Below are 111,663 nucleotides of genomic sequence, written 5' to 3'. Positions count from 1 at the left end.
CACCGCCGAACGGAGCGCGGCCGCCCTGCTGCCCCAGTTGCCCGTCCGCGTGCCGGACGAACCGGGCCAGTTCGGCTTTGCCGACCGCGACCGGGTGCGAACAATACTTGAGCACAGCGGCTGGGAGCGGATCGACATCGAGCCGCTCGACGTCGTGCGCAGCTTCCCGGAAAAAGAACTGCTGCGCTACATCACCAGGATGGGCCCGGTCGGCAGACTGTTGCAGACTGTGGACGACCACACACGCCAACAAGTGGCCAGCACCGCGCGCGCCGCCTTCGAACCCTTTGTCCACGGCGATGAAGTCCGTTACACCGCCGCCTGCTGGGACATCCGTGCAGGCGCGAGCGACCAGCATTAACAGGGCATCGGGCTCAGTGTCCCCGGAGTTTGCACAATACGCAGGAGATCGCGCCGGTTACGGCCAGCATCGCCGCCATGTGTACGCCGACGGCCGCCAGCGCCAGCAGCAGCGAGCCGGATGCGGTGATCTCGCGCGCCGGAGACCCGGCCAGGCACAGCGGAATCAATGCCGGCACCAGCATCAACCCGGCGCCGTGCAGCGTGCACATCATGAAGGACCACAAGGCCAGGCCTGCCCGCCGACGGCGGCACAACAGCAGCGCCGCCAGCAGAACTCCGGCCAGCGCCAGCAGCACATCCCGATCCATCGCCATGCCCAGCGCGACGGCGCCAGCCACCAGCGCCACCGATGCCGCGTGTCCGGCCGCGATCGGCACCAGCGCCAGCAGCGCCAGCGTCCGGTCGCGCGCCGCAGCGGCGAACAGCCAGCCGGTGGCGGGATTCAGGCCGTGCAAGGCCCCCGCCCCGGCCACCGCCAGCCATGGCCATAAGCTCGACATGGCATGCGCTCACGAATGCGAACAGCACGAGCCGGCCGCCGGCACCGTTTCATAGCGGTCGTGGTAACGCACCCACGCCATCGTATAAGGCAGCCCCTCCTCGTTGCGGCCCAGCGGCGTCAGATCGAGGAAGTTATAGGTGTGCATCATCACTTCAACGCCACGGCCGTAGGTCGAGTAGGTGTGGAACACCTCGCCCGCATCGTTTTTGTAGAACACGCTGACGCCGGGCGCGTCCGGATGCGGGAACGGCTGCTTCTGGTAGTTGTAGTAGACCTCGCCCGTGGCCAGGTCTTCCGGCTTGAAGCTGACGTCGAAGTCATAGTTGAAATCGCCGTCGTCCGACGACACCCACTTGAAATGCCAGCCCATGCGCTGGCGGAAGCGTTCGATGTCGGCCAGCGGCGCGCGCGAGACGGCCACCAGCGTCGTGTCGCGCTGCGCCAGGTGCGCCAGTGCGCCATCGGTGTGGTCGGCCATGTACGAGCAGTGCGAACAGCCCTGTTCCGCTCCCGGCGTGAACATGAAATGCTGCACCACCAACTGGCGGCGGCCTTCAAACAGGTCGGCGAGCGAGCGCCGGCCTTCCGGCGTATCGAACACATAGTTCTTGTCGATGCGCACCCACGGCAGCGCGCGGCGCTCGCGGGCGATCTGGTCGTGCAGGCGCATCAGTTCCTTCTCGCGCACCAGCAGGGCCTTGCGCTCTTGTACCCATTGCTCATTGGAGACAACGGTGTGTGCTTCAGTAGTCATTACGGTATCCATGATGTTCTCCTTTGCTTAATTGGCGGGACGACGCACGGCGCGGACTTTGCCGCTCTCGCCGCCGCCGCAATAAAACAGGCTGGCGCCGTCCGATTCGAGGCCGCTGACGGCGGTGCCGGCCGGCATTTCCAGCCGTTCCAGCACGGCGCCGGTCTTGGGATCGATGTGGCGGATATCGCTGTCGTCGCCCTCCCACGTCGCGTGCCACAGCTCGCCGTCGACCCAGGTCACGCCGGTGACGAAACGGTTGGAATCGATGCTGCGGATCAGCGTGCCGGTGACGGGATCGATCTGGTGGATCTTGCGCGCCCGGTACTCGCCCACCCACAGGCTGCCCTCGGCCCAGGCCATGCCCGAGTCTGCGCCATGGCCGGGTGCCGGTATCGACGCCACCACCTTGCCGTCGGCCGGGTCGATCTTGTCGATGCGCTGCTCGGCGATCTGGTACAGGTACTTGCCGTCGAAGGCCGTGCCGGCGTCGCAGGCACAGTCCAGTGAGCGGGCAAGCTTGCCGCTGGCGGGATCGAAGGCGATCAGTTTGTCGCCGGTGGCGGCCCAGACGCGCTGGCCATCGTGGGTAACGCCGGCTATTTTGCTGGCGCCGTCGAACGGGCCATACTCGCGCACGATTTCTGCCGTGCGTACTTTTTCCTTGCTGGTCATTGCTGCCTCCTTGAGTAGCGCCTCGGATCGGCGCCGCACGACAACTTTATGCGATCGGCAGTGCGGCGGGGAGTAACAAGATTGTCGTGTATCCGGCCAGCGGCGGCGACAGCCAGCGCCGGGTGCGCGTCTGGCCGATCGAACGCACCCGGCCCGCCGTCTCCAGTTCTGCCAGCGCGCGCTGGATGGTGCGCTGGCTGTCGCCCAGCGCCATCGCCAGGGCCGAGGTGGACCAGGCGGCGCCGTCGGACAGCAGCGCCAGCAGCGAGGCCTGGTCGCCGGCGATGGGCGGAGCCAGCACGGCCACTTCTCGCCCGGCCAGCGGCCTCAGGGCGAAGCCGCGCGCGGTGGCCTCGATCTGCGCCATGCCGGCCACCAGCGCGCGCAGGCGGCTGATTTCGACACGCAGGCGGGCGCGGTGCGTCTCGTCCGGCTGATGGGTGCGGAATGCGCTGGCGATCAAGGCTTCCCGGCCGATATCGCCGGGCCATGCCTCGGCCAGCGCAAGTGCCAGCGCAAACAGTATCGGACGGCGCGCCAGCGACTGCCATGCGTCCCCCGCACTCAGTCCGCGACGGCAGGCGTCGAGCACCAGCACGTCCGAGTCCAGCAGCGCCGCCACTTCGTCGAGACGCAGCGCCTGTTCGCCGCCGGCCAGCAGGCGCCGCGCGGCGGGACGATCGAGTGCGGCCTGCGCCTCCTTCACCTCGGCCAGCAAGGCCGGCACGCGGGCGCGTTCGGCCGCATCGTGCGCGCGGCCCAGCGCCGCCCGCGCCTGGGCGACGCGCAGCGACCGCAGGGCCAGCTCCGCCGCCGCCAGTTCGGCCACCGCCGCCAGCGCTGGCGGCAGGCTGTGGCCATTGAGTCCGGTCAGCGTCGCCTCGGCTTCGTCAAGGCGGCCAAGCAGCAACTGCCTGCGCGCCGCGATGAGCCGGGCCTGCAGCGCATTGGCATGATCGGCGTGCGCTTCAAGAACGGCAAGCGCCGACGCCAGCGCGCGCGGCGAACCGCCAAAGTCGCGCACGGCCAGCGCCACTTCGGCCTCGGCGACCACGCAGCGGGCGCGCGCAAGTTCCTCGTGGGCGCCGAATTCGCGTGCGGCGCGACGCAGCAGCTCACGCGCGCGCGGGTGCTCGCCCAGTTGCGCCATCGCGATGCCGCGCAACGCCAATGCCGGAGGATCATCCCGCAACGCGATCCGCTTCAGCGCGCCCAGCGCGTCGCCGGCGGCGAGCGCGCGCGCGGAAGCGGCGATCAGCGAATCCATCGCTGTGCTGCCCTATTTGCGGCCTTATTTATCGTTCCACCCTATGCCGTCGAAAATCTTGTCCCGGCATTTTTCTATCCTGGACTCGCGGGTACTGGATTGCTTGGCACCCGCGAAATACAGCAGATAGCCGCGTTGCCGGCCGGGCGTCAACGCCTGAAAAGCATCCCGGTAAGCAGGATCGTCATCCAGCACGCGCCGGAACTCCTCGGGCACAGGGAATTCCTCGGTCTTTTTCATCTCGATCTTCAAGCCAGCCTTTTCCACCTCGATGGCTTCCTTGATATAGGCTTTCAAGGTCGGCGCCAGCTTGGTGATTTCCTTGAGGCTGGTGAAGCGTATCTGCCGTCCCGACTGCACGTTCTCCGTCTGCGTGATGAGGATGCCCTTGGGATCCTTGAGCAAGACACCCTTCATGAACAGCAGCGCGCAGTACTCCTTGAAGCCGTGGATTAAAACGATGTTCTTGTCGTCGAAGGTGTAGCAGGGAACGCCCCACTTCAGTTCTTCGGTCAGGTCGCAGGCCAGCACGATCTCGCGCAATTTCTCGCATTCTTCCCGCCACTGCTTGATCCTGCCCATGTACGCATCAACCTTGGGGTTCACTTTTTTCCTCCAATATAGATAGCCTTGCGGGTCGCCCAGACGATCGGCAGCCCGAACAAAAAGATGTGAGATGCCAGGTCCATGACGGTGGCCAGCGGTTTGAACGTGACCGGGCGCGGGAAGGCCGACAGTGGCAGCACCACCAGCCGCATGGCGAGGAAAACGACGATGCCGTACCCGATGGCGGAGACCAGCGGACGCGCCGCCAGTCCCGGCGACTGCCTGGCCGCCAGCAGGAACAGCGTCATCCACACCAGGCTCAAGGCGAAATGGCATAGCAGCCCCACGGCGGCCGTCGCCGTGCCGCCGGTGAACGCCTCCTTGCCCAGCAGGCCGCTGGCGACGATCTGCAGCAAGCGCTCCGGCGTCAGGCCGTTGTAGATGCCAAAGGAAATCGCGAATGTGATGTCCAGGATGCCGGCGATCAGGCCGCCGATCAGGATGGCGCGTGGAATGGACCAGGTCCGCATGGATTACCCCTCCCTTACCGGCAGCCAGCCCGGCTTGTTTTCAACATACAGCTCGCGCTGCACTGGTCCGTCGTATTCCCGCTCCAGCGTGCCCAGGGTGATGGCGATGCGGTCCGGCGACTGGGTGCTGCGCCAGAACAGCGTCGAGCCGCAAACGCGGCAGAAGCCGCGCCGGCCATGGTCGGACGACGCGTACTCCGTCACCAGATCCGCGCCGCGCTCGACGACGTAGCCGGCACGGTCCACATTGGCGTAGGAGCCGGCGGCGGCCCCATGCTGCTTCTGGCACATGGTGCAATAGCAATGGCTGGCGTGCCTGACCGGCCCCTCGGCCCGGTATGCCACGCCGCCGCATAAACAACTTCCGTTGAATTGACTTGTCTCACTCATCGCCGATATCCCCGCCTTGAAGTGAAAATCAGTATAACAAAAGCTTGCCAAAACAAGCACACTTCCATTTTTGAGATAACATGTCAAGTTCATCCCTAGAAAGCGCCCCTTGTCCGCCTATACATTCCTGCGCACCGCCGCCGGCCTGGCCCTGGCCGTCGCGGCACTCCACTGCAACGCCGACGACAGCGCTGCGGCGCTGCTCGACCGCGCCCGCAGCGCCGTGGGAGGCGACGCCTGGGACCAGGTCAGCACGCAGCACACCGATTTCGTGCGCACCTACCTGGGCCACGACGATGCCGGCAGCAGCGATATCGACTATGCCACCGGCCGCTACGCGCAGCGCATTCCGTCGTCGGCGGTGGCGCGGCTGATCTCCAATTCGGACGGCCGCGATTTCTGGCGGCAGAAAATGGGCCAGCTGGAAAAGCTGGAAGGCGCGGCCGGCAGCCCGGCCCAGCACCTGGGCCGCCAGTCCTACGCCTACTGGTTCGCCCGCGGCAAGGCGCGCACGCTGCAATTGCTGCCGCCGCGCCGGCACGACGGCGTCGATTACGCCATCGTCCGCGTCACGCTGGACGCGGGCAACTCCTTCGATTACTGGATCAATACCGCCAGCCAGCGCATCGAGCGCCGCCAGGAAACGGTGGACGGCGTGGCCATGATCATCGACTACCGCGATTTCCGCACCGTCGGCGCCGTGACGCTGCCGTTCGAAGAGCATTACCGCAACGCCAACGACAACAAGGACGAGGAAGTGCTGCGCATCTCCGGCATCGTCCTCAACCGCCCGGCCGCGCAGATGGATTTCTCGCTGCCGCGACCGGCCGCCATCCAGGGTTTTTCCGCCGCGCGGCAGGCCGTGACCGTGCCGTTCGAGCCCTGCCTCGGTCACATCTGCGTCAAGCTGACGCTCAACGGCCAGGGCCCGTTCCGCTTCATCCTCGACACCGGCGCCCCCAACGTCATCAGCGACCGGCTGTACAAGAAGCTGCAACTGCCGGCGCAAGGCGTGGCGCTGCTGCACGGCCTGGGCGAGCACACCGAGCGCGGCGCGCTGACCACGATAGACCGGATCGCGCTGGCCGGCCTGACGCTGGACCGCCAGGCCTTTTTCACCAGCCCGACGCTGGACGAACTGCCGGTCGACGGCACCATAGGCTACGAATGGCTGTGGAACACTCCCACGCTGATCGACTACGCCGCCCGCCAGCTGACCTTCTACGATCCGGCCAGCTTCGTCTACCACGGCTCGGCCGCCGCCATGCCGCTGACCTTCCACAACAAGATCCCGCAGATCGAAGCGGTGCTCGACGGCCTGCCGGGCAAGTTCAACATCGACACCGGCAGCGACTATTCGCTCACGATGAGCAAGGCCTTCGTCGACCGCCACGCGCTGGTCGACAAATACCGGGCCGGCGACGCGGTCCAGGTCAGCCGCGCCGTCGGCGGCATGACCCGGGTGCTGGCCACGCGCGGCAAGCTGTTTGAAATGGGCGGCGTGCGCATCGCCAACCCGGTGCTGGAACTGTCGCAGCAACCGGCCGGCTCGCAGAACGGCACCGATATCGCCGGCAACATCAGCAACGGCATCCTGCGCCAGACCAGCATCCTGTTCGACTACCAGGGCGGCAAGGTGTACATCGCGCTCAATCAGTCCGCCGACGAATAGTTTTGCATCCCGACACAATATCCGCAGCCCAGGCCCGTCTTCAAACGCATGACACCGCCGAATTCAAGCATCGACCAGGACATCACTGCCACCGTGTTGCGGGAACGCTCGCGCCTGGGCAATTTTATCCGGCGCCGGGTCAGCGATCCGACCGATGCGGACGACATCCTGCAGGATGTGTTCTACGAGTTCACCGAGGCCTACCGCCTGCCCGAACCGATCGAACAAGTGAGCGCCTGGCTGTTCCGCGTGGCGCGCAACCGCATCATCGACCGCTTCCGCAAGAAAAAGGAAGTGGCGCTGGACGACATGACCGACGAGGACGGCGAAGAATATCGCCTCGACCTGCTGCTGCCCTCGGCCGAGGGCAGCCCGGAAGACGCCTACACCCGCACCCTGCTGCTGCAGGCGCTGCAGGTGGCGCTGGAAGAATTGCCCGCCAACCAGCGCGAAGTGTTCATCGCGCACGAGCTGGACGGCACCAGCTTTAAAGAAATGTCCGCGCAATGCGGCACCCCTGTGAACACCTTGCTGGCGCGCAAGCGCTATGCGGTCCTGCATTTGCGCTCGCGCCTGCAGGACTTTGTCTGACAAAGAATTGAAAGGAGAATTGAAATGAAACGCAAACTGTTGTTCCTGCCCCTGATCCTCGCCTGCATCGCCCTGCTGGCCGCCGTCGTGATGCTGCTGTGGAACTGGGTGACGCCCGCATTGTTCCCCGCCGCGTTACAAATCGACTACTGGCACGCGCTGGGCTTGTTGGTACTATGCCGTATCCTGTTCGGCGGCTTCAAGGGACGCCACGGCGGAGGCCACGAGCGCTGGTACCGCTGGCATGCAATGACAGATGAAGAGCGCGAGCAATTCCGTCAAAAATTCATGGGCCGCTGCCGCCCGAATGGAGAATAAAAATATGAAGAAACCCACTCCGGTGCCTTTCACCGGCTATCAAAAAGCCGTCGTGGCGATGCTGGCCTTCCTGCAGTTCGCCGTCATCCTGGATTTCATGCTGATGTCGCCGCTGGGCGCGGTCATCATGCCGGCCCTGAACATCGGCCCGGCGCAGTTCGGCCTGGTGGTCTCGGCCTACGCCTTCAGCGCCGGCGCCTCCGGCCTGCTGACCGCCGGCTTTGCCGACCGCTACGACCGCAAGAAGCTGCTGCTGTTCTTCTACACCGGATTCATCCTCGGCACCCTGTGGTGCGGCCTGGCGCAAAGCTTTGAATCGCTGCTGGCGGCGCGCATCGTCACCGGCCTGTTCGGCGGCGTCATCGGTTCCGTGGTGCTGGCCATTTCCACCGACCTGTTCCCGCCGCAGATGCGCGGCCGCGTCATGGGCCTGATCCAGACCGCGTTTGCCGCCAGCCAGGTGCTGGGCATCCCGGCCGGCATCTACCTGTCCAACCAGTGGAACTGGCATATCCCGTTCATCGCCATGGCGGCGTTCGGCCTGGTCGGCGGCCTGCTGGTCGCATGGAAGATGCAGCCTGTGAACGAGCACCTGGGCAAGCCGCAGGAGCACACCGCGTGGATGCACCTGTACCACACGCTGACGGAAAAACGCTATCTGCTGGCGTTCGCCACCACCGCCCTGCTGACCACCGGCGGCTTCATGCTGATGCCGTTCAGCAGCGCCTACGTGGTCAACAACCTGGGCATCGACCTGCACCACCTGCCGACCGTCTACCTGGTGACCGGCCTGGCGACCATCTTCATCGGTCCGATGATAGGCAAGGCGGCCGACGCGATCGGCAAGTTCAGGGTGTTCCTGTTCGGCACCACGCTGTCGATCACCATGGTGCTGATCTACACCAACCTGGGACCGACCTCGCTGCCGGTGCTGATCATTGTGAATACGGTGCTGTTCATCGGCATCTTCTCGCGCATGATCCCGTTCCAGGCGCTGGTGTCGTCGGTGCCGTCGCAGACCCAGCGCGGTTCGTTCAACGCCATCAGCGCCTCGATCCAGCAGTTGTCGGGCGGGTTGGCGTCGGTCGTGGCCGGCCATATCGTCACGCAGGGCGCGGACGGCCACTTGCAGAATTTCAACGTGGTCGGCTACGTGGTGGTGGGCAGTTCATTGGTGGCCACCACGCTGTTGTGGCGCTTGAACCGGGGACTGGCGGCACAGGTGCAGGTGCCGGCGCCGCAGGCCGCCGCCTGACGAAATCATGGCAAATTGTTTCCGAATGTTAAGGAAACCCAATAAAGTTTCCACGTGGCACTATTTTGGACTACAATACTTCAAGTAGCCCAAACAACTGCTCAAAAAGGAAATAGTTCATGAACGCCAGGAATATGGATCCAGCCTGTCTGCGCGCGCTGCGCCGCCGCGGACACTCCGATGCCAGCATCACAGCAATGACCCCGGAAGAAGCGTTTTGCGAGTACTGCGCTTATCACGGCATCATGAATTTGCTGCCGGCGACGCTGGAAATGCTCGACAAGCTGCGCGGGGAAACCGTAGCGCAGTAATGAAATGGCCACCCTGAGGTGGCCATTTTTTTAACGATAAAACGCTTCGACTTTACCCTTCAGCTTGATCAGCATCGGGTTGCCCTTGCGGTCCAGGCTCTTACCGGCAGGAACCTTGATCCAGCCTTCGCTGATGCAGTACTCATCAACGTCGAGGCGTTCTTTATCGTTAAAACGGATGCCGACGTCGTGTTCGAAGACGGCGGCAACGTGGTGCGGGCTGCGCGGATCGATCGACAGACGATCCGGCAATGGAGGGAGTTGGGTAGTATCGTTCATCCCTCAATTATATCAGCTGGTTTTGAAGATCAGCTGCGCCACCCGCTGCAATTTCGGATACACCATCGGCACAGTCAGCATGGTGCTGCCGATCGCCATCAGCAGCAGCGCGGTGAAGGTCTCGCTGGTGATGATCTGCTTGTCCAGCAGGATGTTGACGAAGATGATCATGATCAGCGCCTTGGTCTGCAGCAGCCAGCCGATGATCGAGGCCTCGCCCGGCCCCCACTTCAGTATCTTGCCGGCGATGTGGACGCCGGCCAGCTTGCCGCTGACCGAGGCGATCAGCATCACGGCCGCCACGATGAACACCGCAGAACCGCCCATCGCCCAGTTGGTGCGCAGGCCGGTGCTGAGGAAGAACACCGGCATGATGGCCATCAGCACGTTGGCGCGCAGGAAGTCCATCCGTTCCTGGCTGAACCAGTGGGAATCCATCACCGCGCCGGCCAGGAAGGCGCCGACCATGAAGTGCAGGCCGGCCCAGTCGGCGGCAAACGCGCACACGGCCAGCCAGATGAAGGAGATATACCAGCGGTCGCGCTCTTCCAGGCGCACCATCATCATGCGGAACAGCTTGGTCGCCACGGCGAACGCTACCAGGAAGCCGACCTGGCGACCAACGCGGTCCCAGTCCATCAGGATTGCCGCCAGCACGCCCCAGATGGCGATGTCGTCGACGCTGGCGTAGCGCAGGATGCGCTGGCCGATCGGCTGGCGCAGGATTTCCAGTTTCTCCATCAGCAGGATCAGGATGGGCAGCGCGGTCACCGCGCAGGCCATGCCCACGCCCACCACGAATTGCCAGGTCTGGGCTTTCGGCCCCATCCAGCCGGCATAGCCGATCAGGCCCAGCGCGGCGACGCAGCCGAACACCAGCGGCGTGCCCAGGGCCAGGCCGGCGGTGATGGCGCTTTCGCGGCGGTGCTCCCAGGCCTTCTTCAGATCCAGCTCGATGCCGGCGATCATCACGAAGATCATCACCGCCCACCAGGCGACGCCGTTCAGCGACTGCACCACCTGAGGGTTGAAGACGAAACTGTAGTACTCGGGATAGGCTCGGCCCATGATGCCCGGCCCCAGCAGGATGCCGGTGATGATCTGCACCACGACCAGCGGCGCGTAGTAGTCCGTGTTGCCGAAGCGCCAAATGATGTATGGCACGCTAAAAATGATAGTCATCGCGATCAGGAAGATCTCGGTTGTCCCCATGTGCATTGCGGTCTCCGCTGTTTTTGTAGGATGGAAACGATATCATAATTACGTAATGTTATGTAATTAAAACTAATTATCCAGCAAACGTGAAAATCTTACATCGGTGTAAATATCTTCTCGCATATACTTGATTAATCAAGTATAGTTCAAGCACTAATCAACGAGGAATCCATCATGGATGAAAATACAACTTCCGTCTCGCCGGCCGTCAGCCCCAGCCTGGAATTCGCGCTGCGGCTGGCGCGCGCGCAGGCGACGCTGGTGCGCCGGCTCGACCAGGTGCTGGGCGGCTATCACGGCATCAGCTTTGGCGACTTCATGCTGCTGCACTACCTGAACCGCGCACCGGGCGGCCGCCTGCGCCGCGTCGACCTGGCCGAACGCCAGGGCCTGACCGCGTCCGGCGTCACCCGCACCTTGCTGCCGCTGGAAAAAATCGGCCTGGTCGAGCGCCAGCAGGATCCGCGCGACGCCCGCGTCGCCTATGCCGCCATCACCGAAACCGGCCGCGAACTGCTGAACAACGCCGTCACGGTGGCGGAGCAGATCAGCAAGGACCTGCTGCGCAACTGCCCGCCCGCGCATTTCGACGACGTGAGCACCGCGCTGGGCCTGATCGCCGGCATGAACGCCACCAATTCCTGAGAGAGCTCCAACATGGACGATCCGAAACTGCAACGCGTGGCATTGAAGCGCGACCCGAACTTCAAGTGGCTGCTGCGCGGCGGCGTGATCTCCATGCTGGGAGACCAGCTGACCATCGTCGCCCTGCCCTGGCTGGTGCTCAAGCTGACCGGCGACACGCTGGCGCTGGGCTTCGTCATCGCGCTGATGAGCATACCGCGCGCCGTCTTTATCCTGATCGGCGGCGCGCTGACGGACCGCTACTCGCCCAAGCGCGTGCTCATGCTCAGCAAGTACGCCAACGCCGTGCTGCTTGCCTTGCTTACGCTGCTGGTGTTGAACCACGAACCGGCGCTGCAGATATCGGACACGCTGTCGCTGACGGTGGACCTGTCGCCGCACGCCACGCTGAACATCATCTATGTGCTGGCCTTCGCCATCGGCCTGGCGCAGGCTTTCGGCATCCCATCCGGCACGTCGATGATGCCGCATGCGATTCCGCCCGAGCACTTCCAGGCGGCCAACGGCATGATGATGGGGCTGCGCCAGCTGACGATGCTGGTCGGCCCGCTGATGGCAGCGGGCCTGCTGGCCATCAGCGGCGGTAGTGGCGGCAATGGCGGCAACGGCGGCATGATCGCCGATGCGCGCGGCCTGGCGTTCGCGTTCGGCTTCGACTGCGTCAGCTTCCTCGTCTCCGCATGGACCTTGTCCAGGGTCCGCACGCTGGCCATGCCGCCGAAAACGGAAGCGCCGCAATCGGTGCTGGGCTCCGTCCACGCCGGCCTGGCGATGGTATGGAGCGACGTGCCGCTGCGCCTGTGCTTCATCTACTGGGGCACCGTCTCGCTGTTCATCGGCGGCGCGATGCAGGTGGCGATTCCGGTGCTGGCCAGCGAGCTGCATGGCGCCTCCACGCTAGGCCTGCTGATGGGCGCCAACGGCGCCGGCATGCTGCTGGGGATGGCCGGCGCCGCGGTCGGCGGCAAGCGCCTGCGCTTCGCCACCTTCGGCACCACGATCCTGCTGATCGACGCCATCGCCGGCCTGCTGCTGATACCGATGGCCGCCGTGCACGCCGCATGGCAGGCGGCGCTGCTGATGCTGCTGCTCGGCGCGCTGTCCGGCTTCATGCAGGTCAACGTCTTCACCTGGATACAGCGCCGCGTGCCGCCGCACATGATGGGCCGCGCGATGAGCATCTTCATGTTCATCTTCATGGGACTGGCGCCGATGTCGGCCGCCGCCGCCGGCTGGATACTGACGATGATCCCGCTGTCGCAATTGTTCGTCGGAGGTGGCATCATACTGATGGCGTTCGCCGCGCTGGCCTGGCTGCTCACGCCCATCCGCGGCATCACGTCGAACACACCGCAACCGCAGTAAAAGGAACCGTGCATGGAAACCAAATGGCTGGAAGACTTCATCTCGCTGGTCGAGACCAATAACTTCAGCCGTTCCGCGGCGCTGCGCCACGTGACGCAGCCCGCCTTTTCGCGCCGCATCCAGTCGCTGGAAAACTGGCTGGGCACGGACCTGATCGACCGCACCTCGTATCCCACCCGCCTGACGCCGGCCGGCATCGTCTTCTACGAGCAGGCGCTGGAAATGCTGGCGCAGATCAACGGCGCGCGCGACATGCTGCGCTCCAAGCGCGCCGCCGCGCAGACCAGCATCGACCTCGCCGTGCCGCACACGCTGTCGCTGACCTTCGTGCCGAAATGGCTGACGTCACTGGAGCACGACTTCGCCCCTATCAGCAGCCGCCTGATGGCGCTCAACGTGCACGACGCCGTGATGCAGCTGGTCGAAGGCGGCTGCGACCTGCTGTTGTGCTACCACCATCCGCGCCAGCCGGTGCAGCTCGACCCGGGCCGCTACGACATGCTGGTGCTGGGCCACGAATCGCTGCGCGCCTACGCCCGCTGCGACAAGAACAAGGTGCCCGAATTCACGCTGCCCGGTTCGAAAAAAGAGCCTCTGCCGTTTTTATCGTACACCAACAACGCCTACCTGGGCCGCATGGTGGAGCTGATCCTGGCCGACGCCAAAACCCCGCTGCACCTGGACCCGCACTACGAAACCGACATGGCCGAAGGCTTGAAGATGATGGCGCTCGAAGGCCGCGGCATCGCCTTCCTGCCCGAGTCGGCGGTCACGCGGGAGCTCAAGCAAAAGCAGCTGGCGCGCGCCGACGGCGGCACCTCGGACTGGGAAATCGAAATGGAAATCCGGCTCTATCGGGAGCGTCCGTCGGCGCAGCGGCGCGGCAAGGCCATCGTCGAACGGTTGTGGGAATTCCTCGAACAGCAGCAGAAAAGCAGCGGCCGCAAACGTCGCGCTCCCGTATCGGAGCGATAATACCAATCCGCTAACTATGCATTTTTTGCATAGCCGAATGCGCATACAGCATTGGCCCGTTTTACGTCTCCCACCCTATGATTCGTTCCACTTGAACGCCGCCACGAGCAGCCTTCAGCCACGAATCCACCGGAGACTTGAGCATGACCACTGTACAAGCACAACACACACTGCCTTCCTACCTCAATCCAGAAGACCTGGGTCCCTGGGGCGTCTACCTGCAGCAGATCGACCGCGTCACGCCGCACCTGGGCAACCTGTCGCGCTGGGTCGAAACGCTGAAGCGCCCGAAGCGCATCCTGACCGTCGACGTGCCGATCGAGCGCGATGACGGCTCGATCGCCCACTACGAAGGCTACCGCGTTCAGCACAATATGTCGCGCGGCCCGGGCAAGGGCGGCGTGCGCTTCCACCAGGACGTCACGCTGTCCGAAGTGATGGCCTTGTCGGCCTGGATGACGGTCAAGAACGCCGCGGTCAACGTACCGTACGGCGGCGCCAAGGGCGGCATCCGCGTCGACCCGAAGACCCTGTCCCGCGGCGAACTGCAGCGCCTGACCCGCCGCTACACCAGCGAGATCTCGCTGATCATCGGACCTAACAAGGACATCCCGGCACCGGACGTCAACACCAACGAACAGGTGATGGCATGGATGATGGACTCCTACGCCATGATCGAAGGTAACCTGTCGACCGGCGTCGTCACCGGCAAGCCGATCTCGCTGGGCGGCTCGCTGGGCCGCCGCGAAGCGACCGGCCGCGGCGTGTTCGTGGTGGGCCGCGAAGCCGCCGCCAAGCGCGGCGTGGCGATCGAAGGCGCACGTGTCGCCATCCAGGGTTTCGGTAACGTCGGCGGCGTCGCCGCGACCATGTTTGCCAACGCAGGCTCCAAGGTCATCGCCGTGCAGGATCACACCGGCACCGTGGTGCACCAGGGCGGCCTGGACGTCGCCCGTCTGCACGATCACGTCGCCGAAACCGGCAGCGTGACCGGATTCGCCGGCGCCGAAGCCTTCCTGGACCGCGAAGCCTTCTGGGGCATCGAATCGGACATCCTGATTCCGGCCGCGCTGGAACAGCAGATCACCGCCGCCAACGCGCCGACGATCCGCACCAAGATCATCCTCGAAGGCGCCAACGGCCCGACCACGCCGGAAGCGGACGACATCCTGACCGACAAGGACGTGCTGATCGTTCCCGACGTGCTGGCCAACGCCGGCGGCGTAACCGTGTCATACTTTGAATGGGTACAGGACTTCTCCAGTTTCTTCTGGAGCGAGGACGAAATCAACGCACGACTGACTCGCATCATGCAAGACGCATTCAACGCCGTATGGACCGTATCGCAAGAGAAGAAAGTAACACTGCGCACAGCGACTTTCATCCTGGCGTGCACCCGTGTGCTGCAAGCCCGCGAAGTACGCGGCCTGTATCCATGATCCACTGAACCCCAGCAGTTTTACGCCTGTACCAGCTTCGGCTCGTGCAGGCGTTTTTCACATTTAAAAGACAAGAATAAAGAGGACGCACCATGAGCACCATCGAACAGAAAGCGCTGGCATACCACCGCGCCGGCAGCGCAGGCAAGATCGCCATCGAAGTCACCAAGAGCGTGGTGACCCAGGAAGACCTGGCGCTGGCTTACTCGCCCGGCGTGGCGGCACCCTGCGTGGAAATCCAGCGCGAGCCGGCCAAGGCCTACGAATACACCGCCAAGGGCAACCTGGTCGGCGTGATCACCAACGGCAGCGCGGTGCTCGGCCTGGGCAACATCGGCGCGCTGGCCGGCAAGCCTGTGATGGAAGGCAAAGTGGTGCTGTTCAAAAAATTCGCCGGCATCGACGCCTTCGATATCGAAATCGACGAATCCGATCCGGACAAGCTGATCGAGATCATCGCCGCGCTGCATCCTACGTTCGGAGGTATCAACCTGGAAGACATCAAGGCGCCGGAATGCTTCTACATCGAGCGCAAGCTGCGCGAACGGTTGTCGATACCGGTGTTCCACGACGACCAGCATGGCACCGCCATCGTGGTCGGCGCCGGCATGCTGAACGCCATCGAGATGACCGGCCGCGATATCGCCACCGTGAAGATCGTCTGCTCCGGCGCCGGCGCGGCGGCCATGGCCTGCCTGGAACTGCTGGTGGACCTGGGCGCGGAGCGCAAGAACATCTACGTATGCGACAGCAAGGGCGTGCTGACCACGGCGCGCGCGCTGGATGGCGAAAAAGCCGCGTGGGCGCAGGACACTTCGGCCACCAGGCTGTCGGAAGTGATGGAAGGCGCGGACGTGTTCCTCGGCGTGTCCGGTCCCGGCGTGCTGTCGCAGACGGACATCCAGCGCATGAAGGCCCAGCCCATCGTCTTCACGCTGGCCAATCCGGAGCCGGAACTGCGGCCGGAACTGGTGCGCGAGGTGGCGCCGGATGCAATCATCGCCACCGGCCGTTCGGACTATCCGAACCAGATCAACAACGCGCTGTGCTTCCCCTACCTGTTCCGCGCGGCGCTCGACAGCGGCGCCTCGACCATCAACCAGGAAATGAAGCGCGCCTGCGTGGTGGCGCTGGCCGACATGGCGCGTGCCGACGCCCGCTTCGGCAAGGACTACGTGGTGCCCGGCCTGCTCGATCCCCGCCTGCTGCGCGGCGTCACGCCGAAGATCGCCTCGGCCGCCTGGCGCAGCGGCGTCGCCCGCAAGGAGCTGATCGAACTCGAATACGCGGACGACCTGACCGACCTGGCCGAATCGCTGATTTAAACCCGGGGTCAGATCTGACATTTGGACACGAACTCTACCGTAGTGGGCCACTACGGTAGAGCTCGTGTCCAAATGTCAGATCTGACCCCGTCTTGCTAGTTGCGAACCACGCGCACGGTCCGCAGCTGGTTTTCGTCGCCGATCAGCAGCATCGCGTGATCGGCGAACAGCATCTGCCGGAACACCGGCGAGCTGCCGATGCCGGTCCCCGGACCGGTCAACCGGACACGCTCGACCAGCGATTTCTGCGCCGTCAGCGCCGCCGTGCCCACGCCATAGTCGGCCAGCACCACGATGTCGCCGATCGGATCGCCGGGGTTGTAGGAGCCGAGCACCAAATCGGCCAGCAGCAGGCTGCCCTTGTATGCCCGCGCATCGAATTCCGGTCCGCGCACATTGCCCTTCCAGTGACCCGACAGGGTCTCCAGCGCCAGGTCGGAGTTGCTGACCGATAGCACCGGCGCGCCGTTGCTATCAATCGCCACACCATTCACGCCGCCAGGACTGGTGGTGGTGCCCTTGGCGTTCCACAGCACGCCCATCTTGCCGTTGGTGTCCAACACTGTCGGATAAGGCTGCGCCCCGCCGGTGGCGAGTGTACGTAACACCGGCGCGCCCAAACCCTTCGGCCACATGGCCAGCATGGCGCCGCCGTTTTCCAGCCAGGCCGTCAGCACCGCGCCGCCAGCAGCCGCCACGCGCGGATGCAGGGACGACGTCGAAATCTCGAATGGAGGGGTCAGCTGCCTGCCGTTGAAATCGAACTTGCACAATTTGAGCAGGTACTGCGTCTTGTCGGTGATCGGAAGCCGCGAGAATGTGCTAGCCAGCCAGAAGCCGTTGCCGTCCATGGCGGCGCCGCTTTCGGCCGCCGACAATTCGCTGGTGGAATCGGCAGCCGGCACCGGATACAGGTCCGTTGCGCCGCCCACCAGTTTCGCTTGCGCGTCGAAGTGCAGCAGCTTGGTGCCGGGCCCGGATTGGACCATGATGAAGCCATCCGGCGACGGCATCATCAACCAGTCGCCGGTATAACCGGCCGCCAGCGCGAAGCCGTAGTCGGTGCTGGCAGTGAGCTTGCCATCCTTGTCCAGCAGGCTCAAACGCGTGCGCGCGTATAGCTGCTTGCCGTTGACGGTGATGGAGGAAGCGGATTGCGAGCGCACCACGATGTGGTCGCCGATGACCAGCGCGTCGTGCATCGACGGCAGGCTCACTACCTGCGGATCGGTGACGGTGATGCCGGCCGTGGTGTCGGGCGAAGTGCCGACAAAGGTGCCGGCGGTCGCATCCGCCTGCGGGGTGCCCGAAGAGGAACCGGAACCGCCGCAGGCGGTCAGCGCGCAGGCCAGGATAAAGGAAAAAACTTGAGGACGCATACCGGCTCGCAGTGCACTAAGTGAAAGCGAAAAGTATATAGAAGAACAACGTTCTTCCCGAACCATCCGCGCCACAACAGCATGGCCCCGCGAGCCAGTTTGATGGCCTGTCAGACCCTATGCAGCCTAGCGGCGGATTACTTCGCCGCCCTTCATCACAAACGTCACCTTGGTCAGTTCGGAAGCGTTCTCGGACGGATCGCCCTTCACGGCGATGATGTCGGCGAACTTGCCGGCGCTGATGGAGCCGACGCGGTCCTTCCAGCCCAGCAGGTCGGCCGCGTTGATGGTCGCCGCCTGGATCGCCTGCATCGGCGTCATGCCGTACTTGGTCATGTAGGCGAACTGCCTGGCGTTGTCGCCATGCGGGTAGACGCCGGCGTCGGTACCGAACGCCATCTTCGCGCCGCCGGTGAAGGCCTTGCGGAAGTTATCGCGCTGCAGCTGGCCGATGACCTTTTCCTTGGCGATCGATTCCGGCAGCATGCCGGCCTTCTCGCCTTCCTGCAGGATGAAGTCGTCGTTGTAGATGTCCATCACCAGGTAGGTGCCTTTCTCGCGCGCCAGCCGGATGCCTTCGTCGTCGATCAGGCTCGCATGTTCGACCGAATCGACGCCCGCGATGATCGCGTCGCGGATGGCGCTGGTGCCGTGCGCATGCGCCGCCACCTTGCGGCCCAGCTTATGCGCCTCGCCGACGATGGCCTGCATCTCTTCCAGCGTGTACTGCTGCGCGCCCGGCTCGTCGCCCTTGGACAGCACGCCGCCCGATGCGCAGATCTTGATCACGTCGGCGCCGTACTTGGCCATCTCGCGCACCTTGGCGCGCGCCTCCCACGGACCGTCGGCCACGCCACGGCTGGTGAATTTCATCTCCGCCGGCAGCAGGTTCTCGTCGCAATGGCCGCCCTGGATGCCGATGGCGTAACCGGCCGTGCGCATGCGCGGGCCGATGAAATCGCCGTCGTTGATGGCGTCGCGCAGCGCGACGTCGCCGAAGCCGCTGGCGCCGACATTGCGCACCGTGGTGAAACCAGCTTCCAGCGTCTTGCGCGCGGCGCGCACGCCGTACAGCGCGGCCCGCGTGTCGGATACGCCCAGCGCGTTGTAGCCGCCCAGGTAAGGGTCGCCGGTCAGGTGGGTATGCATGTCGATCAGGCCTGGCAGCACCGTTTGCGACGACAGGTCGATCAGTTGCGCGCCGGCCGGCACCTTGGCCGATGCGCTCGGGCCGACCGAGGTAACGCGATCGCCGGTGATGATGATGGTCTGGTCCTTGAGCACCGTGCCGGCCACCACGTCGACCAGTTTGCCGGCGCGGATCGCGACGACTTTGCCGGCGTCGGCGAACGACGGCGCCGCCGCGCCCAGGGCGCCCAGGACGGCGGCGGAAATCAGGAGATGCTTGAACTTCATGGGATGCGCCCTTTTCTGGAAAAAGAAAAGGATAGCAGAGCCCTCGCTAAAAGACTATCCGGGCCAGGCGCAGGTGCGGAAGCCGGCGAAGATGTCGTCGCGCTCGGGCATGAAGAAGTTGCGGAACCTGGCCGATCCGAAACGCGACGGCGTCGCGAACGAGGCGCCGCGCAGGACCTGGTGCGTGGAGAACCAGGGCTCGGAATATTCGCGGTAGCGGTCTGCCTGGAACTCCGGATAAGGCTCGAATGGCGACGCCGTCCACTCCCACAACTGCCCCCAGCGGAAGGCCGGATGGCCCGACAGCGCGGCATATTCCCACTCCGCCTCGGTCGGCAGGCGGCGGTTGGCCCAGGCGCAGTAAGCCTGCGCTTCATACAGGTTCACGTGGCGCACCGGTTCTGCGCCGGCCAGCGTCGAGAGCTGGCCGAAGCGCATCGTGCGCCACTGGCCTCCGTCGCGCTGCCAGTAGCGCGGCGCCGAGCGATCCTGCCGCATCAGCCAGTCGGCGCCGGCGGTGCTCCAGAACTGGCGGTTGTCATAGCCGCCGTCGGCGACAAAGTCGGCGTACTGCGCGTTGCTGACCAGCGTGCTGTCGATGGCGAACGGCGCCACGCGGTGCGCATGCGCCTGGCGTTCGTTGTCGAAGGCGAAGCCATGGCCTTCGGCGCTGCCCAGCTGGATGGTGCCGCCGGGGAAACCGATCTCGGACGGCGCAAACAAGGCCTGCTCGTCGCGCGGCGCCCGCTCCGGCGCGGCCAGGCCCAGCGTCTGCAGCGTGTACAGCAGCGCCTCGCCGTGCATGTCCTCGTGCGCCAGCGCCAGGCGGTAGGGATACAGCGCCGCATCGTCGTTCGGCTCGCGCGACAGCTTGTCGAGCACGCGGTCCAGCACTTCGTGGCAGTAGGTCTTCAGCGCACCGGCGCTGGGCAGGTCCAGCGTCCAGCGGCTGCGGTGCGGCACGCGCGCGGAGTCGAACCAGCCGTCGCCGCGGGTCAGCAGGCAGTTGCCGACGGCATCAGCCGGATCGCTGGAAGCGGCATCGCGCAGGATGAACCATTCGGCGAACCAGGCGATATGGCCCAGCTCCCACAACGGCGGATTGACGATGCGCAGCTGCGGCACACGCTCGGATACGTCCATGCCGGCGGCGGCAAAGCATTCGAACAGCGACAGCGTATAATCCCGCGCATGCCGCAGCGCCTCCGCCAGTTGACGGGGCGTGGCGATCCTGAAGGAAGATGGACTTGAATTCATGGGCCGATTGTAACGATTTCCAGGCAAAACACCAGTGACCGCACACCACATCTGGATCGTCAGCCCCGCCTCGGCGCGCGCCAACAACGGCAACTGGCAGAGCGCGAGCCGCTGGGCGCGCTTTCTGCGCACGCGCTACAAGGTAACGATTTCGCAACAATGGCCCGACCCGGACGAGATGGGCAATGCGGCCCATACCAGGCCTCCCGACCTGCTGATCGCGCTGCACGCGCGCCGCTCCGCGCCGTCGCTGGCGGCCTATGCGGAGCAGCATCCGCACCGCCCGTCCATCCTGCTGCTCACCGGCACCGATCTATACCGCGACATCGAGACCGACGCCAGCGCCCAGCGCTCGCTGCGGCAGGCCAGCGCGCTGGTGCTGCTGCAGCCGGCCGGCATGGATGCCCTGCCCGCGCCATTGCGCGCCAAGGCCAGCGTCATCTTCCAGTCGGCGCCGACGCTGCGGCCCGCCCGCGCGCCAGCCGCGCGGCGCCACGCCGACGTCGTCATGGTGGGCCACCTGCGCGCCGAAAAAGACCCGCTGACCTTCATGCGTGCCGCCGGACTGGTCACGGCGGCCAAGGCGCGCCTGGTCCACATTGGCGGCGCGCTGGAACAGCAGTTGGCCGAAGCCGCGCAAGCGACGGCCACCGCGCAGCCGCGCTACCGCTGGCTGGGCGCCCTGCCGCACGCCGCCACGCGCCAGCGCCTGAAGCGCAGCTATCTGATGGCGATCACCTCGCACATGGAAGGTGGCGCCAACGTCATCATCGAAGCTGTCTGCAGCGGCGTGCCGGTGCTGGCCAGCGACATCAGCGGCAATCGCGGCATGCTGGGCGACGACTACGCCGGCTATTTCCCGCCCGGCGACGCCGCCGCGCTGGCGCGCCTGATCGACCGCGCGGTGCAGGACCAGGACTTTCACGCGCGCCTGCGCGCGCAGTGCGACGCCCGCGCTCCCCTCTTCGCTCCAGCGGCCGAGCAGGCGGCATTGCTGGAGTTGGTGGATAATCTGCTTCAACACAAGACCAATCAAGGAAATCAAAATGAGCAATGACGCTATCAAACTGACCTCGTTCTCCCACGGCGGCGGCTGCGGCTGCAAGATCGCGCCCGGCGTGCTGTCGGAGATACTGAAGAACTCCACCGGCTTCCCGGTGCCGAAGGAACTGATGGTCGGCATCGAGACCGCCGACGACGCTGCCGTCTACAAGCTCAATGACGAGCAGGCGCTGATCGCCACCACCGATTTCTTCATGCCCATCGTCGACGATCCGTTCGACTTCGGCCGCATCGCCGCCACCAACGCCATCTCCGACGTCTACGCGATGGGCGGCACGCCGATCATGGCGTTGGCACTGGTCGGCATGCCGATCAACAAACTGCCGATCGAGACCATCGGCCAGATCATCAAGGGCGGCGAATCGATCTGCGCCGAAGCCGGCATTCCTATCGCGGGCGGCCACACCATCGACTCGGTCGAACCGATCTACGGCCTGGTGGTGCTGGGCCTGGTGCATCCGTCCAAGGTCAAGCGCAATGCCGACGCCAGGGCCGGCGACACGCTCATCCTGGGCAAACCGCTAGGCGTGGGCGTGCTGTCCGCCGCGCTGAAGAAGGACAAGCTGGACGCCGACGGCTACAAGGCCATGATCGCCAACACCACCAAGCTGAATAAGCCCGGCAAGGCCTTGTCCGAGATGGCCGGCGTGCACGCGCTGACCGACGTCACCGGCTTCGGCCTGCTGGGCCACCTGCTGGAACTGGCGCGCGGCGCCAAGCTGGAAGCGCAGTTGGACATGGCGAAGATCCCTTTGCTGCCGGGCGTCGAGCAACTGGCGCACGAGGGCTACTTCACCGGCGCCTCCGGCCGCAACTGGGAAGGCTATGGCAAGGACGTGCAGCTGTCGCCGTCGATCACGCAGGCGCAGCACATGCTGCTGACCGATCCGCAAACCTCGGGCGGCCTGCTGGTGTCGTGCGATCCGGCCAGCGTGGACGAAGTGCTGGCCCTGTTCCACCGCGAAGGCTTCGGCGAAGCGGCGGTGATCGGCCGTATGGCCGAAGGCACGCCGCGCATCGTCGTCTCCTGAACGAATATCCGCCGCCAATGGACGGCGCCCAACCTTCGGCGGCGAGATCCTGGAGTACACATCGCGGCTGGAGGAAGCGCGCCGCCACGCGACGGACTGCATGATCAAGAGCGCGCGGCAGCCAACAAGCCGCGCAACGCACTATCCGCGCCACCGGCGAACAACCCGGAATCCGGCGCAGCGATGAAGGTGCAATAACGATCCCGCCACCGGTGACGGCGTTATGCGGGGAGCCCCCGAAACCAAAAGATACAGTGGCTGAGAAAGACAGGGCGAGCTACACATCCCGTCAGACGATCGGCGGCTCGCGCCCCCTTAGCGGACACTGCTCCTGTGCTGCTAACTTTCCATGGAGATATCTTTGACTTTTCCAGTTTCGTCAAAGCGAACGCTAATTACATAGTCTGTAACATCGTCCGGAAGAGTAAAGTCAAAGACATCTAAGCCGTTGTCGTCATCATCTGACCAATGCGAGCGTAACTCGAGGATATCGAGGATTCGCGCAGGTTCTGGATTCCTTGTCCCAAGGTGCTTGTGCCAGTAATCGCCTTCCAGCTCCTCTAGATGATGCGATGCGAACAACTCAGCACCTTCCTCATCTTCCTGTGTGCCAACGGACTGCTTGATTGCAGCGCGAGCCAAAGCTTCTCGCCTTAAAACTTCGTCGTCACTCATAAATCCTTCTCCAATTTCCCTAATAATGCGCAATAAGTGACTTATTGCATGAGGCTGCATTTGGCCGGACCCAGCCTGTCAACTCAACATAGCAGGTTGTTAAGCTACGAGATCGGCAGCAATGGCGGCAGGCCGGGACCGACAGAATGCAGACCTTGCATAGAACTGCCTGATGCCTGTCTGGAGCTTATTTCAGAATTGGAAAGGCTTTGGTTGCACCTACCCAACACAGCGCCGCTATCAGGGAAGCCGCAATACCAAAAAGAAATCCATAACCACGTTCCTTCCTCTTTGCAGCAGGATCATTTGCTTTTCTGAGCTCATCCTTGAGGTCGTCATTGTCTGCGGAAAGCTTCTCAAGGTGCGCTGTTTGCTTCTCGATGGCCTGTGCTAGAGTCTGAAGCGTGACGTGTGGTTGTGTGGTAGATACCTGCTGCAGCATCTGCGTCCATTGCATCGGCCGTGTAACTGACCCCGTCCGCACAAACGCACTACCTTGGGTTAGAACAAGTTGGGGAGACTTCTCCACGTCGACGGCCGCAACCTTCAATCCTCCGCCGCCATCCAGGAACCTAAGAGACGTCCGCACTCCCTCCGGCTCCAGCCGCTGGAGTGCTGCCTTATAGACTCGCTCGAAGCGATCTGGATCAATTCCAATAACTGCAGGAGGCTCTGAAACTCCAACAAGGATTGTGCCGCCACTCGTATTTGCAAATGACGCGATTAGCCGCGCAAGCGTTGCTGGGTCACTCAGAGCCGTTTTGAACTCGAGGGTTTCGCTCTCGCCCGCGAAAATTAGATCAAGGATTTCTTCGGGAATGCCAGGCATATCTTTTGGTTTTACTTTTTAAGGTTCAGTTGATCGAAGTGTACGATGAGCCCGTCAACATCCAAACACACTACTTCGCCTAACCGTGTTGCTAAAGACGTATCGCTCTAGTCTCGACATTACGGTGGCTTCTGGCCGAATTCGGCCGACGGCGTTCAGGATAGCAGCTTGCCAATCAGCAAAACTCACGAATTCTCACTTTAGGCTGAAACCGCCCCGAAGCAGAAGTTCGTTATTCCTCTGGAAAACGTACGTTTATTCGATAGAATCAAAGTGGTCTAAAAATTGTATTAATCCGCCCTCGATATCTTGGGGAATCGATGAATCAGTGAATATGTTCTTCGTTCATCCCTCATCCGCAAATAAATTGGTTCGGGTTCCGGCGACAGCCGCTCTCGGCGTTTAATGACGCATAAGAACTCTTACCAGACACATCCAAAATACATCGAGTCAAATATAGTTTCTGCTGCTTGCCTTACTGCCTCACTCAATTGCGGAGAAAAGAATGCACCATATCCGGCAAGTTTAAATAACCAGTCATCTCCTTTGATTTCTTCCACGTTCCTATCCTCGACAAAGAAGTGACGCCGAAAGTTTGTTCGCAATATCCAATCTAGCGCAACTTCTTCGCCAGCCAACGGATGTGGTTCATCCTGCGGCATAATAATTTTCTTCGATGCTCCTGATAAAGCACATTTGAGTAAATAGGAGCAATGATAGGCCACGAAATCGGCCAGTTGAATTCCTGGAACCTTACGAGAGTCGCAGTTCGACGTTAGCTGAATATATTCAGGAAGTTGACATTTCAACGCGATACCTTCGTCGACAAATACTGCGTGTGGCTTCTCCAAATTATTAACATTAACAATACTAATAACAGTATCGACGATAGCTTTACCTAGCACTGGGCGCTCCTCGATAGCCGCAACATAAATGCCAATCTTACATTTCTCAAGAACCAAGTCAGAGATTGAGTTCCTTAGAGCTATGCGCGTACTGGAGCCAACCATACGATATCCACTCTTATACTCATCCACGCCAGGTACTAGGCCAGCTTGTGCAATTGCTTGATTAATGGTTGCGTCGGGTAACTCCGAGCAGTAAGCAAATCCCACACAAATATAGCCGAGCTCTTGCTGAATGCTTTCATCTACGAAGATCATTAGTGCTGGAACTTTCGCTGTGCTTAATTTCTAGGTTACCCAATTCTTTAAACGGCTGCTTCGACCTTTACGCCCTCATCACCCGGCATCTTGAAATTGATGAATTCCTTCCCAGGATAAATTGCCTTTGCCGTTTTAATCAAATCATCTGCCATTTCACGAATACTTTTATCAGAAGCTTTAAGTTGCTCAAATGCATTATGCGTACCATGCATTACCGTTCCATATATTCTCTCTCCAAGCAATTTCTCAAATTCATCCGCAGTTGCTAGTTTTCTGTTCAATCCCACTTCTGCCAACCTTGGCTGAAACTCTTTCACGTAGAATTCATTCCGAATATTAATCGATTCAATCGCAGCATGAAAACGTTCAAATTCAATCGCTAACTTAAACAATGTGACACGATGCTCTGTCTCAAGTAGAAAGTCTAACTCCGAGATATTCAAACTGAGAGAGTCGTATTTTGGGGGCTTCAATGCTGGCAACTGAAGTGCTCTAAGAATTGGATCTTGAATTTCCTCAAAAGAATTCTTAAGCTGCCGAACAGCATTAGCCTGCCTCGCGAGGGAAAAGCATGCTCGATTCAAAGCCTCTTGTCTATTTGAATGTAACTTCTTTTCTTCCTTTACTTGGTTAAGTCTAAAGGCAAAGAGAGCACCACAAAATGTACCAAATAGAGATAATACAGGTGCAACTAGTTCCTTCGTCCCTATGATCTCTGTAGTGTATGCCACCCCTCCGACACATAGAACCAAAATTCCTAGAATTATATAAATTGCTTCGGGCAAGCTATTCTTCATAAAAAATCCTTGGCTGATTGTGGAGTAAGTAACCCGAGTAGCCACCTGGGCTCACCGATTTAATCCAGAGCTGTCACGAGCCCTTTAATTTGGTTGCTTTGGCGAGCCGAACCAAAGGAGCATAAGCTTTCTGTTTATTGAGCTTGTTTGCAACGGAGTCTTGCCGATAAAGGTGACGGAACAAACCTTCAAGCTCTTCAATCTGCTGTGGGTAGATGTTGTCCCAAACTTCAAAAACAGAGCAATGAGTCCAATCGGCTTTCGTCTTTATGTGACTCTTGAGTCGCCCCTTTGCACCAGAGTTGTCGCCTCGTGCCATACCAACATACACAACATCCATTTTACTTTTCGAGCCCTTTTGCGGGACTTCGAGATAGAGCACGTAAATCCCACGAATGAGCACGGGAAGGCTAGCGATTTCAGCGCGAGGCAAGAATTCAAAACTACGCTTGAAGAGAAAGGTATGTGCTAGAGGCATATATATTCCAGTAGAAGTCTTGCAAAGTCCGCTTGAATCCGCAGCCGAAAACTGTCAAATTTTCTCAGCCATATGGAACAGCATCACATGTGCAATCTCTGACACGTCTGTTGCTGGCCAGCCCCGGCCGAAGGCATTCAGCATAGCATCTGGCATTTCTACAAAGCTCACGCATCTCACTTTAGGCCGAAGCCTCCCGTTGCGGACCTTCGTAATGAGCAACAGAACAAACTTGGCGGTCAAACTCCGTCGACGGCGGCCCCGCCTCCATGCGCGTTGTCCGCTCCAGCGTCAATGAGTGTCAGCACTCTATCAACGGCGAATTCTTCTCAAAATCAAAATAAAGTTGCTTTATGGAAAAACACGAACTATGATGGGATTATAAACAGACCTAAACAATGTCTAAAGTTGCACTAACTACAAGGAGGCCATATGTTGCTCAACGAGCCCTCTGCCGCCCAGATCCGTAAAGGACCTCCACGGCCGCAAGATGCAATGGCCCCCTTCCCGGTCTCGGCCAACTCATATGACATGACGACCGAAGACGATATCGGCGACGCGTTGACCCTGCTGGCAGCGAGCGGCGACGCGATCTCGATGTACGCGGCCGGCAGCCGGGAGGTGGTGCTCGGACGCATACTGCAGGTCGATCCCGAGTTGCCGAATTTCGTGATGGAGTTAAACGAAGGGGAGACCCTCAAGCCAGGCAACATCACCTTTGTCGCCTGGCTGCGCAGCGCGAAGCTGCAATTCCGCCTGTCCAAGCCGGAATGGACCTCGCTTCCCGGCCAGCCACAGCTGATCCCGATGATCTTCCCGGAGACCTGCGCGGTGCTGAACCGGCGCGCCTCGGAGCGCATGGAGACGCCGCTGGGCGCCAGTTTCATGGCTTCGTATGAACTGAACGGTACCCCCCATGAGTTGCCGATATACGATTTCTCGCTGGGCGGGATCGGCCTGCGTTGCTCGAAGAGCGATGCGAAGGGCTTGCTCAAGGGCCGCAAACTGCAGGAAGTGCAGCTGTATCTGGGATTGGAAACCGACATCGTCGCAGAACTGGAGGTACGCTTCACGCGCTCCATCCGCTCCTTCCTGCTGGGCGAACAGGTCCATATCGGCTGCATGTTCATCAATTTGACGCCGGAGGCGGAAGGCGAGATCAAAAGCATTATGGATCAGATAAACAATGCCCCGCGGCAGCGGTGAAGAGCGCACCGCTTTCGTTTGCACACTCAACACTAAGGACTCTAAACCGGGTCCAGGTCCTTAGGAAATTGGCTGGCTTGCAGCCATTGTTCCTCATTCAGGTCCTGGGCTGCATCTCGCCGATGCCAAGCTCTATTCAAATGGGAGAGCACATGGCCGAGGTCAATACGTAGATTACCCTCATCATAATCGGATTCGCTGTTCAACTTCGATATCAGCGCAGCCAAGTGCTCCTGCGCATCCTCAAGCTCGTACATGAGCATAGCCCAAGCAACGGGAGCGCTTTCCTTGCTAATCATAAGTCCTCCATCCTTTGCCGACCATTGTCATCGTAGCCTTGAGCCATCTGGATTGACGGCTTCTTCATCTCGACGGGTAGGGTAATAGATCTTCTTATGCTCGCTCTCGTAAAAGAGGACTCCATGAATTCCCATCGCTTGACTCTTGGGTACTCTACGTCCCCATATCGCCTTAAAAACAGCATCTAAGACTTCTGCGGACTGCTGTTGATACACCTCATCAATAAATGCAACGTCGGTGCCTGCGGAGAAGATGAGAGCAAACTCATCATCGGTCGCAGCGAAGATGTCGTAAACCGCGTTCTCAGCCGCATCAAAAATCTGGATATTCTTCATGGACCAATCTCAATCGGTTGTCGGCAATCCAGGCAAAAAAGGACTGCCGGCTATTGGTGGCAATATATTGGCACCCTATTTCTTTTCGGCAAAAGTGTAGGAAGTGCGGAAGAGTTTCAGCAGGCGGGTCTCGGGTTGGCAAAAATGCCATGATCTTATGCAGAAATTGCAAGTTGGTCAAATTTCCTTGACAGCCACGCCGGCTATCTCGTACATTAAGGTCCATGACCTCGCATCTGCACCTATCCGCTTTCCTGCTGCCGTCGCCTAGCGCCCTATCGCTAGCGATGCGCCTACTAGCACGCGCTTAATTAGCCGCGTTCCAGCTGTACCCCGTGCCGGCCACAAGCCGCACATGTCTTCAAATCCCAGGAAAGTTTGCACCGATGCTCCCAGCTTCGTCCTTGTCGCTACTGCTAAAACTACCGATCGGTTGCCGAGCCTAGTATTCCGTGGCCGCGCGGCAGCCCTTCGCCACATGTAGCGCCGGCACACCGATTCGTCGGATCACGGCATCCAGCACTTTCCAAAATTTAAAGACCCAGGAGCCCCCCATGATGTTGCAGAACCCAGCAGCGAAGTATCGCGCCTTCCCCCCTGTGCAATTGTCCGACCGCCAGTGGCCGAATAACGTCATTTCGAAGCCGCCGATCTGGATGAGCACCGATCTGCGCGACGGCAACCAGGCCCTGATCGAACCGATGACCGCCGAGAAAAAACTGCGCTTCTTCGAGCTGCTCGTGAAGATCGGCCTCAAGGAAATCGAGGTGGGCTTCCCTTCCGCCTCGCAGACCGACTTCGACTTCGTGCGCAAGCTGGTCGAGGAAAACCGCATTCCGGACGACGTCACCATCATCGTGCTGACCCAGTCGCGCGATGAACTGATCCGCCGCACGGTGGAATCCTGCGTCGGCGCCAGGCGCGCCATCGTCCACTTGTATAACTCGGTGGCGCCGGTATTCCGCAAAGTCGTCTTCGGCATGTCGCGCGAAGAGATCACCAACATCGCCACCACCGGCACCAAGCTGGTGAAGGAACTGATCAAGCAGCACCCGCAGACCGAATGGGGCTTCGAGTACACGCCGGAGTCGTTCTCCACCACCGAGCTCGATTTTTCCAAGCATATCTGCGACGCCGTCACCGCGATCTGGGAACCGACCCCGCAGAACAAGATGATCATCAACCTGCCGTCGACGGTGGAGTGCAGCACGCCCAACGTCTACGCCGACCAGATCGAATGGATGTCGCGCAAGCTGGCGCGCCGCGATTCGCTGATCATCAGCGTCCACCCGCACAATGACCGCGGCACCGCCGTCGCTTCCGCCGAGATGGCCGTGATGGCCGGCGCCGACCGCGTCGAAGGCTGCTTGTTCGGCAACGGCGAGCGCACCGGCAACGTCGATCTGGTCACGCTGGCGTTGAACCTCTACACCCAGGGCGTGCATCCCGGCCTGGACTTCTCCGATATCGACGAAGTGCGCAAGTGCGTCGAAGAGTGCAACCAGTTGCCGGTGCACCCGCGCCATCCGTATGTCGGCGACCTGGTGTTCACCGCCTTCTCCGGCTCGCACCAGGACGCGATCAAGAAAGGCTTCGCCCAGCAGAAGGAAGGCGCGCTGTGGGAGATTCCGTATTTGCCTATCGACCCGCAGGACCTGGGCCGCAGCTACGACGCAGTCATCCGCGTCAACAGCCAGTCCGGCAAGGGCGGCATGGCGTATCTGCTTGAGCAGGACTACGGCCTGGTCCTCCCGCGCCGCCTGCAGATTGAGTTCAGCCGCGCGGTGCAGGCGGTGGCCGACGCCACCGGCCTGGAGATCACCGCCGACGGCATCTACGACATCTTCAACAAGGAATACTTCGAGCAGGTTTCGCCGTACGCCTACAACTCGCACAAGATGGTGGAAGACACCAGCAGCGACGAGCCGGTGCAGATCGACATCGCCCTCACCCACCGCAAGCTGCCGATGGCACTGCAGGGCGGCGGCAACGGCCCGATCGACGCCTTCGTCGATGCGCTCGGCCTGGATATCAAGCTGATGGACTACCATGAGCACTCGATCGGCTCGGGCGCCAACGCCAAGGCGGCCTGCTACGTCGAACTGCGCCTGGCCAACGGCCCGACGCTGTTCGGCGCGGCCATCGACAGCAACATCGTCACGGCCTCGTTCAAGGCGGTGCTGAGCGCGGTCAATCGCCAGATCACGCAACAGGAAGCCGCAGCGGCGGCACCGGCGGGCGCCGACGCCACCGCCTGATTCAGGACGGCGAAGTAACGAGTATCGTCCGCGACATCATGATTTCGTCGAACAGCTGACAGTCGACGATCATCGAATCCGGCTCGCGGCCGAACTCCTGGAAGCCCAATGACTCATAGAGCTCGGTCGCCGCGGCATTGCCCGCGGTGACCGACAGAGTCAACCTTTGCACGCCCGGCATGGTCGCGGCGAATGCCAGCGCGTGCTCCATCAACCTCCGTCCAACACCCCTGCCCCGATAAGCTTCGGCCACGTACATCGCGCGGATATAACCCTTGTGCCGGATTTTCAGCGCGGTCTCACGCCCCACCGCGACCAGGCCGACCAGTTCATCGCCATCAAAGGCGCCGAACATATTGCGGCCGGAATCGGCCGCCAGCCGCGCTTCTATCGTGGACAGCGGCGTGTCGCGCTCTTCCTCGTAGCTGGAACCAAACGCGGAAGGCGACTCGCGCAACCCCACCAGCCGCAGTGCGAGGAAGGCTGCGGCATCATCTGGAATCAAACGGCGTATCAACATGGGCGACCTTAAAGAGAGCCGGCCGGATGCTGCCCGCTGGTCAGCACCAGCGAGAAGAACATTTCGGCCTGGCCGTTATAGAGTTTGAACAGCAGCGTATTACGGCCTTTTTTCAGATGGACCTTGCGGCTGCCTTCGGTCAGGTTCAGCGCGTCGATCTCCTTGCGGAGCGAGCGATAGCCGCCATCCTGGTACCACGGCTTCATGCCTTCGAAACTGGCCCACACCAGCTTATCGTTCAGCCACAGCCTGGAATCGTCGTCGCCGCCGATCTCCAGCCACGCATCGCGCTCGCGGTCCGAAGCGATCTCGGTATAGCCGTAGTAGATGGCGTACTGCGCACCGTCGACCGGCACGACGGGATAACGGTCGAAATGTGTGTACTCCCATTTCAGCAGCCGGCGGTCCTTGCCGAGGTAGACGGCATCCAGATCGATCTGCTGCTCGGGCGGAAACTCCGGCGCAACACGGGTGCTGTCGTCGGCAGGGAACGGACCGATCATGTACCACGTGTCGATATAGACCCGGCTGGCGTAGACGCCGTCGCTGCCGATGGCGCGGCTGGCCCCGGGACGCAACGTCAGCGAATTCACCGCAGGCACCGCGATGGCAGCGGAATAGTCGCGGTGCACCGCCCCTGTGGCATCGGTAAGGTCCAGCGCACTGCCCAGCGGCAGCGGCGTGGCGCCGCTGCGGCCCACGGCGGCGCCGGTGAAACCCGTGCTCTCACCGTCACCGATGCCCTGTCCTTTCACCATCGCGCCGTCAGCTTGACGCTGCTGTTGATCCTGTCGCGCCGCCAGCGCCTGGCTGGCCTGCCGCTGCATCTGGCCCATCGCCAGACTTAGCTCGGCGGGCGTCATCGTCTTCGGATCCAGCGTCGGCGGCTTGCGCTGTTCGGTTTTTCTCAAGGCTTCTTCCCTTGATATCTTCAGCAGTTTGGCCAGCTGCTCCGCCTTGGCCTCGCGCCGCAGCTGCTCGATGGACTGCGCCAGCTCATTGATCGCGGCAGCCATCTGCTCCGGCGTCTTGCGCACCTGCTGTTCGCGCGATGCAGCCGCCGGCCCAGATGCCGCCAGCCTGGCCGCATCCTTGCCGTCGCCCTGTTCCAGCGCGGCCTTGATGTTGGCCAGCTCATTCATCTCGCGGCCCAGCGCGGCACTGGTGGCGCGCTCGGCGTAGTCCGCCGCGCGCACTTCGTTCTGATTGCCGGCCGCATGCTGGCCGACGCTCCACAACACCCACGCGGCGGCTCCGTGGCCCAGCAGCGAAACGACCAGATACTTGCGGTCCATCGGATTCAGTTCCGCGTGCGCATGGCGATATTGTGCAGGCCTTCGATCTGGCACAGGTCCATCACGCGCACGATGTGCTGGTAGGCGGCCTGCTTGTCGCCGTCGATGCGGATACGGGTGCCGGCATCGGCCGCCGCGACGGCGCGCAGGCGCGAGTGCAGGCCCTGAGCCGTTACCGCCTCACCTTCCAGATACAGCTTGCCGTCCCGGCCCACGCCGATGATCAGCGGACGCGCGTTGTCGTCCGACTCCTCCAGCGCATTGGACGACGCCGGCAGCGTGATCGGCAGTTGCTTGTCCTTGCGCTGCGTGGTCTGCTGCTTGAACGACGTCGCCACCATGAAGAACATCAGCAGGAAGAAGATGCAGTCGATCAGCGCCGTAAGGCCGATCTCCGGTTGATCCTCGTCACCCAGGTCGATGCGCATGCTACGCGGCCTCCCGCGCGGCGATGAACCAGCGACTGATCAGGCGGTTGACTTGCTTTTCCAGTGCCAGGCCATACAACACCACGCGGCTCTTGAAATAGTGGTGCAGGCACAGGGCCGGCAGCGCGACGCTGAGACCGGCGGCGGTATTGATCAGCGCCTTGGAGATGCCGCCCGCCAGCAGCGCAGGATCACCCATGCCACCGGCATAGGCGATGACGTGGAAGGATTCGATCATGCCGATCACGGTGCCCAGCAGGCCGACGATGGGCGCCACGGTGGCGACGACGGCCAACGGCTGCGCCTTCTGCTGGTGCTGGCGCATCTCGATCGAGGCCAGGTCGCCGCAACCGGCGGAGATGATGGCCGCGCTTTGGTGGCGGTGCTCGACCATGTATTCCACAGTGCGCGCCAGGGTGCTGTCGCTGGCGGCCAGCACCGCCTCGATCTCATCGAATTTTCCGGCGTCCCAGAGCGGCTCCAGTTGCTGCGCCAGTCCATCCGGTACGATATATTTGCGGCGCAGGTGCGCCAGACGCTCCAGCGCTACAGCCAGGGCCAGTACCGACAACGCCAGCACCACCACCATTGCGGCGCCGGCATGGGTGATTTGCTCGGTCAAATCCAATTCCTGCATGATCGGCGCCCTAGTATGAATGAGGCAGCCATTATCAATTACTTTATATTTATTGGCAATCTCAAGCCAGTTCGAAACGATAGCCGACGCCATACACGGATTGCAGGCACTCGGCGTCCGGCAACTTGCGGCGGATGTTCTTGATGTGCGAATCGACGGTGCGGTCGCCGATGTCGCGCTGGTCCTGGTGGGCGAAGTCCAGCAACTGCTGGCGGGTGTAGACCCGGCTGGGATTCTCGATCAACTCGGCCAGCAGCCGGAACTCCAGCGGCGTCAGCGCGAGCGCCGCGCCGTTGTGCAGGATGCGCATGCCGGGGCGGTCGATCTGGAATGGCGAGACCGCAACGACTGACGCCGTGCCGTTGGCTCCCCCGCTGCGGCGCAAATGCACGCGTACCCGCGCCACCACCTCGCGAGGACTGAACGGTTTGCAGACATAATCGTCGACGCCATTGTCCAGGCCAAGCAAACGGTCGATCTCGTCGACGCGCGCAGTCAGCATGATGATGGGGATTTGCGAGAAGGCGCGCACCTCGCGGCACACGCCGATGCCGTCCAGCTCCGGCAGCATCACGTCCAGCAGCACCAGGTCGAAGCCGCCGCCCCGGATGGCCTCGACCGCACTGCGGCCGTCGGCCACGCTGCGGGTCTGCCAGCCTGCGGCGCCCATGTAGTCCGCCAGCAGCGCGGCGATCTTGACGTCGTCTTCAACGATGAGGATATGGGCCACGGCCTGCGTCTCCTATTTTGTTAGCGGCAGGCGGACCAGCACTTTCAGTCCGCCCAATACGGATGCGGCGGCCCCGACGGTGCCTCCGTGCGCCTCCACCAGCGCCTTGCAGATCGCCAGACCCAGCCCGCTGCCGCCTCGCTCGCGCGTGCGGGCCGCATCCACCCGGTACAGGCGCTCGAAGATGCTGCCCACCACGTCGGACGGCACGCCGGGCGCGCTGTCCTCCACGGTGATCTCGGCATAGCCGGCGGCGCTGGTCAGCGCCACGACCACGTGGCCACCGGCGTCGGTGTAGCGCAGGCTGTTCTCCAGCAGATTGGTGACCACCTGCTGCAGGCGTCCGGCATCGCCCGTCATCATCACGGGGGCGGCCGGCAGGCTCCAGCTCAAATCAAGGCCGCACTTCTGCGCGCGCGGCTGGTAGCGTTCCAGCGTCGGCCGCAGCAGCTCGGCCAGGTTCAGTTCATGCCAGTGGTATTGCAGATCGCCCGCATCCGCCATGGTCAGTTGGTGCAGGTCGTCGACCAGCTTGTTCAGGCGCAGCACCTCGGCATGCAGCGACTGCAGCGCGTTGCCGTCGGCCTTGCGTATGCCGTCAAGCAGCGCTTCGATTTCGCCGCGTATGACCGTCAGCGGCGTGCGCAGCTCGTGCGACACGTCGGCCAGCACCTTGCGCCGCCGGCGTTCGCTCTCCTCCAGCGCCTCGGCCATGGCGTTGACGTGCAGCGCCAGCTCGGCCACCTCGTCCCGCGACAGCAGCGGCGCGCGGGCGCTGAATTCGCCGAGCGCCAGCAGGGCGGTGACGTCGCGCAGCGCCGCCACGGGCCGCAACAGGTGGCGCGCCAACCAGATCGCCGCCAGGATGGCCAGCCCGACCAGGACGGCGGACAGCAGCAGGATCGATCGCAGCTGCTCGCGCAGGAAAATGGTCGCGCTGGCGTCGACGCCGCCGGTCTCGCGCAGCGGCATCAGGCGCATGTGGCCGACCACCACGCCATCCACCTTGATGGCGCGTTCGGCGCCGACCTTGATGTCGGGAGGTCCGATCAACTTGCCGCCCTGCGCGTCGGTGATGGAGATGCGCGAGGCGAAATCCATCGGATCGTTGCTGCGCGGCGGCGGAGCGGCGGGCCTGGGCTCGGCCTCGGCGGGCGGCGGATCCGCCTCCGGCGGCGGCGGTTCGCGGCGCGGTGGCCTGGCTTGATAGGCATACGCTCCGCCTTGACCGTCGTCCGCCGGGGGCGGGCCGGCCCGGCGCGGCGGCGGTGGACGGCGCTCGCGGCGCGGACGGTGCGTGTCGCCGTCCGGCTCGAACACCTGGCTGATCGGCGTTATCCTGTTCAGCAACTCGCCCAGCGCGCGCGGCTTCCCTCGCAGCCAATCCCAACTGCCTTCGGTGCGATAGCGGTCCTCCAGCAGCTCGCGCAACTGGTCGAAATCCTGGACCTGCAATTCATTGAGATAGGCGACGAAGCCGCGCTTCAGGTTACTGCTGGCGACCCACGCCATCGTCCCCACGCAGAGAAAGACGATAGCGGTCACCGCCAGCGCGATCTTGCGGGCGATGGTCAACCGCATGGCTGGCTCATGGTCGTCATCCCGCCATCATAACCGCCAAATGTGCAGAAAATATGGAGCTTGGCTAAAACGCCACACTACGGTCCGCCTACATTTTTCCCACACAATTGCGGTGCAATCTCGGCCCGTCATCAACAAACAGACGGAGCACACCATGTATCACCGCGTCCTGAACCTGGCTCCGGCCATCGCCACCGCCGCCCTGCTCGCGGCCTGCGGCGGCAGCGATCCGACCGCCGACAGCACAACCGCCAGCGCCGCGCCACGCCTGGCACAGGGCGGCGCACCAGGTGGCGCCGCCACGCTTGCCGCCTCAGTGCAGACTTCCGCGCCGCCCATCGTGCTGGCGCCGGTGCCCAACGACGAAGGCGCCTCCCTCAGTTTCAGCACCGCCGGTGCGGTCGATACCGCCAATCCCTTCTTCAAACCGATGGGCAATGGCCGCTCCTGCGCCACCTGCCACCAGCCGGACAACGGCTGGAGCATCGGCCCGGACAAGCTGGCCGCGCGCTTCGCCGACAGCGCCGGCACCGATCCCGTTTTCCGCCTGGTCGACGGCGCCGTCTCGCCGCTGGCCGCCACGGCCACGCTGGACCAGAAGCGCGTCGCCTACAGCATGCTGCTGACCAAGGGCCTGATCCGCGTCGGCCTGGCCATGCCCGCCGGCGCGGAATTCACGCTGGTGAAGACCGACGATCCGTACAACTACGCCAGCGCCAGGGAGCTGTCGCTGTTCCGCCGGCCGCTGCCGACCACCAATCTCAAATTCGCCAGCAGCGTGATGTGGGACAGCCGCGAAACCCCGGCCGACGCCAATTCAACCGTCTGCCTGAAGGATGTGCGCCCGGCGCAGTGCTACACCGCCGTCGATGCCGGCCTGCTGCACCAGGCCAACGACGCCGTGCGCGGCCACGCCGAAGCGGCGCAGGATTTGACGGCTGCCGAACAGCGCGCCATCGTCGACTTCGAGAAGACGCTGTTCACCGCGCAGATCAGCTCCATCGACGCCGGCAACCTGACCGAGGCCGGCGCCCTGGGCGGTCCCGCGTCGCTGGCCTCCACGGCCTTCTACTACGGCATCAACGACCTGCTGTCCGGCGATTATCAAACCGGCGCGCCGTTCAACCGCAACGTCATGGCGATATTCGGCGCGTGGCGCAACCTGGACCGCCCGGCGCCTCCGCCTCCACCACCGGTGCGAGGCCGTCCCGCACCGTCACCGCCTGCCGCGCCAAGCGCGCAAAACCTGGCCCGCGCCTCGATCGCGCGCGGCGAGCAAATCTTCAATAACAAGCCGTTCAACATCACCAATGTGGCCGGCTTCAACGACGAGTTGCGCCGTCCGCTGCAACGCGGCAGCTGCGCCAGCTGCCACGACGCGCCCAACGCCGGCACGCACTCGGTCACGCGCATGTTCAACACCGGCGTATCGGACGGCGCACGCCGCACGGCCGACATGCCGCTCTACACGCTGCGCAACAACGCCACCGGCGAAACCGTGGCCACCACCGATCCCGGCGCCGCCATGCTGTCTGGTAAATGGAGGGATATCGGCAAGGTGAAGGTACCCAGCCTGCGCGGCATCGAATCGCGCTCGCCCTACTTCCACAACGGTTCGGTGCACACCATCGAGGATATCGTGACGTTCTACGATGCGCGCTTCAACATCGGCTTCACGCCGCAGGAAGCGGCCGACCTGGCCGCCTTCCTCAAGGCGCTGTGAGCCTGGCCAACCGGATGCCCGTGAACTGCCAGCGGGCGCCGGCGGGGAAGAAATTCCGGTAGCTGGCGCGCGCATGGCCCGCCGGCGTGGCGCACGACGAGCCGCGCAGCACATACTGGTTCATCATGAACTTGCCGTTGTACTCGCCCAGCGCGCCCGGTGCGCTCTGGTAGCCGGGATAGGCGGCATAGCTGCTGCTGGTCCATTGCCAGCAATGGCCGAACATCTGCTGCAACCCGTCGCCGTCCGCAGCATCGGCGGCGGCCGGATGCAGCGAGCCGGTCTCCACGTCCGCCTGGGCGGCGGCGAATTCCCATTCGGCCTCGGTCGGCAAACGGGCACCGGCCCAATGCGCATAAGCATCCGCTTCGAACAACGACAAATGCGTGGCGGGCCGGTTCAGGTCCAGCGCCTGCGCGCCGTGCAGCGTGAACTCCAGCCACTGGCCCTGGTCGTCCTGCTGCCAGTAGATCGGGCAGTTCAGACCCTGGCTGCGCACCCAGTCCCAGCCCTCCGCCAGCCACAAGCCGGCGTTGAAATAGCCGCCGGCGGCGATAAATTCCAGGTACTCGCCGTTCGTCACCAGCCGCGAGGCCAGTTCGAACGGCGCCACGTACTGCTTGTGGCGCGGCAGTTCGTTGTCGAAGCAGAAGCCGCCGCCGCGATGGCCGATGTCCGTCAGGCCGCCTTCAAACGGCAACCAGGCCAGCGCCGGCGCGGCCGGTGCCGGTGGCAGCAGCAGATCCATGTACTCGGGCAGCAGCGCGTTTTGCGCCAGCAGGTGCTTGACGTCGGTGAGCATCAGCTCCTGGTGCTGCTGTTCATGCTCCAGTCCCAGCGTGACCAGCATTGTCAGGTGCGCGCGCTGCTCGTCATCCAGATCGCTGGCGACCAGCCGGGCGATGCGCTCGTCGACATTGGCGCGGTAAGCGCGCACCTGCGACATGGCCGGCCGTGTCAGCAAGCCGCGCTGGGCGCGCGGATGCTTTTCGCCGATGCCGTTGTAATAGGAATTGAACAGCACCCGGAACGCAGGATGGAAAGGCTCGAAGCCGGCTTCCATGGGTTCCAGGATGAAGGTCTCGAAGAACCAGGTCGTATGCGCCAGGTGCCACTTGATCGGACTCGCGTCCGGCATCGACTGCGCGCCGCAGTCCTCGTCGGTCAGCGGTTCGGCCAGCGCCAGCGAGCGGCGGCGTACGGTGGCGAAACGGGATTTGATGTCTTGCGGCGGCAGGCGCATGTCCATGGTCGGCTTTCAGTCCGGGATGACCCGGGCATGGATGACGGCGAACCAGTTCGCCGGATCGGTCCACACCTGGGCGGTGGCAAAGCCGGCCCGCTCCAGCAGGCCGACAAACGATTGCCGCGTATATTTATAGCTGTCTTCCGTGTGTATCCGTTCGCCGCGCGCGAAGTGGCGCTCGCCATCGTCCCAACGCACCGTCAGCGCGCTGCGCGCTTCCAGGTGCATCTCGATGCGGCTTTCCGCGGCGTTGAAGAAGGCACGGTGCTGCCACTGGCCGACATCGAAATCGGCGCCGATCAGATGGTTCAGGTGGCGCAGCATGTTCAGGTTGAAGGCCGCCGTCACGCCCAAGGCGTCGTCGTAGGCGGCGTCCAGCACCCCACTGTCCTTGATCAGGTCCACGCCGATCAGCAGGCCGCCATCGGCACCGGCGTTGGCGCGCAGGCCGCGCAGGAAGGCTATCGCCTGCTCCGGCGAGAAATTGCCGATCGAGGAACCGGGATAGAAGAACAAGCGGCGGCTGTGGCGCACGCTGTCCGGCAGCTCGAAGCCGCTGGAAAAGTCCAGCCCCAGCGCCGTCATCTCGATGTGCGGGAAGCGCTGCTGCAAGCGGCCGACCGCTTCGGTGAGGAAATCGCGCGAGATATCCACCGGCACGTACTGCGCCGGCTGCAGCAGCGGGAACAAGCCGGCCGCCTTGGCGCAATTGCCCGCGCCCAGATCGATCATCGTGGTGCCGGTGCCGATGGCGCGCGCCATGTCGGCGCCGTGCGCGGCAAAGATGCCGGCCTCGGTGCGGGTAGGATAATATTCGGGCAGCTCGCATATCGCCTCGAACAGCTTGGAACCCAGGCCGTCGTACAGGAACTTGGGCGAAGTGTGGGCGTCGGGCGCCAGCAAACCCGCGCTGATTTCGGCGATCACCGCCGCGCTGCCGTTGGCGGGCTGCCGCTGCGGCGGCGTGTTGCTTGCGTCGGGCGAAACAACACGGATCGCCGAGGAGCGGGACATCTGCATAAGTGCTCTGCCTTTCAGAGGTGGTCATCCAGCTATGGATAACATTTTTGTTATGATAGCCGAATATCCATTTTGGGGCGCCGCACCAAAAAAAACGGTGCGGCGCTTCACATTCATAGTCACATTAGTCGCAGCAGAAGTACAAATCTTACAAAAAAAGGTCAAACCACCATGAAATTTTTCGCCATGCGTACGATCAAATCCCTGTTTGCCGCCGGCCTGATGCTGGCAGCGGCCCATTCCCAGGCCCAGTCCGCCGACCATGTGTTCCGCGTATCGGCGATTCCGGACGAGGCGCCGACCGAATTGCAGCGCAAGTTCAAGCCGCTGGGCGAGTACCTGGAAAAGAAAATCGGCATGAAGGTCGAGTTTACTCCCGTCACCGACTACGCCGCCTCGGTCGAAGCGCTGATCAACAAGAAGGTCGACATGGTCTGGTTCGGCGGCTTCACCTTCGTGCAGGCCAAGGATCGCAGCAAGAACCAGATCACCCCGCTGGTGCAGCGTGCCGAAGATGAAAAATTCCGCTCGGTGTTCATCACCACAAACAAGGACATCAACAAGCTGGAAGACCTGAAAGGCCACACGCTGAGCTTTGGCTCGGAATCGTCGACCTCTGGCCACCTGATGCCGCGCTCGTACCTGCTGGCCGCCAAGATCAACCCGGATACCGACCTGAAACGCATCGCCTTCTCCGGCGCGCATGACGCCACCGTGGCCGCTGTCGCGGGCGGCAAGGTCGATGCCGGCGCGCTCAACATTTCGGTCTGGGAAAAACTGGTGGCCGAGAAGAAGGTCGATCCGGCCGTGGTACGCGTGTTCTACACCACCCCTGGCTACTACGACTACAACTGGTCGGTACGCACCGATATGAACGCCGACCTGAAGAAGAAGCTGACCGACGCCTTCCTGGCGCTCGATCCGAAGAACCCGCAGGACAAGGTCATCATGGACCTGCAGCGCGCTTCGAAGTTCATTCCGACCAAGGCTGAAAACTACACCGCCATCGAAGCGGCCGCACAGAACGCGGGCCTGCTGAAAAAATAAATCGTCAATGCCGACTTACCAACTGCAAAACCTGACGGTGCGCCACCTGGGCGCATCCAGGGCCGCCGCGCTGCACGCGATCACGCTGACCGTCGAACAGGGCGAGCAACTGGCCCTGATCGGCCCGTCCGGCGCCGGCAAGACCACCTTGCTGGCGACGCTGGCCTGCGCCCACCGGCCCGCCGAAGGCGAGTTCCAGGCCTTCGGCTGCGATCCGTGGCAGCTCAGTGGCGGCGCGCGGCACAAGCTGCGCGCGCAGTTGTTCCTGGCGCCGCAAACCCCTCCGCTGCCGCCGCGCCAGCGCGTGGTGACGGCGGTGCTGGCCGCGCGCCTGCCGCAGTGGAGCCTGTGGCGCGCGCTGGTGTCGCTGTTCAAGCCCGCCGATCCGGAAGCGGCCTGGCAGGCGCTGTCGCGCTTCAACCTGGGCGACAAGCTGTATTCCCGCGTCGACCGCCTGTCCGGCGGCGAGCGCCAGCGCTGCGGCCTGGCGCGCTTGCTGCTGTCGCCGGCCAAGGCGCTGCTGGTGGACGAGCCGCTGTCCGCGCTGGACCCGGTGCTGTCGGAACTGACCTTGGCCACGCTGCGCGACGAAGCACGGGCGCGCGGCGCCACGCTGATCTGCAGCCTGCACCAGGTCGACCTGGCGCTGAAGCACTTCCCCCGCATCGTCGCCCTGCGCGACGGCCGCATCGAATTCGACCTGCCGCGCGACCGCGTCACGCCCGAGATGATCGCCGCGCTGTACCAGGGCGAACCGCCCGCCGCCAGCACGCCGTCGCCGGAACATGAGGCGATGGCGGTCAAGCTGGGCGTCGGCGCATGCCTGTAATGAGCACTGCGGCCACCCATCCCGATCCGGCCTGGCGCGGCCGCGTCGCCATCACGGTAGCCTGCCTGGTCGTGCTGTGGCCGACGCTGGTGGTCACCGAATTCAAGCCGTGGATCCTGTTCGACTGGCAGAGCCTGACCTCCACCGGCCGCTTCCTGGCCGACTTCCTGGTGCCGGCCCACAGTGCCGAATTCCTGGCCATGCTGCTGCGCGAAACCTGGCAGACCGTCGCCATCGCCACCGCCGGCCTGACGCTGGCCCTGCTGGGCGCGATCCCGGCCACGCTGATCATCAACGAGCAGCTGTCGATCTCGCGCCTGGGCACCGGCCGCATACGGCCGTGGGCCCGGCTGGTGCGCCAGTGCGTGCGCTGGCTGCTGGTGGCGCTGCGCAGCGTGCCCGAGCTGGTATGGGCGCTGCTGTTCGTGCGCATCATCGGCCTCGGCCCGACCGCCGGCGTGCTGGCCATCGCCCTGACCTATTGCGGCATGCTGGGCAAGGTCTACGCCGAGATCCTCGAATCGTCCGATGCCCACGCCAGCGACACGCTGCTGGCCAACGGCAGCGGGCGGCTCGCCGCGCTGCTGTACGGCGCCCTGCCGGAAGCGGCGTCCGAGTTGATGTCCTACACCGTCTACCGCTGGGAATGCGCGATCCGCGGCTCGGTGGTGATGGGCTTTGTCGGCGCCGGCGGCCTGGGCCAGCGCATGGATGAATCGATGAAAATGCTGGCTGGCGCCGAAGTATCGTCCATGTTGCTGGTGTTCGTGGCGCTGGTGGCGCTGGCCGACCTGTTTTCCAAGATACTGCGGAGGCGCCTCGGATGAAGCACCAGATGCCCAAACCTCCCGCCCGCGACTGGACCGTGCTGTCGCTGATGGCGCTGCTCGCCGTGCTGATCGCCGCCAGCTTCGCCACGCTGCCGCTGAAGTGGCGCGAATTCTTCACCGCCGAAGCCGTCAACAGCACGATCGAGCTGCTGGCCGGCTTCGCGCCGCCCGACCTGTCGGCGCCGTTCCTGGTCAAGACCGGCTGGGCCACGATAGAGACCATGGCGATGTCGGCGCTCGGCACGCTGCTGGCGGTGATCGCCGGCCTGGCGTTCTCGCTGCCCGCCTCCGGCCGTTTCGGCAAGATGCCACGCGCGCTGATGCGCTCCGCGCTCAACGTGCTGCGCTCGATTCCCGAACTGGTGTGGGCCTCGATCCTGCTGATCGCCTCCGGCCTCGGGCCTTTCGGCGGCACGCTGGCGCTGGGCGCGCACACGGCCGGCGTGTTGGGCCGCCTGTTTGCCGACTCGCTGGAAAACGCCGCGCCGCTGCCGGAACAAACGCTGCGCACCAACGGCGCCAGCGCCGGCGCGGCCTTCTTCTACGCCACCTTGCCGCAAACGCTGCCGCAGATGCTGTCCTACACGCTGTACCGCTGGGAGAACAACATCCGCGCCGCCGCCATCCTCGGCGTGGTCGGCGCCGGCGGCCTGGGGCAGATGCTCAAGTACCACCTGTCGCTGTTCCAGATGCAGAAGGCCGCCACCGTCATCGCCGCCATGCTGCTGCTGGTCGCGCTGGTCGACGGCATCAGCTTCGCGCTGCGCCGCGCCTTGACGCGCTAATCCGCTAATCCTTTCCCCTCCCCGCCCCTATGCTCGAGCTGCGCAACCTGTCCAAATCCTATGCCGGCGGCCGCCCGGTGCTGTCCAAGCTGTCATGGAACTTCAATGCCGGCGAATTCGTCTCCATCATGGGCGATTCCGGCGTCGGCAAATCCACGCTACTTAATTTGATCGCCGGCCTGGATACCCCCGATGTGAGCCCGGACGCGGCGCCGGGCGAATCGCCCATCGTCATCGACGGCGTGGCCATGTCCGGCCTGGACGACGACGCCGCCACCAGGTTGCGCCGCGCGCGCATGGGTTTCATCTTCCAGGCCTTCCACGTGCTGCCGCACCTGACCCTGTTGCAGAACGTCGCCCTGCCGCTGCTGCTGAACGGCCTGCCGACCGGCCGCGCCGGCGAGATGCTGGACGCGGTCGGCCTCGGCGGCCGCGGCGGCGACTTCCCCCACCAGCTGTCCGGCGGCGAAATGCAGCGGGTGGCCATCGCCCGCGCGCTGGTGCACCGACCCGCCCTGGTGCTGGCCGACGAACCGACCGGCAACCTCGACCCCGATACCGCCCACGGCATCCTGACGTTGTTGCGCAGGGAAATCAAAGCCACCGGCGCCTGCGCGATTATGGTGACACATTCGCAAATTGCGGCCGAGATGACAGACAAAATCCTACATCTGTCCAAATCGGGCATACAAGAAACAACAATCGTCAACCCGTTTAAGCAATAAACAAGATAATTTTTTTGTTAAAGGCGCCCATTATTTTCTCAGCGTAGTATTATTAAAATCAACTTGCATGGTTATCAAGAATGTTGAGTTGCGTACCACATTCAGACCAACAATGTGGCCGCTAGCCTTGCCAGGAAACGTTTCATTTTTCTACGTTTTGAGCAAAGGAGGAGCATCATGAACGTACGGCAGAAGAAGCTGGAACTGATCGAAGCCATGAATCGCGCTCGGGCACTGGAACCATCCAGTTTTGTTCCGAACAAGCTTCTGGATACTTTGATTGAAAAAATGAACTTGAAGAACGACGCGGAATTGTGCCGAGTTCTGGAAGTACAGCCTCCCATCATCAGCAAGATCCGACACCGCAAGCTGGCCGTCGGGGCAACAATTTTGCTGCGTATGCATGAAAAGTCCGACATCAGCATACGGGAACTTAAGGATCTGTCGACCGCGTCCATGCATTGAGCAGCTTAGCTGATCTTGCCATGCCAGGCGCCGGCATGCGGTATCCGGCGCCCCTTAATGCGCACTGCGTACAGCCCAAACCCCGCTGAACGCCGCATTGCCCCTCCCTAGCACTTCTCGTATTTCCAATTCCTTGCCTTGCCTTCCGCGATCCATTCGACGGCCTGCTCGCGCCTGCGCGTGCGCGTCGCCTCGGTCTTGGCCTCGGCGATCCATTCGGCGTAGTCGCGCTTCTTGCTCGGGCTGAAGGCCTCGAAATGCTTGTGCGCTGCCGGCACTTCCCTCAGCGCGGCGGCCAGGTCGTCCGGTATCGCCAGCTCGCGCGGCTCGGCGGGCTTGGCGCGCGCCGGCGCGGCGATGCCGTCGTCGTTGAGCTTCATGGCTTTCCTGATGTAGCCGGTCAGCGCCTTCTTCGGCGGCAGGTCCTTGACCGACGCGATGCGGCCGAACTGACCCATCGCCTCGCGGTTGGCTTCCTCGGCCATCAGCAGCTCCGCCTTCCAGAAGTTCAGCGCGCAGTGCGCCTTGAAGGAAGCCATGCTGCACATCATGCCCTTGTACATAAAGTGCGGGAAGCTCCACTTCATCGTTTCCTCGACGTCCGGGCAGGCGGCATGCACCACCGCGCGCAGATGCTCGAGGATGGGCTGGGCGAAGTCGGCGGACTTGGCGATGTAGGCGTCTACGCGGGGATCGAGTGTGGGCATGACGATGCTCGGCTGGTTGTTGTGTGCATCAATATACCAAAGCCCGATGGCTTTATCAGCATTTGGTATGCGCTAGCCCGCGCGTCCGGCTTCCGCTATGCTGGTCGCACACAGACTCCCTGCCACACATATGAACATCAAACCCGCCACCGGCGCCGTTGCGCTGGCGTTTTTCGCATCAGGCCCGGCCGTCGCAGCTCCCGCAACACCGTTCCCGTTGGTGGAAGCCACCATCGCCGGCATGCACCGGGCCATGCGCGACCACGGCCTGACCTGCCGCCGGGTGGTACAAGGCTATCTGGCCCGGATCCAGGCCTATGACCTGCAAGGACCGGCGCTGCGTGCCGTCATCACGGTCAATCCGCAAGCGCTGGACGAGGCGGACCGCCAGGACGCCTTGTTCCGCAAGGACGGCCTGCAAGGGACGCTGCATTGCGTCACGCTGCTGGTCAAGGACAACGTGGACACGGCAGGCATGCCGACTACCGGCGGCGCCAGGGCCTTCGCCACCAACCGCCCGCCTGCGGACGCCGCGGTGGTGGCGCGCCTGAAGGCCGCGGGTGCCATCGTGCTGGCCAAAGCCAACCTGGACGAATTCGCCTTTACCTACCGGGGCTCGTCGTCGATGGCCGGACAAACGCTGAATCCCTACGACACCGGCATCACGCCCGGTGGCTCGTCGTCCGGCACCGCCAGCGGCGTCGCCGCCAGCATGGCAATGGTGGGCATCGGCACCGACACTGGCGGCTCCGGCCGGGTTCCAGCCGCCGTCCAGGGCTTGATCGGCATCCGCCCAAGCCTGCGCCTGCTGAACCAGGACGGCATCCTGCCGCTGGCCCACACCGAAGACACCGCCGCGCCGATCTGCCGCACCGTCGAGGATTGCGCCCTGCTGCTGCAGGCGATGCGCGGCGCGGGGCCGGACTATCGCGCCGGCCTGCGGGTCGATGGTTTGCGCGGCGCCCGCATCGGCGTGGTGCGCCAGTTGTTCCCAGCCACGTCGCCGGCCGCATCGCCGGCCCGTTTCAACGCCACGCTGGAGGAGGCGCTGACGCGCATGCGCGCCGCCGGAGCCGTCGTCGAGGACGTGCAGTTGCCGGACCTGGGCGCGATACTGGCCGAATTCAAAACCGTCAAACCCTACGAGTTCAAGGGCGACCTGGAACGCTACCTGGCACGCTGGCCGTCGGACGCGGACGGCCACTTGCGCAGCTACCGCCAGTTGCTGGACAGCGGGCGGTTCGAAGAACGCAACAAGGCGCCGTTGGCGGAATATGATGCTTTGGGCACGGAGCCGATGCGCAACCAGGACTACGTACACAACGTCACCGCCCGCTTCCCGCGCGTCCAGGCCTGCCTGACGCGCGCGCTGGAAGGCTACGACGTGCTGCTCTACCCCACCCGCGCCAACCTGAACCTGGACCAGGACGGCAAGGTCTCCAACAATCCGCAAACCAGCCGCCTCAGTTCCTGGAGCGGCTATCCCGCGCTGTCCATGCCGGTGGCGATGGTGACGCCGGAGGGCCGGGCGCCGCAGCCGGTCGGCATCGAATTGCTCGCGCGCGAGTTCGATGAAGCCACGCTGCTGCGCATCGCCTACGGCTGGCAGCAAACGGCGCAGCCGCGCCGCGCTCCCGCGCTGACGCCGGAACTGCGCTAGGAAGTCGCGATGTCCGCTCCCAGCCCGAAGTGGCTGCGGGTCTGCTTGAGGAATTCCGTGGCCAGCCGGGTCGGCGCCGCCAGCGAGGACGTGACAAACGCATAGTCGTTCTGCAACCGCGGTTCGAACGGCCGTATCGCGCTGCCAGGCCGCAGGTAGGGCCGTGCCAGCAACTCATTGACCAGGGCGACCCCGAGACCGCGTTCGGCCAGAGCGCAGGCCGAACCGACCGTATGCGTTTCCAGCCGCACGTCGGGCCGCACGCCCGCGCGCAGGAAGGCGGCTTCGATCTGGGCCCGCGACATGCGCCCCAGTCCCAGCAAAATCAGCGGATGGCCGCGCAGCAGCTGCGGCGTCAGCACATCATGGCCGCACAACGGATGATCGGCCGCCATCACGCAGGCGGTGGCGCTGCTGACCACATGCTCGGAGCGCAGGTCCGGGCGGTCCACCGGCAGTTTGACGAAGCCGCAATCGGCCGCGCGCGTCGCGACCATCGCCTTCGACGTTTCGATGCTGCGCGAATCGACGGACAGCCGCACGCGCGGAAAGCGCTGCAGGAACGCCGCCACGATATCCGGCAGCACACCCTCCGAAAAACTGGGCGGCGCCACCACTTTCAGCTGACCGACCCGATAGTCGGCGATATCGCGTATCAGGCTGAAGACCCGCTCCACGCTGCCCAGCGACAGGTCGACCTCCTCGTATAGCAGCAGGCCGTCCTGGGTCGGCACCAGCCGCCCGTGATCACGGAAGAACAGCTCAAAGCCGATCTGCTGTTCCAGCTGCGCCAGCAGGCGGCTGACCGCCGGCTGGCTCAAGCCCATGCGGCGCGCCGCCTCCGTCACCGAGCCAGTGCTGACGATGGCGTGAAAGCCACGCAGCGCGCGCAGGTTGATCTGGTCGGTCAGCTGCGCCATGGCGCCTCATCCGGGTATGACGGGCAGCACCACATGCGAGGGTCGCGAGCGGTCGAGGTAGAGGCGGTTGTGCGCCACCACCGGAACGCTGGCGGTGCCGGCCGGCGCGCCGGTGTTGGGGTTGGCATCGAAATGCGGGAAGTTGCTGCTGCTGATGTCGATGCGTATGCGATGCCCTGCCTCGAAGCGGTTGCTGGTCGGGTAGGCTGGAATCTGGATCTGGTAAACGACATCGGCTTCCATCGGCGTTGGGTGTTCAAAGGAGTCGCGAAAACGCATCCTCAGTATGCCATGCGCCAGGTTGATTGCACAGCCGTCCGGATAGTCCGCGCTGGGCGGATACACGTCCAGCAGCTTGATGGTGAAGTCGGTGTCGCGCGCCGACGACGATACCCACAGCTTCGCCACCACCTGCCCCGTCAACTCGACCGCCGATTCGAGCGGCGCCGTCTCGAACACCAGCACGTCCCGCCGCTGCGCCAGCGGTCCATATGGCGGCCGGGCGCCGAACACGGCCGCCGTGGTGCGCTGGTCGAAGGAGCCGGCCGCCATCACCGGCGCGCCGGAGGCGATGGCGCCGCCTATCGTCGGCACCGGATCGGCCGGGTCGTAACGGTAGCCGCGCCAGGGGGCGGACGCCGCAGGCGGTTCGGGGGCCAACGTGCCATCGCCATGCAGATGGAAAACGGCGGCCTGCGCCTGCGGCAGCGGCCAGTCCTGCTCGTCGCGCCAGCGGCCGCCGTGATCCAGCCTGCCGTCGGCGTTCCTGCGGCCGCTGCCGCCGCCCATGACGAAGATTTTTACAGGGGCCGGCAGATAGTCCGGCGCGTTGCCGTCGCCGCGCAGGTGGCGGTCGAACCAGGCCAGCCTCAATGCCGGATAGTCCGGTGCGATATTGCCGTCCAGCGTGGCGGCGGGGCCGAAATCCACATCGCCCGCGTATGTGACCGAGCGCTGTCCATGCGTCCACGGTCCCAGCACCAGCTTGACCGGCGCCTGCTTGATGCGTGACAGGCCGGTGTAGTTTTCGATCGCCGTCAGCGAGTAGGGATCGAACCAGCTGCACAGGTGGACCATCGGCACGTCCGGCCACTGCGCGTGGTGGCCGAGCGCGTACAGTGCGGGGCCGCGCCAGTAGTCGCTGAAGGTCTCGTGCCGCCACTGCTCCAGCACGAACTGCTCGTACTCGGGCGCCGCCGTCACCGGCGAGTAGCCGGGCAGCCAGGGATTGACGGCCATCCAGTCGCGGATATCCTCGCGTTCCAGCGCTTCGCGACGGCGCGCGGATGCCTGCGTCTCCGGCGCCAGGCGGGCATGCTTGAAAGCCCAGGTCAGCTGCTTCAGTTCAAATGCGCCGCCCTGCCGTATGCCGCTGTGGAAGGCGCTGGAAAATCCGCCGGAATCGAGGAACATCGCGCCCAGCCCCGCCGGCGCGCCGGACGCCAGCGCGCTTTGCGCGTGCGCCCCGTACGACAGGCCCAGCGTGCCGATGCGTCCATTGCACCACGGCTGCTGCAGCAGCCAGCGCATGGTGTCGACGCCGTCCTCGCTTTCGTTGACGTACTTGGTAAAACCGCCTTCGGAGGCGTAGCGCCCCCGGCAATCCTGGATCACATAGACGTAGCCGGCGGCGGCGAACCATGCCGCCAGGTCGGGCTTGGGACGGGGCACCGGGTCGGCTGCGCTGCGGTCGCCCTGGTTCGTGCCGCGCTTGTTGTAGGGTGTGCGCTCCAGCAGCACGGCGTAAGGTCCCTGGCTTGCCGGGCCGGGGAAGTAAATGTCCGCAGCCAGGCGCACGCCGTCGCGCATGGTGATCAGCACATTCTGCTGGACCAGCGCGGCGCCGTCGAGGTGGTGGGTGGTGGTGTTGCCAGCCATGTGAGTCTCAATTCTGCATTAACGTTAATAGCCGGTCAGCACGGCGATCACCAGCGCGGCTATCGACAGCACGGTGAACAGGCCGAAGATCGGCAGCACGTAACGGAACCAGCGGCCGTAGGCGATATTGGCGGTGGCCAGATACGCCAGCAACATGCCGGAGGTGGGCGCGAACATATTCATCAAGCCGTTCCCCAGCAGGAAAGCCAGCACCGTGGTCTGGCCGCTGACGCCGACAGTGGCGGCAATCGGCCCCAGGATGGGAATACTGAGCGCGGCCTTGGCCGAGGTGGAGGGAATCAGCAGCGTCAGGAACATCTCGAACACCATCACCAGCGGCGCCACCACCACCGGCGGCAAATGGCCGACATGGTGCGAGGCCCAGGCGATGATGGTGTCGAGGATGCGGCCCTCGCGCAGCACCAGCTCGACGCCACGCGCCATGCCGATCAGCAGCGCGGCCAGCATCATCGAACGCATGCCGTCGACAAAAGCGTGTGCGCCTTCGCGCGGCGTCATGCGGGCGGCGACGCCGATGATGACGGCGGCGGCCACGAACAGCGACGCGAACTGCAGGTCGCGCCAGCCCATTTCGGCCGAGCCCCAGATCAGCAGCACCACCGTCGCGCCCACCGTCAGCAGCACCGCCAGGTGGCGGACCGACAACCTCGCGGCACTGGGCGCCTGCGCCTGCTGCGTGCCGCTGCGACCAAGGCGGATCACGACGCCGATGGCGATGGTCAGCATCACCACCCAGATCGCAAAGCGAAATCCGGCGCCGCTAAACACCGGCACGCCGACCACCGATTGCGCGATCAGCAGCGCCACCGGATTGGTGACCGATGCCAGGTAGCCGACCTTGGCCGCCAGCGTCAGCATGGCGAAGCCGTACATGCGGCTGCGGCCCATGCGCTCGGCCAGCGCGATGACGATGGGGATGATCAGCAGGTATTCCGAGATCAACCCGAGGAAGGTGCTGCCGGCCGAGATGGCGATCATCACCACCGGCGTGACGATGCCGACCCGGCCGCCGGTCAGCGCCAGCAACCGTTCGATGCCGGCGTCCAGCGCGCCGGAAGCGCGCAGCACGCCGAACATGCCGCCCAACAGCAGTATCATCGAGATCAGCGCCGACGACTTGACCAGCCCCGCAGGTATCGTCGTGACGATGGCCGCCGGCGACACCGGCGACACCGTGGCGGGACGCTCCTCCCTGGCTGCCTTGCCGCCCTCCTCGCCGCGCCTGGCCGATACCGCTGCAGGTGGCAGCAGCGCGGCGAGAGTCAGCTCCTTGGGCAGCTCCTGGTAGGTGCCCGGAACAACCGGCGCCGTCTCCGTGCCACCCTTGCGCTGATACTCGCCGGATGGCATCAGCCATGTCAGCCCCACCGCCACCGCCAGCGCGGCCAGCATCATCATCACCGGATCCAGCGCCCAGCGCCGCTGGGTACCCTCTTGTTTGCCGCCGTGGTTCATCGTGCGTCCGTTTCAGGTCGTGGTGCTTAGAACTTGCTCGATACCTTGGCGTAGAAATAGCGTCCACGCACGTCGTAGGTATAGATGTCGAAGTTGATCGGATTGTTCGCGGCCGACAGCGGCGGTTGTTTGTCCCACAGGTTGTCGATGCCGAAGGCCAGGTTCACTTTCCCGCCGGGCAGCGTGTAGCCGAGCTGCACGTCCTGGTAGGTGATCGCCGGCACGGTGCCGCCATTGACCGCGTTGTTCGGCAGGTCGGCGCTGTGGCCGATGTAGCGGGCCTTCCAGGTGGCGCTGTAGTTGCTTGCCAGGTAGCGCAGCGAAGCTTGCGCCTTCACGCGCGGGAAGGTGGAGCGCGGTTGGTCAGACTTGCCTGCGCGGTCGTCCACCACCACGGTGCCATCGGACTGCGGCACATACGAGCGGTACTTCTCCAGGTAGGATACGTCCAGCGCCGAGTCGATCTTGGCCGATGCGACCGGGAACACATAGCGCGCGGTGGCGTCGATGCCGGCCACTTCGATGCGCGACAGATTGACCACCGCCTGCGTCAGCTGGCGCACTTCGCCGGTCGGATTGCGCAGCACCAGGTCGCAGTAGTTGCCGGTGTTGGCGCAAGCCTGCATGATCTGCGTGCCCGTTTGCGAGGCGATGGCGTCCTTCACCTTGATCAGGAACTTGTCGGCGTTGAAGCTCAGGCCCGGCACCGAGGCTGGCGTCCATACCAGACCAAGGCTGTAGGTATCGGCGGTCTCCGGTTTCAGGTTGACGTTGCCGGCGGTGATGCCAGGTGTCAGGCCGCCGTTGAACTGACTCTGGTTGTAGCCGGCCGGTACGCCGGCGCAGCCGGGCTTGCCGGTGCCGCCGCCGTTGCACGGATCGACGGTCTGGAAGTTGGTCTGGCGCTGTCCCTGGTACAGCTCCAGGATGGACGGCGCCCGGAAGCCCTGCGAATAGGTGCCGCGCGCCAGCAGCGACGCCACCGGACGATACAGCACGCCCAGCTTGCTGGTGGCCTTGCCGCCCACCGTGGAATAGCGCGAGTAGCGCACCGCCGCGTCCAGCTCCAGCTTCTCGATACCCGGCAGGCCCGAAAGTATCGGCGCGCTCAGTTCCGCATAGGCTTCCTGCAGGCTGTAGCTGCCGCGCGTGATGTCGCGCGCCGGCGATGTGGTGGTGGCCTGCGCAGCGCCGCCCAGCAGCGGTTGCACCGTCGACGGCGCCGCGACGAAGGCGTCCGGCATGTCCTCGGCCTCCTCCTTGCGATACTCGTAGCCGGCCGCCAGGCCGAGCGAACCGCCTTGCAGCTCCATCAGCGTGCGCGTTGCGTTGACGGCGAAGTCGGTCTGGGTGGCGTTGTTGGCGTCGTGCGCGTTGTAGCGCATGTAGTCCGCCATCGCCGGCGTGATGCTACCGAACAGGTTGAGCGGCACGCAGCCCGGCGTGGCCGTGCACTTGGCCGGCGAGCCGATGCCGAGGTAGATATGGTCCAGGTTCAGCTGGTTGTTCGAATCGAAGGTGGCCCTGCTGGTGGTGCGCGACAGCGTCGCGTCCCAGTCCCAGTCGCCATAAAACTCGGTCTTGCCGTTCACGCCCAGCAGCAGGCGCGCGGTGTCGACGTTCTGGATGTTGTTGCGGTTGCCCACTTCGGTCGGTACGCGCTGGATGCGGAACGCAGATCCGGAGAAGCCCAGCGCATTCGCGGCCGGCACGCCGTTGGCCGTGCCGAACGGGTTGTACTGCTGGTCGACCGGAATGGCGAAGCCGTTGCTGCCGCGGATATCGAGCGGGAACGGCGCGAACAACTGGCTCGATTCGCGCGTCGAATACATGCCCTCGACATGGGCGGTGATGTCGTCGTTCAGGCGATACGTCAGGCGGCCGAACAGGCCGGCGCGGCGGCTCGGGCCATTCGAATAGATGCCCTGGGTTTGCGTGTTGTAGTAGTCGCCGGGCAGCGCGGCGGTGTGGAAGCTGTCGTCGGCCAGCGCGCCGGCGCCCGGGGTGAGCGCGCCCTGGTTGCGGGTGATGGCGTTGGCCGCGTTCGACGCGAAACCGGCGCCGGTGCCGAAGTATTTGTTGTTCGACAGGCCGGGCAGCACGTACAGCCCCTGCGGGCTGGTGGGCGCCGCCGTCAGCGGCGACAGCGCGGCGCGGGTGGCGTCGCGGTCCGCCGTCAGAATGGGCTTGGAGTCGTTGTAGCTGGCCGACAGGAACACCGAGCCCTTATCCAGCTTGGTGCCCCAGTTGATAAAACCGTTGTAGTTGCGGGCGTCGCTGCGCGAACTCTCGCCGATGCGCAGGTCGGTCTCGAAGCCTTCCAGCTTGCGGCGGGTGTGGATGTTGACCACGCCGGCGATGGCGTCGGCGCCGTAGATCGCCGAGGCGCCGTCCTTCAGCACTTCGATATGGTCGATCATGCCCAGCGGGATGGAGTTCAGGTCGACGAAGTCGCGGAAGCCGCGCCCCCCGGTGGCGTTGACCCAGCGGTGGCCGTCCACCAGCACCAAGGTGCGGTTGCCGCTGCCTTCCGCGCTGCCCAGGTAGCGCAGGTTGATCGAGCTGACGCCGAACGCGGTGCCCTGCGTGCCGTTGGAATTGAGGCTGACGCCGACGTTCGGCATGGCCTGCAGCAGGTCGCCGACCGATGTCGGCGCGGCGTATTTGATGTCGTCCTTGGTCAGCGTCAGCATCGGGCCGACGGTGTCGTTGTCGCGCCGGACGATGCGCGAGCCGGTGACCCGCACCACTTCCACCGGCGCCGCGTCGGCCGCCGTGCCGGCGCTCTCCGTCGCCGCCTGCTTTACCGCCTCCTGTGCCGCGGCGCCGGCAGCCGTGGAACCCAGCGCCAACATGGCCGCCGCATACAAGGACCAATTCTTATTCGAAGCCATTGCTTTCCCCATTCATTGTTCGGTTTACTATCAGATTGCTACGTTCTTGTGCACGGATCAAGAATATGAGCAAACCGGAAACCATCACAATCGTATGACGAAAATCGATGACCTTATGTTTTTTTGATATACAGGTGGGAACAGCCGTAACATTTTGTTGCACGATACACAAAAGACATACAGCAATTGAGCAAGCTTGGCATACTGTTCCATCTATACTCCGCCGATGAGGCCGACAACCATGCCGATACCATCCATGCCTACCCGTTCCCTGTCCGGTTGCGGCGCCCTGTTGCTGCTGGCCGGCTGCGCCGCGACCGGCGGGGCCGGCCCCTCCGCCGTCACGCCGGAGCAGCTGAGTGGCGCCCTGAACCGCGTCAGCTGGGGCGTCAGCCTGGGCACCTACCGGCAAGCGGAAAAAATCGGCTATGAAGCGTGGCTGGAGCAGCAGCTGCATCCCGCGCCCGCCGTGCTGCCGGCCGCCGTGCAGGCGCAGATCGACGCCATGACCATCGCCAGAAAGCCGCTGGTGCAGCTGAACCAGGACCTCGAGCAGCAGCGCAAGGACGCCGACAAGATCGCAGTCGACGACGAGAAGAAAGCCGCGCAGCAGGCCTACCAGCAGGAGATGAACCGCGTGGCCAAGGAGGCGGCCACCCGCTCGCTGCTGCGCGACCTGTACTCGCCCAACCAGTTGCAGGAGCAGATGACGTGGTTCTGGCTGAACCACTTCAACGTCCATCAGGGCAAGAGCAACCTGCGCGCGCTGGTCGGCGACTACGAGGACACGGCCTTGCGCCCGCACGCGCTGGGCAAGTTCCGCGACCTGCTGGCGGCCACGCTGCGTCATCCGGCCATGATCCGCTACCTGGACAATGAACAGAACGCCGCCAACCGCATCAACGAAAACTATGCGCGCGAACTGATGGAGCTGCACACGCTGGGCGTGGACGGCGGCTACAGCCAGCGCGACGTGCAGGAGCTGGCGCGCATCCTCACCGGCGTCGGCGTTAACCTCGGCACGGCGGCGCCCAACGTCAAGAAGGAATTGCAGGCGCAGTATGTGCGTCAAGGCCTGTTTGAATTCAACCCGAACCGCCACGACTACGGCAACAAGGAGTTCCTGGGACAGACCGTCAAGGGCCGGGGCCTGGCGGAAGTGGACGAGGCACTGGACCGCCTGAGCCGCCATCCCGCCACGGCGCATTTCGTCAGCCGCAAGCTGGCGCTCTACTTCGTCGCGGACGAGCCGCCGCCGGCGCTGGTGGAGCGCATGTCGTCCACGTTCCTGTCCAGCGACGGCGACATCGCCGCCGTGCTGCGCACCCTGTTCACGTCGGCCGAGTTCACGCAGTCGCTGGGCGGTAAATTCAAGGACCCGGTGCACTACGTGGTCTCCGCCGTGCGCCTGACCTACGACGACAAGACCATCCTCAACACCGGGCCGATGCTGTACTGGCTCACGCGCATGGCCGAACCCCTGTACGGCCGCCAGACGCCGGACGGCTATCCACTGACGCAGTCGGGATGGGCCAGTCCGGGCCAGATGACGACCCGCTTCGAGATCGCCAAGGCCATCGGCTCCGGCAACGCCGGCCTGTTCAAGACCGAAGGCCCGCAGGCTCAGGAGCGCCCAGCCTTCCCGCAACTGGCCAACGCGCTGTATTACCAGTCGCTGCAAAAGACCATCGCCCCCGCCACGCTGAAGGTGCTGGACCAGGCCACCTCGCCGCAGGAGTGGAATACCTTCCTGCTGTCGTCGCCCGAACTGATGCACCGCTAAGGAGAAGCGCCATGAAACGCCGCACCCTGCTTCAATCGCTGGCCGCCCTGCCCGCCGCCGCACTGGCCGGCAACCTGTGGGCCGCGCCGGCCAGCAAGACGCGATTGCTGTTCGTCTTCATGCGCGGCGGCTACGACGCCACCAACCTGCTGGTGCCGATCTCCAGCCAGTACTACTACCAGGTGCGGCCCAACATCGCCGTGCCCAGGCCCAGCGCCGAGCTCAATTCCGCGCTGCCGATAGACGGCGACTGGGGCCTGCATCCGGCCCTGCGCGACAGCATCTATCCGCTGTTCACGGCGGGCCAGGCCGCCTTCGTGCCGTTCGCCGGCACCGAGGATATCTCGCGCAGCCACTTCGAAACGCAGGACAGCATCGAACTGGGCCAGCCGCTGGACCGCACGCGCGACTACCGCTCCGGCTTCCTGAACCGGCTGGCCGCGACCCTGAACGCGGACAAGGCCAGCGCCATCTCCTTCACCGACCAGCTGCCGCTGATCATGCAAGGCAGCGCGCAGTTGCCGAACATGGCGCTGCGCTCGATCGCCAAACCCTCGGTCGACGCCCGCCAGGCCAGGCTGATCGCCGCCATGTACGACGGCACGCCGCTGGCGCAGCAGGTGCGCGACGGCTTCGTGGTGCGCGAGGACGTGATGAAGGAAATGATAGGCGAGATGGACGCGGCCAACCGCAACGCCATCACCGCCAAGGGCTTCGAGCTGGAAGCGCGCCGCATCGCCAAACTGATGAAGGACAAATACAACATCGGCTTCGTCGACGTCGGCGGCTGGGACACGCACGTCGGCCAGGGCGGCGCCACCGGCTACCTGGCCGGCCGCCTCGATGAACTGGGGCGCGGCCTGGCCGGCTATGCGCAGGAGATGGGGCCGGACTGGAAAGACACGGTGGTCATCGTCGTCAGCGAATTCGGCCGCACCTTCCGCGAGAACGGCAACCGCGGCACCGACCATGGCCACGGCACCGTGTACTGGGTGCTGGGCGGCGGCGTCCAGGGCGGCAAGGTGCGCGGCGAGCAGATACGGCTGGAGCAATCGACGCTGTTCCAGAACCGCGACTACCCGGTGCTCAACGAATACCGCGCCATGTTCGGCGGCCTGCTGGCGCGCATGTACGGCCTCAATGCCGGCCAGGTCGAGCAGATTTTCGGCACCAGGGGACGCGACATCGGGCTGGTATAAAACGGACTATGGCTGCGACAACCTTTGCCGCATGCGCTCCAGCGTGCGCATGAACAGTTCCGGTTCGCCGGCCGCGCGCGCCAGCACCAGCGCGCCCTGGATGCCGCCGACGATGTCCTCGGACAGCGCCCGCGCGGCGGCGGGCTCGCGGCCGGCGCGCAGCAGCGCATCGGCCAGCGCATCGACCCATTCGGCGAAATAGCCCTGCACCTTGGCGGCGAAACGGTCGCGCTCATAGCCCAGCGCGAACACGCCGACCAGGCACACCTTGCGCCCCGACAGAAAGTAACGGCCGACCGCGACGAACATCCGCTCCACGCCCTGCGCCGGGTCCTCCGCGCGCAGCGGCTGGAACACCTGGTCGCGGAACCAGCCGTCGATCTCGGCCAGCACGGCGTCGGCCATCTCGTCCTTCCCGCCGGGGAAGAAGTTGTAGATGCTGCCCTTGCCCAGCTTCGTCCCTTCCGAGATGCGGGCCAGGCTCGCGCCCTCGTAGCCGTAGGTGCGGAATACTTCCGCCAGCAGCGGAATCACGTCGCCGCGCTCGACCATTACTCTTGCCATTTTTACTTTCTTAAAAACCGAAATCGCTCAATCCCGGATGATCGGCCGGGCGCGGCGCGTTCTGATCCCAGAAGAACTTGCGCTCGGCCGCCGCGATCGGCGCTTCATTGATGCTGGCCAGGCGCAGGCGCATCAAGCCGTCGTCGTTGAATTCCCAGTTCTCGTTGCCGTAGGCGCGATACCACTGGCCGGAGTCGTCATGGTATTCGTAGGCGAAGCGGACCGCAATGCGGTTGCCCTCGAATGCCCACAATTCCTTGATCAGGCGGTACTCCTGTTCGCGCGTCCATTTGCGCGTCAGCAGGCCGACGATCTCGGCGCGGCCGGTGACGAATTCGGCGCGGTTGCGCCAGCGGCAGTCCTCGGTGTAGGCCAGTGAAACCTTCTCTGGATTGCGGGTATTCCAGCCATCTTCGGCCATGCGGACTTTTTGGATCGCGGTTTCGCGGGTGAACGGGGGCAGCGGGGGGCGGGTCATGAGAGTTCCTTTTGAGGATAAGTAAGATTGTACCGATCGGTACAATCAATATAATCCGCCGACCGCCGGGATGCAAGCGAAATTTTTACTCGATTATTAGCGGCATGCGGGCAGGCCGACCGAGACCGCCTGTCCGCTGTAGCTGACCGCGACCGCCTTGCCTTGCGGCGCGGCGCCGCAGACGATGCTGAACGTCTGCCGCGCCGGCATGCCCGGATACTGCCCCTGGCGCGCGGACAGCGTCAGCTGGCGCGTCTTGTCGTTCCATTCCAGACGCGTGGTGGCGTAGCGCCCCTGCTCGTAGCCGTAGCCGTCGCCTTCATCGTCGTACAGCTCGAAGCTGGCGTCGCGGCCGGGATAGACGCGCAGCTCGAGCGGCGCGCTGCTCGGCTCATCCGCATACTGCTTGACCGGGCCAAGCGGCACGATGCTGCCGGCGCGCGCAAACAGCGGCAAGGTCGCGATATCGGCCTTGGCGGCGATGACCTGGCCGCCCGCATGGCGCGCGCCGGTCCAGAAATCGATCCACTGCCCGCCGGCCGGCAGGTATACCGTGCGCACCGCCGCCGACGGCTGCACCACCGGATTGACCAGCAAGGCCGGGCCGAACATGTACTGGTCGGTAATCGCCAGCGCTTCGCGGTCGGCGCGGAAGTCCATCGCCAGCGGGCGCATCATGCTGCCGCCACGGTGCGTCACGTCCCACGACATCGAGTAAATGTACGGCAGCAGGCGATAGCGCAGCCGGTCGTAAGACAGCAGGATCTTCTGGGTCGCGGGCGGGAACTGCCACAGTTCCTTGCCGTCCCCGGTGCCGTGGACGCGGAACATGGGATTGAACGCGCCGAACTGGTACCAGCGCGTGAACAGCTCCGCATAGGCCGGATCGCTTGGCTTGCCGCCAAAGAAGCCGCCGATGTCGGCCGACCAGTAGGGAATGCCGCTCAGACTGAAATTCAGGCCGGCCGGAATCTGGCGCCGGAAGGTGTCCCAGTTGCCGTTGGTGTCGCCGGACCAGGTGATGGCCGCGTTGCGCTGCTGGCCGGCGTAGGCCGAACGGGTCAGGATGAAGGAACGCTTCTCCGGCACATCGCGCCGCGCGCCCTGGTACACCGCGGCGGTGTGCCACAACGGATAGGCGTTATAGACCTCGGCGCCCGGCCCCTGCGCGGTGGCCACGGACCGCATCTGGCCCCAGTCGCCGCCCAGTTCCGCCTCGCTGCCGTCGAGCCACCAGCCGTCGAAGCCGAGGCGGCCCAGGCGCTGCATGATCTGCTGCCAGTACAGGGCGCGGCCGGACTCGGAAAACGCGTCGTACCAGCGTCCCTTGCCCTCGGGGTAGACGTTGCGGTAGGTGGCCGGGTAGACCGCGCCGGCCTGATCGAGCGCGGCCAGATTGGCCAGCCCGAGGTCGAACCTGGCCCAGACCGAGATGATGGAATGAATATGGTCGGCATGCAGCGCCCGCACCATGCCGGCCGGATCGGGGAAGCGGGCCGGATCGAATTCGTGACTGCCCCAGCCGCCTTGCGGCCAATACTGCCAATCCTGCACCACCGCGTCGAACGGCACGCCCATGGCGCGGTAGCGGCGGCCGACGGCCAGCAATTCCTCCTGGGTTTGATAGCGTTCCTTCGACTGCCACAGTCCCCAGGTCCAGCGCGCCATCATGGGTGCGGCGCCGGTCAGGTCGCGGTAGCCGGCGATGACCTGGTCAAGCTCCGGGCCGAGGATGAAATGGTAGTCGATCCCCTGCCCCGCCTCAGAACGCAGCACCAGTTGCCCGCTTTGCGGCAGGCCGGCGTCGACATCGGTGACCGCGGCGTTGTTCCACAGGATGCCGTAGCCGGCCGACGACACCAGCATCGGCACGCCCACATCGCGATTGGCCTGCTGCAGCCGCACCGTGCTGCCGCGATAATCGAGCAATCCGTTCTGATGCTGGCCCAGCCCGTAGATGGCTTCTTCGCCCATGCCGAACGACTGGCTCAGCGCCCCGCCTCCGGGTGGCGGCAGCTGCGGTGCCCCGCTCTCGGCGACGACCGGCTTGCCGGCCGCATCGAGAAACGCCACCGCGCCGCTGGCCTTGTCCACCACGACCCGCAGCGCCGGCATCGACAGCTCCACCTTGGCGCCGCTGTCGTTGACCGTCCACGCAACGGTACGCGGCGGCGCGATCACCGCCGGGTTGTAGCCGCCCTGCCAGCCGGCGTCCCGCGCATAGCGCACATGGATGATGCGGTCGGACCAGGGTTCGAGCGACAGCATGCCGCTGGCCGTCTTGATGCGCAGCCCTTGGGCGAAGCGTTCGACCGACAGCACGGCGTTCCCCTGCTGCGCCATGCCGGCGGCAGACGGTTCCGCGCCGAAAGCCGGCGCGGCCGCCGAGGTGGAAAGCAGCATGGCGGCCAGCAGATGGCGGGAGATGGTTCGGTTCATGGCGGGCGGCGGCGAGTATGGACAACAGCCGATACTAGGCACTTCTCCCTGATGCGGCCAATAACTTTTTGGTGCGTTCAGATACCGCTTTGGGTATCGCTTCCGGTATCGCAGCGATCAGATCAGGTATATTCCACGCAGCCGTCCTTGCGGCAGAAGCTCACCAGCTTGACGCGCGCTTCGGCCGCGATGTCGATCGCCAGCGTGCTCGGAGCGGAGATCGTCGCCAGCATCGGGATGTTCATGCGCGCCGCCTTGCGCACCAACTCGTAGCTGGCGCGGCTGGACATGAAGACGAAACCGCCCTGCATGTCCACGCCGTCGCGCGCCAGGTGGCCGATCAATTTGTCGAGCGCATTGTGGCGGCCGACGTCCTCGCACACGCGCAGGACGGCGCCGCCGGCATCGCACCATGCGGCGCCGTGCACGCCGCCGGTGGCACTCATCAGCTCCTGGTGCCGGCCCAGCTCCGCCACCGCGCGGGCGATTGCCGGCGGCAGCGTGGCCGCGTCATGCAATGGCGGCGCCGTGATCGGCGGCGGCGACATGTCCAGTAATTCCAGGCTCTCGATGCCGCACACGCCGCAGCCGCTGCGGCCCGCCATCGAACGGCGCTGCTGCTTCAGTTGAACGAAATCTTCCTGGGCGATGGTGAGGTTGACCTCGAAGCTGCGCGCGTGCTCCCGCAGTTCGATGTCGAATACATCGCCGGCCTTGGCGACCAGCCCTTCGGTGAGCGCAAAGCCCAGCGCGAATGCTTCCAGCTCGCGCGGCGTGACCATCATGACGGCATGCGAAATGCCATTGACGACCAGCGCCACCGGCAGCTCCTCGGCGACGCGGTCGTTGGCGCGGCCGGCATTGTCGGACGACGTGCCGCGATGGCGCAGCACGGAGCGCTCCTGGTATCCGGTCCGGTCGGTTTCTGTATCGAACTTCATTGCAGCCCCGCAGAATAAGCACTGCGGCTTATTCTACACGGGGCGGCGGGGATCCGTCAGGCAGCCATCTGTTCGCCGGCCACGCCGTAGTGGCGGGCGTAGCGGCCGTCCAGGTTGGCCAGCGGCAGCAGCAGGAACAGGTCGGCGCTTTCGAAATCAGGATCCCATGCCGGTTCGCCGCAAATCCAGGCGCCCGAACGCATGTAGCCCTTCAGCAGCGGCGGCACCTGCGGCTTTTGCGCGGCTTCCAGCTTGGAGAACGGGAACGGCAGGTGCGGCGTGACGCGGTACTCGGACGGCGCCAGGTGCTGTGCCGCCAGCGACTGGTAGACGGCGACGGCATTGTGGCCGCCATCGGCCAGGCTGATGCTGGCGCAGCCGACCAGGTAGTCGCAATTCTCGCGGCGCATGTATTCGGCCAGGCCGGACCACAGCAGCATGATGACGCTGCCGCCGCGGTAGTCGGGGTGGATGCAGGCGCGGCCCGCTTCGACCATGCGGCCGCGCAGGTTGTTCAGGCGGCCGAGGTCGAACTCGCCCTCGGAGTAGACGCGGCCCAGTTTGCGGGCGCGCGAGGCGCTCAGCAGGCGGTAGGTACCGACCACTTTCAAGGTGGCGGTATCGCGCACGATCAGGTGATCGCAGTGCTCGTCGAATTCGTCGCTGTCGAGGCCATCTTCGCGGACGAGCGAACTCAGTCCCATGGTTTCGATGAACACCTTGTAGCGCAGGCGTTGAACTTCACGCAGTTCTTCCGGCGTGCTTGCCATACTGAGTACCAGCTTGCCGGACGTTGCTCGGGCGTCCGCTTGTATGATCGAGGTTTGCATGCTTCATCCTTTCTGTGGAAGACGAAGCAAGCGTAACCAGCGAATACTTCAAGAAAATGACAGCCTAATGTCATTTTCGTGACATGTTGTTTTTAAATCAGCTTTTCTTTGGACGGCCGGTCTTCAGCTGCGGCAGGCTGGTCAGCACGTTTTGCAGCGTGGCAAGGTCGATCTGGCTGATCAGGGCGACGCCGATACGCAGCAACTCGCTCTTTTTGATCTCGAAACCGGCTTTCAGGCAGGCTTTCTTGACCTGGCCCAGCACCGCATATTCCTGCTCTGGCATGGTGAAGCTGTCGCGCACCAGCTTTTCCTTCTGAACCTTGACCTTGGCTTCCGGCGCGGCTGGCTTGGCTGCGGATGGCTTGGCTGCGGCCTTGGGCGCTGGTTTGGCTGCGGCCTTGGGGGCGGCCTTGGGGGCGGCTTTAGGGGCTGCCTTGGGTGCTGGTTTGGCTGCGGCCTTAGGTGCGGCTTTAGGAGCGGCGGCTTTAGGAGCGGCGGCTTTAGGTGCGGCGGCCTTAGGTGCTGCCTTGGCGGCAGCGGCTTTCGGCGCAGGTTTGGCGGCGGCCTTCACGACTGGCTTGGCTGCGGCCTTCGGCGCTGCTGCCTTCGGTGCGGGTTTTGCGGCGGCAGGCTTGGCGGGCGCGGGTTTTTCGGCGGTCTTTGCGGCAGGTTTGTTCATATCTACTCCATTTTTTGTTCAACAATATAAACAATATATATCATTTACGCAGTTTTTGCTTGCCTCATCGCAAATGCGCCGCGACGCGAGTAAATAAAACGTCCGGATTGACCGGCTTGCGCAGGAAATCCACCGCGCCCACGCTGCGCCCCATGGCCTCGTCTTCGGCCTGGCTCTTGGCGGTCAGGAACACCACCGGAATGGCGCTGCTGCGCGGATCGGCTTTCAGCCGGCGGCAGGTTTCAAAGCCATCCATGTCCGGCATCATGATATCGAGCAGTATCAGATCCACCGGCGCCGCGGCGACAATCTGCAGCGCCATGGCGCCGCTGGTGGCGACCTTGGTGTTGTACTTGTCCTTCAAGAGGCTGGACAACAGCGTGATGTTGTCGGGCGTATCGTCGACGATCAATACAGTGGGCAGGTTTTTATTTTTCGTGTTCATGGGTTCTCCTGGTCTCTTGCTGCTGCCGCCAGCAACTTGCCGGCGGCTTCGAATTCGTAATGCTCCATGTGGCTGGTGAGGCGGCCCATCGTCAGCGGCGGCAACAGCGTCGCCAGGGCCTCGCGCACGCTGTCGAAATAATCGAGGCTGTCGCCGCTGAACTCCGCCAGCAGCGCCCGCAGTTCCGCCAGCGCCTGGTGCGCATCCTGCCCGCCGGCGTCGGCGCGTGGCGGCAGCGGCGGGATCACCTTCATCGACAGCCCGAGCCAGCGCGTCAGCACGCTGTAGAGGCGCTGCGGATCGATAGGCTTGGTGATGTAGTCCTGCATGCCCTCCTCCAGGCACTGCGCACGCATGCCGGCCAGCGCGTTCGAGGTCACGGCCACCACCGGCAGCTCGTCGAAGCGGCTGTCCTGGCGCAGCAGGCGCACCGCCTCATGGCCGTCCATCACCGGCATGCCCAGGTCCATCAGCACCAGGTCGTAGGTGTCCGGGCCGGCCGCGTGCAGGCGGTCCAGCGCCTCGCGGCCGTTATGGACCACATCCACGCTGACGCCCTGCAGATCCAGCAGTCCGATGGTCACATCCTGGTTGACCAGGCTGTCGTCCGCCAGCAGGACGCGCGCCGCGCGGCGCGGCGACTCCTGCAGCGTCAGCTCCCCAGGCTGGGCGGGATACAGGGCTGCCTGCTTCTTCAGCGCCGATGCGTCGGACAACGCAAACTGCAAATCGAAATGGAAGGTCGAGCCCTGCTCGACTTCGCTCTGGACGTCGATATGCCCGCCCATCAGCCGCACCAGCTGCTGCGAGATCGACAGCCCCAGGCCGGTGCCGCCGTAGTGGCGGGTGGTCGAGCCGTTGGCCTGGCTGAAGGCGCGGAACAGCCGGGACTTCTGCTGCGCCGTCATGCCGATGCCGGTGTCGCGCACCGAGAAGCGCAACGTGGCTTTGCCGCCGTCGACCGCCGGCTCGCGCACCGAGCAGCGCAATTCCAGCTCGCCCTCGGCGGTGAACTTGACCGCGTTGTTGGCCAGGTTGATCAGCACCTGTCCCAGCCGCAGCGGATCGCCGACCAGGTAGGGCGGCACGTCCGGCGCCACTTCCACCAGGTAGCGCAGCTGCTTGTCGGCCGCGCGCTGCGCCGTCACGCTCGACACATTGGCCAGCACCTCCTCCAGCGCAAACGGGATCGCCTCCATTTCCAGCCGCCCCGCCTCGATCTTGGAGAAGTCCAGGATGTCGTTGATGATCCCCAGCAGCGACAAGGCCGCGCGGTGGATCTTGCTGATGTAGTCGTGCTGCTTGGGCGTCATCTCCGTGCGCAGCGCCAGGTAGGCCATGCCGATGACGGCGCTCATCGGCGTGCGGATCTCGTGGCTCATATTGGCCAGGAATTCGGATTTGGCGACGTTGGCCGCCTCCGCCATCACGTTGGCATTGACCAGCTTTTGCTCGCGCTCGCGGCGGTCGCTGATGTCGCGGATGAAGGCGCAGAATTCGTAGCTGTCCTGCCCTTCCGACTTGACCTGCGTGATCGCCAGCTCGATCGGGAATTCCTCGCCGCTGCGGCGCAGCGCCACCACTTCGATCCGGGTGTCGAGCACGGTCCGGGTCGCGCTGCCGCCGGCCATGTAGCGCTGCATGCCGCGCCGGTGGTCGTAGCGGTAGCGCGGCGGGATGATGGTCTTGTCCAGCGCCAGGCCGATCGCCTCGTCGCGGCTCCAGCCGAAGATCCGCTCGGCCTGCGTGTTCCAGCCGACGATGCGTCCGGCCAGGTCCATGCGCACCACCGCGTCGAGCGCGGTATCGACGATGGTCTGCAGCTTGGCCTTGCTGTCGCTGACCATCTGCATGGAGCCGGTCAGCTCCCGGGTGCGGGCGTCGATGCGCTTTTCCAGGTCGCTGTTCAATTCGCGCAGTTCCTGTTCGGCGTCGCGCAACCGGGTCATGGTGTCGCGGAAGCGCAGCACGGCGTCGGACAGGCGCCCGACCTGGTCCTCGCGGCCGATGCCGGAGAGGTTGATGTCGGTCTCGCCGCGCGTCAGCTTTTCCAGCCCGTCCTGGATATCGGCGAACGGCCGCGCCGCGCGCCGGCCCACCACGAAGATCGACAGCACGATCCCCAGCGCCAGCAGCAGGTTGGCCGCCACCGTGTTGTAGATCTGGCGGCGCAGGTCCTGGTCCATCTGCTGGCGCGAGAACGCCAGGTCGATGGAGCCGACCGGATAACTGCGGCGCACGTCGGTGAAGTTGATGTCGCGATGCACCTTGATCGCCGCCACCGGCTCGCGCAGCGGCGACACGTAGCTGGCCAGCTCCGCGCCGTTCGGCGCCAGCACGCGCAGCACCAGCACCTCAGGCGTGGCGCCCGAGGCGTCGACCACGCTGGAGACGGCGGCGCTGTTGATGTCGAACAGCGGCCGCGCCAGCGCCTGCGACAGCACGTCGGCCAGCCGCTCGGCGCGCTCGCGCAGGTTCTGCTCGGCCTCGGTGCGCAGCGTCTTCATCACATAGGTGGTGTAGACGGCGGTCGACAGCGCCACCGCCACGAAGATGCCGAAGCCGAGACGAAGCAGGATGTCGCGCCGCCATGCGCTGCGCAGGCGCGCCAGCGGGCCGCCCGGGATCAGCACCGGATCCAGCGCGTCAATGACGGACTCCTTCAATAGCTTCGAGCTTCCTGTAGGCGGCGCTGTTGCGGGCTTCCTCGACCGCGCGCCAGATGCGCTCGGCCAGCTGCGGCCGCGCCGCCACCATGCCGTGCGACAGGATCAGGAAGTACGGCTTCTCGATGATGGGCACCGGCAGCTGCTCGAGCTGCGGCGCCAGCGGCCCGTTCATCAGGCCATGGGCGTCGCTGCCGCCGACCGCCGCGGCGGCCACGCGGCCGGCGATCAGCTTGCGCGCCAGCTCGTCGGCCCGCTGGCTGCCCTCGTCCACCTCGATGTTCTGCGCGCGCAGCACGTCGCCGACCGAGTAGCCCAGCTGGAAGCCGACCGCGCCGTCGAGGTTGCGGAAGCTCTTGCCGTCCCAATCGACCCTGCTGCCCTTCTTGCGGATCACCACATAGCTGTCGATGTGCATGCGCTTGCCGGCGTCGATCTGCTGCCCGCCCGGATACTCGCCCAGTTCGCGCCGGTCCGGCTTGTAGCTGACGGCGAAGGCACCGTCGACCGCGTTCGCCTTCAGCTGCGCCAGGCAGCGCTTCCATGGGATGCCTTGAAATTCGAAATGGATGTCGAGCCGCTTTTCGACCATCTTGAGCAGCTCGAAATTCAGGCCGCCCCCTTTTTCGGTACGCCAGGGCAGCACGTCCTGCTGCTCGAAGCACAGCGTGACGTTGGTGTCCCCGGCCTTGTCGGCGGCGGCGGCGGGAAACGACAGGGCCAGCAGCGCATAGGCGCAGCAGCGTTTGATCCTGTCGGTCATGGGCATCTCCTCGATATTTAGCCGCTGGCGCGGATGCTGAAGTCTACACCGACTTCATCCCACTGCTCCTGTTCCTTCTCCAGCCAGTAGGACAGTGTGGGATGGTCGCTGACCCATTCGCGGCGGATTTCCAGCTCGATGCGGTTCTTCATGCGCAGGCGGATCAGCGTGAAGTCGATGTCCAGGCGCGAGTGCATGAACAGCACCGCCAGCCGCAACGCCACCACCGCCTTGACGAAATCCGGGTCCGCCAGCGCATCGACCACCTTGCGCAGGTTGCCCTTGTGCGCCAGGATCAGGCGGCTCATGGTCTTTTGCTCGCGCGCGGTAAAGCCGGGCAAATCGGCGTTCTCGATCATGTAGGCGGCGTGCTTGTGGTAGCCGGTGTGCGACACCACCATGCCCATTTCATGCAGCAGCGCGCTCCAGTACAGGTGGCGGGTGTACAGGTCCGACACCGGCTTGGTCTGCATGTACAGCGCCAGCGCGTCGTCGGCCACGCGGTTGGCGCGGCGTTCGTCGACGTGGAAGCGCTGCACGCAGGCCTGCACCGATTGCTCGCGGCGGTCGCGCTTGGTCGAGCGCAGGTGCAGGTCCCACATCACGCCCATGCGCAGGCCGGCCTCGATCGGCTGCACCACCGGGATATCCAGCTCGCCCACCAGCCCGATCAGGATCGCCAGGCCGCCGATGATGGTGCTGGCGCGGTCCGGCCGCAGGCCGGCCATCTCGATCTTGCCGACGTGGCCGAATTCGATGAAGCGCTGTTTGAGCGCGTTCAGCGTGGCGGCGTTGACCTCGCGGCCGATGCCGTTCTTGACGATGATGTCGGCGATGGTGCGGGCGGTGCCGGACGAGCCATAGCACTGCTTCCAGAACTGCGGATGGTAAGGCGGCGCCGCATCCTCGAAATGGCTGCGCGCCGACAGGATGGCAGCCTCGAAGGACGGCGCGTCGACCCGGCCGCCGACAAAGAAAGACAGGCTTTGCTTGACCGTGCCGACGCTGAACGACTCGACCTTTTCGATCTCCTGGCCGCGCCCCAGTATCAGTTCGGTGGAGCCGCCGCCGATGTCGATCACCAGCCGGCGCTCGCCGGGCAGCGATACCGCGTTGGCCACGCCCATGTAGATCAGGCGCCCCTCCTCCTCGCCGGAGATGATCTCGATCGGATAGCCGATCGCCAGCTCGGCCTCGGGCAGGAAGGCGGCGGAATTGCGCGCCACGCGCATCGCCGACGTGGCCACCACGCGCACCGCGTCGAGGCGGTAGGCGGCCAGCACGGCGCGGAAGTTTTTCAGGCAGGCCAGCGCGTTCTGCATGGCGGCCGGCGTCAGGTTGCCTTTTTCGTCCAGCCCTGCGGCCAGGCGGATCGGCTCGCGCACGCTTTTGAGGACGCGGATGGCCTCCCCGTCATGCTTGCCGATGTGGAGGCGGAAACTGTTGGAACCTAAATCTACTGCTGCGTACATATATGGAAGCCTCTCTCGGCAAACGGCAACGAAGGCTCGCGGGTGATCAAACAGAATAAATCAAACTAAACGATTTACATAATTATAATCACGATATGCGCAGTTTGTTACGCCTTGATGACGCACCTTACGATGCCTCCATCGCGCCGGAGGCCGCCTGCGCTTCGGCCACCCGGTTGCGGCCACCCCGCTTGGCCGCCTGCAGCGCCTCGTCGGCGCGCTTGAACAGGCTCACGGTGGTGTCTTCGGCGCGTATCGTGGTCACGCCCAGGCTGGCCGTCATGTTGATCACCGCCTTTTCCGCCTTCACCGGCAGCGCCGCGACGGCGTTGCGGATACGTTCGGCCACCATCAGCGCGTCCTCCAGCGAGGTGCGCGGCAGCTGGATGGCGAACTCGGCGCCGCCCAGGCGGCCCATCATGTCGGAATCGCGCAGCTGCTTCTTGCACACGTCGACCATGGCCTTGAGCACCAGGTCGCCGACCGGATGGCCGTAGTTGTCGTTGACGCGCTTGAAATGGTCCAGGTTCAGGATGATCAGCGAGGTGGGCATGCCGGGCCGGCGCGCCAGCGCGATCCACGGCGTCAGCGTCTGGTAGAAGCCGCGCCGGTTCGGCACGTCCGTCAGCGGATCGACCACTTCCAGCCGGGCCAGCTCGCCCTGCAGCTTTTCCCGGCCCAGCAGCAGGTAGCCGAAGGCGCCGCTGACCATCATCAGGTACAGCGCGACGATGCCCACGCCCTGGATCAGCGCCGGGCTGACCCAGCCGGCGCCTTGCGGCAGCAGCGCCGTCAGCAGGCCGCGCGCCATCACGGCCAGCGCCAGCACCAGCATCGCCAGCACCAGGTAGCGCCGCAACAGGGTGCCGGCGCTCCAGCCCCGGCCCAGCGCGGCCGCGCCGGCGATAAAGAACAGGCCGACCGCCAGCGAGGCGATGGCGATGCGCCCGGCGGCCGGCACATCCATCAGCCAGGCGCCGGTGAACAGGCCGATGGCCACGCCCAGCGCCGGCAGCAGGTAGCGGCGCCAGACGCGGCGCCCGGCCTGCTCCCACAGCGCCGAGGCGTCCAGCGCGAAGCCGGCCAGCAGCAGCGCGTTGGCGAACGGGATGGTGAGGAAATCGGGCAGCGCGCCGCGCAGGTACAGCAGCCCCCAGGCCAGCGCCTGGAACTGCTTGGCCAGCGCCCAGGTGGACTGGCCGGCCGCCGGCTGAGCGCCGCGGCGGCCCTCCTGCTCAAAAAAGAACAGCGCCGCGCACAGGCTCAGATTGCCCAGCGCCAGCGCCAGTACCAGTGTTTTTATATCCATGACCCGGGGCCGGTCAGACCTCGTGCTCGACGTTGGTGCTGCCGTCGCCCATCTTGCTGGCCCAGGCGCGGGTGAAGAAGGCCTTTTCCGCCTCGCTCGGGGCGTCGTGCCAGAACACGATCAGCGTGCCCTTGTGGTCATGCAGCTGGCTGACCTTCTCGATGAAGGATTGTTCGCCGGCCATGTCGGCCAGCGCCACCACGTAGCCGTAGACGCGGGTCAGGCGCTCCAGTCGGTCCGGTTCGGTGAAGCTGTTGGTGGCGGTAAGCGTAGGGTGGTCTAAAAACATCGTTTCTGTCTCCAAGAGGGCCGCCGGAGGGGCAAGGCCTGTGCTATCGCCAATGTACCTACAAATTTTCCGTCTGTAAATGCAATGTGGCTTACGGCGCGCATGCTACTATAAATTGCCCCTGTAAATCCACATTACGAACCAACTTGACCTCATCTGCCAACCGGCCGCAAGTGCGTACGCGCGGCGACAAGCGCTCGCTGGAGTTCCAGCCGGGCATGATCCAGAGCGAAATGCGGCTGTCGCGGCCGGACGACCTGGTGCTCAGCTATGCGCGCGCGATGATGTGCTTCGTGCTGTTTCATCCCAAGCCCGAGCATATCGTCATGGTCGGCCTGGGCGGCGGCTCGCTGGCCAAGTTCTGCTACCGCTACCTGCCGCACAGCCGCATCACCGTGCTGGAACTGCGCGCCGACGTGATCGCGCTGCGCGACCAGTTCGCCATCCCGCGCGACAACGCCCGCTTCCGCATCATCGAGGCCGACGCCACCGAATACATGGCCGGGCTGGCCGGCGTGGCCGACGTGCTGCTGGTCGACGGCTTCGACGAGCAGGGCCTGCCGCCCGCGCTGGGCAGCGCCGCCTTCTACGCCGACTGCCGCCGCGCGCTGCGGCCCGGCGGCGTGATGGCGGCCAATATCTTCAGTTACGACCCGAACTACGGCCCCATGCTGCGGCGGCTGCGCCAGGCGTTCCAGGGCCGCATCTGCTGGTTCCACGGCATCGCCGGCAACAACCGCATCCTGTTCGCGGTCAAGGGCGGCCAGCCGTCGCCGGCGCTGGCCATGCAGCGCAAGGTGGCGCGCAGCCACGGCCTGGCGCTACCGCTGCTCAACAAGCTGCTGGCGCACTGGATCGTGCTCAAGCTGCGCTGGCTGGGGCCGGACTGAGCCCGCCGTCCCGGCTTATTTGCTCCGCACCGCCACCAGTTCGATCTCCACCAGCGCCTTCGGCACCACCAGCGCAGCCACCTGCACCGTGGCGCGGGCCGGCTTGTTGGGCTGCGCCGCCGTGCCGAAGAAATCCTTGTAGGCGTCGTTCATGCCGGCGAAATCGAGCTTGCCGGCGGCGTCGGCCACCAGGTAGACGCGCATCTGCACCACGTCGCCCATGCCCAGGCCCTGCTCTTTCAGCGTGGCTTCGAACTGTTTGAAGATGTCGATCGACTGCGCCTTGGTGTCGCCCTCGTAGGACTTGGCCAGCTTGCCCGACAGGTACAGCGTGTCGCCGGCCCACACGGCGTTGGCGATGCCGCTTTGCGCGGTCTGGATATGCGTGACCTTGGTCTGCGCGGCGGCAGGCAGGGCGAACAGGGCGGAAGCAAGCAAAGCGACTGGCAATTTCATGGCGGTCCTTTCAGGGTGGGAAATCAGGCGCGCACGCGCGCGGCGATGTTTTCAACGGCGCGGTGGGCCGACAGCACGGCGCCCTCCTGCCACGAACTCAGGTAGCCGAGGTACTCGCCGGCAAACACCATCGGGCCATCCGGCTGCTGCAGCAGCTTGTAGACGGTGTCGAGCTGTTCCGGCTTCCATTCGGCCCAGGCGCCCAGGCTGTAAGGCACTTTGGGCCAGGCGATGTTGATGCCGCCGCGCACCATCGCGCGGTAGCCGGGATGGAACAGCTCGCCCACCGCCAGCGCCTTCTCGATGCGCTCGGCCACCGGGTAGCGGCCCATGTCGTCGCCCGGCTCGACGCCGAAGCAGTAGGAGCCGACCAGCACGCCGTCGGCCTTGCCGATGCCGTGCGACGGATACAGGATCTGCGTGACGTCGCGGGTGGTCCACGACAGGCCGCCGTAGATGCCGTCGTCCTGCTCCCAGAAGCGGCGCGGCGCGTAGAACGCCGTCTTGGAGGAGGTCGCATATTCCACCTCGGCGATGGCTTGCTGGTAGTCCGGCGCGAAATCGTTGGGTATGCCGCGCAGCACAGTCAGCGGCAAGGTGCAGATGACGAAATCGCTGTCGATGGTGGTTTTTGCCCCGGCGCCATGGTGGCAGACCACGCGCGCGCCGGCGGCGGTCTTGCGGATCTCGTCGACCACCGTGTCGTAGCGGATCAGGTGGCCGACCCGCTTGGCGAACGCCATCGGAAACTGGTCCATGCCGCCCACCGGCTGCAGCATGGTGCCGGCCTGGTCGAAGTCTTCGGCGAACTCCGCCTTGAATTGCCAGAAGTCCGCCCGCAGCAATTCGGCCAGCGGCAGCGGCTGGCGGATGGTGCCGTGCGGCGTACCGGGCGCCGGCGTGACGGCGTAGCCGCTGCGCGCCGTGCCGCGGAAACGGCCGTCGCGCTGCAGGTCGCCGAAGCCGGCGATGGCGGCCAGCAGGCGCTCGCGGTCTTCCTTGCCCAGTTCCTGCTCCAGCTGCCCGGTCGACACGGCCTTGCCCAGCATCTCGGCGAAATAGCCGTGGCCGTCCCCCAGCACCTGCTTGGCCTGCACCGGCTTGCCGCCGAAGGCGCGGTCGTCCTGCAGGTAGGCGGCGCGGTTATCGTTCATCATGATTTCCAGCGGCACGCCGAATTCGCGGCAATAGCCCAGCACCGCGCGGTGGTGGTGCGAGATCCGCGCCGGCCCCGGGTTCATGTACAGGTGCGGCGCCTTGGGCCAGCGCGCCTGCTGCGGGCCATCGGCCTGGTCGATGCGGTCGCCGCCGCGGATGGTCCAGCTGCGGCCGCCCGGGCGGTGGCGCGCCTCGAGCACGGTGCAGGAGAAGCCGGCCTTGGCCAGCTGGTAGGCGGCCGTCATGCCGGCCACGCCGGCGCCGAGGATGGTCACGCGCTTGCCCTTGCCCAGCCCGCCGGGCAGCAGCGGCGGCCCCTTGTAGGCCAGGTCCTCGCCCCAGGCCAGGCTGGCGCAGCCCAGCGCGTCGAGGGCGGCAAACGCGGCCGCCGCGCCGCCGGTGCGGGCGACATGGTGGAGGAAACTGCGGCGCGAGACGGCACGGTCATGGGGCATGGTCGAGGCTCCTGCTGGCAAGGAATTAGCAATATAGCATGTTCGTCGCCTGCCCTCGCCCCGGACCGTGGCTGGCATAAGACAGGCACCGGCAAGCACTGTCGCAAAGGCAGGACTTGTGACACACTTGCATGAAACTATCTTCAGAAAGCGCAGCATGCCGCTCTTCCGCAAATCTTCGCCGATTTCGCTGGCGGCGGCTCTCACGCTGTGCACCGGCATGGCGGTGACCGGCCTGCTGTTCGTGGCCGTCAGCGCGCTCGAATACGGCAAAATGGAATTGAGTTTCCAGCAGCGCGCCCAGGTGCGGGCCGCCGCCATCCGCCGCGGCCTGGACGACACGCTGGAGCTGGTCACCATCCTCAACGACCTGTACACATCGTTTGGCAGCGTCAGCCGCGAGCAGTTCGCCGATTTCACGCGGCCGCTGCTGCTGCGCTACCCGTTCGTGCAGACCTTCAACTTCCACCGCGTGCTAACCGACGAGCAGGCGCGCGCCTACGAAGCCATGGTGCGCCAGGGCTTTCCCGGCTACCGCATGCACGACGCCGGCAACCGGCCGATGGCGCCGCGGCGCCAGCACGTGATCGTCGACTACCTGGAACCGCTGGACGGCAACGAGGCCGCGTTCGGACTGGACGTGATGTCGCTGCCGATGGCCGCCACCGTCAGCCAGGCTGCGGCCGCCGGCACCACGCTGGCCACGCCGCTGATGCGGCTGGTGCAGGAGCGCGGCAACCAGAAGGGCTTCGTGCTGCTCAAGCCGGTGTACCGCCCGGGCGCGCAAACGGCCACCGCCGAGCAGCGGCGCGCGGCCTGGATCGGCAACACCGGCGCGGTGATACGCTCCACCGACCTGATCCACAAAATCCTGCAGGGCGCCGAGCTGCTGGACGACCACGAACTGGTGCTGCGGGTCTACATCGGCGACGACGTGCGCCCCGACAACCTGATTTTCAGCCAGGGCCAGGCGCCCGAACAGACGGCCGCCGCCAAGCCGCTGCAGCGCTGGTTCGCCTTCGACTACCACGACATCTACACCAGTACCTTCAGCGCGGCCGGCAAGTCCTGGCATGTACTGGTGGCGCCGCTGCCGCGCCCCTTCCTGTCCAGCCACCTCGGTTCGCTGTCGACCCTGATCGGCGGCCTGCTGTTTTCGATGCTGACGGCGGCCTTCGTCAACTCGCTGGCGCGCCGCTCGCTGCGCGTGCAGCGGCTGGTCGACGAGCGCACCCACGCGCTACAACTGAGCAACGAGCGCTTGAACGAAGACGTCGCCGCCCGCAAGCGCACCGAGGAAGCGCTGCAGGAAAGCGAGCACCGCTTCCGCCGCCTGCTGGCGCTGTCGTCGGACTGGTACTGGGAGCAGGACCGCGACTTCCGCTTCACCAATATCTCCGGCGGCTTCTTCGACAAGGGCATGCAGGACCCGGCGGATTTTCTCGGCAAGACGCGCTGGCAGCATCACCAGGAAATGCGCGAATCGCGCTGGGGCCAGGATCATATCGCGCAGTTGCAGGCGCACCAGCCCTTCTACAACCTCGAATACATGCTGTCGGGCACCGACGGCCGGCCCCACTGGTTCAGCACCAGCGGCGAGCCGGTGTTCGACCGCGACGGCAAGTTCTGCGGCTACCAGGGCACCGGCACCGAGATCACCGAACGCAAGCTGTCGGAGCAGCGCATCCACCACATCGCCCACCACGACGTGCTGACCGGCCTGCCCAACCGCGTGCTGCTGCAGGACCGCCTGATGCAGGCGGCCGCCTTCGCCAACCGCAGCGGCATCCCGCTGTGGGTGATGCTGATCGACCTCGACCGCTTCAAGTTCGTCAACGACAGCCTCGGCCACAAGGCCGGCGACCTGCTGCTCAAGACCGTGGCGCAGCGGCTGCAGGACAGCGTGCGCGAGAGCGACACCGTGGCGCGGCTGTCGGGCGACGAATTCGTCGCCATCCTGACCGAATATCCGGACGAGGCGCTGTCGCTGGACGTGACCCAGCGCATCATGCGCGCGGTGGCGCAGCCGGTGCTGTTGGAGGGCAAGGAGTTCTTCGTCACCTGCTCGATCGGCGTGGCCGTCTACGATCCGGACGGCACGCCGGCGCAGCGGCTGATCGAGCACGCCGACATCGCCATGTACCGCGCCAAGAAGCTGGGCCGCAACAACACCCAGTTCTACCAGCCGGCCATGAACGAGGAGGCGCTGGAACGGGTGCGCATCGAGACGGCGCTGCGCAGCGCGCTGGAGCGCGACGAATTCGTGCTGCACTACCAGCCGCAGGTCGACCTGGCCAGCGGCCTGGTGGTCGGCATGGAGGCGCTGATACGCTGGCAGCATCCGGAGCTGGGCATGGTGGCGCCCCACCGCTTCATCGGCCTGGCCGAGGAGACCGGGCTGATCGTGCCGATCGGCGCCTGGGTGCTGAAGACCGCCTGCGCGCAGGCCAAGGCCTGGCAGGACACCGGGCACGGGCCGCTGCGGATCGCCGTCAACCTGTCGCCGCGCCAGTTCGGCGAGCCCAAGCTGCTGGGCGCCATCGCCGAGGTGCTGGAGCAGACCGGCCTGCCGCCGTCCTGCCTGGACATCGAGCTGACCGAGGGCTTGTTCATGCACGACGTGGCGCTGGCGGTGGAGCTGCTGCACAAGCTCAAGGCGCTGGGCCTGGCGCTGTCGATCGACGATTTCGGCACCGGCTATTCGAGCTTCTCTTACCTGCGCAAATTCCCCATCGACGTGCTGAAGATAGACCGCTCCTTCGTCAGCGACATCGCCGAGGGCGGCGAGGCGGCCATCGTGGTGTCGATCATCGCGCTGGCGCACAACCTGAAGCTGCGCGTGATCGCCGAGGGCGTCGAGAGCGCTGAGCAGCTGGACTACCTGCGCCGCAACGGCTGCGATGAAATCCAGGGCTACTACTTCAGCCAGCCGCTGCCGGCCGACGACTTCGAGCAACTGCTTATCGACGGCCGGAATCTACGGACGATGCCGGCGGCGGCGTAAGGTGAGCTATAGTGGCGCTTTTCCTCGCGAGAGTAGCCATGGACCCGTCCCACATCCACCAAGCACCGTCGGCCGGCGCGCCCGCAGTCGATCACCTGCGCTTCCATCGCCCGCTCGAACACCTGTCGAAGACGTTCGGCAGCGACGTGTTCGGGCTGAAGGCGGAGGCCTTCGCTCGCTTCTTTGGCACGCCAATTTTCCTCGGCGTCCAGACCGTCATCGTCGCCATCTGGATCGCGGCCAATGTGCTGGGATACACGCGCTTCGACGTGTATCCCTTCATCCTGCTCAATCTGGCATTCAGCCTGCAGGCGGCCTACGCGGCGCCGCTGATCTTGCTCGCGCAGACACGCCAGGCGGCGCGTGACAAGGCACATTCCGACGCCGACGCCGAGCACCGCGAAGCGATCGCCGTTGCGTCGGCCAAGCAATCCGAACAGATGCTGGAGCTGCTGCGGCAGAACACGGAACTCACTGCCATCACCAAAACCATGGCGGAGCGCATCGAGAAGCTGACGGCGGAAATGCACCACCACTTCCTGCAGGACAAAAACTAGCGCTTTTCAACTACCGGCAGCGCGCATACATCAGGGAGGCACGCGGTTCGTCGCCCAGATTCGGCAGGACGGTGTGCCGCGCCAGCTTGCCTTCGCAGGTGAACCCGGACTTCTCCAGCGTGCGGGCGGATGCCCCGTTTTCGGCGTCGCAGGTTGCCTGGATACGAAAACAGGCCGGCAGCGCCAGTGCCGCGTTACAGAGGGCGCCGATCGCTTCAGGCATCAAGCCATGGCCCCAATGCCTGCGCTGCAATACATATCCGATGTCTACCGTATGCGGAAACAATCGAGCCTCCAGCATGCCAATGGGAATATCCTCGTCATGCCGGACCAGTATGTACGCGCGGCTAATGCCGCTGGCCCACCCGCGCATGCAGTAAGCGATAAAAGCCTCCGTCTCGGCCAAAGCGCGGTGCGGACGCCATGTCATGTAGCGCGCCACTTCGATGTCCTGCGTGTACGCCTCAAAGAAAGCCGCCGCATCGGACTGGCGCGGTTCACGCAACATCAGTCTTGGGGTCGACAATTGGTCGGGAAGAGATAAGGTCATTGAATTGCCGGCCTCCGCAGGAATGCCAACAATATGCCAAAACCGACCATCAACGAACCACTGGCGCGATTGAACCAGCGGAATCCGCTCGCGCCGCCGGCCAAGCTCTTGAGCCGAGATCCGAGAACTCCGTAGATGCTGATGGCGACCAGCTCAAGCAACAGGAAAATCACGCCCAGCATGGTGAAACTCGCCGCGTAGGCCGAGCGGTCGACAAACTGCGGAAAAAATGCGGTAAAGATCAGGATCGCCTTGGGGTTTCCCGCCGCGACAAAAAACTCCTGCTTCGCCAGTCGGCGCAGCTTGACGGACGGGATTTCAACCTCGGCCTGGCTGCGCGCCATCGCATCCGATACCTCAACCGGGGGCGAGCGGAATAATTTGATGCCGAGCCATACGAGATAAGCGGCGCCGCCAAATTTCAGCATCGTGAACAGCGTCTCCGACGCCAGCAGCACCGCCCCCAGTCCGAAACCGGCAATCGCGATCATCGCCGCAAACGCGACCAGGCGCCCGAACGCCGCCAGCACGGCATAGCGCACGCCGTGACGCGCACCGTTGGACAGCGACAACACGTTGTTCGGTCCGAACGCCATGTTCAGCGCAAAGCAGGCCGGAAGAAAAACCCAGTAATTTTGAAAGGACATGTGATCGACCATCTTTTGCCAATTTCATAAATAGTACTTTATTGCGAAGGGCATTGTCACTATGAGTAGCGCCTTAATCGACGCTACCGCCTGAAGTCAACGTGAAGCTGACGTGAAGACAGTGTTTGAAATTTGGCTGCACAATTAATGGCATGCGGGGTAGCTACTTCGCATGATTAGAAAAAAACATAAAAAAGGAGACATTTCATGAGATTAAATCAGGAGTCTTTTTATCAGAGGCTTTTTTTGGCACTGCTCTGGCTGGGGATCTTGGGCACAGCCTTGACAGGCTTCTCGTCAACGGCCAGCGCCGCTGTTTACGAGGCAGAATCCGGTGCATTGACAGGCGGAGCAGTGGTGCAAACCGACCATTCCGGTTACACCGGCACAGGCTTTGTCGGAGGCTTCATCGATGCCAACAAAGGCAACGCGCAAACTGCCATGACGGTGAATGTCGCAGCGGCCGGGTCGTACACCTTGGGGCTGCGCTATGCGAACGGTACAGGTTCAAGCAGGACCATGAGCCTGTACATCAATGGCACCAAGCTCAAGCAGACTACGCTGAATGCGACCGCTGACTGGAACAGCTGGGCGACACAAAACGAAACCGCGACGCTGAATGCCGGAAACAATACCGTCGCGTACAGATACGACACGACCGACAGCGGCAACGCCAACCTCGACAGCTTGACGGTGACTTCAGCCGGAGCCGGCCCGGCTGACCTGGTGGTTACCAGCGTGGCCTGGACTCCGGTCTCGCCGCAAACCGGCAACGCCATGGCCTTCAGCGCGACCATCAAGAACCAGGGAGGCACTGCCACCCCGTCGATCAAGCATGGCGTCAACTTCACCGTGGATGGCGTCCAGGTTGCCTGGTCCGACAACTATACGTCGTCCCTGGCGGCGGGTGCGTCGGTGACCCTGACCGCCAATGGCGGACCCGCAGGCGCCACGTGGGCGGCAACAGTGGGGTCCCACACGATTCAAGCCTATGTCGACGACCAGAACCTGATCGCCGAAGCCAATGAATCGAACAATACGCTGTCGGCGCCTTTCACCGTCACCGCGCCTTCTGGCGGTGTCGACCTGGTGGTCACGAGCCTGACCTGGACTCCGACCAACCCGCAAGCGCCTGGCGCAGTGACGTTCACGGCCGTGGTCAAGAACCAGGGCACGGCGGCGAAACCTGCGGGCGTCAAAATCGGCGTCAGCTTCACTGTCGACGGCACCCAGGTCAATTGGTCCGACACGAATACCGCATCCCTGGCAGCAGGCGCTTCCGTCACGCTGACCGCCAACAGCGGACCCTCGGGCACGGCATCCTGGGCCTCGACAGGCGGAACGCACACGGTGCAAGCCTATGTCGACGACCAGAACCTGATCACCGAGACCAACGAGACCAACAATACCTTGTCGGCCTCCCTGACTGTCGGCGCCGCGCCGGCCTTGTCTAACGGCCTGTACCGGATTCGGAATTTCTGGCAACCGACGCTCTATCTGTTCGAGGCAGGCGGCAAGGTCATGTATGGAACGCCGGCGGCCAGCGACCTGACGTCGCAATGGGCACTGGTGGATCAGGGCGGACACAAGGCGCTTTGGAACGCATCGACCGGCAACTATATCTCGATCACCGGTGTGGCAAGCTCCGCCGATTCGATGACGACGATCTATGCGGACCCGGCACCGAACAACGTCTTGTTCGACATGCCGGCGGCATCGAACTCGGGTTACTACAACATCCAGAGCGTGGCTCAGAACTCGTGGTATACGACCATCGAAGGGCAGAAGGGATTTGCCCAGAGCTACGCCATCAGCAATGCCTGGGGCAGCACGCAATGGGCCTTTGAACTGAAGGGCGCCGTTCCCGCGCGTCCAGCGGCCAAGCCCGACCTGGTTGTCACCAGCATCACCTGGAGTCCAACCTTGCCGACGGCAGGCCAGGCCGTGACCTTCAGCGCCACCATCAAAAACCAGGGACCAGGCGCCACCCCGGCCGGCACGACGAACAAGATCACGTTCGCGGTCAACGGCACCGTGTTCACCTCGGTCAGCAACTACAGCAGTTCCCTGGCCGCCGGCGCCTCGATCACCCTGGCGCAAGACACCGGTACCTGGGCGATGGCCGGATCGGCGCCAACCATCACCGCGGTGGTCGACAGCAACAACGCGATCGCCGAGTCGGACGAGGCGAACAACGCGTTCAGCACCATCCTGAGCACGGCGACCTACGGCGCCTCCATGCCGTACACCACGTACGAAGCCGAAGCGGGCAGCTACACCGGCGCCCTGGTCTCGGGCAGCCGCGCGTGGGGCCAACTGTCGTCCGAGGCATCGGGCCGGGCCGCGGTGAAACTGACCTCCGCCGGCCAATATGCGCAAATCACCACGACCGCCGCCGGACAAGGCCTGGTGCTGCGCTACTCCATCCCTGATACCGCCAATGGCGCGGCCTACAACGCCGGTCTCAGCTTGTATGTCAACGGCGTCAAGAAGACCGACCTGGTATTGACCAACAAGTACAGCTGGATCTACGGCACCTGGGGCACCGAAGGCGGCAACAAGCACTGGTCGAACAATCCAGCGGCCACGCCGGCCAATCCGCACCGCTTCTTTGACGAAGTCGCCGTTATCCTTGACGCCTCCTACCCGCCCGGAACGACGATCAAACTGATGCGGGAAACGTCGAACCTGAACTTCTCGACCACGGCCAGCGTCACGGTGGACTTCGTGGAGCTGGAGCCCATCCCTGCCGCGCTGACCATGCCGTCGAATTTCGTCAACATCACCGCCTACGGCGCCGTCGCCAACGACGGCATCGATGACACCACGGCCATGAACAACGCGATTGCCGCGGTCGTCGCTTCGGCTGGCGCCAAGGTCGGCGTCTGGATTCCTGCGGGCACCTTCGACTTCAACAACGGCGTCGCCGGCCCGGGCTGGAGTGGCGCGGGCACCCGTATCTACCTGCCCGCCGGGGTTTCCCTGCGGGGCACCGGGATCTGGACCAGCACGCTGCAAGGCGACTTCGCCGGCGTGTATGCCAAGGGCGGCAACAGCAATTTGTCCGACCTGAAAATCTCGGCCGACGACGTGCTGCGTGATGACGACGATGGCGTGTCGGGTGCGGAAGGCAACTTCAGCAATTCGACCATCAACAACGTGTGGTTCGAACACACCAAGGTCGGTGTGTGGACCACTCAGTCGTACAGCCAGGCCGGATTGGTCAACAATGCCACCGTCACCAACTGCCGCATCCGCGACACCTGGGCCGACGGCTTGAATCTCCACTATGGCACAAGCAACAGCACGGTCTCCAACAATGTCGTGCGCAACACGGGCGACGATGGCTTGGCCATGTGGTCGGATACGCATCTGGATACCGGCAACACGTTCCAGAACAACACGATCCAGCTGCCCGGCCTGGCCAACGGCATAGGCATCTACGGCGGTGAGAACAATGTCGTCAAGGCCAACCTGATTGTCGACATCATCGACAATGGCGGCGGCATCCAGTTCGGCACCAACTTCAGTCCGCCTTCGCTCACCGGCACGCTGGACATTTCCGGTAACAAGCTGGTGCGTGCGGGTTCGTATCACCACGACTATCTCTACAACATCGGCGCGATCTGGGAATACTGGGTTGCCAGCTCGGGCAAGATTGCCAACCCGACGATCACGTTGAGCAACAACCTCATCGAGGACAGCACGTATGCGGCGGTGTTGAGCGAGGAACCGTCGACCGGGGCTTCGGTGACACACACCGGTACCCAGATCGTCACCAGCGGCACCTACGGCGTGGAGATCCGTGCCACGGCAGTGGGCGCGGCAACCTTCAACACCACCACGGTGAGCGGCGTACCGCAGGCGCATTTGAAAAACAATTCCAGCAGCTTCACGGTGAATGGCGTTATTCCCTGATGCACCGTTGCGGCAATGATTGAGTGGAAGTGAGAAAACTCCGGCCTGGCGCCGGAGTTTTTTTACCTCAGCTGAGTTAAACCACAGCGGTGCTGAACGAATCGGGCCGCCGGGCAAGCAGATGAGACAGCCGTTGAAGAGCCGCCTGTAAACGTCCACGGTCCTTGATGCTACCCAAAGAGATCCGAATTGCATTCACGGATCCGCCGCCGGTTGCGAATGCCTCCGCCGGCGTGACTGCGATGCCCTCGCTGCCGGCTGCACGCGCAAGCTGTGATGAGTTCCAATGCCCCGGCAACTCGAGCCATACATGCAGGCCGTCTCCGGAGCCGCTGTACCGCCCCGCCAGAATATCCCGAGCCATCCGGTTGCGCAGACGCGCCTCGTTGCGTACGCCTTCCATCAATCCGCCAGCCGAGCCGTCGAGGATCCACTGAGTGGCCAGTGCGGCCGTCAGGGGAGCGACCATCAGCGCAAATGATCTTAGCGCGACCAGGAAACGTTCTCGTTCGTGCGGGTCGCGTATCAGCACGAAGGCGACACGCAAGCCGGGCGTCAGGCATTTCGACAGGGTTGAGACGTAGCACACCTGTTCCGGGGCAAACGTGGCAATAGGTGGTGGTGGTGCATCGGCAAGGAGCCAGTAGGGATCGTCCTCGACGATGCGTACATTGCAGTGCTTCGCGATGCTGGCGAGCTCCTTGCGCCGGCGTTCCGGAATGGTGATGGCGGTCGGGTTCTGTAATGTCGGATTGAGGTAGACCAGCCCGGGCTTGTGCCGGCGGCACGCTTCCTCAAGCATCTCAGGCACCATCCCGTGCTTGTCCGCTTCCACCGCAATGATGTGCCGGCCGAATTGGGTCGCCGCGGCACGCAAGCCGGGATAAGTCGCTGGTTCCGCCAGGATGACATCGCCAGGCTCCGTCAGCGCAAGGATCAATGCGGCGATCGCCGCTTGCGCACCAGGACAGACAACAAGCTGTCGAGTATCCAGATGTCCGAACATCGGTTCGAGCCATTTGGCTCCGGCCTTACGGTCGGAGTCGCTTCCCCCGGCCAAGTGGTAAGTCATCAGCAATTCATTATCGGCCCTCATCAGTACTTGAGCCAAACCCTGCTTCAACATGTCGTCGAAGTCCACGCCATCCGGCGGTGGCGGGGTATTCATGCTCAGGTCGAGGATGGCGGTCAGTTCGACTTTCGGCGCCGCGACATAAGTGCCTCGAGCGCCGCGGCCCTCCAACAGGTTGCGGCGTCTGGCTTCCTCGTATGCGCGGGTGATCGTCGTCAGATCGACGTCCAGCTGTGCGGCCAACTGGCGCTGCGGAGGTAGACGGTCACCCGGTTTCAGCGATCCGCCTGCCACCGCCGCCTGCAACGCATCCGCAATCTGCAGAAAACGCGGACCTCCATTGGAGGCCAATCGCGGCAGCCAGATTGGCGCCTCTTCGTCTTGTATGGTTTTCAACTGGGACAATTTGTCTCAATGTATGGAAATTGCTTTTAAGTAGTATGCCAGTAATAACCTGGAATGTTCAAAATGATGGAATGGATACCTGTAGTCTTCGTTACGTTCAAGTTTCTCGTGCTCGCCACGGGCATGTACTACGCCATCAAGTGGCATTACGATCAAGGGAAGAAGGGGAAAACGGAGGAGCGGCGCGCGGTGCTGCGGGCGAGCGGCAAGGTTGCCGCTCTCTTCATGCTATCGCTCCTGGGCCTGGGGCTGGTCACCTTCGGCCTTATCAGGATGCTCGGTATGGACTTGACCTTGCCGATACCTTAGTGCTTGGGGGAAGGCTCGGAGATTGTGACCGCGCCCAGCAGGGACTCGCCAACGACATATTGCGCACGAAGTTCTTCGAACGTATAGGACTCTTCGTACTTGTAGCGAATGCAAGCGGCGTTCAACAGGCGCCAGGCACCGCGCGCCGCATTTGCCTTTGCTCCCATGTTAAAGGTGCCAATCCAGGCTAGCGAGGCGGCTCCGATAAATGCAACGACTCTGATAGATCCCGCCGGAACCGTTTCTGACCCCGTAAAGGTTGCAACAAAAAGGGAGCAAACCACACTTAGCGCCCCCAGCATCGCATACAGCCGCATGAGTCTCGCCGCCATCCGGTCCCATTGGTCGAGAGCGGCCTTGATCTCTTCAGGTATTGATCGATTTTGCAACGTGGTCATCTGGATGGCTCCTGTGTGCGAGTGGTGCAGCTGATGATAGAGCGAAATTATCCCATCTGCAATGAAGGCTTCTGCGCTACTCCTAGAACAATGCAAGCCTTCCTGTCTACAATGCTGAACGCAAAAATCGGCCGACTTTCGCCTCCAGCAGCTTGATGAGTTCAGGCTGCATGTATTCGTAGTCGTCGGGGATATCCAGGCAGATGATGCGCTTGCCGTTCAAGTACCGCTTGAACCTGGTCGCAAGCCGGTTCCGGTGCGCCTTTTCCATGACGAAGATGATGTTGGCCCACGCGATCTGCTCGGGGGACAGCGGCACGGTCGCGTCGCCTCCCAGCCCGGCGGAATCGGTTTCGACGTCCGGCCAGGTCGAGAAGACCTGCTCCGCCGTCGGGCTTCTCAGGCGGTTCTGGCTGCAGATGAACAGCGCCCGCTTAGTCATCCGGCGCCTTGAACAGGTCCTCCAGCTCGGCGCGGCTGGTCGGCTTGCGCGCCACGCCCTTGCGGCCGCTGAATTCCTCTTCGATGTTGTCGCGGTAGTAGCTCCACGCCGCGCCCGAGGTCGACAGCTTGCGCCACACCTCGGTGCCCACTCCCGAATAGTCGATCGCCGTGCCGTCGTCGAACTCGACCCGCAGCTGGCGCTCGCGCGCATCGTATCCGATGGCGCGCAGCTTGCCGGCGTTGATGCGCCTCATTTCCATGATGACTCCCCCTATCGGTTCAGGTCTTGCGCGCGCCGTGCACCATCTGGCGCGCCTGCTTGCGCAGCAGCGCCTGGTCCCAGCGCTGCCGCTGTTCGTCGTTTTCCGGCACCAGCACCGGCACCTCGACCGGCTTGCGGTCCGCATCCACCGCCACCATCGTGAAATAGCAGCTGTTGGCGTGACGCACCAGGCGCTGCTGGATATTCTCGGTCACCACGCGGATGCCCACCTCCATCGACGTGCGTCCAGTGTAGTTGATCGACGCCAGGAACGTCACCAGTTCGCCCACGTGTATCGGCTGCAGGAACATCACCTGATCCACCGACAAGGTCACCACATAGCTGCCGGAATAGCGGCTGGCGCAGGCGTAGGCCACGCTGTCGAGGTATTTGAGGATGGTGCCGCCGTGCACGTTGCCGGAGAAATTGGCCATGTCCGGCGTCATCAGCACGGTCATGCTCAGTTCGTGGGCCACCCAGTTCATTGGTTTTTCCATTGCTTGCTCCCTAGTGTAGTTTGTTCCATGCTATCCGCTAAACTTGTCATCCGCAAATAGTTATCAAAAACATCTACGGATATCGTATGCTTTGCGCTTCACGCATAAAGGAGCAGCGCTCATGAAATGGAAAGTCCTGGCCGCCGGCATGATGCTGGGCATGGCCGCCACCGCACAGGCCGCCCTGACGGCCGATCAGGTCCACACCTTCACGCTGGCCAACGGCATGAAGTTCATCGTGCTGGAATCGAGCACCATCCCCAACGCCAATATGTACACGTTCTGGAAGGTCGGCTCGCGCAACGAAGCGCCCGGCATCACCGGACTGTCGCACTTCTTCGAGCACATGATGTTCAACGGTTCGAAGAACTTCGGCCCGAAGATGTTCGACCGCACGATGGAAGCCAAGGGCGGCTCCAACAACGCCTACACCAGCAACGACCTGACCGTGTACCAGGACTGGTTCCCGGCGTCGTCGCTGGAAACCATCTTCAACCTCGAGAGCGACCGCATCGGCCACCTCTCCATCGACCCGAAAATGGTCGCCAGCGAGCGTGGCGTGGTGCTGTCCGAGCGCAGCACCGGGCTGGAGAACTCCAACATGCGCGCGCTGCGCGAGGAAATCAACGGCGTGGCCTTCCAGGCGCACCCGTATTCGTGGCCGGTGATCGGCCATGAGTCCGACATCAAGGCGTGGACGCAGGAAGACCTGCAGCGCTACTTCACCACCTACTACGCCCCGAACAACGCGGTGTCGGTGATCGTCGGCGACGTCAAGACCGACGACGTGAAGAAGCTGGCCACCAGGTATTTCGGCGGCATACCGAAGCGCGCGCTGCCGCCGGCCGTGCGCACGGTGGAGCCTGAGCAGAAAGGCGAACGCCGCGTGTTCGTGGCCAAGGAATCCGCCACGTCGGCCAACCTGGCCATCGCCTACAAGATCCCGCAGGCCAACAGCCCCGATTACTACGCGCTGGAAGTGCTGCAAAGCCTGCTGGCCGACGGCAAGACCTCGCGCCTGTACAAGGCGCTGGTCGAGCAGCAGCTGGCCACGCAGGTCGGCGCCGGCAGCATGGACGGCTTCGATCCCGGCCTGCTGTACCTGTCGGCCGTGGCCACCGCCAAGACCGCACCGGCCGTGCTGGAAAAAGCGCTGCTGGCCGAGGTCGACAACGTGGTCAAGAACGGCGTGACGGCCGAGGAGCTGCAAAAGGTCAAGAACCAGAAGCTGCTGAACCTGTACCGCGAACAGGAAACCATCAACGGCAAGGCCCAGCAGCTGGGCAACTACGAAGTCTTCTTCGGCGACTACAAGAAGATGTTCGACGCCCCCGCCGCCTACGAAAAGCTGACGCCGGCCGACATCCAGGCCGTGGCCGTCAAATACCTGAAAAAATCGCAGCGCACCGTCGGCGTGCTGGCCGCGAAGGAGGATTGATCACATGAGCAAACACATTATCGCCAAGACCGCCCTCGCCGCCGCGCTGGCGGCCGTCGGCGCCACCGCCAACGCCGCCGATTTCCGCCTGCCCGCCTTCGACACCGTCACCTTGCAGAACGGCCTGACGGTCTACCTGATGGAACGCCACGAGGTGCCGCTGATCTCGGTGCGCGCCGTGGTCAAGGCCGGCGCCGTCAACGACGCCAAGCAGCCCGGCCTGTCCAACCTGACCGGCGACGCCCTGCTGCTGGGCAGCAAGCAGCACGACAAGAAATCCATCGACGAAGCCTTCGACTTCCGCGGCGCCCGCCTGGCCGGCGGCGCCGGCACCGAAGCGAGCACGGTGCAGGCCAATTTCGCCCGCGCCGACACGGCCGCGCTGCTGCCGCTGTTTGCCGAAATCGTCCAGCAGCCGAGCTTTGACGACGCCGAGCTGGCCAAGCTGCGCGAGCGCAAGGTGAACGGCCTCAAGCAGGCCAAGGAAGCGCCGCGCAACGTCGTCGGCAACTACTACCGCGCCATGCTGTTCGGCGAGAGCCCGTATGCGATACCGGCCGGCGGCACGGTCAGCAGCGTCGGCGCGCTCAAGCAGGGCGACGTGCAGCGCTACTACCAGCAGTACTACCGTCCGGACAACGCCGCCATCATCGTCGTCGGCGATTTCCAGGCCGCCGAGATGCGCAAGCAGATCGAGTCGCTGTTCGGCGCTTGGCAAGCCAGCGGCCCGGCGCCGGCGGCGCAGGACAACGGCAAGGTGCATGCCGACAAGGCCCGCGTGTGGCTGATCAACAAGCCCGACGCCATCGAGACCACCTTCCTGATCGGCGGCGCCGGCATCGCCCGCAACGATCCGGACTACGTGCCGCTGCAGGTGCTCAACACCATCGTCGGCGGCCGCTTCACGTCGTGGCTGAACGACGAGCTGCGCGTCAACTCCGGCCTGACCTACGGCGCGCGCAGCGAGTTCGCCACCTTGTCGCAGACCGGCACCTTCGCCATCTCCAGCTTCACCGCGCTGCCGAAGACGGAAGCGGCCCTGGCGCTGGCGCACAAGACGTACCAGCGCCTGTGGGACAAGGGCATCGACAAGGCCACGCTGGAATCGGCCAAGGCCTACGTCAAGGGCCAGTTCCCGCCACGCTACGAAACCGGCGAGCAGCTGGCGGGCCTGCTGGGCGACATGTACGCGTCCAAGGTCGGCCGCGAGCAGATCGACAACTTCATGAAGGACGTCGACAGCCTGACGCCGGAGCGCGCCAAGGCGCTGGTGGACAAGCACTTCCCGCGCAACAATCTGCAGACGGTGCTGGTGGGGAAAGCCGAAGCGATACGGGGCATCGCCGCCCAATACGGCGACGTGACCGAACTGCAGATCAGCGCGGACGGCTTCCAGCCCTGAGGCCGCCATGCCAGCTTTCCGCATCGCCGTTGACGATGTCGTGGTCGCCACCATCAGCACGGACGGCCATGACATCATCGCCATCCGGGTCGCCGGGCAGCGTCACTGGGAAATGCCCGCCATGTTGAGTGCGGACGGCGGAAAATATCCGAAGGATGCGCCGTCCACGCACTTGATCTGGATACCGGAACAAGCGCTGCGGATGGGCCAGCGGGTCGACATCGATATGCTGGCGGACGGGGTCACCGCTCCGCCGGGCAGGACGATTGCAGAACTGTACCCGGACGAGCCGGAGGTGGACAAGGATTACGACTTCACGCTCACCGATGAGAAGCTCGCAGAACTTGCCAAGCTCGAAGTGCTTCATCCGCGGCATGCGTTCGAGTTTCGCGGATCGGATGGCGCCTGCCTGTCTGCACGGACGCAACTGGGAGACGACGGTTACAGCCTCACCGTACTGTGGGACTGGGCACGTCCAGCTCAGGCGCGCCTGATGTTAGGCAGCTCCAACCTGGCCGACGCCCGGGCGGGCATCGAGAGACAATACCACGCCAGGGAAAACCTGGCTGTCGGCGCCAGCATATCGCTGCTGGTCAAGGACGCCGGTCCGCCGCATTAACCCGGCATCTGGCCACTAGGCTGCGGCCGGGTCCATCCGGCGCAGCTGCTGCTCGACGTCGTGCATCGCGATGGGGCAGGCGTCCAGCACCAGCGCCAACTGATCCCACGCGGTGGCGTTGGCGCCCTGCTTCAGCGCGCGCTCGGCCAGCCCTGCCAGGCCGGCCAGGCGATCGGCGCCGACGGTGCCGGCCAGGCCTTTGAGCGTATGCAGCGCCTGCAGGCAGCCTTCCACATCGGCGTCGGCGGACGAGGCTTGCAGCAAGGTCACCAGCTTGGCCGCTTCCACCGCAAAACTGCGCAGGGCAATCAGGTAGACCGATTGCAGCCCGCCCATCCGCTTCAGCGCTGCGGCGCTGTTGAGGCCGGCCTCGGGCAGCGCCGCCGCGCCATTGCCGGCGTCGCCGCCGTCCGTCGCGGGCGCAGCCGCCGCGCCGGTGCCAAGCACATGCCGGCGTATCACCTCGATCAACTGCGCCAGATCGAACGGCTTGCCGATGTGATCGGCCATGCCGGCGTCCAGCGCGGCCACGCGGTCCGCCGCCATGGCGTTGGCCGTCATCGCGACGATGGGCGGCGCATCCGCGCCCAGCAGTTGCTGGATCGCATAGGTGGCTTCGTAGCCATCCATCTCCGGCATCTGGATGTCCATCAGTATCAGGTCCGGCAGCTGGCGTGAGCCAGAGACGGCGTCGATCGCCATCTGGCCGGAACTGGCCACCTCCACTCGCGCGCCGTCGTTGCCCAGCAGTTCGCTCGCCACCTGCTGGTTGGCCGGATTGTCGTCCACCAGCAACAGCCGCAAGCCCTCCAGCCGGCGCATCGACGGCACCGCCACCGCCGCCAGCGGCGTGCGCTTTTCCATGCGCGCGTCGGCCACCGCGTCGAACAGCATCGACGCCGTCACCGGCTTGACCACGAAGCCATCGAGCACCGGCTCCATTTCCGCGTAGCGCTGCGCCAGCAGCTCGCGGTCGTGCGCGGTGACCATGACGATCAGCGGCATCTTGCCGGCCGGCGCCAGCTTGCGGATCTGGCAGCTGGTCTCCCAGCCGTCCAGCCCCGGCATGCGCCAGTCGATGAAGACGATGTCGTACGCCTGCTGCCGCTCCAGCACGGCCCCGACGGCGGCCAGCGCCTCGTAGCCGCCCTCGGCGATATCGACCTCCCAGCCGAACGAGGCGGCCATCTCGCCGAGCACGGTACGGGCGATCGGATTGTCGTCCACCACCAGGCATTTCAGGCCGCGCATCGATTCCATCGACGGCATGCCTGCCGCAAATTCAGCCAGCGGCGCCTCCGGCTGCTCCGCCGCCACGCCGAACTCGACGACGAAATCAAACAGGCTGCCCTGCCCCGGTTCGCTGGTCACGCGCAACGTGCCGCCCATCAACTGCACCAGGCGCTGGCTGATCGCCAGTCCCAGGCCGGTGCCGCCGTAGCGGCGCGCGGTCGACGCCTCGGCCTGCGAGAAACCGTCGAAGATGCGCTGGCACTGCTCGTCCGAAATGCCGATGCCGGTGTCGCGGATCGCAAACGCGACCGACATCGCGCTCTCGCTGCGCGACAGCAGTTGCGCCGACAGCACGACCTCGCCCTGCTCCGTGAACTTGATGGCGTTGCCCGCCAGGTTGAGCAGGATCTGCTGCAGCCGCAGCGCATCGCCGATCACCAGCGCCGGCAGGGCCGGGTCGATGCGGAACAGCACTTCGATATTCTTGGTGCCGACGTTGGCCGACAGGATCACCGCCAGGTCGCGCCACAGCTTGTCGAGCCGGAACGGATGCGGGTCCAGCGCCAGCTTGCCCGCCTCCACCTTGGAGAAATCGAGGATGTCGTTGAGCAGCCCCAGCAAGGCACTGGCCGCCGAATGCGCCTTGGCCGCGTAATCCTGCTGGCGTTCGCTCATCTCGGTCTGCTGCAGCAGTTGCAGCATGCCCAGCACCGCGTTCATCGGCGAGCGGATTTCATGGCTCATGTTGGCGACGAATTCCGACTTGGCGCGCCCTGCCTTGTCGGCCTCGTCCTTGGCCAGCTGCAGCGCGGCGTGCGCGGAGCGCGACTCGGTATGGTCGGTGCTGCTGCCGACCCAGCCCAGTATCCTGCCGCGCTCGTCCTTGCGTGGCAAGGCGCGGTTGTCGAACACCCGCCAGCTGCCGTCTTGGCGGCGCAGGCGGCAATCGACGCGGAATTCGTCGCCGGCCGCGGCGGCGCGGCGCCACTCGGCTTGCAGCGCCGCGCGGTCGTCCGGATGCAGCACCGGCGCCCAGTCGCCCGCCGCGAGCAGCTGCGCGGCGGGAACGCCGCTGAAGCGTTCCCAATGGTGGCTCATGAAGTCGATGCGCAGTTCCGGCGTCACGGTCCAGACCATCTGCGGCAAGCCCTCGGTCAGCGAGCGCCAGCGCGATTCGGACTCCGTCAGCTGGGCCAGCGAGCCTTGCAGCGCACGGTCGGTTTCGATCAGTTGCAGCAGCGATTGGTATTGCTTCCTCAGCGCATACCACACGCCCACCAGCAGCGCGGCCGCGAACGCCACCAGCAAGCCAAGGAAGATGATCGAGTTGCGCACCTCCTTGCGCCATGGCGCCAGGAAGTCCTCGCTGGCCAGGGCCACGGCCACGAAGATCGGATAGCCGCCGACCCGCTCCACGCTGGCGGTGCGCTCCATGCCGTCGCGCGGGCTGACAGTGTTATAAGTGGCGCTGTTGCGCTTGCCGTCGAGGATGGCCTGGGTCGGCGCCGTGACCTGGACGGCGGTGCCGATTTCCACCTCCTTGATCATGGGGTAGCGGTGGATCACGCGCCGCCGGTCGTCCAGCAGTACAATCGAGCCGTGCTGGCCGACGTTGAGCGACGAGAACAATTCGGTCAGGCGCGAGCTGTTCATGTTGACGTAGGCCGTGCCGCCGAAACTGCCGTCCGGCAGCGCCAGCGGATACACCAGCGGCAGCACCCACTCGCCGCTGATGCGCGACTTGACCGGCACGCCGATGATCAGGTCATGTTCGGTCCGGGCGCGCTGGAAAAATTCGCGCACGCTCATGTCCTGCGGATGAGCCAGGTCGATTTCTTCGCCGTAGATCACGCGGCCGGCGGCGTCGGAGCCGCGCACGGAGCGCGCGTTGGGGATGCGCTCCCGCAGCGAGCGCAGGAAGGCGCTGAACTGGGCGTCGTCGAAGCGCCCGTCGCGGTGCATGGCGGTGAATTCCTTGCCGGCGCGGCGCATGGCCAGGTCGACTTCCTCGAAATGCGAGTGCAGGAAGTTTTCCAGCGTGATGGCGAGATTGTGGGAGGTTTCGGCAGCGTTGTCGTAGTAGCGCTGCTGGCTTTGCTGCAGCACATGGGCCACGAACAGCGACACCACCAGCAGCACAGCGGCGACCGCCGCCGCCAGCATGCCGAACAGTTTCCTGAACTTCCGCAAAGTTTCGAATTTCATGGCGTTTGGCGCGCTCTCATTGCTGTTTTATAACTCTACATTACAGCAAAAAAAACCCGCCGTGTACGCCACTAGCGTCTTACAAGCCTTGACTGGCGATATCGGCCAACGATTCCCTGCCCTTGTCGCTGATATCGAAGCCGCCCTCGGCGCGCGGCACGATGTGGGATTTCTTGCCGAGGAACATGGCGACATCGGCATCGATGGCGCTGGCCGGGTCGGCCTCGATGGCGCGCAGGCCCAGCACGCAGCGGCGCAGGAACAGCGTCTGCTCGCCCTTGTCGGTGAGCGAAATGCGGCCGTTCTTGGCGATGGTGAACAGTTTCAGGCCGGCCAGGCGCTTGGTGTTGCGTCCGACGCAGGCGCTGACGCGCTCGCCCTTGATGCCGCGCTTGACTTCATCGAGTGCGTTGTATTCGTCCTGCGTTAATTTCTCATTCTTCATTGCTATTTTTTCCATAAGAGGCTGCTGCGGCCCTCATGGTACGCGCCCGGCCGGGGGACGGCAAGAAAATGCGCCCCCGCAGCCAGAAACGATAACAATGCGCGAGAAATAAAGTGCGTTCAGAACGCTCGGATCGCCAGCCAGATCAGGCCGATGGAGGCAAACGCCGCTACACAAATCAAGGCTTGTACACGCTTGGTGCTCAGGGCAACGCTGCGACGGCCGAGGTAGATTTTGTTGTGTAATGAATTGCCCATGATGCTCTCCGTGAACGAAAAACCGATGACATGACTAAATTATAGAAACTCTTTCTTGACGCTGGTGTGACGAAGAACACAAACATGAAAATATGTATCCCTTGAGCAACAACCATCACACTTTCTCACTTGGCAAGATCAAGTCTTGATCGGCGGCTGTTTCGGCGTCGGCTCTTCGATCGGCGCCTGGTCGGGCAGCGGCATGTTGTCCGGCGGCGGATCTTTTTCCGGCTGCGGCGGCGGCATGTCGGGTTCGGGCGTGGTGTGGGCACGGATATCGGTAGCGGCCATGGCTGTTCTCCTTGAGTTGGCAGTCAAGTGACAGATCGGGCGCAAAGCGGAATAAACAAGCGGCCGATGCGGCGCCTGCGTGCGGCAGCGCACGCAGGCTGTCGCATGGCGTCGTCTGGCTTATTTGATGCGGAAAATCACGTCCACCGTTTGCGACCAGCGCAGCGACTGGATCGACAGGAAGTCCTTCTCCGCCGACGAGGCGTTGGTGCCGCGACGGGCGTTGTAGAAGTCGGTCGGCATCAGGCCTACGGCATTGGTCAGGTTGCGCAATTGACCGGACGAGATCGCCGTCACCGCGCCCACCTTCTTGCCAAAGCCGGCAGCCATGCCTTCGGCGCGACGTTGCGCGTCCTTGATCGCTTCGGTCGTCAGTTCCTGCTCGACCTTGACGCGGTCGGACTTGCCGAAGGTGGTTGCCAGGCGGTCGATGTTGGGCTTGCCCAGCAAGCCCTGCATGACGGCGCGCCATTTGCCCAGGTCGCGCACGACGATGTGGACGGCGCTGCGGATTTCGTACTCGGGCGCGGCGTTCGGATCGGCGTTGGCGGCGGCCTTGCGCATTTCCTTGCGCATGTCGCGAAAGCCCGCCTCGGCCACGCTGTCGCCACCCTGCGTATTGCCCTGCTCGGCCAGCAGCGCCTGGATTTCCGCCACCCTCGCCTGCACCAGGGCCACGGCGGCATTGCTGTCCGGGTCGAAGGCGCTGACATCGAAGTCGATCTCGCCCATGTCGGGCATGACGAACACAAAGCCTTCTCCGCCGGTGTGGATGAACGGATAATCGGGCAGGTTGGACGCCTGTACGGCCAACGGCAGCAACGGCAACAACACAGCGGCAAGAGCGATTTTCTTCAGCATCTATCTTCCTTGGTAAGCGAGATGCTGGAGTATCCGGTATTTTTTACAAATTAACAACTTACTTGGCCTTGTTGATTTCGCTCAGCAGCACGAACGCTTCGTGATGAATGGCCGGCTCGGCCGCCTTGAACTCCTGGCTGGCCTTGACGTAGGCCGGCTTCTTCAGCTCCAGCTTTTCCGCCGGCGTCGGCTTCGGATCTTCCGGATAGAGGCGCGGCGGGCCATTGTAGGTCTGCATCAGCACTTTCTGGCCGTAGCTGGACTGGTAGTAGCGGGTCATCTCGGCTGCCGTCTCGGTGCTGAGCAGACGCGCCACCGGCAGCGCCAGGCGGCTGTAGATTTCTTCGGCGGGCAGCTTGACCACCTTGGCCATCACGATTTCGCGCTGCGCCGGGCTCGGGTACTTGCTCATGCCGGCCGTGGTGCGCAGCATTTTTTCCGCCTGCATGGCTGCCAGCATGTCGTGCGCGGCCTTTACTTGGGCGGCGTCCGGCGCGGCAGTCGGGGCGGCGGCGGCCCAAGCCGCGCTCATCAACAAACTGGCTGCGGCCAGCATTTTTATGGTTGTCATGTCTGCTCCTTGAATGATCGTATTGAATGGTGCCTTACCGCATCATATTGCTAAACTCGCAAACATGCCCACACGAGTAGAATGACGGCTTTCCACGCACGAGAACACCATCATGTCCAGCACGCCCCTCAACGACGACGAATACGATGACCTGGACGACCTGCTGGCCGCGCTCGGGCCGCAGGCGATGGACGTTTCGAAGCTGGAAGGATTCCTGACCGCGATCGTCATCGGCCCGCGCCAGCCGCCGCGGGAGCAGTGGCTGCCGCTGGTATGGGGCGCCGATCCGGCCGGCCAGACCGACGCGGCCACCAGCCTGGTACTGCGGCACTACCAATACATGGTCGAGTGGATGGCCAAGGATCCGGGCAGTTTCGAACCGATCTACGAATGCGGCGGCACCTGGAGCGCCGACGCGTGGTGCGAGGGTTTCCTGGCCGGCGTGCAGCTGGATGCGGAAAGCTGGGCCCCGCTGCGGGCCAGCCAGCCGGCCTTGCTGGCGCCGTTCCAGCGCGATGACGCCAACCGCGCCGCGAAGATCGCGCCGGCGGTGATCCAGATCCACGCCTTCTGGCACAAGCCCCTGCCCAAGGCGGCCAAGGTCGGCCGCAACGATCCCTGCCCTTGCGGCAGCGGCAAGAAGGCCAAGAAGTGCTGCGGTTGACATGAACCGGCACTCAGACCCGGCGACGCCGAAATTGGATATTTGGTCCGTCAAATCCCGTCAATTCGGCTTTTCACGCCTGCGTTCCACCGACGAAAACGTCGGCAGACTGCCGCTACCCGACGCTGCAACCGACTACCTGCTGTCGATCAACCTGGCATACCTGCATCCTTATACAACCACGGCGGACGGCATCGATCGGATGCATGATCCTATCGATGAGGGCAAGATCTGCCTGATCCCTGGCGATCGCAACGTCAGCCTGAGGGTTGACCAACCGTTTGATCTGCTGCGCTTTTACAAGACCCGCAACGGGGAGGAACAACCCGTCCTGGAACCTCTGTGCGGCCACACGGATTCCATCGCCTTGAATCTGATGAAGTGCCTGCTGGAAGCTGTCGACCGGCCCAAGTCGGTGACGCCCGCCTTCGTTCATCATCTGGGACTGACGCTCGATTCGCATCTGGCAAGCTGGTACGCCACGGCGCCGCGGGCGGCGCGCGAGTACCGCGGCACCCTGGCCGGCTGGCAGGTCAACCTGGCCAAGGAGATGCTGGCCGCCAGCGTGGGGAAAGACGTGCTTGTCAGCGACATCGCCGAACGCTGTGGCTTGTCCACCAATTATTTTTCCACCGCGTTCAAGAACGCGACCGGAAAGTCGCCGCTCAACTGGCAACTGGAACTGCGCATAGAGCGCGCGCGCAACCTGTTGGTCGACACCGCTGATACGCTGCTGGCCATTTCGGACGCCTGCGGGTTCGCCGACCAATCGCACTTTACGAGAATATTCGCAAGGGTGGTTGGCCTGCCACCGGGAAAATGGCGATTGCAGCAGCGCAGCGGGGTTAGCCCGGCGGCTTATCGCCAGCAAAATTGAACCGATAATTTCGCCGACGCCCTGCATTCCGTGAAGGACCAATCTTTACCCAAGCACCGTTCCAAAACCGGTGCTTCGTTCAATACTTTGTGGCCGGCCGCTGCCTAGAATTCCTAAGTTCAACACCTGGGATGGGAGGATTCGATCCTGCAAACCCTGGTGAACTTACGCTAACAAGGAGCACGCATGCACAACATCTCATCCAACATCGCCCCCTCGTCCCCGCTGCCGGCATCGGTCGGCATCCCCAAGGCCGCGGCGGCCGACGACGACAAGGGCAAGCTGGTGCCGGCATCGTTCGCCCAGATCTACCGGGCGACGGTGGCGGCGGCGGTCGATACCAACGGCGACCAGGTCATCTCGGCCGACGAATACCGCACGCAAATCAGCGCCGCCGGCGGCGGCTCCAGCCAGGCGGCGCTGCAATTTCAGCAGCTCGACACCAACGCCGACGGCAGCGTCTCCGTCGGCGAGCTGGCGGGCGCGATCCACGATCCGCTGGGCGACGACTATTCCGCCGTCATCCAGCAAGTGATCCAGGAAATCCAGCGGGGACTGGGAACCGCGCCGCCCGCCGGCGATGTGCTCAACGCGCAAGGCCAGGTGCGCGACAGCCATCAGGTGATGCGGTATGTGGCCGCGAACTTCCCGGGCAACATCGGCTACTGAGCCCTCCTCCGAACGGTTCACTTCCTCCCAAGAGGATAGGAGCATCCCCCTCCAAAAAGAAAATCCTGACTGCCCGGCCATGCTAACTTATAAAACATGTACGAACGTATTTTATTAAAAGGAGAGCAAGTCATGGATCGTCATCAAAAATTGGCCACGGCCGGGGTGGTCGCCATCGCCGCCATCATCGGCGGAGCGATGCTGGTGTACGGCGCCCCGGCGCAAGGTGGCGCCGCCGGTGCGCCGCCGCCGGCAGCGGAGATCGAGGCGGCCCAGGCGGTCGGCAGCACCATCACCGATTACCAGGGCTATTCGGGCCGGCTGGAGGCGATCGACAAGGTGGAGATCCGGCCGCTGGTGGGAGGCGCCATCGTCGCCGTGCATTTCAAGGACGGCGCGCTGGTGAAAAAAGGCGAGCCGCTGTTCGACATCGATCCCCGCCCCTACCAGGCGGAAGTCAACCGCGCCGCCGCGCAAGTGGCGCTGGCCAAGGCCAACGAGCGCTACACCAGCACCGATGCCGGCCGCGCGCAGAATCTGCTGGGCGACAACGCCATCGCCAAACGCGACTACGACCAGACGCAAAACGCCGCCAGTGCGGCGACGGCCAGCCTGCAGGCGGCCCAGGCGGCGCTGGACGCTGCCCGCATCAACCTGATGTACGCGCACATCGTGGCGCCGGTGTCCGGCCGCATGTCGCGCGCCGAGCTGACCGTCGGCAATGTGGTCTCGGCCGGCCCCGGCGCCCCGCTGCTCGGGACCGTGGTCTCGCTGTCGCCGGTCTACGCCGCGTTCGAGGTCGACGAGCAAACCTACCTGCGCTACCTGAGCCACAGCGGCAAGGCCGTGGTGCCGGTGGCGCTGGGCCTGGCCGATGAAAGCGGCTACTCGCGCAACGGCAGCGTCGACTCGATCGACAACCGCCTGGACCAGCGCTCCGGCACCATCCGCGTGCGCGCCCGCTTCGACAACGCGGACGGCGTGCTGTTGCCCGGCCTGTACGCCCGCATCAAGGTCGGCGGCGGCGCCCCGCATGCGGCGGTGCTGGTCGACGACGCCGCCATCGGCACCGACCAGGAAAAGAAATTCGTCATGGTGGTCGACGCCGCCAGCCGCGCGCAATACCGCGAGATCGAGCCGGGACCGCTGTACAACGGCCAGCGCATCGTCACGCGCGGCTTGAAGCCGGGCGAGCGCATCGTCGTCAACGGCCTGCAGCGGGTGCGCCCGAACGACCTGGTCAAGGTGAAGGCGGTGCCGATGCCCGGTGCCGGCAAAGCTGACACGCGCACGGGAACCTGACATGAACATCTCCAAATTTTTCATCGACCGGCCGATCTTTGCCGGCGTGCTGTCGATGCTGATACTGCTGGGCGGTGTGATCTCGATGTTCAAGCTGCCGATTTCCGAATACCCGGAAATCATTCCGCCGCAAGTGCTGGTACACGCGCAGTTCCCCGGCACCAATCCGAAAGTCATCGCCGAGACGGTATCGGCGCCGCTGGAAGAATCGATCAACGGCGTCGAGAAAATGCTGTACATGCAGTCGCAGGCCAACAGCGACGGCAACACCACCACCACCGTCACCTTCCAGCTGGGCACCGATCCCGACCTGGCCCAGCAACTGGTGCAGAACCGCGTGTCGCAGGCGCTGCCGCGCCTGCCCGAAGATGTGCAGCGGCTCGGCGTGACGACCGTCAAGTCGTCCGCCACCCTGACGCTGGTGGTGCACGTGGTCTCGCCCAACGGCCGCTACGACATGCAGTACCTGCGCAACTACGCGCTGCTGAACCTGCGCGACCGCCTGGCCCGCGTCAAGGGCATCGGCGAGGTCACACTCAAGGGCTCGGGCGACTATTCGATGCGGGTCTGGCTCGATCCGCAAAAAACCGCCCAGCGCGGACTGACCGCCAGCGACGTGGTGCGCGCGATCCGAGAACAGAACGTGCAGGTCTCGGCCGGCATCATCGGCGCCTCGCCGTCGGGCCCCGACGTGCCGCTGCAGCTCGATGTCAACGCCAAGGGACGCCTGACCACCGAGGAAGAGTTCCAGTCCATCGTGCTCAAGGCGTCAAGCGACGGCAGCGTCACCTATCTGCGCGACGTGGCGCGGGTGCAGCTGGGCGCGGCCGACTACGGCCAGCGCGCGCTGATCGACAACCAGCAGGCGGTGGCGATGTGGATCTTCCAGCAGCCCGGCGCCAACTCGCTGCAGATCGCCGAGGACGTGCGCAAGGTAATGGCCGAAGCCGCGACCGAGATGCCGGCCGGCGTCGAGTACCAGATCGTCTACGACCCGACCCGCTTCGTCAAGTCCAGCATCGAGGCGGTGGTGCACACGCTGCTCGAGGCCATCGCGCTGGTGGTGTTGGTGGTGATCGTCTTCCTGCAGAACTGGCGCGCCGCCATCATTCCGCTGCTGGCGGTGCCGGTATCGATCGTCGGCACGTTCACGCTGATGCTGGGCTTTGGGTTCTCGATCAACGCGCTGTCGCTGTTCGGCATGGTGCTGGCGATCGGCATCGTCGTCGACGACGCCATCGTGGTGGTGGAAAACGTCGAGCGCAACATCGCTTCGGGGCTGTCGCCGCGCGAGGCCACCTACCAGGCCATGCGCGAGGTGAGCGGGCCGATCGTCGCCATCGCGCTGACGCTGGTGGCGGTGTTCGTGCCGCTGGCCTTCATGTCGGGGCTGACCGGCCAGTTCTACAAGCAGTTCGCCATGACGATCGCCATTTCGACGGTGATCTCGGCCTTCAACTCGCTGACCCTGTCGCCGGCGTTGGCGGCGCTGCTGCTGCGCGGCCATGAGACGCCGCCGGACTGGCTCACGCGCTCCATCGACCGCGTATTCGGCGGCTTCTTCCAGCGCTTCAACAACGTGTTCCAGCGCGGCTCGGCTTTCTACGGCAAGGGCGTGGCCGGCATGGTGGGCCGCAAGGGTGCGATGATGCTGCTGTACGTGGTGCTGCTGGCCGGCGCGGTGATGATCAACAAGGCGGTACCGGGCGGCTTCGTGCCGCTGCAGGACAAGGAATACATCATCACCATCGCCCAGCTGCCCAACGGGGCGTCGCTGGACCGCACCGAGGCGATCGTGCGGCAGATGGGCGAGATCGCGCTGAAGGAGCCCGGCGTCGAGGCGGCGGTGCAGCACCCCGGACTGTCGGTCAACGGCTTCACCAGCTCGTCGAGCGCGGCGATCATGTTCGTCACGCTCAAAAGCTTCGACGAACGCCGGCGCAGCGGCCTGACGGCGCAAAAGATCGCCGACTCGCTCGGCGCCAAGTACGGCGCCATCAAGGGCTCGTATATCGGCGTGTTCCCGCCGCCGCCGGTGCTGGGACTGGGCACGCTGGGCGGCTTCAAGCTGCAACTGGAGGATCGCGGCGCGCTGGGCTACACGGCGCTCAACGACGCCACCAACGCCTTCATCGCCGCCGCGTCCAAGGCGCCGGAGCTGGGGCCGCTGTTCTCCACCTACCAGATCAACGTGCCGCAGGTGGACGTGCAGTTCGACCGCGTCAAGGCCAAGCAGCTGGGGGTGAAGATCACCGACGTGTTCGACACCATGCAGATCTACCTCGGTTCGGCCTACGTCAATGACTTCAACCGCTTCGGCCGGGTCTACCAGGTGCGCATCCAGGCCGATGCGCCGTTCCGCGCCTACGCCGAGGACATCGGCACGCTCAAGACCCGCAACGCCGACGGCGAGATGGTGCCGCTGTCGTCGCTGCTGACGGTGACGCCCACCTACGGGCCGGAGATGGTGGTGCGCTACAACGGCTACACGGCGGCCGACATCAACGGCGCCGCCGCGCCGGGCTACTCGTCCGACCAGGCGCAGGCGGCGATCGAACGGATCGCCGCGCAAACGCTGCCGCGCGGGATCAAGATGGAATGGACCGACCTGGCCTACCAGCAAAAACTGGCCGGCAACGCCGCGCTGCTGGTTTTCCCGATCAGCGTGCTGCTGGTGTTCCTGGTGCTGGCCGCGCAGTACGAGAGCCTGACGCTGCCGCTGGCCATCATCCTGATCGTCCCGGTCAGCATCCTGGCCGCGCTGGCGGGTGTCTGGATCGCTGACGGCGACAACAACATCTTCACCCAGATCGGCCTGATGGTGCTGGTCGGCCTGTCGGCCAAGAACGCCATCCTGATCGTCGAATTCGCGCGCGAACTGGAAATGCAGGGCCGCACCATCGTCGAGGCGGCGATCGAGGCCAGCCGCATGCGGCTGCGCCCCATCCTGATGACATCGATCGCCTTCATCATGGGCGTGCTGCCGATGGTGGTGTCGTCCGGCGCCGGCTCGGAAATGCGCCGGGCCATCGGCGTCGCGGTGTTTTCCGGCATGCTGGGGGTGACCCTGTTCGGACTGCTGCTGGTGCCGGTGTTCTACGTCCTGCTGCGCAAGCTGGCGGGCGGCCAGCGCCTGATCGACAAGCACGGACACAATCCGCATATCCACAGCCTGGAAGAAGGCATCGCACCGGCATACACCAAGGAGACGCCATGACATCGCCCGCCACAGCCCGCGCATTGGGCGCTTGCGCCGCCCTGCTGCTGGGCGCCTGCTCGGCGCCGCAGTTCCGCCAGCCGGAGCTGGCCGCGCCGGACGCCTACAAGGAGGCCGCGCACCGGGAGTCGGCGCCGGCGCTCACGCTGCCCGACGGCTCGCGCTGGGAAGCGTCACAGCCGGCAGCCAGCCAGCCCGACGGCGCCTGGTGGCGCGTGTTCAACGACGCTCAGCTCGACAGGCTGATCGCCGAGGCCACCGCCGCCAACCAGAACCTGGCCGGCGCCGCCGCCCGTCTGCGCCAGGCGCGCGCGATCGCCGGCATCGCCGAGGCGCAGCGGATGCCGCAACTCGACGCCGGCATCGGCGCGCAGCGGGTGCGGCAGTCGCCGCTGGAGCTGGGACTGCCGGCCGGCTCGCCGGTGGCCCCGGCCAGCATTTACCAGGCCAGGCTGACGGCCAGCTACGAGGCCGACCTGTTCGGCCGCGTGTCGTCCAGCGTGGCTGCCGCCCGCGGCGACGCCGCCGCCAGCGCCGCCATCTACCGCGCGGTGCTGCTGTCGCTGCAGGCCGACGTGGCGCAGACCTGGTTCCGGCTGCGCGAAACGGATGCCGAACTGGCGGCGCTGGCGGAGGCGGTCGGCCTGCGCGAGAAGAGCCTTGCCGTCAACCAGCGGCGCTACGACCTGGGCGACATCGGCGAATTCGACCTGGTGCGCGCCCGCACCGAACTGTCGACCGCGCGCGCCGAGGCGATCGGCCTGCAGCAGCAGCGCGCCGTCAACGAGCATGCGCTGGCGGTGCTGCTGGGCAGACCGGCCGGCGGCTACTCGGTGCCGGTGCAGCCGCTGGGCGTCGCCGCGCCGCCGGTGGTGCCGCCCGGCCTGCCGTCGTCGCTGCTGCAGCGGCGGCCGGACCTGGCGGCCGCGCAGCGGCAGATGGAGGCGGCCAACGCCCGCATCGGCGTGGCGCGCGCGGCGCGCTTCCCGGCGCTGCTGCTGAACGCCGGCGGCGGCGGCGAGGCCGCCACCTTCGCCGACGTGTTCAAGTGGAGCAGCCGTTCGTGGCTGGCCGGCGCCGCGCTGTCCATGCCGCTGATCGACGGCGGCCGCAACCGCAGCAATATCGCGCGCAGCGAGGCGGCGCTGGAGGAAGCCGTGGCGGCGTTCCGCCAGCAGGTGCTGGCCGCCTACGCCGACGTCGAAGACAACCTGGCGGGCCTGCGCATCCTGGGCGCCCAGTCGCAGCAGATCGGCGAGGCGCTGGTGTCGGCCCGGCGTTCGGCCGAGTTGGCGCAAAAGCTGTACGGCGCCGGCCGTTCCAGCTACCTCGACCTGCTCGACGCCCAGCGCAACCTGACCACCGTGCAGCGCCAGGCGGCGCAGCTTAACGGCAGCCGCGCCGTCGCCACCGTGGCGCTGATACGCGCGCTGGGCGGCGGTTGGCAGGACGCCCCCGCCGCGCTCGCGGCCAACTGAAAGGAGACATCATGACCACACCATCATTGGGCCGCCTGCTGCGGGCACAGCAGTGCGAAACGGCGGACTGCGTCAAGGAGCTGGAGCGCCAGGCCAGCGGCAAGGGGCCGTGCGCGCAACAAGACCTGCAGCTGGTGCGCGACTTCTTCCACCAGGCGTCGACCGGTTTTGCCGGCTGTATCCTGGCCGGCCTGTCGCCGCTGCCGCTGGCCATCGGCAACGGCCAGCACGACAAGATCGCCGCCATCCTGCACACCTACCGCTGGAAGGAAGGTTACGATATCCGCGACGCCACCCACCCCTACCACGGCGTGTGGCAGCCATTCCAGCGCTGGTGCGACAGCAGCGAGCTGCGGCCGGAGTTCAGCTGCCATCGCGACCCCGGCGGCAAGGAGAAGTGGTACACGCTCACGGTGCGGCCGGCCGAGCACCTGCACATGGCCGCGCCGCACGGCACTCCCCCGGCCGGGTGAGGCGCTTTCACACCATCCGGGGATACGCCCGGCGGCGGCGCTGCCTACACTGGCTGCTTCACTGGAGCCGTCATGCGCATCGCCTTATCCCCGTTGAAGCTTGAGCAGTCAGCGCCTGTCGCGCCCGGCCCCGGTGCCGGGCGCGGGCAGGATGCCGCGTCCGATCGCCAGCGCCACCGCGTGCGCGCGGTCGTTGGCGCCCAGCTTGGGCAGGATGCTTTTCATGTGGGTCTTGACGGTTTCCTCGGAAATCGACAGCGTCAAGCCGACCCGCTTGTTGGACTGGCCGTCGGCCACCAGCCGCAGCACATCGAGCTCGCGCGCGGTCAGGCGGTCGTCCGGCGCCAGCCCGCACAGGTCCATCGCCACCGTCAGCGCCACGCTGCGGCGGCCCATATGGACGCTGCGCACCATCGCCACCAGGTCGCGCCGCAAACTGCTCTTGACCACATAGCCGAAGGCGCCGGCGCGGATCGCCCGCAGCACGAAGCCGTCGCCCTCGTAGGTGGTCAGCACCACGATGCGCGCCTGCGGAAACTCGCTCAGTATCAGCGCCGTCGCCTCGATGCCGTCCATGTCCGGCATCTGGATATCCATCAGCGTGACGTCGGGACGCGTGTCGCGGTAACGCAGCAGCGCCTCGTGCCCGTTGCGGGCGTGGGCCACCAGCTGCATGCCCGGTTCGGCCGTCAGCACGCTGGCAATCCCTTCCAGGAACAGCGGGTGATCGTCCACCGCCATGACGGTGATCGGCCGCGTCGCTTCGCCGGCATCGCCGTCGCCCAGTTCATCCAGCCCCATTTCCAGCTCCCTGTTCTTGTTTTCTGATCGTTCATGCATACCAACACCAACCGCGACAAATTGCTGGCCGCCGGCAGCCAACTGATTCACGTCCATGGCTATGCCCGCTGCGGCCTGCGCGCCGTCACTGCGGCGGCCGGCCTGCCGGCCAGCAGCTTTTCCAGTCATTTTCCCAGCAAGGAAGCATTCGGGCTGGAGATCCTGGAACGCCATTTCGCCGAACACTACCGGCTGATGCGCGGCACACTGCGCAATGACGCGCTGCCCGCGCCACAGCGGCTGCGGCGTTATTTCGCGGCCCTGCTGGAGGAACTCGATGGCGAGGCCGCGCGCCATGGCTGCCTGTTCGGCAGGCTGTGCGCCGAGGGCGAAGGCATCAGCGAGCTGATGCGCAATCGGCTGGCTGACATGCTACTCCAAATCCAGCGGTCGCTTGCATATTGCTTGTCAAATGCGCGCGGCGTCGGCCTGCTGGCGCCGCACAGCGAAGTCGATGAACTGGCGGCGTTCGCCGTCGCCTCGCTGCAGGGCGCCATGCTGCTGTCGCGCGCACACGGCGAGCCGACGCCGCTGCGGCAATGCCAGCAACTGCTGCTGCCGCTGCTGGGCTGTGCGGAGCCACCCCAATATACCGTACTCTCCGGCTGAAACGGAACCAAATTCGATAATTACCACCATTACGGACACTCTTGCACAAGGCAGATTGACGCGCACTATGTATGCCCGTATTATTTTTCGATGAAAAATAAAATCTCCAACCGCGACCGCATCCTCGACGCCGGCCTGCACACGGTGCACCGGCTAGGCTTTGGCGGCGCCAGCGTGCGCGACATCGTCGAGGCGGCCGGGGTGCCGCAAGGCTCGTTCACCAATCATTTCGCCTCCAAGGAGGCGTTCGGACTGGAGATCCTCGACATTTATTTTGGCCGCCATCGCGAGCTGCTGGAACAGACGCTGCGCAACGACGCGCTGGCGCCGCTGGCCCGTCTACGTGCCTACCTGCAGGCGAACCGCGAGCGCGCCGTGCGGGAAGGCGTGGAGAACGGCTGCCTGTTCGGCAACCTGATGGGGGAAGCGATAGACCACCACGAGGCGATACGTTTGCGGCTGCTGGAGATCGTCGGCGACCTGCGGCGCGCGCTGGCGCAGTGCCTGACGGCTGCCGTCAAGGCCGGCGAGCTGGCCAAGAGCGTGGACAGCGGACCGGTGGCGGAGTTCATCGTCAGCGGACTGCAGGGCGCCACACTGCTGGCCAAGACCCAGCGCAGCATGGTGCCGATGGAACGCTTCGAGCAGGTGTTGTTCGGCATGGTGCTGGGCCGGCCCGATCTGCTCAAGCAAGGTGCCCGGCGCGCCGGCGCGCTCACCGCCGCCTGAGACGCAACCAGCACCGCCGCCAGCGCCAGCCGCCCCGCGGCCGCTGCGCATAAGCCAGCGCGGCCGGCAACGTCAGCACCCATTCGGTGCCGCCCCCCTGGCGTGCCCGCAGCGCCAGCTCGGCCCCGATGCCCGCCGCACGCTCGCGCATGCCGGCAAAGCCCCAGTGTCCGGCACGCCCGCCTTCGGCCACCACCAGCGGCGGCATGCCCACGCCGTCGTCCGCCACCACCAGTCGCAGCTGCCTCGGCCTGTAGGCCACCACCACCGTGACCTTGCCCGCATGGGCGTGGCGGAAGGCGTTCAGCATCGCCTCGCGGCCGATGGCGAAGACCTCGCCGCCGATGCCTGGCGCCAGCGCGCACGCCTCGCCGACGCTGACTACGTCGCATGGCGGAGTATCTTCGCCGGTCAGTTCCTGCGTGACGGCGGCCAGCATCGATACCAGTTCGCGCCCTTCCTCGCGGCTGCGCAAATCGCGCACCCGGTTGCGTCCTTCGATGATGGTGTCTTCGGCCTGCACCAGCGCGGCGTCGAGCATGCCGCGCATCGGCTCCTGCGGCGCCATGCGCACCGCCACGCCGTGCACCTTGAGCACCAGGCCCTGCACCGACTGCAGCAACGTATCGTGCAGTTCGCGGGCGATGCGGCCCCGTTCGTCGAGCCGCTCATCGAGCCGCGCCCGCAATTGCGCCGCCTGCCGGCGCAAGCGCCAGCGGTGCAGCAGCCAGGTCGCCAGCAAGGCCGCCGCCGCACACAGCGCGCGGAACCAGCGGCTCTGCGCGACCGTGGGCGCAATCGAGAATTGCTGGGCCGCGCCATCGGCGGTGCGCACGCCGGCGCCGTCGAACGCCTGCACCTGGAAGCGATACTCGCCCGGCGACAGGTTGGTGTAGTACGCGCTGCGCCGGCCTCCCGCCTCGATCCAGCCATCGTCGCTGCCTTCCAGCCGATAGCGGAAATTGATCCGTTCAGCCATCGTCAGCGACAGCGCGGTGTAATCGATGCGCAGGCTGCCGGTGCCCGCCGGCAGGCGCAGGCCAGGCCCGGGCGCGTAGCTTTGCGCGTCGGTCGCCAGGGCCAGCAACCTCACAGGCGGCGCCGTTCGGCCAGGCGCCGGATGGCCGGCATCGATCCAGCCCACGCTGCTGTTGGTGTGATACCAGATGCGGCCATCGCCGCCATCGAACAGCGAGGGCATGGGCCGCACCTGCGGCGCCTGGCCGACGATACCATCCTTGTAGTCCAGCCGCTCGACATCGACGCGCGCGTCGCCGCCACCCAGTGCGCGCCGGACATCGGCGGCGGCGATGCGGCTGATGCCCTCCAGGCCGTGCAGCCACAGGTCGCCGTTGTCGCGTTCGACGATGCCCGACACGCCGAGGAAGTCGCTGCCGTCGCGCCGTTGCAGCGCGACGAAGCGGCCGTTGTGGAGGAACATCAGGGCCCGCTCGCCGCCCACCCACAGCCGGGCGCCGCGCGCCAGGATGGCCAGCACGTTGCCGATCCTCAGGCCGTCCTTGTCCGTATAGCGGGTGATGGCCGCGCCGTCGGCCACCGCCACCCGGTTGTCGGTGTAGGCCTGCCACAGGCGCCGGCGCTCGTCGAGGAACAGGTAGATGGCGGTATCCGGGTAGCCCATGCGGTCCGGCCGGCGCTGCCAGGCGCCGTCGCCCAGGTGCAGCAGCTCACGCTTGCCGACCACGCTCAGCCACAAAGAGCCGTCGCGGTCCGGCGCCATGGTCTGCACCGGACCGGCCATTTCCGCCGACACCGGCCAGCGCTGCTCGCCGCCGCCGGCATAGCGGGCGACCACGGCATGGCTCGCGGCCCAGATGGCACCGTCGGCCGCGCGCTGCAGGTTATCGACCTCGCTCAGCTGGTGGTCGATCCAGACGCCGTCGGCCCGCAATTCGCGCAACTGCGGGCCGACGTGGGTGCCGATCCACAGCCCGCCGTGCGCATCGGCGGCCACGGACGGCGTGTAATAGCCCTCCTTGGGCAGGCTGATCTCGTGCGTGGCGCGGCGGCGGATGCGGTCGACGCCGCCCGTCGTCCCCAGCCACAAATTGCCGTCGCGGTCTTCGTAGGAGGTCTGAATAATGGCGTCGCTCAAGCCGTTCTCGCGGCTCAGCGCGGCGACCGCGCCGAAGCTGCGGGTGTCGGCCAACAACTGGATGCCGCCCTTGCCGCCCATCCACGCAGAACCGTCGCGCAGGAAGTACAAGGCGTTGCCATGCTCGCTCGCGGGCGCCGGCGGGCCGCGCCGGAAGCGCCGGGCGACGGCGTCATACTGCATGAAGCCGGCGTTGGCGCCGGCCGCCCAGAAGCCGCCGCCAGGTACGGCGAACAAGGTAAAGGTCCAGGGGTCGTCGCTGTCGACCGGCGCGAACGCGCCGCCGGCCGGCCGCCGCCAGACGCCTTTGCCGCCCTGTATCCACAGCGAGCGGTCGGGCGCGACAAAGGCGTTCAGCACCCGATCGGGTCCGGTGGCGCCCAGCGGCCAGGCGCGGGTCCAGCGCTGCCCGTCCCAGTCGAACAAACCGGCCGAGGTGGCGGCGCTGACGGCGCCGCCGGCTGCCTGTTGGATCAACTGGTGGACGTTGGCCTGCGGCAGCCCGCTGTCCTTGCCGAAGTACAGCGCCTGGCCGTCCTTGAAGCGCTCGACGCCGCCGAACTGGTAGCCCACCCACAGCGCGCCGTCGATCCAGCCCAGCGCCGAGATATGGCTTTTACGCAGCGTGCGGCCACCGATGGCATCAAGACGTTCGAAGCGGTTGCCGTCGAAGCGGTACAAGCCGCTGGCGCCGCCCACCCACAGCCAGCCCGCCGCATCCTGCACCATGCAGCGCACGCCGGCGGGGGCGCCGTCCCCGGGCGTCCAGCCGGTGTGAAAGTAAGCGGCGAACGGCCCTTCGCTGATGGCGCGGCAGGGCGACGCCATCATCGTCAGCGCCAGCCACAGGCAAGCGCGCCGGTATCTCATTTGACGCCGGCGGCGGCCTTCTCGATCACCGCCGCCACCTCCTTGGGACGCGAGATGTAGACCGCATGACTGGCCTTCACTTCGGTGACCTTGGCGCCGGCGCGCTGGTACATGAAGCGCTCCAGCTCCGGATTGATGGCGCGGTCCTCGGTGGCGACGATCGCCCAGGTCGGCTTGGTCTTCCAGGCCGGGTTGGTGATCTTGGTACCGAAGGCGGCGCCGTTGGTCATCACCTGCGACAGGGCCATGAACCTGGTCAGTTCGGCCGGCAGGTCGGCGGCGAAATCGGCGCGGAAGCGCGCCGGATCGAGGAACAGGTAACCGTCGGCGGTGGGCGTGACGGCGGTCGACGCGGCCGGGATCTTCTGCAGCAGCTGGCCCGCCACCTCGCCTTCGTCCGGCGCCATGCCGGCCACATACACCAGCGCGGCCACTTTCGGATCGGTGCCGGCCTCGGTGATCACGACGCCGCCGTAGCTGTGGCCCACCAGCACCGCAGGGCCGTCCTGCATGGCCAGCACGCGCTTGACGGCGGTGACGTCGTCGGCCAGCGAGGTTTCAGGATGCTGGACCACGGCGACATGGTAGCCGTCCTTTTCGAGGATGTCGGCCACCGCGCGCCAGCCGGAGCCGTCCGCAAAGGAGCCGTGCACCAGCACCACGTTCTTGATGGCGGCGGCGGGGGCGTTGGCGGCGTTGGCTGATACTGCGGCGGCGACGGCGGTGGCCGTCAACAGCATGGAGGCGATTCGTTTCATGACAATTCCTTTGGTTTTACGTGGGTTAAAAAAAACATCAGGGAGCGGTTGCGGTTGTTGCGGCGGTTGCGGCATAAGGCGACGCCGCCCAGCGGTACGCCGCGCCGGCCGGCCGCAGGCGTCCGAAGCCGGGGAACGGCATGTGGGCGCCGGCCACCAAGGTGCCGTCGGCCGCCAGCCGGGCGAACAGGCTGGCGCGCGACGCCGTGGCGGCGCGCGGATCGATATCGAAGCCGAAAGCGATGTCCGGATGGGCCATCTGCACCGGCTCGGCGTGCACCACGTCGCCCCAGACCAGCAGCTGCTGTCCACCGGAAGCGAAGCGGTAGCCCACATGGCCCGGCGTGTGGCCCGGCAGCGGCACCACGGAGACGGCCGCATCGACCGGCTCGCCGTCGCGGAACGGCTTCCAGCGGCCGGCCTGGATGTACGGCGCGGCGCTCTTGCGGGCCACGTCGAAGAACGGACGGGCATCGGCCGGCGCGCCGGCGGCGATCTTCTCCGACAGCCAGAAATCGCTGTCGGCCTGCGCCATGCGCACCACGGCGTTCGGATACAGCGCCTTGCCGTCCTTGCTGACCAGGCCACCGATATGGTCGGCATGCACATGGGTGATCAGCACCAGGTCCACCTGCGCCGGCGTGTAGCCGGCCGCGCGCAGGTTCGCCATCACCTGGCCCAGGTTGGGCGGGCCCCAATTCAGTCCAGTGCCGGCGTCTACCAGTATCAGCTTGCTGCCGGTATTGACCAGATAGGCGTTCACGGGCACCGGCATGACGACCGGGTCGACGCCCTCGTCCTTGAGCAGCGCCGCCACCAGCGCCTGGTCGCCCTGCAGCAGCGCCGCAGGCAGGGCGCCGACGCCGTCGGCCAGCGCGGTCACTTCGAGGCCGCCGACCTGGGTGCGGAAAAATCCGCCGGGACCGCCCTTGCCCGCCGGCGCGGCGGCGCCGGCCAGGCCGGCCTGCAGCATCAGCAGCACGGCGGCCAGCGTCGCGGTTTTTTTGGTCTTCATGTTCATGATGTGATTTCCTTCAACGAGTGAAAATACCGGTGCCGGCCCGGCCTTGCAGACGCGCCGCCAGTTCCGACGAAAACGCCGCCACCTGGCTGCAGGGCCGCTGATACAGGCGAATGCCGGCGATGCGGCCCTCGCCGTCGTACGCCAGGATGGTGGCGCCGGCAATCGGCGCGCCGCGAAAGACCCCCTCCCACTCCAGCACCGTGCGGCTGGCGGCGCTGGTCTCGTGCACGAAGGCGATGCCGTCGTACATGGCGCGGGTGGCGTCGAAAAAACGCCGGATGGCGGCCGTCCCCCGCACGGCGCCATCGCTGGCCGAGGTTTCCAGCACCACGTCGGCGGTGAAGGCGGCGGCAAAGTCGTCCAGCGTCGGCCGCCGGATGATCGCCATCCAGGCCACGCCGGGAGCGGCCGGTTCCTGTGTCATGGCGGGAGCCTTCACGACAGGCTGATGGCGCCGAAATCGAGCGACACCAGCAGCGGTTCGGCGATCTTGCGCATGGCGTCGTCGTAGGCGTAGATGCGGCGCTTGGTCGGCATCATGATGCCCTGCACCTCGCGGTAGTCGCCGACATAGTTGGCGCCGGTGGCGCCGCCGAGGATGTCGACCGTGTAGTCGTGGCGGCGCATCAGCCCGTCCGCGCCGAAACGGATGATCTGGGTGCGCGTGTGCGTGGCGATCTCCGGCGGGAACGAGACTTGCAGGCTGCGCCAGGTTTCGCCGTTCTCGTGCCACGGCTCGATCTCTTCGCAGAAGAAGCCGTGATAGGTGAACAGGAAGGGCGACGTCAGGTAGGTCCACAAGGCCTCGCTGGCGAAATAGGCGACGTGGAACTTGTCCCACGGCGTATCGAGCGTCTGGCCGGCGAAGGCGGCGGCGGGATTGTCGCGCGTTTCGGTCACGCCACCGGCCAGCGTCTCGAGCGCCAGTCGTTGCGGCACAAACACGCTGCGCTGCCCTTCGCCGGCGAACGGCGTGATCGACAGCCACTCGCTGCGGGTGTCGATCTCGACCTCCTTGGCCGTCAACATCCCCACTTGCTGTTTCAGGTACCAGATCGCGCCGTCGATCGACACCTGCGCCGTCAACCTGGTATAGGCATTCCAGCGCTCCAGGCCGCCATGGGCCTCGAGCGCGTATGCGAGCAGATCATTATCCATTCCCTCAGCCTCTCAATAAAAAATACGGACGTACATCTTTTATTAAGATAGCATTTCCCGCGAAGACGCGCAGTTATTTTTTGAGGGAGGCCGCTCTATTCAATTCGGCAGAGCGGGTCGCAGCAGCCGGCGCAGCCAGGAACGCCGCTCGACGCCATAGGCCAGGCGCGCCGACAGGATCAGCGTCACCGTGGTGCCCTGGCCGGCGTGGCTGCCGACGTCGAGCGCCGCGCCGATGCGTACGGCCCGCTCGCGCATGCCGCGCAGCCCCCAGTGCCGATCGGCTTCGGCGCCGCCCGTGACGGTATCGGTCATGCCCACGCCGTCGTCCTTGACGGACAGCGTGAACTGCTCGGAGCCGTAGCCGATGCGCGCCATCACCTGCCCCGCGGCCGCGTGCTGGTAGGCGTTGCGCACCGCTTCGGCGGCGATCTCCACGGCTTCGTCGGCCACCCTGGCGCGCAACGGCTGCCGTGCGCCATCGACCACCAGGCGGAAGACGACGCCGGGATACTTGATGGCCATCAGCCTGGTCAGTTCATACAGCGCGCTTTCGACGTCGTCGATCTGCGCCGAGCGCAGCTCGTAGACCTGGTCGCGGCCCTGGTTGATGGTGGCGCGCGCGCCATGCAATATCGGCGCCAGCGTCTTGTGCATGGCACTGTCGGACGGC

Annotated in this window: 109 protein-coding genes (2 of these 109 only partly in view); 43 read left to right on the top strand and 66 right to left on the bottom strand. The window is 64.7% G+C overall.

What is annotated here, in order from left to right; all coding sequences use genetic code 11:
• Nucleotides 1–361, top strand: partial view of a methyltransferase domain-containing protein gene (locus ABWW33_RS14150; RefSeq protein WP_353402311.1) — the 3' end only. The gene continues 428 nt to the left of window position 1, outside the view; 361 of the gene's 789 nt are visible here — the last part of the coding sequence; the start codon falls outside the window, past its left edge; its stop codon occupies nucleotides 359–361.
• 13 nt (nucleotides 362–374) lie between these two features.
• On the opposite strand, the gene ABWW33_RS14145 is transcribed toward ABWW33_RS14150, so the two are convergent.
• Genes ABWW33_RS14145 through ABWW33_RS14115 form a run of 7 tightly spaced genes read right to left on the bottom strand, consistent with a single transcriptional unit; the run spans nucleotide 375 to nucleotide 5,027 of the window.
• On the bottom strand, nucleotides 375–863 hold the full coding sequence (locus tag ABWW33_RS14145; protein WP_353402309.1) for a hypothetical protein: 489 nt from the start codon (nucleotides 861–863) through the stop codon (nucleotides 375–377).
• A gap of 9 nt (nucleotides 864–872) precedes the next feature.
• Complete coding sequence (locus ABWW33_RS14140) at nucleotides 873–1,619, bottom strand: DUF899 domain-containing protein (RefSeq protein ID WP_353402307.1); 747 nt, start codon at nucleotides 1,617–1,619, stop codon at nucleotides 873–875.
• A gap of 27 nt (nucleotides 1,620–1,646) precedes the next feature.
• The gene (locus ABWW33_RS14135; protein WP_353402305.1) at nucleotides 1,647–2,294 is read right to left on the bottom strand and encodes a Vgb family protein; all 648 of its coding nucleotides are present in this window, start codon (nucleotides 2,292–2,294) and stop codon (nucleotides 1,647–1,649) included.
• Nucleotides 2,295–2,340: 46 nt separating this feature from the next.
• Nucleotides 2,341–3,561 carry a helix-turn-helix domain-containing protein gene (locus ABWW33_RS14130; protein ID WP_353402304.1) on the bottom strand — a complete coding sequence of 407 codons (1,221 nt, stop codon included), beginning with the start codon at nucleotides 3,559–3,561 and terminating at the stop codon, nucleotides 2,341–2,343.
• Nucleotides 3,562–3,585: 24 nt separating this feature from the next.
• Nucleotides 3,586–4,167: a YdeI/OmpD-associated family protein gene (locus ABWW33_RS14125; protein WP_353402302.1), complete on the bottom strand. Its 582-nt coding sequence runs from the start codon at nucleotides 4,165–4,167 to the stop codon at nucleotides 3,586–3,588.
• A complete protein-coding gene (locus ABWW33_RS14120) occupies nucleotides 4,164–4,637 on the bottom strand; it encodes a hypothetical protein (RefSeq protein ID WP_176653817.1) in 474 nt (157 codons plus the stop codon). The genes ABWW33_RS14125 and ABWW33_RS14120 overlap by 4 nt, the downstream gene beginning before the upstream one ends.
• Before the next feature lie 3 nt (nucleotides 4,638–4,640).
• Nucleotides 4,641–5,027: a GFA family protein gene (locus tag ABWW33_RS14115; RefSeq protein WP_436142530.1), complete on the bottom strand. Its 387-nt coding sequence runs from the start codon at nucleotides 5,025–5,027 to the stop codon at nucleotides 4,641–4,643.
• Between the two features lie 109 nt (nucleotides 5,028–5,136).
• On the opposite strand from ABWW33_RS14115, the gene ABWW33_RS14110 reads away from it, so the two are divergent.
• From ABWW33_RS14110 to ABWW33_RS14090, 5 genes are all read left to right on the top strand, one after another.
• Entirely contained in the window at nucleotides 5,137–6,699 is a 1,563-nt protein-coding gene (locus tag ABWW33_RS14110) for a retroviral-like aspartic protease family protein (RefSeq protein WP_353402298.1), read from the top strand.
• A gap of 48 nt (nucleotides 6,700–6,747) precedes the next feature.
• Complete coding sequence (locus tag ABWW33_RS14105; RefSeq protein ID WP_176653815.1) at nucleotides 6,748–7,290, top strand: RNA polymerase sigma factor; 543 nt, start codon at nucleotides 6,748–6,750, stop codon at nucleotides 7,288–7,290.
• 24 nt (nucleotides 7,291–7,314) lie between these two features.
• Nucleotides 7,315–7,608 (top strand): hypothetical protein, encoded by a 294-nt coding sequence (locus ABWW33_RS14100; RefSeq protein ID WP_176653814.1) that lies wholly within the window; start codon nucleotides 7,315–7,317, stop codon nucleotides 7,606–7,608.
• Nucleotides 7,609–7,612: 4 nt separating this feature from the next.
• The gene (locus ABWW33_RS14095) at nucleotides 7,613–8,863 is read left to right on the top strand and encodes an MFS transporter (RefSeq protein WP_353402296.1); all 1,251 of its coding nucleotides are present in this window, start codon (nucleotides 7,613–7,615) and stop codon (nucleotides 8,861–8,863) included.
• Between the two features lie 119 nt (nucleotides 8,864–8,982).
• Entirely contained in the window at nucleotides 8,983–9,174 is a 192-nt protein-coding gene (locus ABWW33_RS14090) for a hypothetical protein (protein ID WP_176653511.1), read from the top strand.
• A 30-nt stretch (nucleotides 9,175–9,204) separates the two neighbouring features.
• On the opposite strand, the gene ABWW33_RS14085 is transcribed toward ABWW33_RS14090, so the two are convergent.
• On the bottom strand, nucleotides 9,205–9,453 hold the full coding sequence (locus ABWW33_RS14085; RefSeq protein ID WP_090320741.1) for a DUF3297 family protein: 249 nt from the start codon (nucleotides 9,451–9,453) through the stop codon (nucleotides 9,205–9,207).
• 12 nt (nucleotides 9,454–9,465) lie between these two features.
• A complete protein-coding gene (locus ABWW33_RS14080) occupies nucleotides 9,466–10,671 on the bottom strand; it encodes a cation:proton antiporter (RefSeq protein ID WP_353402293.1) in 1,206 nt (401 codons plus the stop codon).
• Nucleotides 10,672–10,842: 171 nt separating this feature from the next.
• On the opposite strand from ABWW33_RS14080, the gene ABWW33_RS14075 reads away from it, so the two are divergent.
• The 5 genes from ABWW33_RS14075 (at nucleotide 10,843) to ABWW33_RS14055 (ending at nucleotide 16,417) form a co-directional block, all read left to right on the top strand.
• On the top strand, nucleotides 10,843–11,313 hold the full coding sequence (locus tag ABWW33_RS14075; RefSeq protein ID WP_176653811.1) for a MarR family winged helix-turn-helix transcriptional regulator: 471 nt from the start codon (nucleotides 10,843–10,845) through the stop codon (nucleotides 11,311–11,313).
• A gap of 12 nt (nucleotides 11,314–11,325) precedes the next feature.
• Nucleotides 11,326–12,678, top strand: coding sequence for an MFS transporter (locus ABWW33_RS14070; protein ID WP_353402291.1), 1,353 nt, complete (start codon nucleotides 11,326–11,328; stop codon nucleotides 12,676–12,678).
• 12 nt (nucleotides 12,679–12,690) lie between these two features.
• Nucleotides 12,691–13,653, top strand: coding sequence for a LysR substrate-binding domain-containing protein (locus ABWW33_RS14065; protein ID WP_176653809.1), 963 nt, complete (start codon nucleotides 12,691–12,693; stop codon nucleotides 13,651–13,653).
• A 143-nt stretch (nucleotides 13,654–13,796) separates the two neighbouring features.
• Nucleotides 13,797–15,092 carry a Glu/Leu/Phe/Val family dehydrogenase gene (locus tag ABWW33_RS14060; RefSeq protein WP_176653808.1) on the top strand — a complete coding sequence of 432 codons (1,296 nt, stop codon included), beginning with the start codon at nucleotides 13,797–13,799 and terminating at the stop codon, nucleotides 15,090–15,092.
• A gap of 92 nt (nucleotides 15,093–15,184) precedes the next feature.
• A complete protein-coding gene (locus ABWW33_RS14055) occupies nucleotides 15,185–16,417 on the top strand; it encodes a malic enzyme-like NAD(P)-binding protein (RefSeq protein ID WP_444550995.1) in 1,233 nt (410 codons plus the stop codon).
• A 95-nt stretch (nucleotides 16,418–16,512) separates the two neighbouring features.
• Here the strand turns inward: ABWW33_RS14055 and ABWW33_RS14050 are convergent, their stop codons facing one another.
• The 3 genes from ABWW33_RS14050 to senA all read right to left on the bottom strand — a co-directional run bounded on the left by ABWW33_RS14050 (nucleotide 16,513) and on the right by senA (nucleotide 20,469).
• Nucleotides 16,513–17,796, bottom strand: a complete 1,284-nt coding sequence (locus ABWW33_RS14050; RefSeq protein ID WP_353402289.1) for a hypothetical protein — start codon at nucleotides 17,794–17,796, stop codon at nucleotides 16,513–16,515.
• A gap of 126 nt (nucleotides 17,797–17,922) precedes the next feature.
• A complete protein-coding gene (locus ABWW33_RS14045) occupies nucleotides 17,923–19,212 on the bottom strand; it encodes a Xaa-Pro dipeptidase (RefSeq protein WP_353402287.1) in 1,290 nt (429 codons plus the stop codon).
• Between the two features lie 54 nt (nucleotides 19,213–19,266).
• On the bottom strand, nucleotides 19,267–20,469 hold the full coding sequence (senA, locus tag ABWW33_RS14040; RefSeq protein WP_353402285.1) for a selenoneine synthase SenA: 1,203 nt from the start codon (nucleotides 20,467–20,469) through the stop codon (nucleotides 19,267–19,269).
• Nucleotides 20,470–20,503: 34 nt separating this feature from the next.
• Between senA and senB the strand changes: the two genes are divergently transcribed.
• Genes senB through ABWW33_RS14025 form a run of 3 tightly spaced genes read left to right on the top strand, consistent with a single transcriptional unit; the run spans nucleotide 20,504 to nucleotide 22,749 of the window.
• On the top strand, nucleotides 20,504–21,526 hold the full coding sequence (senB, locus tag ABWW33_RS14035) for a selenoneine biosynthesis selenosugar synthase SenB (protein ID WP_353402283.1): 1,023 nt from the start codon (nucleotides 20,504–20,506) through the stop codon (nucleotides 21,524–21,526).
• Nucleotides 21,516–22,562 carry a selenide, water dikinase SelD gene (gene selD / locus ABWW33_RS14030; RefSeq protein WP_353402281.1) on the top strand — a complete coding sequence of 349 codons (1,047 nt, stop codon included), beginning with the start codon at nucleotides 21,516–21,518 and terminating at the stop codon, nucleotides 22,560–22,562. Before senB ends, selD begins: the two co-directional genes overlap by 11 nt.
• A 4-nt stretch (nucleotides 22,563–22,566) precedes the next feature.
• The gene (locus ABWW33_RS14025; RefSeq protein ID WP_353402637.1) at nucleotides 22,567–22,749 is read left to right on the top strand and encodes a heavy metal-binding domain-containing protein; all 183 of its coding nucleotides are present in this window, start codon (nucleotides 22,567–22,569) and stop codon (nucleotides 22,747–22,749) included.
• Nucleotides 22,750–22,901: 152 nt separating this feature from the next.
• Here the strand turns inward: ABWW33_RS14025 and ABWW33_RS14020 are convergent, their stop codons facing one another.
• From ABWW33_RS14020 to ABWW33_RS14000, 5 genes are all read right to left on the bottom strand, one after another.
• Nucleotides 22,902–23,237 carry a DUF2004 domain-containing protein gene (locus ABWW33_RS14020; RefSeq protein WP_353402279.1) on the bottom strand — a complete coding sequence of 112 codons (336 nt, stop codon included), beginning with the start codon at nucleotides 23,235–23,237 and terminating at the stop codon, nucleotides 22,902–22,904.
• 187 nt (nucleotides 23,238–23,424) lie between these two features.
• Nucleotides 23,425–24,066 (bottom strand): RNA-binding domain-containing protein, encoded by a 642-nt coding sequence (locus ABWW33_RS14015; protein WP_353402277.1) that lies wholly within the window; start codon nucleotides 24,064–24,066, stop codon nucleotides 23,425–23,427.
• A gap of 422 nt (nucleotides 24,067–24,488) precedes the next feature.
• On the bottom strand, nucleotides 24,489–25,229 hold the full coding sequence (locus ABWW33_RS14010) for a DUF3800 domain-containing protein (protein ID WP_353402275.1): 741 nt from the start codon (nucleotides 25,227–25,229) through the stop codon (nucleotides 24,489–24,491).
• 47 nt (nucleotides 25,230–25,276) lie between these two features.
• Nucleotides 25,277–26,029, bottom strand: coding sequence for a hypothetical protein (locus ABWW33_RS14005; RefSeq protein ID WP_353402273.1), 753 nt, complete (start codon nucleotides 26,027–26,029; stop codon nucleotides 25,277–25,279).
• 73 nt (nucleotides 26,030–26,102) lie between these two features.
• Nucleotides 26,103–26,507 (bottom strand): GIY-YIG nuclease family protein, encoded by a 405-nt coding sequence (locus ABWW33_RS14000; RefSeq protein WP_353402272.1) that lies wholly within the window; start codon nucleotides 26,505–26,507, stop codon nucleotides 26,103–26,105.
• Nucleotides 26,508–26,939: 432 nt separating this feature from the next.
• Here ABWW33_RS14000 and ABWW33_RS13995 point away from each other — a divergent pair, with 432 nt between their 5' ends.
• Nucleotides 26,940–27,713, top strand: a complete 774-nt coding sequence (locus tag ABWW33_RS13995) for a flagellar brake protein (RefSeq protein ID WP_353402271.1) — start codon at nucleotides 26,940–26,942, stop codon at nucleotides 27,711–27,713.
• Nucleotides 27,714–27,754: 41 nt separating this feature from the next.
• Here the strand turns inward: ABWW33_RS13995 and ABWW33_RS13990 are convergent, their stop codons facing one another.
• The gene (locus ABWW33_RS13990) at nucleotides 27,755–28,012 is read right to left on the bottom strand and encodes a hypothetical protein (protein ID WP_353402269.1); all 258 of its coding nucleotides are present in this window, start codon (nucleotides 28,010–28,012) and stop codon (nucleotides 27,755–27,757) included.
• A gap of 27 nt (nucleotides 28,013–28,039) precedes the next feature.
• Entirely contained in the window at nucleotides 28,040–28,348 is a 309-nt protein-coding gene (locus ABWW33_RS13985) for a DUF8220 family protein (RefSeq protein ID WP_353402267.1), read from the bottom strand.
• Nucleotides 28,349–28,902: 554 nt separating this feature from the next.
• Between ABWW33_RS13985 and leuA the strand changes: the two genes are divergently transcribed.
• Complete coding sequence (gene leuA, locus ABWW33_RS13980; RefSeq protein WP_353402266.1) at nucleotides 28,903–30,606, top strand: 2-isopropylmalate synthase; 1,704 nt, start codon at nucleotides 28,903–28,905, stop codon at nucleotides 30,604–30,606.
• Nucleotide 30,607: 1 nt separating this feature from the next.
• On the opposite strand, the gene ABWW33_RS13975 is transcribed toward leuA, so the two are convergent.
• From ABWW33_RS13975 to ABWW33_RS13950, 6 genes are all read right to left on the bottom strand, one after another.
• Nucleotides 30,608–31,126: a GNAT family N-acetyltransferase gene (locus ABWW33_RS13975; RefSeq protein ID WP_353402264.1), complete on the bottom strand. Its 519-nt coding sequence runs from the start codon at nucleotides 31,124–31,126 to the stop codon at nucleotides 30,608–30,610.
• Between the two features lie 8 nt (nucleotides 31,127–31,134).
• Nucleotides 31,135–32,421, bottom strand: a complete 1,287-nt coding sequence (locus tag ABWW33_RS13970; RefSeq protein WP_353402262.1) for a BAR domain-containing protein — start codon at nucleotides 32,419–32,421, stop codon at nucleotides 31,135–31,137.
• Nucleotides 32,422–32,426: 5 nt separating this feature from the next.
• On the bottom strand, nucleotides 32,427–32,849 hold the full coding sequence (locus ABWW33_RS13965) for an ExbD/TolR family protein (protein WP_353402260.1): 423 nt from the start codon (nucleotides 32,847–32,849) through the stop codon (nucleotides 32,427–32,429).
• Nucleotide 32,850: 1 nt separating this feature from the next.
• On the bottom strand, nucleotides 32,851–33,471 hold the full coding sequence (locus tag ABWW33_RS13960) for a MotA/TolQ/ExbB proton channel family protein (protein ID WP_353402258.1): 621 nt from the start codon (nucleotides 33,469–33,471) through the stop codon (nucleotides 32,851–32,853).
• A gap of 76 nt (nucleotides 33,472–33,547) precedes the next feature.
• Nucleotides 33,548–34,216 (bottom strand): response regulator, encoded by a 669-nt coding sequence (locus tag ABWW33_RS13955; RefSeq protein WP_353402256.1) that lies wholly within the window; start codon nucleotides 34,214–34,216, stop codon nucleotides 33,548–33,550.
• Nucleotides 34,217–34,228: 12 nt separating this feature from the next.
• Nucleotides 34,229–35,797 (bottom strand): ATP-binding protein, encoded by a 1,569-nt coding sequence (locus ABWW33_RS13950; protein WP_353402254.1) that lies wholly within the window; start codon nucleotides 35,795–35,797, stop codon nucleotides 34,229–34,231.
• A gap of 154 nt (nucleotides 35,798–35,951) precedes the next feature.
• On the opposite strand from ABWW33_RS13950, the gene ABWW33_RS13945 reads away from it, so the two are divergent.
• Nucleotides 35,952–37,520 (top strand): cytochrome C, encoded by a 1,569-nt coding sequence (locus ABWW33_RS13945; protein WP_353402252.1) that lies wholly within the window; start codon nucleotides 35,952–35,954, stop codon nucleotides 37,518–37,520.
• Here the strand turns inward: ABWW33_RS13945 and egtB are convergent.
• Entirely contained in the window at nucleotides 37,507–38,769 is a 1,263-nt protein-coding gene (gene egtB, locus ABWW33_RS13940; RefSeq protein ID WP_353402250.1) for an ergothioneine biosynthesis protein EgtB, read from the bottom strand. The genes ABWW33_RS13945 and egtB overlap by 14 nt on opposite strands.
• Nucleotides 38,770–38,778: 9 nt before the next feature.
• The gene (gene egtD / locus ABWW33_RS13935) at nucleotides 38,779–39,786 is read right to left on the bottom strand and encodes an L-histidine N(alpha)-methyltransferase (RefSeq protein WP_176653795.1); all 1,008 of its coding nucleotides are present in this window, start codon (nucleotides 39,784–39,786) and stop codon (nucleotides 38,779–38,781) included.
• Between the two features lie 171 nt (nucleotides 39,787–39,957).
• Between egtD and ABWW33_RS13930 the strand changes: the two genes are divergently transcribed.
• From ABWW33_RS13930 to ABWW33_RS13905, 6 genes are all read left to right on the top strand, one after another.
• Nucleotides 39,958–40,833, top strand: coding sequence for a putative selenate ABC transporter substrate-binding protein (locus tag ABWW33_RS13930; RefSeq protein ID WP_176653794.1), 876 nt, complete (start codon nucleotides 39,958–39,960; stop codon nucleotides 40,831–40,833).
• A 7-nt stretch (nucleotides 40,834–40,840) separates the two neighbouring features.
• Entirely contained in the window at nucleotides 40,841–41,662 is an 822-nt protein-coding gene (locus ABWW33_RS13925) for a phosphonate ABC transporter ATP-binding protein (protein WP_353402248.1), read from the top strand.
• The gene (locus ABWW33_RS13920; RefSeq protein ID WP_353402246.1) at nucleotides 41,662–42,489 is read left to right on the top strand and encodes a PhnE/PtxC family ABC transporter permease; all 828 of its coding nucleotides are present in this window, start codon (nucleotides 41,662–41,664) and stop codon (nucleotides 42,487–42,489) included. The genes ABWW33_RS13925 and ABWW33_RS13920 overlap by 1 nt, the downstream gene beginning before the upstream one ends.
• Nucleotides 42,490–42,497: 8 nt before the next feature.
• Nucleotides 42,498–43,277: a phosphonate ABC transporter, permease protein PhnE gene (phnE, locus tag ABWW33_RS13915; protein ID WP_353402245.1), complete on the top strand. Its 780-nt coding sequence runs from the start codon at nucleotides 42,498–42,500 to the stop codon at nucleotides 43,275–43,277.
• Between the two features lie 29 nt (nucleotides 43,278–43,306).
• Nucleotides 43,307–44,002 carry an ABC transporter ATP-binding protein gene (locus tag ABWW33_RS13910; RefSeq protein ID WP_353402243.1) on the top strand — a complete coding sequence of 232 codons (696 nt, stop codon included), beginning with the start codon at nucleotides 43,307–43,309 and terminating at the stop codon, nucleotides 44,000–44,002.
• 177 nt (nucleotides 44,003–44,179) lie between these two features.
• Nucleotides 44,180–44,467, top strand: a complete 288-nt coding sequence (locus ABWW33_RS13905) for a hypothetical protein (RefSeq protein ID WP_008447145.1) — start codon at nucleotides 44,180–44,182, stop codon at nucleotides 44,465–44,467.
• Nucleotides 44,468–44,574: 107 nt separating this feature from the next.
• On the opposite strand, the gene ABWW33_RS13900 is transcribed toward ABWW33_RS13905, so the two are convergent.
• A complete protein-coding gene (locus ABWW33_RS13900) occupies nucleotides 44,575–45,174 on the bottom strand; it encodes a YdeI/OmpD-associated family protein (protein WP_353402242.1) in 600 nt (199 codons plus the stop codon).
• Nucleotides 45,175–45,304: 130 nt separating this feature from the next.
• Between ABWW33_RS13900 and ABWW33_RS13895 the strand changes: the two genes are divergently transcribed.
• Complete coding sequence (locus ABWW33_RS13895) at nucleotides 45,305–46,834, top strand: amidase (protein WP_353402240.1); 1,530 nt, start codon at nucleotides 45,305–45,307, stop codon at nucleotides 46,832–46,834.
• Here ABWW33_RS13895 and ABWW33_RS13890 read toward each other — a convergent pair.
• Genes ABWW33_RS13890 through ABWW33_RS13875 form a run of 4 tightly spaced genes read right to left on the bottom strand, consistent with a single transcriptional unit; the run spans nucleotide 46,831 to nucleotide 54,002 of the window.
• On the bottom strand, nucleotides 46,831–47,754 hold the full coding sequence (locus ABWW33_RS13890) for a LysR family transcriptional regulator (RefSeq protein WP_353402238.1): 924 nt from the start codon (nucleotides 47,752–47,754) through the stop codon (nucleotides 46,831–46,833). The two genes, ABWW33_RS13895 and ABWW33_RS13890, sit on opposite strands and share 4 nt — an antisense overlap.
• A 6-nt stretch (nucleotides 47,755–47,760) precedes the next feature.
• Entirely contained in the window at nucleotides 47,761–49,632 is a 1,872-nt protein-coding gene (locus tag ABWW33_RS13885) for a CocE/NonD family hydrolase (RefSeq protein ID WP_353402236.1), read from the bottom strand.
• A 24-nt stretch (nucleotides 49,633–49,656) separates the two neighbouring features.
• Entirely contained in the window at nucleotides 49,657–51,108 is a 1,452-nt protein-coding gene (locus tag ABWW33_RS13880) for a YfcC family protein (protein WP_353402235.1), read from the bottom strand.
• Nucleotides 51,109–51,134: 26 nt separating this feature from the next.
• Nucleotides 51,135–54,002 (bottom strand): TonB-dependent receptor, encoded by a 2,868-nt coding sequence (locus ABWW33_RS13875; protein ID WP_353402233.1) that lies wholly within the window; start codon nucleotides 54,000–54,002, stop codon nucleotides 51,135–51,137.
• A 256-nt stretch (nucleotides 54,003–54,258) separates the two neighbouring features.
• Here ABWW33_RS13875 and ABWW33_RS13870 point away from each other — a divergent pair, with 256 nt between their 5' ends.
• On the top strand, nucleotides 54,259–55,785 hold the full coding sequence (locus ABWW33_RS13870; protein ID WP_353402231.1) for a DUF1800 domain-containing protein: 1,527 nt from the start codon (nucleotides 54,259–54,261) through the stop codon (nucleotides 55,783–55,785).
• A gap of 11 nt (nucleotides 55,786–55,796) precedes the next feature.
• Nucleotides 55,797–56,984 (top strand): DUF1501 domain-containing protein, encoded by a 1,188-nt coding sequence (locus ABWW33_RS13865; RefSeq protein ID WP_353402229.1) that lies wholly within the window; start codon nucleotides 55,797–55,799, stop codon nucleotides 56,982–56,984.
• A 6-nt stretch (nucleotides 56,985–56,990) separates the two neighbouring features.
• Here the strand turns inward: ABWW33_RS13865 and ABWW33_RS13860 are convergent, their stop codons facing one another.
• The 12 genes from ABWW33_RS13860 to ABWW33_RS13805 all read right to left on the bottom strand — a co-directional run bounded on the left by ABWW33_RS13860 (nucleotide 56,991) and on the right by ABWW33_RS13805 (nucleotide 69,862).
• A complete protein-coding gene (locus tag ABWW33_RS13860) occupies nucleotides 56,991–57,548 on the bottom strand; it encodes a TetR/AcrR family transcriptional regulator (protein ID WP_176653785.1) in 558 nt (185 codons plus the stop codon).
• A 10-nt stretch (nucleotides 57,549–57,558) separates the two neighbouring features.
• The gene (locus ABWW33_RS13855; RefSeq protein WP_176653784.1) at nucleotides 57,559–58,026 is read right to left on the bottom strand and encodes a nuclear transport factor 2 family protein; all 468 of its coding nucleotides are present in this window, start codon (nucleotides 58,024–58,026) and stop codon (nucleotides 57,559–57,561) included.
• Between the two features lie 96 nt (nucleotides 58,027–58,122).
• Nucleotides 58,123–60,465: a glycoside hydrolase family 31 protein gene (locus tag ABWW33_RS13850; RefSeq protein WP_353402227.1), complete on the bottom strand. Its 2,343-nt coding sequence runs from the start codon at nucleotides 60,463–60,465 to the stop codon at nucleotides 58,123–58,125.
• A 122-nt stretch (nucleotides 60,466–60,587) separates the two neighbouring features.
• Nucleotides 60,588–61,406: a formate dehydrogenase accessory sulfurtransferase FdhD gene (fdhD, locus tag ABWW33_RS13845; protein ID WP_353402225.1), complete on the bottom strand. Its 819-nt coding sequence runs from the start codon at nucleotides 61,404–61,406 to the stop codon at nucleotides 60,588–60,590.
• A gap of 56 nt (nucleotides 61,407–61,462) precedes the next feature.
• Nucleotides 61,463–62,236 (bottom strand): GNAT family N-acetyltransferase, encoded by a 774-nt coding sequence (locus ABWW33_RS13840; RefSeq protein WP_176653782.1) that lies wholly within the window; start codon nucleotides 62,234–62,236, stop codon nucleotides 61,463–61,465.
• Nucleotides 62,237–62,333: 97 nt separating this feature from the next.
• On the bottom strand, nucleotides 62,334–62,918 hold the full coding sequence (locus tag ABWW33_RS13835; RefSeq protein WP_353402223.1) for a hypothetical protein: 585 nt from the start codon (nucleotides 62,916–62,918) through the stop codon (nucleotides 62,334–62,336).
• A gap of 64 nt (nucleotides 62,919–62,982) precedes the next feature.
• A complete protein-coding gene (locus ABWW33_RS13830) occupies nucleotides 62,983–63,363 on the bottom strand; it encodes a response regulator (RefSeq protein WP_353402221.1) in 381 nt (126 codons plus the stop codon).
• A complete protein-coding gene (locus ABWW33_RS13825) occupies nucleotides 63,360–66,029 on the bottom strand; it encodes an ATP-binding protein (protein ID WP_353402220.1) in 2,670 nt (889 codons plus the stop codon). Before ABWW33_RS13825 ends, ABWW33_RS13830 begins: the two co-directional genes overlap by 4 nt.
• On the bottom strand, nucleotides 66,010–66,792 hold the full coding sequence (locus ABWW33_RS13820) for a substrate-binding periplasmic protein (protein WP_353402218.1): 783 nt from the start codon (nucleotides 66,790–66,792) through the stop codon (nucleotides 66,010–66,012). The genes ABWW33_RS13825 and ABWW33_RS13820 overlap by 20 nt, the downstream gene beginning before the upstream one ends.
• Nucleotides 66,793–66,809: 17 nt before the next feature.
• Nucleotides 66,810–68,264, bottom strand: coding sequence for a Ppx/GppA phosphatase family protein (locus ABWW33_RS13815; protein ID WP_353402216.1), 1,455 nt, complete (start codon nucleotides 68,262–68,264; stop codon nucleotides 66,810–66,812).
• A 127-nt stretch (nucleotides 68,265–68,391) separates the two neighbouring features.
• Nucleotides 68,392–69,573: a GGDEF domain-containing protein gene (locus tag ABWW33_RS13810; protein WP_353402214.1), complete on the bottom strand. Its 1,182-nt coding sequence runs from the start codon at nucleotides 69,571–69,573 to the stop codon at nucleotides 68,392–68,394.
• Between the two features lie 13 nt (nucleotides 69,574–69,586).
• Complete coding sequence (locus ABWW33_RS13805; RefSeq protein WP_176653776.1) at nucleotides 69,587–69,862, bottom strand: hypothetical protein; 276 nt, start codon at nucleotides 69,860–69,862, stop codon at nucleotides 69,587–69,589.
• A gap of 146 nt (nucleotides 69,863–70,008) precedes the next feature.
• On the opposite strand from ABWW33_RS13805, the gene ABWW33_RS13800 reads away from it, so the two are divergent.
• A complete protein-coding gene (locus ABWW33_RS13800; protein ID WP_176653775.1) occupies nucleotides 70,009–70,752 on the top strand; it encodes a spermine/spermidine synthase domain-containing protein in 744 nt (247 codons plus the stop codon).
• A 15-nt stretch (nucleotides 70,753–70,767) separates the two neighbouring features.
• On the opposite strand, the gene ABWW33_RS13795 is transcribed toward ABWW33_RS13800, so the two are convergent.
• Nucleotides 70,768–71,208: a Rid family hydrolase gene (locus ABWW33_RS13795; RefSeq protein ID WP_353402212.1), complete on the bottom strand. Its 441-nt coding sequence runs from the start codon at nucleotides 71,206–71,208 to the stop codon at nucleotides 70,768–70,770.
• Nucleotides 71,209–71,231: 23 nt separating this feature from the next.
• Nucleotides 71,232–72,821, bottom strand: a complete 1,590-nt coding sequence (locus ABWW33_RS13790; RefSeq protein ID WP_353402210.1) for a flavin monoamine oxidase family protein — start codon at nucleotides 72,819–72,821, stop codon at nucleotides 71,232–71,234.
• Nucleotides 72,822–72,978: 157 nt separating this feature from the next.
• Between ABWW33_RS13790 and ABWW33_RS13785 the strand changes: the two genes are divergently transcribed.
• Together ABWW33_RS13785 and ABWW33_RS13780 are read left to right on the top strand one after the other, a co-directional pair.
• Complete coding sequence (locus ABWW33_RS13785) at nucleotides 72,979–75,825, top strand: bifunctional diguanylate cyclase/phosphodiesterase (protein ID WP_353402208.1); 2,847 nt, start codon at nucleotides 72,979–72,981, stop codon at nucleotides 75,823–75,825.
• Nucleotides 75,826–75,863: 38 nt separating this feature from the next.
• Nucleotides 75,864–76,382: a DUF1003 domain-containing protein gene (locus ABWW33_RS13780; RefSeq protein ID WP_176653771.1), complete on the top strand. Its 519-nt coding sequence runs from the start codon at nucleotides 75,864–75,866 to the stop codon at nucleotides 76,380–76,382.
• 10 nt (nucleotides 76,383–76,392) lie between these two features.
• Here ABWW33_RS13780 and ABWW33_RS13775 read toward each other — a convergent pair whose 3' ends face one another.
• A complete protein-coding gene (locus tag ABWW33_RS13775) occupies nucleotides 76,393–76,932 on the bottom strand; it encodes a GNAT family N-acetyltransferase (protein WP_353402206.1) in 540 nt (179 codons plus the stop codon).
• Entirely contained in the window at nucleotides 76,929–77,579 is a 651-nt protein-coding gene (locus ABWW33_RS13770) for a LysE family translocator (protein WP_353402635.1), read from the bottom strand. Before ABWW33_RS13770 ends, ABWW33_RS13775 begins: the two co-directional genes overlap by 4 nt.
• A 357-nt stretch (nucleotides 77,580–77,936) precedes the next feature.
• Between ABWW33_RS13770 and ABWW33_RS13765 the strand changes: the two genes are divergently transcribed.
• On the top strand, nucleotides 77,937–81,497 hold the full coding sequence (locus tag ABWW33_RS13765) for a CARDB domain-containing protein (RefSeq protein WP_353402204.1): 3,561 nt from the start codon (nucleotides 77,937–77,939) through the stop codon (nucleotides 81,495–81,497).
• A 76-nt stretch (nucleotides 81,498–81,573) separates the two neighbouring features.
• Here the strand turns inward: ABWW33_RS13765 and ABWW33_RS13760 are convergent, their stop codons facing one another.
• On the bottom strand, nucleotides 81,574–82,956 hold the full coding sequence (locus ABWW33_RS13760; protein ID WP_510182390.1) for an aminotransferase-like domain-containing protein: 1,383 nt from the start codon (nucleotides 82,954–82,956) through the stop codon (nucleotides 81,574–81,576).
• An 81-nt stretch (nucleotides 82,957–83,037) separates the two neighbouring features.
• On the opposite strand from ABWW33_RS13760, the gene ABWW33_RS13755 reads away from it, so the two are divergent.
• Nucleotides 83,038–83,283, top strand: a complete 246-nt coding sequence (locus ABWW33_RS13755) for a hypothetical protein (protein ID WP_353402200.1) — start codon at nucleotides 83,038–83,040, stop codon at nucleotides 83,281–83,283.
• On the opposite strand, the gene ABWW33_RS13750 is transcribed toward ABWW33_RS13755, so the two are convergent.
• The 4 genes from ABWW33_RS13750 to ABWW33_RS13735 form a co-directional block, all read right to left on the bottom strand.
• The gene (locus tag ABWW33_RS13750; RefSeq protein ID WP_353402198.1) at nucleotides 83,280–83,681 is read right to left on the bottom strand and encodes a hypothetical protein; all 402 of its coding nucleotides are present in this window, start codon (nucleotides 83,679–83,681) and stop codon (nucleotides 83,280–83,282) included. The two genes, ABWW33_RS13755 and ABWW33_RS13750, sit on opposite strands and share 4 nt — an antisense overlap.
• A gap of 106 nt (nucleotides 83,682–83,787) precedes the next feature.
• Nucleotides 83,788–84,123 carry a low molecular weight protein tyrosine phosphatase family protein gene (locus ABWW33_RS13745; RefSeq protein WP_353402196.1) on the bottom strand — a complete coding sequence of 112 codons (336 nt, stop codon included), beginning with the start codon at nucleotides 84,121–84,123 and terminating at the stop codon, nucleotides 83,788–83,790.
• Nucleotides 84,116–84,385 (bottom strand): KTSC domain-containing protein, encoded by a 270-nt coding sequence (locus ABWW33_RS13740; protein WP_353402194.1) that lies wholly within the window; start codon nucleotides 84,383–84,385, stop codon nucleotides 84,116–84,118. Before ABWW33_RS13740 ends, ABWW33_RS13745 begins: the two co-directional genes overlap by 8 nt.
• A gap of 19 nt (nucleotides 84,386–84,404) precedes the next feature.
• Entirely contained in the window at nucleotides 84,405–84,872 is a 468-nt protein-coding gene (locus ABWW33_RS13735; protein WP_353402633.1) for an acyl-CoA thioesterase, read from the bottom strand.
• Between the two features lie 133 nt (nucleotides 84,873–85,005).
• Between ABWW33_RS13735 and ABWW33_RS13730 the strand changes: the two genes are divergently transcribed.
• Genes ABWW33_RS13730 through ABWW33_RS13720 form a run of 3 tightly spaced genes read left to right on the top strand, consistent with a single transcriptional unit; the run spans nucleotide 85,006 to nucleotide 88,343 of the window.
• Complete coding sequence (locus tag ABWW33_RS13730) at nucleotides 85,006–86,322, top strand: M16 family metallopeptidase (protein ID WP_353402192.1); 1,317 nt, start codon at nucleotides 85,006–85,008, stop codon at nucleotides 86,320–86,322.
• Between the two features lie 4 nt (nucleotides 86,323–86,326).
• A complete protein-coding gene (locus tag ABWW33_RS13725; RefSeq protein ID WP_353402190.1) occupies nucleotides 86,327–87,724 on the top strand; it encodes a M16 family metallopeptidase in 1,398 nt (465 codons plus the stop codon).
• Between the two features lie 7 nt (nucleotides 87,725–87,731).
• The gene (locus ABWW33_RS13720) at nucleotides 87,732–88,343 is read left to right on the top strand and encodes a hypothetical protein (protein WP_176653763.1); all 612 of its coding nucleotides are present in this window, start codon (nucleotides 87,732–87,734) and stop codon (nucleotides 88,341–88,343) included.
• A gap of 15 nt (nucleotides 88,344–88,358) precedes the next feature.
• Here the strand turns inward: ABWW33_RS13720 and ABWW33_RS13715 are convergent, their stop codons facing one another.
• The 6 genes from ABWW33_RS13715 to ABWW33_RS13690 form a co-directional block, all read right to left on the bottom strand.
• Nucleotides 88,359–91,781 (bottom strand): response regulator, encoded by a 3,423-nt coding sequence (locus ABWW33_RS13715; protein WP_353402188.1) that lies wholly within the window; start codon nucleotides 91,779–91,781, stop codon nucleotides 88,359–88,361.
• 79 nt (nucleotides 91,782–91,860) lie between these two features.
• The gene (locus ABWW33_RS13710) at nucleotides 91,861–92,226 is read right to left on the bottom strand and encodes a hypothetical protein (protein WP_176654071.1); all 366 of its coding nucleotides are present in this window, start codon (nucleotides 92,224–92,226) and stop codon (nucleotides 91,861–91,863) included.
• Nucleotides 92,227–92,345: 119 nt separating this feature from the next.
• On the bottom strand, nucleotides 92,346–92,483 hold the full coding sequence (locus ABWW33_RS13705; RefSeq protein WP_176653761.1) for a hypothetical protein: 138 nt from the start codon (nucleotides 92,481–92,483) through the stop codon (nucleotides 92,346–92,348).
• A gap of 138 nt (nucleotides 92,484–92,621) precedes the next feature.
• Entirely contained in the window at nucleotides 92,622–92,774 is a 153-nt protein-coding gene (locus tag ABWW33_RS13700) for a hypothetical protein (protein WP_176653760.1), read from the bottom strand.
• A gap of 120 nt (nucleotides 92,775–92,894) precedes the next feature.
• Entirely contained in the window at nucleotides 92,895–93,635 is a 741-nt protein-coding gene (locus ABWW33_RS13695; RefSeq protein WP_353402186.1) for an SIMPL domain-containing protein, read from the bottom strand.
• 58 nt (nucleotides 93,636–93,693) lie between these two features.
• Nucleotides 93,694–94,206: a hypothetical protein gene (locus ABWW33_RS13690; RefSeq protein WP_353402184.1), complete on the bottom strand. Its 513-nt coding sequence runs from the start codon at nucleotides 94,204–94,206 to the stop codon at nucleotides 93,694–93,696.
• Nucleotides 94,207–94,318: 112 nt separating this feature from the next.
• On the opposite strand from ABWW33_RS13690, the gene ABWW33_RS13685 reads away from it, so the two are divergent.
• The 7 genes from ABWW33_RS13685 (at nucleotide 94,319) to ABWW33_RS13655 (ending at nucleotide 102,886) form a co-directional block, all read left to right on the top strand.
• Nucleotides 94,319–94,870 carry a UPF0149 family protein gene (locus ABWW33_RS13685; RefSeq protein ID WP_353402182.1) on the top strand — a complete coding sequence of 184 codons (552 nt, stop codon included), beginning with the start codon at nucleotides 94,319–94,321 and terminating at the stop codon, nucleotides 94,868–94,870.
• A 1-nt stretch (nucleotide 94,871) separates the two neighbouring features.
• Nucleotides 94,872–95,747, top strand: coding sequence for a helix-turn-helix domain-containing protein (locus tag ABWW33_RS13680; protein ID WP_353402180.1), 876 nt, complete (start codon nucleotides 94,872–94,874; stop codon nucleotides 95,745–95,747).
• 186 nt (nucleotides 95,748–95,933) lie between these two features.
• Nucleotides 95,934–96,416: an EF-hand domain-containing protein gene (locus ABWW33_RS13675; protein WP_353402178.1), complete on the top strand. Its 483-nt coding sequence runs from the start codon at nucleotides 95,934–95,936 to the stop codon at nucleotides 96,414–96,416.
• Nucleotides 96,417–96,548: 132 nt separating this feature from the next.
• Nucleotides 96,549–97,718, top strand: coding sequence for an efflux RND transporter periplasmic adaptor subunit (locus tag ABWW33_RS13670; RefSeq protein ID WP_353402176.1), 1,170 nt, complete (start codon nucleotides 96,549–96,551; stop codon nucleotides 97,716–97,718).
• A gap of 1 nt (nucleotide 97,719) precedes the next feature.
• Entirely contained in the window at nucleotides 97,720–100,935 is a 3,216-nt protein-coding gene (locus ABWW33_RS13665) for an efflux RND transporter permease subunit (RefSeq protein ID WP_176653754.1), read from the top strand.
• Nucleotides 100,932–102,413, top strand: coding sequence for an efflux transporter outer membrane subunit (locus tag ABWW33_RS13660; RefSeq protein ID WP_353402174.1), 1,482 nt, complete (start codon nucleotides 100,932–100,934; stop codon nucleotides 102,411–102,413). The genes ABWW33_RS13665 and ABWW33_RS13660 overlap by 4 nt, the downstream gene beginning before the upstream one ends.
• A gap of 11 nt (nucleotides 102,414–102,424) precedes the next feature.
• Entirely contained in the window at nucleotides 102,425–102,886 is a 462-nt protein-coding gene (locus ABWW33_RS13655) for a hypothetical protein (protein WP_353402172.1), read from the top strand.
• 108 nt (nucleotides 102,887–102,994) lie between these two features.
• Here the strand turns inward: ABWW33_RS13655 and ABWW33_RS13650 are convergent, their stop codons facing one another.
• Complete coding sequence (locus tag ABWW33_RS13650) at nucleotides 102,995–103,726, bottom strand: response regulator transcription factor (protein ID WP_353402170.1); 732 nt, start codon at nucleotides 103,724–103,726, stop codon at nucleotides 102,995–102,997.
• Between ABWW33_RS13650 and ABWW33_RS13645 the strand changes: the two genes are divergently transcribed.
• Nucleotides 103,721–104,335 carry a TetR/AcrR family transcriptional regulator gene (locus ABWW33_RS13645; RefSeq protein ID WP_353402169.1) on the top strand — a complete coding sequence of 205 codons (615 nt, stop codon included), beginning with the start codon at nucleotides 103,721–103,723 and terminating at the stop codon, nucleotides 104,333–104,335. The genes ABWW33_RS13650 and ABWW33_RS13645 overlap by 6 nt on opposite strands.
• A 90-nt stretch (nucleotides 104,336–104,425) precedes the next feature.
• The gene (locus ABWW33_RS13640; protein WP_176653750.1) at nucleotides 104,426–105,064 is read left to right on the top strand and encodes a TetR/AcrR family transcriptional regulator; all 639 of its coding nucleotides are present in this window, start codon (nucleotides 104,426–104,428) and stop codon (nucleotides 105,062–105,064) included.
• On the opposite strand, the gene ABWW33_RS13635 is transcribed toward ABWW33_RS13640, so the two are convergent.
• The 6 genes from ABWW33_RS13635 to ABWW33_RS13610 all read right to left on the bottom strand — a co-directional run.
• Nucleotides 105,051–108,050, bottom strand: coding sequence for a sensor histidine kinase (locus ABWW33_RS13635; protein WP_353402167.1), 3,000 nt, complete (start codon nucleotides 108,048–108,050; stop codon nucleotides 105,051–105,053). The two genes, ABWW33_RS13640 and ABWW33_RS13635, sit on opposite strands and share 14 nt — an antisense overlap.
• Complete coding sequence (locus ABWW33_RS13630) at nucleotides 108,047–108,808, bottom strand: alpha/beta fold hydrolase (RefSeq protein ID WP_176653748.1); 762 nt, start codon at nucleotides 108,806–108,808, stop codon at nucleotides 108,047–108,049. Before ABWW33_RS13630 ends, ABWW33_RS13635 begins: the two co-directional genes overlap by 4 nt.
• 37 nt (nucleotides 108,809–108,845) lie before the next feature.
• Nucleotides 108,846–109,829, bottom strand: a complete 984-nt coding sequence (locus ABWW33_RS13625) for an MBL fold metallo-hydrolase (RefSeq protein WP_176653747.1) — start codon at nucleotides 109,827–109,829, stop codon at nucleotides 108,846–108,848.
• A gap of 13 nt (nucleotides 109,830–109,842) precedes the next feature.
• Nucleotides 109,843–110,256, bottom strand: coding sequence for a nuclear transport factor 2 family protein (locus ABWW33_RS13620; RefSeq protein WP_176653746.1), 414 nt, complete (start codon nucleotides 110,254–110,256; stop codon nucleotides 109,843–109,845).
• A gap of 11 nt (nucleotides 110,257–110,267) precedes the next feature.
• On the bottom strand, nucleotides 110,268–110,990 hold the full coding sequence (locus ABWW33_RS13615) for a hypothetical protein (protein WP_353402164.1): 723 nt from the start codon (nucleotides 110,988–110,990) through the stop codon (nucleotides 110,268–110,270).
• A gap of 99 nt (nucleotides 110,991–111,089) precedes the next feature.
• Nucleotides 111,090–111,663 carry the 3' portion of a sensor histidine kinase gene (locus ABWW33_RS13610; protein ID WP_353402162.1) on the bottom strand. Its footprint extends 2,435 nt past the window's final position, so the window shows 574 of its 3,009 coding nt (coding positions 2,436–3,009); the start codon falls outside the window, past its right edge; its stop codon occupies nucleotides 111,090–111,092.

It is taken from the genome of Duganella hordei, from assembly GCF_040369125.1.
GTDB classification, from domain to species: Bacteria; Pseudomonadota; Gammaproteobacteria; order Burkholderiales; family Burkholderiaceae_D; genus Rugamonas; species Rugamonas hordei.
This window is presented reverse-complemented; position numbering and strand designations above follow the sequence as displayed.

Excerpts from the sequence above, each read along its gene's own strand:
- ABWW33_RS14145 (WP_353402309.1), bottom strand. The coding sequence starts at position 863 with ATGTCGAGCTTATGGCCATGGCTGGCGGTGGCCGGGGCGGGGGCCTTG.
- ABWW33_RS14140 (WP_353402307.1), bottom strand. The coding sequence starts at position 1,619 with ATGACTACTGAAGCACACACCGTTGTCTCCAATGAGCAATGGGTACAA.
- ABWW33_RS14135 (WP_353402305.1), bottom strand. The coding sequence starts at position 2,294 with ATGACCAGCAAGGAAAAAGTACGCACGGCAGAAATCGTGCGCGAGTAT.
- ABWW33_RS14130 (WP_353402304.1), bottom strand. The coding sequence starts at position 3,561 with ATGGATTCGCTGATCGCCGCTTCCGCGCGCGCGCTCGCCGCCGGCGAC.
- ABWW33_RS14120 (WP_176653817.1), bottom strand. The coding sequence starts at position 4,637 with ATGCGGACCTGGTCCATTCCACGCGCCATCCTGATCGGCGGCCTGATC.
- ABWW33_RS14115 (WP_436142530.1), bottom strand. The coding sequence starts at position 5,027 with ATGAGTGAGACAAGTCAATTCAACGGAAGTTGTTTATGCGGCGGCGTG.
- ABWW33_RS14105 (WP_176653815.1), top strand. The coding sequence starts at position 6,748 with ATGACACCGCCGAATTCAAGCATCGACCAGGACATCACTGCCACCGTG.
- ABWW33_RS14100 (WP_176653814.1), top strand. The coding sequence starts at position 7,315 with ATGAAACGCAAACTGTTGTTCCTGCCCCTGATCCTCGCCTGCATCGCC.
- ABWW33_RS14095 (WP_353402296.1), top strand. The coding sequence starts at position 7,613 with ATGAAGAAACCCACTCCGGTGCCTTTCACCGGCTATCAAAAAGCCGTC.
- ABWW33_RS14090 (WP_176653511.1), top strand. The coding sequence starts at position 8,983 with ATGAACGCCAGGAATATGGATCCAGCCTGTCTGCGCGCGCTGCGCCGC.
- ABWW33_RS14085 (WP_090320741.1), bottom strand. The coding sequence starts at position 9,453 with ATGAACGATACTACCCAACTCCCTCCATTGCCGGATCGTCTGTCGATC.
- ABWW33_RS14080 (WP_353402293.1), bottom strand. The coding sequence starts at position 10,671 with ATGCACATGGGGACAACCGAGATCTTCCTGATCGCGATGACTATCATT.
- ABWW33_RS14075 (WP_176653811.1), top strand. The coding sequence starts at position 10,843 with ATGGATGAAAATACAACTTCCGTCTCGCCGGCCGTCAGCCCCAGCCTG.
- ABWW33_RS14070 (WP_353402291.1), top strand. The coding sequence starts at position 11,326 with ATGGACGATCCGAAACTGCAACGCGTGGCATTGAAGCGCGACCCGAAC.
- ABWW33_RS14065 (WP_176653809.1), top strand. The coding sequence starts at position 12,691 with ATGGAAACCAAATGGCTGGAAGACTTCATCTCGCTGGTCGAGACCAAT.
- ABWW33_RS14060 (WP_176653808.1), top strand. The coding sequence starts at position 13,797 with ATGACCACTGTACAAGCACAACACACACTGCCTTCCTACCTCAATCCA.
- ABWW33_RS14055 (WP_444550995.1), top strand. The coding sequence starts at position 15,185 with ATGAGCACCATCGAACAGAAAGCGCTGGCATACCACCGCGCCGGCAGC.
- ABWW33_RS14050 (WP_353402289.1), bottom strand. The coding sequence starts at position 17,796 with ATGCGTCCTCAAGTTTTTTCCTTTATCCTGGCCTGCGCGCTGACCGCC.
- ABWW33_RS14045 (WP_353402287.1), bottom strand. The coding sequence starts at position 19,212 with ATGAAGTTCAAGCATCTCCTGATTTCCGCCGCCGTCCTGGGCGCCCTG.
- senA (WP_353402285.1), bottom strand. The coding sequence starts at position 20,469 with ATGAATTCAAGTCCATCTTCCTTCAGGATCGCCACGCCCCGTCAACTG.
- selD (WP_353402281.1), top strand. The coding sequence starts at position 21,516 with ATGAGCAATGACGCTATCAAACTGACCTCGTTCTCCCACGGCGGCGGC.
- ABWW33_RS14020 (WP_353402279.1), bottom strand. The coding sequence starts at position 23,237 with ATGAGTGACGACGAAGTTTTAAGGCGAGAAGCTTTGGCTCGCGCTGCA.
- ABWW33_RS14015 (WP_353402277.1), bottom strand. The coding sequence starts at position 24,066 with ATGCCTGGCATTCCCGAAGAAATCCTTGATCTAATTTTCGCGGGCGAG.
- ABWW33_RS14010 (WP_353402275.1), bottom strand. The coding sequence starts at position 25,229 with ATGATCTTCGTAGATGAAAGCATTCAGCAAGAGCTCGGCTATATTTGT.
- ABWW33_RS14005 (WP_353402273.1), bottom strand. The coding sequence starts at position 26,029 with ATGAAGAATAGCTTGCCCGAAGCAATTTATATAATTCTAGGAATTTTG.
- ABWW33_RS14000 (WP_353402272.1), bottom strand. The coding sequence starts at position 26,507 with ATGCCTCTAGCACATACCTTTCTCTTCAAGCGTAGTTTTGAATTCTTG.
- ABWW33_RS13995 (WP_353402271.1), top strand. The coding sequence starts at position 26,940 with ATGTTGCTCAACGAGCCCTCTGCCGCCCAGATCCGTAAAGGACCTCCA.
- ABWW33_RS13990 (WP_353402269.1), bottom strand. The coding sequence starts at position 28,012 with ATGATTAGCAAGGAAAGCGCTCCCGTTGCTTGGGCTATGCTCATGTAC.
- ABWW33_RS13985 (WP_353402267.1), bottom strand. The coding sequence starts at position 28,348 with ATGAAGAATATCCAGATTTTTGATGCGGCTGAGAACGCGGTTTACGAC.
- leuA (WP_353402266.1), top strand. The coding sequence starts at position 28,903 with ATGATGTTGCAGAACCCAGCAGCGAAGTATCGCGCCTTCCCCCCTGTG.
- ABWW33_RS13975 (WP_353402264.1), bottom strand. The coding sequence starts at position 31,126 with ATGTTGATACGCCGTTTGATTCCAGATGATGCCGCAGCCTTCCTCGCA.
- ABWW33_RS13970 (WP_353402262.1), bottom strand. The coding sequence starts at position 32,421 with ATGGACCGCAAGTATCTGGTCGTTTCGCTGCTGGGCCACGGAGCCGCC.
- ABWW33_RS13965 (WP_353402260.1), bottom strand. The coding sequence starts at position 32,849 with ATGCGCATCGACCTGGGTGACGAGGATCAACCGGAGATCGGCCTTACG.
- ABWW33_RS13950 (WP_353402254.1), bottom strand. The coding sequence starts at position 35,797 with ATGCGGTTGACCATCGCCCGCAAGATCGCGCTGGCGGTGACCGCTATC.
- ABWW33_RS13945 (WP_353402252.1), top strand. The coding sequence starts at position 35,952 with ATGTATCACCGCGTCCTGAACCTGGCTCCGGCCATCGCCACCGCCGCC.
- egtB (WP_353402250.1), bottom strand. The coding sequence starts at position 38,769 with ATGGACATGCGCCTGCCGCCGCAAGACATCAAATCCCGTTTCGCCACC.
- egtD (WP_176653795.1), bottom strand. The coding sequence starts at position 39,786 with ATGCAGATGTCCCGCTCCTCGGCGATCCGTGTTGTTTCGCCCGACGCA.
- ABWW33_RS13930 (WP_176653794.1), top strand. The coding sequence starts at position 39,958 with ATGAAATTTTTCGCCATGCGTACGATCAAATCCCTGTTTGCCGCCGGC.
- ABWW33_RS13925 (WP_353402248.1), top strand. The coding sequence starts at position 40,841 with ATGCCGACTTACCAACTGCAAAACCTGACGGTGCGCCACCTGGGCGCA.
- ABWW33_RS13920 (WP_353402246.1), top strand. The coding sequence starts at position 41,662 with ATGAGCACTGCGGCCACCCATCCCGATCCGGCCTGGCGCGGCCGCGTC.
- phnE (WP_353402245.1), top strand. The coding sequence starts at position 42,498 with ATGCCCAAACCTCCCGCCCGCGACTGGACCGTGCTGTCGCTGATGGCG.
- ABWW33_RS13910 (WP_353402243.1), top strand. The coding sequence starts at position 43,307 with ATGCTCGAGCTGCGCAACCTGTCCAAATCCTATGCCGGCGGCCGCCCG.
- ABWW33_RS13905 (WP_008447145.1), top strand. The coding sequence starts at position 44,180 with ATGAACGTACGGCAGAAGAAGCTGGAACTGATCGAAGCCATGAATCGC.
- ABWW33_RS13900 (WP_353402242.1), bottom strand. The coding sequence starts at position 45,174 with ATGCCCACACTCGATCCCCGCGTAGACGCCTACATCGCCAAGTCCGCC.
- ABWW33_RS13895 (WP_353402240.1), top strand. The coding sequence starts at position 45,305 with ATGAACATCAAACCCGCCACCGGCGCCGTTGCGCTGGCGTTTTTCGCA.
- ABWW33_RS13890 (WP_353402238.1), bottom strand. The coding sequence starts at position 47,754 with ATGGCGCAGCTGACCGACCAGATCAACCTGCGCGCGCTGCGTGGCTTT.
- ABWW33_RS13885 (WP_353402236.1), bottom strand. The coding sequence starts at position 49,632 with ATGGCTGGCAACACCACCACCCACCACCTCGACGGCGCCGCGCTGGTC.
- ABWW33_RS13880 (WP_353402235.1), bottom strand. The coding sequence starts at position 51,108 with ATGAACCACGGCGGCAAACAAGAGGGTACCCAGCGGCGCTGGGCGCTG.
- ABWW33_RS13875 (WP_353402233.1), bottom strand. The coding sequence starts at position 54,002 with ATGGCTTCGAATAAGAATTGGTCCTTGTATGCGGCGGCCATGTTGGCG.
- ABWW33_RS13870 (WP_353402231.1), top strand. The coding sequence starts at position 54,259 with ATGCCTACCCGTTCCCTGTCCGGTTGCGGCGCCCTGTTGCTGCTGGCC.
- ABWW33_RS13865 (WP_353402229.1), top strand. The coding sequence starts at position 55,797 with ATGAAACGCCGCACCCTGCTTCAATCGCTGGCCGCCCTGCCCGCCGCC.
- ABWW33_RS13860 (WP_176653785.1), bottom strand. The coding sequence starts at position 57,548 with ATGGCAAGAGTAATGGTCGAGCGCGGCGACGTGATTCCGCTGCTGGCG.
- ABWW33_RS13855 (WP_176653784.1), bottom strand. The coding sequence starts at position 58,026 with ATGACCCGCCCCCCGCTGCCCCCGTTCACCCGCGAAACCGCGATCCAA.
- ABWW33_RS13850 (WP_353402227.1), bottom strand. The coding sequence starts at position 60,465 with ATGAACCGAACCATCTCCCGCCATCTGCTGGCCGCCATGCTGCTTTCC.
- fdhD (WP_353402225.1), bottom strand. The coding sequence starts at position 61,406 with ATGAAGTTCGATACAGAAACCGACCGGACCGGATACCAGGAGCGCTCC.
- ABWW33_RS13840 (WP_176653782.1), bottom strand. The coding sequence starts at position 62,236 with ATGCAAACCTCGATCATACAAGCGGACGCCCGAGCAACGTCCGGCAAG.
- ABWW33_RS13835 (WP_353402223.1), bottom strand. The coding sequence starts at position 62,918 with ATGAACAAACCTGCCGCAAAGACCGCCGAAAAACCCGCGCCCGCCAAG.
- ABWW33_RS13830 (WP_353402221.1), bottom strand. The coding sequence starts at position 63,363 with ATGAACACGAAAAATAAAAACCTGCCCACTGTATTGATCGTCGACGAT.
- ABWW33_RS13820 (WP_353402218.1), bottom strand. The coding sequence starts at position 66,792 with ATGACCGACAGGATCAAACGCTGCTGCGCCTATGCGCTGCTGGCCCTG.
- ABWW33_RS13815 (WP_353402216.1), bottom strand. The coding sequence starts at position 68,264 with ATGTACGCAGCAGTAGATTTAGGTTCCAACAGTTTCCGCCTCCACATC.
- ABWW33_RS13810 (WP_353402214.1), bottom strand. The coding sequence starts at position 69,573 with ATGGATATAAAAACACTGGTACTGGCGCTGGCGCTGGGCAATCTGAGC.
- ABWW33_RS13805 (WP_176653776.1), bottom strand. The coding sequence starts at position 69,862 with ATGTTTTTAGACCACCCTACGCTTACCGCCACCAACAGCTTCACCGAA.
- ABWW33_RS13795 (WP_353402212.1), bottom strand. The coding sequence starts at position 71,208 with ATGAAATTGCCAGTCGCTTTGCTTGCTTCCGCCCTGTTCGCCCTGCCT.
- ABWW33_RS13790 (WP_353402210.1), bottom strand. The coding sequence starts at position 72,821 with ATGCCCCATGACCGTGCCGTCTCGCGCCGCAGTTTCCTCCACCATGTC.
- ABWW33_RS13785 (WP_353402208.1), top strand. The coding sequence starts at position 72,979 with ATGCCGCTCTTCCGCAAATCTTCGCCGATTTCGCTGGCGGCGGCTCTC.
- ABWW33_RS13780 (WP_176653771.1), top strand. The coding sequence starts at position 75,864 with ATGGACCCGTCCCACATCCACCAAGCACCGTCGGCCGGCGCGCCCGCA.
- ABWW33_RS13775 (WP_353402206.1), bottom strand. The coding sequence starts at position 76,932 with ATGACCTTATCTCTTCCCGACCAATTGTCGACCCCAAGACTGATGTTG.
- ABWW33_RS13770 (WP_353402635.1), bottom strand. The coding sequence starts at position 77,579 with ATGTCCTTTCAAAATTACTGGGTTTTTCTTCCGGCCTGCTTTGCGCTG.
- ABWW33_RS13755 (WP_353402200.1), top strand. The coding sequence starts at position 83,038 with ATGATGGAATGGATACCTGTAGTCTTCGTTACGTTCAAGTTTCTCGTG.
- ABWW33_RS13750 (WP_353402198.1), bottom strand. The coding sequence starts at position 83,681 with ATGACCACGTTGCAAAATCGATCAATACCTGAAGAGATCAAGGCCGCT.
- ABWW33_RS13745 (WP_353402196.1), bottom strand. The coding sequence starts at position 84,123 with ATGACTAAGCGGGCGCTGTTCATCTGCAGCCAGAACCGCCTGAGAAGC.
- ABWW33_RS13740 (WP_353402194.1), bottom strand. The coding sequence starts at position 84,385 with ATGGAAATGAGGCGCATCAACGCCGGCAAGCTGCGCGCCATCGGATAC.
- ABWW33_RS13735 (WP_353402633.1), bottom strand. The coding sequence starts at position 84,872 with ATGAACTGGGTGGCCCACGAACTGAGCATGACCGTGCTGATGACGCCG.
- ABWW33_RS13730 (WP_353402192.1), top strand. The coding sequence starts at position 85,006 with ATGAAATGGAAAGTCCTGGCCGCCGGCATGATGCTGGGCATGGCCGCC.
- ABWW33_RS13725 (WP_353402190.1), top strand. The coding sequence starts at position 86,327 with ATGAGCAAACACATTATCGCCAAGACCGCCCTCGCCGCCGCGCTGGCG.
- ABWW33_RS13720 (WP_176653763.1), top strand. The coding sequence starts at position 87,732 with ATGCCAGCTTTCCGCATCGCCGTTGACGATGTCGTGGTCGCCACCATC.
- ABWW33_RS13715 (WP_353402188.1), bottom strand. The coding sequence starts at position 91,781 with ATGAAATTCGAAACTTTGCGGAAGTTCAGGAAACTGTTCGGCATGCTG.
- ABWW33_RS13710 (WP_176654071.1), bottom strand. The coding sequence starts at position 92,226 with ATGAAGAATGAGAAATTAACGCAGGACGAATACAACGCACTCGATGAA.
- ABWW33_RS13705 (WP_176653761.1), bottom strand. The coding sequence starts at position 92,483 with ATGGGCAATTCATTACACAACAAAATCTACCTCGGCCGTCGCAGCGTT.
- ABWW33_RS13700 (WP_176653760.1), bottom strand. The coding sequence starts at position 92,774 with ATGGCCGCTACCGATATCCGTGCCCACACCACGCCCGAACCCGACATG.
- ABWW33_RS13695 (WP_353402186.1), bottom strand. The coding sequence starts at position 93,635 with ATGCTGAAGAAAATCGCTCTTGCCGCTGTGTTGTTGCCGTTGCTGCCG.
- ABWW33_RS13690 (WP_353402184.1), bottom strand. The coding sequence starts at position 94,206 with ATGACAACCATAAAAATGCTGGCCGCAGCCAGTTTGTTGATGAGCGCG.
- ABWW33_RS13685 (WP_353402182.1), top strand. The coding sequence starts at position 94,319 with ATGTCCAGCACGCCCCTCAACGACGACGAATACGATGACCTGGACGAC.
- ABWW33_RS13680 (WP_353402180.1), top strand. The coding sequence starts at position 94,872 with ATGAACCGGCACTCAGACCCGGCGACGCCGAAATTGGATATTTGGTCC.
- ABWW33_RS13675 (WP_353402178.1), top strand. The coding sequence starts at position 95,934 with ATGCACAACATCTCATCCAACATCGCCCCCTCGTCCCCGCTGCCGGCA.
- ABWW33_RS13670 (WP_353402176.1), top strand. The coding sequence starts at position 96,549 with ATGGATCGTCATCAAAAATTGGCCACGGCCGGGGTGGTCGCCATCGCC.
- ABWW33_RS13665 (WP_176653754.1), top strand. The coding sequence starts at position 97,720 with ATGAACATCTCCAAATTTTTCATCGACCGGCCGATCTTTGCCGGCGTG.
- ABWW33_RS13660 (WP_353402174.1), top strand. The coding sequence starts at position 100,932 with ATGACATCGCCCGCCACAGCCCGCGCATTGGGCGCTTGCGCCGCCCTG.
- ABWW33_RS13655 (WP_353402172.1), top strand. The coding sequence starts at position 102,425 with ATGACCACACCATCATTGGGCCGCCTGCTGCGGGCACAGCAGTGCGAA.
- ABWW33_RS13645 (WP_353402169.1), top strand. The coding sequence starts at position 103,721 with ATGCATACCAACACCAACCGCGACAAATTGCTGGCCGCCGGCAGCCAA.
- ABWW33_RS13650 (WP_353402170.1), bottom strand. The coding sequence starts at position 103,726 with ATGCATGAACGATCAGAAAACAAGAACAGGGAGCTGGAAATGGGGCTG.
- ABWW33_RS13640 (WP_176653750.1), top strand. The coding sequence starts at position 104,426 with ATGAAAAATAAAATCTCCAACCGCGACCGCATCCTCGACGCCGGCCTG.
- ABWW33_RS13635 (WP_353402167.1), bottom strand. The coding sequence starts at position 108,050 with ATGAGATACCGGCGCGCTTGCCTGTGGCTGGCGCTGACGATGATGGCG.
- ABWW33_RS13630 (WP_176653748.1), bottom strand. The coding sequence starts at position 108,808 with ATGAAACGAATCGCCTCCATGCTGTTGACGGCCACCGCCGTCGCCGCC.
- ABWW33_RS13625 (WP_176653747.1), bottom strand. The coding sequence starts at position 109,829 with ATGAACATGAAGACCAAAAAAACCGCGACGCTGGCCGCCGTGCTGCTG.
- ABWW33_RS13620 (WP_176653746.1), bottom strand. The coding sequence starts at position 110,256 with ATGACACAGGAACCGGCCGCTCCCGGCGTGGCCTGGATGGCGATCATC.
- ABWW33_RS13615 (WP_353402164.1), bottom strand. The coding sequence starts at position 110,990 with ATGGATAATGATCTGCTCGCATACGCGCTCGAGGCCCATGGCGGCCTG.